The sequence below is a fragment of the Microbacterium sp. GXF0217 genome, from assembly GCF_054798195.1.
On the sequence record NZ_JBSJZG010000007.1, the window covers coordinates 112,147 to 223,810 of the forward strand.

The window sequence follows — 111,664 nt, forward strand, 5'->3', positions numbered from 1 at the left end:
CAGCGCATCCCCGCGGATCACCGCCGCCTGCACGGCGCCGCGGCCGAGTCCGGTGACGTGGCCGATGAGGAGCTCGGCATCCACGACGGGGTCGACGATTCCGGCTTCAGCGAACTGCTGGGCGACGGAGCGCAGGAGCGCGGCGATCGAGACGGGCATCCCTCCAGCGTACGGCGCAACGGAGAGTCACATATGCCCTGCCGACATCCCACTCCCCTAGGCTGACGACAGTCACCCGCTCAGGAAAGGCGTCTCCATGCCCGGAATCCACTCCGACATCACCACGGCGTTCGGCAACACCCCGCTGGTCAAGCTGAACCACGTGACCGAGGGGCTCAGCTCCGAGGTCCTCGCGAAGCTCGAGTACTTCAACCCCGGATCCAGCGTCAAGGACCGGCTCGGAATCGCGATCATCAACGCGGCCGAGAAGGATGGATCCCTCACGCAGGGCGGCACCATCGTCGAGGCCACCAGCGGCAACACCGGAATCGCCCTGTCGCTCGTGGGCGCAGCCCGTGGCTACAAGGTCATCCTGACGATGCCCGCATCGATGTCGAAGGAGCGCCGTGTGCTTCTGAAGGCGTTCGGCGCCGAGCTCGTGCTCACCGACCCCGCCGTCGGCATGAAGGGCGCTGTCGCCGAGGCCGAGCGCATCGCCGAGGAGACGCCGGGAGCGATCCTCGCCCACCAGTTCGAGAATGAGGCGAACGCGCAGATCCACCGCGAGACCACCGCTGAGGAGATCTGGCGCGACACCGACGGCGACGTCGACATCTTCGTCGCCGGCATCGGCACCGGTGGCACGATCACGGGCGTCGGCCAGGTCCTGAAGCAGCGCAAGCCCGGCGTTCAGGTCATCGCCGTCGAGCCGACCGCATCGCCGCTGCTCTCGCAGGGCACCCCCGGCCCGGCCAAGATCCAGGGCATCGGCCCGAACTTCGTCCCGCCGATCCTCGACACCGATGTGTTCGACGAGGTCGTCACGGTCGAGTTCGACGACGCCATCGCCACCTCGCGCGCACTCGCCGCGAAGGAGGGCCTGCTGGTCGGAATCTCCAGCGGTGCGGCAGCATGGGCAGCGCTGCAGGTCGCCGCGCGTCCCGAGAACGCCGGCAAGAAGGTCGTCGTGATCATCCCTGACACCGGTGAGCGCTACCTGTCGACGGCCCTGTTCGAGGACCTCCGCGACGAGTGATGAGCCGTATCAGACGGCTCTCCGAGTCCGTCGAATCGTGGACCGGGCGGATGCGCGAGGATGTCGCGTCCGCCCGGCTGCGTGACCCGGCCGCGCGCAGCGGCCTGGAGATCGCTCTGCTCTACCCCGGTCTGCACGCGATCTGGGCGCATCGGGTCAGCCACGCGCTGTGGACGCGTGGGCTGCGCTTCCCCGCCCGCCTCGGCTCGCAGCTGAGCCGCTGGTTCACCGGCGTCGAGATCCATCCGGCGGCCCGAATCGGTCGCCGCTTCTTCATCGATCACGGCATGGGCGTCGTGATCGGCGAGACGGCCGAGATCGGCGACGACGTGATGCTCTACCACGGCGTCACGCTCGGCGGACGGACCAGGGACGCGGGCAAACGGCATCCGACGCTCGGCGACGGCGTTGCCATCGGCGCCGGCGCGAAGGTGCTCGGTCCCATCACGATCGGCGACCGCTCGGTCGTCGGGGCGAACGCCGTCGTCACGCGTGACGCTCCGGCTGACTCGGTGCTCGTCGGAGTTCCGGCCAAGGCACGCAACCGCGCCGCAGGCGAGGACACCCGCGCGCTGCTGACGGCGCCCGAGTACTCGATCTGAGCCGCCGTCTCCGCAGCGAGCATCCCACCGACCCGGCGGCAGCGTGTGCCGCCGGGGAGGTCACTTCCGCGAGTGCTGCGACTTCGTCTTGTCCTTGAGCAGGATCTTGGACAGCAGCACCATCGCGATCGCTGCGACCAGCCAGACGATCACACCGCCCGCGATCCAGCCCGCGAAGCCGTCAAGACGGATCCCTTCGATCGGCAGCAGCACCACGATCAGCAGCGAGATCAAAGTCGACAGGATGCCGACGCCGCCGACCAGAATCGGCAGGAATCGGTGCAGGATCTTCTCGGCCAGCCACGAGAGCACGGTCTGCACGAGCGCGAAGATCACGATGCACAGCAGGAACCCCCACCAGCGCGACCACACGATGGTGAAGTCCTCGAGGATGAGGTCCGCGGCGATGAGTCCGATGGCGGCGGATACGAGGTAGATGCCGGCTCGCAGCAGATGTGTGATCACGCCCCGAGCCTAGCGCCGCGGCGTTCGTCCCTGAGGCACGGCGCGCGTCAGGAGTCCTGGCCGACGGCGGCCAGACGCGCTTCCTCGTCCGCGTGGATCGCGCTCTCGATCAGCGGGTCGAGCGCACCGTCCATCACCTGATCCAGGTTGTACGCCTTGAAGCCCGTGCGGTGATCCGCGATGCGGTTCTCCGGGAAGTTGTAGGTGCGGATGCGCTCGGAACGATCCATGGTGCGGATCTGCGACTTGCGCGCATCGGATGCCACGGCATCCAGCTCCTCCTGCTGCTTCGCCAGGAGTCGCGCACGGAGGACGCGCATCGCGGCCTCGCGGTTCTGCAGCTGCGACTTCTCGTTCTGCATCGAGACGACGATGCCGGTCGGGACGTGCGTGATGCGCACGGCAGAATCGGTGGTGTTGACGGACTGGCCGCCGGGTCCGGAGGAGCGGAACACGTCGATCTTCAGATCGTTCTGATCGATCTGGATCTCCTCGGGCTCGTCGACCTCGGGGAACACCAGCACTCCGGTGGTGGAGGTGTGGATGCGTCCCTGCGACTCGGTCGCGGGCACCCGCTGCACGCGGTGCACTCCCCCCTCGTACTTCAGATTCGCCCAGACACCCTGTGCGGGGTCGGAGGAGGCGCCCTTGATCGCGACCTGGACGTCCTTGTAGCCGCCGAGATCGGATTCGTTGCGCTCCAGCAGTTCGGTCTTCCACCCCTTGGATGCCGCGTACTGCACGTACATGCGCAGCAGGTCGGCGGCGAACAGCGCGCTCTCGGCGCCGCCCTCCCCCGCCTTGATCTCCATGATCACGTCGCGTGCGTCATCGGGGTCGCGCGGGATCAGCAGCCGTCGCAGCTTCTCCTGGGACTGCGCGACGGCCGCCTCGAGCTCGGGGATCTCGGCGGCGAAGGCGTCGTCCTCCCGGGCGAGTTCGCGCGCGGCCTCGAGGTCCTCGGATGCCGCGACCCATGCCTCGTGCGCAGCGACGATCCTGGACAGCTCGGCGTAGCGACGGTTCACGCGCTTCGCGCGTGCGGCGTCGGCGTGCACCGCCGGGTCGGAGAGCTCCTCCTGCACCCGGCGGTGTTCGTCGATGAGCGCCTGAACGGACTCGAACACTTCGTCAGCCCGACGGACTCAGCGGATGTTGTTCTCGTGCCCGTGGCTGGAGCCGGTGGCCGGTGCCGGGATCGACTTCTGCATCTGCACGAGGAACTCGACGTTGGAGTTGGTCTCCTTGAGCTTGCCCAGCACGACCTCGAGGGCCTGCTGCGTGTCGAGGCCGGCGAGCGCGCGACGAAGCTTCCAGGTGATCTTGACCTCGTCGGGGCTCAGCAGCATCTCTTCGCGCCGGGTGCTGGACGCGTTGACGTCCACAGCCGGGAAGATGCGCTTGTCCGCCAGCTGACGCGACAGGCGCAGCTCGCTGTTGCCTGTGCCCTTGAACTCCTCGAAGATGACCTCGTCCATCTTGGAGCCCGTCTCGACGAGCGCCGTGGCGAGGATCGTGAGCGATCCGCCGTTCTCGATGTTGCGCGCCGCTCCGAAGAAGCGCTTGGGCGGGTACAGCGCCGAGGCGTCGACGCCGCCGGTCAGCACGCGACCGGAAGCGGGAGCTGCGATGTTGTAGGCCCGGCCGAGGCGCGTGATCGAGTCGAGCAGCACGACGACGTCGCGCCCCAGCTCGACGAGACGCTTGGCGCGCTCGATGGCCAGCTCGGCGACCGTGGTGTGGTCTTCGGCCGGACGGTCGAAGGTCGAGGCGATGACCTCGCCCTTCACCGAGCGCTGCATGTCGGTGACCTCTTCCGGACGCTCGTCCACGAGGACGACCATGAGGTGCGCCTCGGGGTTGTTCTGCGAGATCGCGTTCGCGATCTGCTGCAGGACGATCGTCTTGCCCGCCTTGGGCGGCGCGACGATGAGCCCGCGCTGGCCCTTGCCGATCGGGGCGACGAGGTCGATGATGCGCTGCGTCAGCTTCTCGGGAGCCGTCTCCAGGCGCAGGCGCTCCTGCGGGTACAGCGGGGTGAGCTTGCCGAACTCGACACGCGTGGCTGCGTCCTCGACGGAGAGGCCGTTGATCGAGTCGACCTTGACCAGGGCGTTGTACTTCTGACGGCCCTGCTGCTCACCCTCGCGGGGCTGCTTGATCGCACCGACGACCGCGTCCCCCTTGCGCAGGTTGTACTTCTTGACCTGGCCGAGCGAGACGTAGACGTCGCTGGAGCCGGCGAGGTAGCCGGACGTGCGCACGAACGCGTAATTGTCGAGGACGTCGAGGATGCCAGCGATCGGGATCAGGACGTCATCCTCGCCGATCTCGGTGTCGAACTCGTCCGAGGTGGTGTTCGCGGCACCGCGGCGCTTGTTGCGCTGGCGGTTGCGGCCGGACGACTGCTCGTCATCCGAGGCCTGCTCCTGCGCGTTGCCGTTCTGGCCGTTGCTGCTCTGGCCGTTGTTGTTCTGTGCGTTGCCGTTCTGGGCGTTGCCGCCACGGCCACGGCTGCGGCTGCGACTGCGGTTGCGGCCGCGGGCCGAGCCCTCCTCGCCGTTGTCGCCTGCGGCGTCGGCCTCGGAACCGTTCTGCTTCTGGGCGTCGGCCGGGGCCTCGTCTTTCGTGCTCTCGGTCGCGTCGTTCTTCGGCGTCTCAGCCGGCGCGTCGCTCTTCGCGTCCGCGGATGCCTCGGCCGGCGTCTCGGCCGGAGCCGCCGCCTTCTTAGCCGGGCGCTTGCGGCCCTTGGGCGCAGCGGCAGGAGCCTCGTCCTCGGCGGTCGGGGCCGCAGCCGGAGCGGCTTCGGCCGACGCGTCGGCGGCCGGGGTCTCGGATGCCGCGGCATCCGCCTTCTTGGCCCGCGTGCGACGCGGAGTCTTGGGGGCAGCCTCTGCCGGTGCTTCGGCCGCAGGTGCGGCCTCGGTCGCGGCGGGCGCTTCGGCCGCTGCCGCCTGGGCTGCGGCGGTCGCGGTCGTCGCGCGACGCGGAGCGCGCTTGCGCGCCGGAGCCTTGGTCTCGGCCGCGGCGGATGCGTCAGCCGCGGGTGCCTCGACAGCGGCGGATGCCGCAGCGGGCTGGTCGTTCTGGGTCTCGGAGAAATTCTCCACGAGTACTCCCTTATATGTCGTGGGATGTGAGCGTCAGCCGTGCACGACGGGTGCCGTGCACGTTCGTACGCACGAGCGCTTGGCGCTCGTAGGCCAGAACGATGAAGGTTCTGGAGGTGACGTACGGAATTCGCAGATTGCGATGGGGGCCAGATTCACGAAACTACGCGGACCCCTCCGCTCGTTCCTTTACTGTACCACCCCGCACATCGACCGCCGGCAGGATGGCGTCCCACGGGGTGTCGGTGACGCGGCGAGCGACCTCGACGGCCTCGAGGCGCCTGCCAGGCCCATCGCACAGCACGAGCACGCTCGGGCCTGCCCCCGAGACGACGGCGGCGAAGCCCTCCTGGCGCAGCGCCTGCACGAGCGCGTACGTCTCGGGCATCGCCTGGGCACGGTAGTCCTGATGCAGCCGGTCTGCGGTGGCGTCCAGCAGCAGTTCTGGACTCTGCGTCAGCGCCGCGATCAGCAGTGCAGAGCGCGACACGTTGAACACGGCATCCTCGCGGGGCACCTGTGTCGGCTGCAGGGAGCGGGCCAGCGTCGTCGAAACGGTGTGCTCGGGCACGAGGACGAGCGGTGCCACACCGCGGTGCACCTGCAGCTTCTTGTGCCGCGGTCCGTCCTCGCCGGTCCAGGCGATCGTCAGACCGCCGAACAGGGCGGGGGCGACGTTGTCCGGATGCCCCTCGAGCTCGGTGGCCAGGCGCAGCAGCGCGGCGTCGTCGAACGCGACGACGCCGTCGAGCAGCCCCTGCGCCGCCAGGATGCCGGCGACGACCGCCGCTCCGGAGGAGCCGAGTCCGCGGCCGTGCGGCACGCCGTTGCGTGCGACGATCCGCAGGCCGGGCACGTCGAGACCGGCATCCGCGTAGACGTGGGCGATCGAACGGTAGACGAGGTTCGACTCGTCCCTGGCGATCTCGTCCGCGCCGGTGCCGGACACCTCGATCTCCAGCCGATCATCCGGCAGGGGCGTGACGACGAGTTCGTCGTAGACGCTCAGCGCGAGGCCGAGCGTGTCGAATCCAGGTCCGAGGTTGGCGCTCGTCGCGGGGACGCGGATGACGATGGCGGTCAACTCACTCCCCCTCGACGCGCAGCACAGCGATGACGTGGTTGACGACGTCGCTCGCAGCCAGACGCTCGACCGTGGCGCTGAGCGCGCTCTCGGCGGCGCGGTGCGTGCCGATCACGAGGCGAGCGGTTCCTTCGACCTCGGCCGTCTGCACGACGGTGGCGACCGAGACGTCGCCTTCGCTCAGGATGCCGGCCACGCGCGCGAGCACGCCGGGCTGGTCCTCGACCTCGAGCGTGATCTGGTAGCGGGTCGTGACGTGGCCGATCGGAACGATCGGCAGGTTCGCCCTCGTCGATTCCCCGACGCCGACGCCACCGGCGATGTGACGGCGTGCGGCCGAGACAACATCGCCGAGCACGGCGGATGCCGTCTGCACGCCGCCAGCGCCTGCGCCGTAGAACATGAGCGAACCGGCGGCCTCCGCCTCGACGAAGACCGCGTTGTTGGCGCCGTGCACTGACGCGAGCGGGTGGCTGCGGGAGACGAGCGCGGGGTACACGCGCACCGAGATGGACTCGACGCCGTCGACGGTGATGCGCTCGCACACGGCGAGCAGCTTGATGACGTAGCCGGCTGCTGCGGCCTGCTGGATCATCCCCGCGGTGACGCCCGTGATGCCCTCGCGGTGCACCGCGTCGAGCGGAACGGTCGTGTGGAACGCGAGGCTTGCGAGGATCGCGGCCTTCTGCGCGGCGTCGAAGCCCTCGACATCCGCGGTCGGGTCCGCCTCCGCGTATCCCAGCCGCTGCGCGTCGGCGAGCACGTCGTCGAAGTCAGCGCCCTCGGTGTCCATCCGGTCGAGGATGTAGTTCGTGGTGCCGTTCACGATGCCCATGATGCGCACCACGCGGTCGCCGGCAAGCGAGTCGCGCAGCGGCCGGATGATCGGGATGGCGCCGGCTGCTGCTGCCTCGTAGTAGACGGAGGCGCCGACCTGGTCGGCGGCCTCGAACAGCTCTGGACCGTGGGTGGCGAGCAGCGCCTTGTTGGCGGTGACGACGTCGGCGCCGGAGCCCAGCGCCGCGAGGACCTGGGTGCGGGCCGGCTCGATGCCGCCCATCAGCTCGATCACGATGTCGCTGCCGAGGATCAGTTTCTCAGCGTCCGTCGTGATGAGCTCCTGCGGCAGCTCGACGTCGCGCTGGGCATCCGGATTGCGCACGGCGATCCCCGCGAGCTCCAGGCGTGCGCCGGCCCGGTCGGCCAGTTCGTCGCCGTGCCGCAGCAGCAGGGACGCGACCTGCGATCCCACCGCTCCGGCGCCGAGCAGCGCCACTCGAAGCCGTCGATACTGTTCCGGATCGTTGCCGCGGGTCATCGTTCTCCTTCTGCGGGGCCGGCGGCCCCGCCATCAGCGGTCGGGATGCCGGTGACACCGGCATCCCGAGCAAGCAGGTCGTCGATCGTCTCTCCGCGCACGATCACCCGGGAGGCGCCGCCGGAGACGGCCACGACGGCGGGGCGCGGGACGTGGTTGTAGTTGCTGGACAGCGACGCGCAGTAGGCGCCGGTCGCAGGGACGGCGAGCAGGTCTCCGGGGACCAGATCGCCCGGCAGGTACTCGTGGTCGACGACGATGTCGCCGGACTCGCAGTGCTTGCCGACGACACGGACGAGCACCGGATCGCCGGCGCCGGCCCGCGAGGCCAGGCGAGCCGAGTACTGCGCGCCGTACAGCGCGGTGCGCGCGTTGTCGCTCATGCCCCCGTCGACGCTCACGTATCGACGTGCTCCGGCGTCCAGCGCGACATCCTTGGTGGTGCCGATCTCGTACAGGGTGACGCCCGCGGTGCCCACGATGGCGCGGCCGGGTTCGAAGGCCAGCTCGGGCAGCGGGATGCCCCGGGCGGCGCAGCCGGCCGCGACCGCGTCCACGATCTCGGCGGCCAGCAGGGCGATCGGTGTCGGGTCGTCCACACGCGTGTAGGCGATGCCGAAGCCACCGCCCAGGTTCAGCAGCGGCAGCTCTCCCCCGGCGCGCAGCCGCTCGTGCAGCTCGAGCACGCGCGAGGCCGATTCCCGGAAGCCCGCGACGCCGAAGATCTGCGACCCGATGTGGCAGTGCAGACCGAGCAGGCGCAGTCCGCCGAGGTCGCGGATGCGGGCGACCGCCACCTCGGCATCCGGGAACCCGAAGCCGAACTTCTGGTCCTCATGAGCCGTCGCGAGGAAGTCGTGCGTCTCCGCGTGGACACCGCTGTTCACACGGATCAGGACGTTCTGGAGCCGGCCGGTGCGCGCAGTGATCGCGCCGAGCCGCTCGATCTCGATCAGGCTGTCGACGATGACCGTCCCGACGCCGACCTCGACAGCCCTTTCGAGCTCGGAGACGGACTTGTTGTTGCCGTGGAAGCCGATGCGCCGCGGCTCCACTCCGGCCGCGAGGGCGACCTCGAGCTCGCCGCGCGTGCAGACATCGACGTTCAGGCCTTCGTCGGTGACCCAGCGGGCGACCGCGGTCGACAGGAACGCCTTGCCCGCGTAGTACACGCGGGCCGTGGTGCCGTGCTCGGCCGTGGCTGCGGTGAAGGCGTCGCGGAATGCGCGCGCCCTGGTGCGGACCTCGTCCTCGTCGAGCACGAGGAGCGGCGAGCCGTGGGTGCGCACGAGCTCACCGGCGCCGAGACCGGCGATGCGGAGCTCACCTGAATCGTCGCGAGCAGCGGATGCCGGCCACACACCTGGTGCGAGGTCGTTGGCATCCTCGGGGATGCGGAGCCATTCGGGGGCGAGTGAATCGGCGGGGGGAAGCACAGCGGACCAATCGTGGGTTCGGGTTTCTCGGGCGAAGAGACGCACGGCGAGGTTGCCCCGATTCTAGAGCAACGGCACGTCCGGCTCCGCCACGGTGACGCCGTGTTCCGCGGCTGTAGTCGATCCTGCCCGATGAGGGCAAGCCCCCTCGATCGAGCGCGGTGCGTGCCCTACGTTGGCGGCATGGAGTCAGCACACGACGAGCCCTCTCCCCCGTCGCCGCAGAAGGGCGGCCTGCCGCGGATGCTCGAGCGCGTCACGGCGTGGGCCCTTCGGCGCAAGCTCGTGCGCGCGGTTCTGCTGTACGGCGAACGGCGCGGTGCCATGCTGGCGGACAGTGTCACGTATCGCGCACTGTTCAGCGTGTTCGCCGGCGTGCTGCTGGGCTTCTCGCTCGCCGCTGTGTGGCTCGCCGGCAACCCAGAGGCGTGGCAGGCGCTCATCGCCTCGGTGGATGCTGCCATCCCCGGTCTCTTCGGCGAGGACGGCGTGATCTCCGACCCCGACGAGATCGCCGTGCCCGTGGGGCTGTCGATCGCGAGCATCATCTCGATCGTCGCCCTGGTGGGTGCGGCGCTCGGCGCGGTCGGGTCGTTGCGCACCGCGGTGCGCACGATTGCCGACACGGTGATGGCGGATGCCTTCATCGTCTGGGTCGTGCTGCGCAACCTGCTTCTCGCTGCCGGGATCGCCATCGCTTTCCTGGCCGCAGCGGTGCTCACCGCGCTCGGGGGGCTCGGAGTCACCTGGGTGACGGAGCTGCTCGGCATCCCGACCGACTCGGTCGCAGCCGCGTGGGGCGTCCGAGCGGTCTCGATCCTCGTCGTGTTCGCATTGGATGCGGGCCTGGTGGCCGGAGTCTTCGTCCTGCTCTCCGGGCGACGTGCCCCCGCTCGCGCTCTCTGGTCAGGCGCCGCCCTCGGCGCGGTCGGGCTCATCGTGCTGCAGGAACTGTCCACCCTGTTCGTCGGCGGCGCGGCATCCAACCCCTTGCTTGCGACCTTCGCCTCACTGCTGGCCCTGCTGATCTGGATGAACTTCTCGACCCAGGTGATCCTGATCGCCTGCGCGTACATCGTCACGGCGATCGAGGAGTCCGAGGACCGGATCAGCGCGCGATTCGGCGCGAGTACCTTCGCCCAGCGCCGCGTGCAGCGGGCGGAGCACGATGTCGCCGTCGCCGTCGCCACGCTGAAGGCCGCGCGGGATGCCGCTCAGGCCGCCCCCGGTGCCGCCGCGAAGACCGAGGACGCGCGCTCCTCGGGATGACGCCCTACTCGCAGACGCCGTTCTCCTGCAGGGCCGTGTCCGAGACGATGCCCCCCGCGACCGACAGATCGATGACCGCCGCCGTCCCCTCGATCGTCAGGCCCGTGAGAGTGAGACCGGCCGGCAGCTGATCCGCGATGCAGATGTGCTGCGTCTCGGTCAGGCGCGCGCCCAGATCGCCGAGGCGATCCGAGACCTGATCGGCGTTGAGTTCGATCCCGCCGATGAGCAGCGCGACCGGAGTGAGGGTCAGTTCGCCCCCTTCGGCGCCAGGCGTGGCCGTGAGTGCCAGCGGCAGCGTCAGCCCGAGAATCGGGACCGACCCGGTCGCCGTGACATCCGGCGCCTCGAACTCGAGCGAGTCGATCGGAAGGTCGGTGTCGCCGAGCAGCGCTTCGAACTGCTCCTGATCGATGCGGACGGTTCCGCTCGCCGACTCCAGGTCGCCACCGCGCAGCGGAACGCCGAGAGCCGTGGCGTCGACGGCGCCGGTGATCTCGCCGAGCGTAACGGCATCCGTCGAGAGCTTCAGCTCCGTCAGCGATCCTGAGATCAGCTGCGGCAGGAGGATGCCTTCGGTCTGGACGTCGAGCTGCTGGTCGGCGGGAAGATCGAGCTCGTCGATAACGATCCCGCGGACGATGCCGGGGAGCACCGCACGCGCGATGAGCTCGGCTGCGACGACCAGCACGATGAGGAGCACGACGATGCCGCCCACGACCCACGGCCACCGCCTGCCCTTCGGCTTCGGGGCGGATGCCTGGGCATCCGCTCTTCCGGGGATCACGAGGGTCGGATGCTCTATCGAGAGGTCCGGGTACGGCTCGGTGCGGTTATCGTCGCTCATGATCCCTTTCGGCAGCCCGCTCTGACTACATGCGCTCTGGCGCCGAGACGCCGAGCAGATCGAGTCCGTTGCGGAGCACCTGTCCTGCCGCATCGTTCAGCCACAGGCGCGTACGGTGCACGTTCTCGATCGGGTCGTCTCCCTGCGGGATGACACGGCAGTTGTCGTACCAGCGGTGGTACAGCCCGGCGAGCTCTTCGAGATAGCGGGCGACGCGATGCGGCTCGCGGACCTCGGCCGCATAGGCGACGATGCGCGGGAACTCCTGCAGCGCACCCAGGAGCGCCGACTCGCTCTCGTGCGTCAGCGTCTCCGGAACGAACTCGCTGCGGTCGACGCCGGAGTCTGCCGCGTTGCGACCGACGTTGTGGGTGCGGGCGTGGGCGTACTGCACGTAGAAGACGGGGTTGTCGTTGGTGCGCTTCTGCAGCAGTTCGGGGTCCAGGTCCAGCGGCGAGTCGGCGGGCGAACGCTCCAGCGCATAGCGCAGCGCATCCGTGCCGATCCATGCACGCAGATCGTCCATCTCGATGATGTTGCCCGCACGCTTGCTCAGCCGGGCACCGCGGATGGAGACCAACTGCCCGATCAGCACCTGGATGTTCTTCTCCGGGTCGTCTCCGGCAGCACCAGCGACGGCCTTCAGCCGATGCACGTAGCCGTGGTGGTCGGCGCCCAGCAGGTAGATCTTGTTCTCGAATCCGCGGTCGCCCTTGTTCAGGTAGTACGCGGCGTCGGCGGCGAAGTACGTGTACTCGCCGTTCGAGCGGCGGATGACGCGATCCTTATCGTCGCCGAAGTCGGTCGTGCGCACCCAGACGGCGCCGTCCTCGTCGAAGACATGACCCTGCTCGCGCAGGCGGTCGACGGCCTGGTCGATGAGGCTCGAGCCGGCGGCATCCTTCGCATGCAGCGTGCGCTCCGAGAACCAGACGTCGAACGGCACGTTGAACTGCTGGAGCGAGTTCTTGATCTCGGCGAGCTGGTACTCGTAGGCGAGATCGAGCGCCACGACGAGCTGCTCGTTCTCCGGCAGGCCGAGCAGGTCGGGGCGCGCTTCGAGCACGCGGCCGGCGAGCGTCGCGATGTACTCGCCGGGGTAGCCGCCCTCCGGGGTCGGCTCGCCCTTGGCCGCAGCGACGATGGACAGCGCGAAGCGGTCCATCTGCGCGCCCGCGTCGTTGATGTAGTACTCGCGCACCGCATTCGCGCCGCTGGCGAGCAGGAGGCGGACGATGGAGTCGCCGAGCGCAGCCCAGCGGGTGTGCCCGATGTGCAGCGGGCCGGTGGGGTTGGCCGAGACGAACTCGACGTTGACGCTCACGCCTGCCTGCGAGTCGTTGGAGCCATAGGCCGCACCGGCGTCGACGATCGTCTTCGCCAGGAGGCCTGCGGCGCCCGCCTCGAGACGGATGTTGATGAAGCCGGGACCGGCGACCTCGGCGCTGGCGATGCCGTCGACCTCGGCGAGCGCCGCGGAGATCTGCTCGGCGAGCGCACGCGGGTTGGTTCCGAGCGGCTTCGCGAGCCGCATGGCCAGGTTGGATGCCCAGTCGCCGTGGTCGCGGTTGCGCGGACGCTCCAGCACGATGTCGGATGCCACGAGGTTCAGGGCTTCGTCCGGGCGCAGCGAAGCCGCGATCGGGGTGACGACGGTGAGGAGGGCTGCGGCGAGGGTGTCTGGGTTCATAGCGACCCCAGTTTACGGCTCCGACCGGGTCGGAATTTGCGTTGGGACGATCGTGATCTACTCTCATGCCATGAACCTGGCCTCCCGTGCGCATCGAGGGCGCGTTCTCGCGCTCGGCGCACTGGGGCTGGTGGCGCTCTCGGTCCTGCTTCTGGCGCTGTGGCGGCCGTGGGCTCCGCTGCCCGAGGCGGCGCCGATCGGCGCCGGAGACGAGCAGATCGTCGTGGAGCCTGCACCGCTCGCACTGCCGGGGCATCCCGTGATCCTGGTGTTCGGCGACTCCTGGACGTACGGCTCGGCCGCGACCCCGTTCACGAGCGGATACGCGTATCTTCTGGGCGGCCTGCTGAACGGCGAGTCCGTGGTCAAGGGCGTGCGCGGCAGCGGCTATCTCAAGCCGGGCATCGACGGGCCCGCCTTCGGAGAGCGCATCGCGGCGCTGAATCCGGGGCTGGCCCCTGATCTCGTGATCATCCAAGGGTCGATCAACGATCGGCTGCAGGGAGAGACGGGCTACCGCGAGGCCGTGAACGCGGCGTGGGACGCGATGACCGGCCTCTACCCGGATGCCGCGATCGTGGTGCTGGGCCCCGCGCCGCATGAGCTGCCGATCGGCGAGGGCACCGCCCGCATCGACGTCGATCTCGGCGAACTCGCCGCGGCGCGCGGCTGGTGGTACATCTCCCCCATCGAACGCGGGTGGATCACCGACGACAACTACCTCGACGTGATCGATGTGGATCTCGGTCGCAAGCATCCCTCCACGGAAGGCCACCGGTACCTGGCGGAGAAGGTGGTCGAGGCGCTGAGCGAAGTCGGCGCAGAGCCCACGGCAGCGCAGGCGACGTCGGAGACCGTGCCCGAGCAGTGATATCGTCGTTCGGTACGCCTCCGTAGCTCAGTGGATAGAGCGCCGGTTTCCGGTACCGTAGGTCGCAGGTTCGACTCCTGTCGGGGGCACATTTCGAAGAGGGCCGTCCATCCGGACGGCCCTCTTCACGTCTCCGTCTTCGCGAACCACGATCGCACCCCGGCTACGGGCTCGTTGTCCTCCATGAGCACGTGACGGGCCTTGCAGATCTCGCCAACTCCGACCCGGCATCCCTGACAGCTCGCGCCGACGCGATACGGCAGGCCTGGAACGCACTCTGAAGCGGGCGCGTCCGACCGATAAGTTGTGCACAATTCAATTGCGTGCAATCATTGTTGCATGAGCATCACGGACGACATGGTGTGCTTCTCCCTCTACTCGGCGGCGCGCGCGACGACCCAGACGTACCGCACGCTGCTCGCTCCCTGGAAGCTCACCTACCCCCAGTACCTCGTGCTCGCCGTGCTGTGGAACGAGGGCGAGCAGACGATCAGCTCGCTCGGCGACGCCATGCAGCTCGACTCCGGCACCCTCTCGCCCCTCGTCCGTCGCCTCGAGCAGGCAGGGCTGGTGACCAAGACGCGCAGCACGGCCGATGAGCGCGTGGTCACGGTGCAGCTCACCGACCAGGGTCACGCGATACGCGCCGAACTCGCCCCCATCCGTGCGCAGGTGGCCGAGCTCGCCGGCATCCGCGACGATGCCCACCGCCGCCGTCTGATCGCCGAACTGCAGGAGCTCACCGCGCTTCTGCAGGCCGGCGCTCCCGCAGCCAAGAACTGACAATCGAAAGGATCCACACGATGGAAGCCCTGTACACTGCCGAGGCCGTTGCCACCGGCGCCGGCCGCAACGGCCGCGTCGCCACCGGCGAAGGCCGCCTCGACCTGAACCTCGCCATCCCGAAGGAGATGGGCGGCTCCGGCGACGGAGCGAACCCCGAGCAGCTCTTCGCGGCCGGCTACGCCGCGTGCTTCCACTCCGCACTGCAGAGCGTCGCGCGTGCGCAGAAGGTCTCGATCACCGACTCGTCCGTCGGTGCCCGCGTGCAGATCGGCGCGAACGGCGCCGGCGGATACGGCCTCGCCGTCCAGCTCGAGGTCGTCATCCCTGAGCTCCCCCACGATCAGGCTCAGGCGCTGGCGGATGCCGCGCACCAGGTGTGCCCCTACTCGAACGCGACGCGCGGAAACATCGACGTCGCCATCACGGTCTCGGAGGACTGATGCGCGCTCTCATCCATCACACGTTCGGCCCGGCGGAGGACGTCCTCGCCCTCGAGGATCGCCCGCTGCCGGAGCCGGGTCCAGGACAGGTCCGGCTGCGGATCCTGCTCTCCCCGATCCACAATCATGACATCTGGACCATCCGCGGCTCCTACGGATTCAAGCCCGAACTGCCCGCCGCATCGGGCACCGAGGCCGTCGGCGTCGTCGACGCCGTCGGCGAGGGCGTCGACAACCTCGCCATCGGCCAGCGCGTCGCCAGCGGCGGAGCGTTCGGCGCCTGGGCGGAGTACCTCGTCGCCGGAGCTGCCGGGCTCATCCCGGTACCGGAGTCCCTGCCGGACGAGGCCGCCGCACAGTTGATCTCGATGCCGTTCAGCACGATCAGCCTGCTGCAGTTCCTCGAGGTCGGTGCAGGCGACTGGATCGTCCAGAACGCTGCGAACGGCGCCGTCGGACGCCTGCTCGCTCAGCTCGGCAAGGCTCGCGGTGTCAACGTCCTCGGTCTCGTTCGCCGAGCCGATGGCATCGAAGAGCTGCGCTCGCAGGGCATCGAGAACGTCATCTCCACCGATCAGGACGACTGGCGCGCGCAGGCGGCCGAGCTCACCGGCGGCGCCCCGATCGTCGCCGGCGTGGACTCGGTCGGTGGCGAGGCATCCGGACACGTGCTGTCGCTTCTCGCCGAAAACGGCACGCTCGTCGCGTTCGGAGCGATGAGCTCGCCCGTCATGCAGATCGCCTCCGGCGACGTCATCTTCAAGCAGGCGACGGTCAAGGGCTTCTGGGGCAGCAAGGTCAGTCAGACGATGGATGCCGCCACCAAGGGCGCTCTCTTCAGCGAACTGATCCAGCGCGTCACCGACGGAACGCTCACGCTGCCGGTCGCCGGCATCTTCGACGCCGCGGATGCCGCGGACGCCGTGCGCGCCAGCAGCACCGCCGGGCGCATCGGGAAGGTGCTGCTCAAGTTCTGACGGGCTCTTGACCCCAGCAGGGAAGACAAACGCCGGCTGTCGCGCCTGACAGCCGGCGTTTGCCTTCCAGCCTGGGCTACGGGGCGTTCTCCGGGTAGCGTCCTGCCCTGCGTCTCGCCCGCTCGGCAGGACGCGCAAGGCGAATCACTCGGTACCTGAGACCCACGCGTACGGCAGGAACTTCCCGTCGATCGTGATCACGACCCTGTCCCCGTCGGGATGAGGCACCCGATCAAAGGAGATGCTGCAGTTGATCGCACTCATGATGCCGTCGCCGAACTCGTCGTGGATGAGGGACTTCAGCGCGGGGCCGTACACCTGCACGAGCTCGTGGAAACGGTAGATCGTCGGGTCGCTGGACAGCTCGGATGCCGGCGCACGATTGGGCTGCCGAACGAGGGCGGCGACCAGCTCGTCATCCAGGTCGAGCGCGTAGCCGAGCTCCTCAGCCTGCCCCGGCGTCAGCGGATGCATCCCCAGCGTCGCTGCGGCCAGCCAGACCGGCGGGACGTCGAGCCGGTCGGCGAGCGTCCGCCAGCTGAGTCCGGCCCGGGTGCGCCGCTCCTCGATCAGTTCGCCGGCATCCTGCTTCGAGATCATCTCGTGTCGACTCCTCCCGGCGCGCGCGGCGCCTGCGTTGTGTGCTCGCCACGCTAGGGAGGTCACGTTGCAGCGGCGCATCGCGGACGTCACGAGCGGGTTACATCAGATCCGGCCGCGCACGGGAGAGCGCTCGACAGGGTCGCCCGCATCCGGCATCGTCATCTCTGCGCGCACCCCGAGAAGGCGCACCTCGCGCTCGGCATCGAGCGTCTCGGCCAGCGCGACGGCGGCGGTCACGACCTCCTCGCGGTTGCTGGTCAACGCGGGGAGCATGCGGCCGAACGTCTTCGTCTCGAACGGCGCGTACCGGATTTTCAGGTGAAGGCGCATGACCGGACGCCCCTCGGCGGCGCAGTCGTCGAACGCCTGCCCGGCGAGCTCGCGCACAGCGTCTGCGACGGCGGCCGGGCTCGTGAGGTTCTGCTGGAACGTCGTCTCCCTGCTGTGGCTACGGGCGACCCACGGGGTGTCGTCGACGACAGCAGGGCCGATCCCCGAGCCGAGACCGTGATACCAGAGGCCCATCTTCGGCCCGAACTCGCCGACCACGACGGCCTCATCGGAATCCGCCAGTTCCTGCACCGTCGTGATGCCGTGCGCTGCCAAGCGCTTCTGCACCTTGGGCCCGACTCCCCACAGCTCCCGTGTCGGCTTCTCCCCCATCACGTCGAACCAGTTCTCCCGCGTCAGCCGGAACATCCCGCGCGGCTTCCCGAACTCGGTCGCGATCTTGGCTCTGATCTTGTTGTCGCCGATGCCGACGGAGCAGTGCAGCCTGGTCGCGTCGAACACGGCATCCTGAGCCTGCCGCGCTGTCACTTCCGGATCATCGGTCTCGACGCCGAGGAAGCACTCGTCCCAGCCGATGACCTCGAGCACCACGCCGGGCAGCGCCCGCAGCGCGGCCATCGCCTCGTGGGATGCCTGCTCGTAGGCTGCATGGTCGACCGGCAGGAACACCGCGTCCGGCGGCGCCTTCCGCGCGGCGATCTTCAGTGGCATCCCTGAGCCGATGCCGAAGGCGCGAGCCTCATAGGATGCCGTGGACACCACCGCCCGTTCGGTCGGATCGCCCCGTCCGCCGACGATGACCGGCAGTCCGGCGAGCTCTGGCCGACGCAGCACTTCGACCGCGGCGATGAACTGATCCATGTCGACGTGCAGCACCCAGGCGCCCATGCGACGAGTCTGGCGCGTGTCGGTGCGGATGTCACCCGGTGTTTCCGGACGGCGCAGCACCTATGCTGACGCCGTGCCCTCATCCCTCGCGCCCATCGCCGTCGGAATCGCGCGCGTGATCGTCGGCGTGACGACGATCGGGACCCTGCTGTTCGCGTACGCACTGCGGATCGCCGTCGGCGACGGCAGCCCGTTCGACTACTTCGGCTACTTCACCAATCAGACCTCGCTCTGCACGGCCGTCGTGCTCATCGTCGCCGGGCTCACCATGCTGCGCCGCCGGCCGAGCGGAGAGGTCCTCCTCACGGTCCGCGGCATCGTGACGACCTACGTCATCATCGTCGGCGCGGTCTACAACGTCCTCGTGCCTGGGACGGGTTCCGCACCGGCTTGGGTGAGCGCGGCCCTTCATACCGTGCTGCCGATCGTCGTGCTCGCGGACTGGGTCCTCGCTCCCGATCGCCGGCCGCTCCCCTGGCGTCGGATCTGGATCGTGCTGCCGTATCCCCTGGTGTGGCTGATCGTGGTGCTGCTGCGCGGGGTCACGGACGGCTGGGTCCCCTACGGGTTCCTGCTCCCAGAACGCGGCGCCGCCTCGCTCTGGCTGCACATCCTCGCACTGCTCTGCGCGGTGCTGGCGGCCGCCGCGGTGGTCTGGGCGATCAGCCGCGCCCGAGCGCTGGTGTACCCTTCAGGAGGCCGAGCCGGCCCCGAACCGACCCGAAGGCAGGTGATGCGCGATGTCCAGTGATAGTCGCCGCGCCACCGTTTCTGCTTCGCCGGTCGGTCGCTCGATGCGCTGATCCTCGCACGCAGGCGGTGGCGTGAACGCGCCTATGCGCGTATGCGCGCCCCACCGCGACGCCGCCCGGCGTCGTGCGAAAGCTCTCCGATCGAGGTGAACCATGACCGCTCTCATCGACAACGCCGTCTACGTCGACGGCCGCCGCGCCGGCAACCCGGCAGACCTGACCGACACCTACGAGACGATGCGCGAGAACGCCGGCATGGCGTGGATCGGTCTGTACCGTCCGAGCGCGGACGAGGTGCACTCCATCGCCGAAGAGTTCTCCCTGCATCCGCTCGCGGTCGAGGACGCGCTGTCGGGCCACCAGCGCGCCAAGCTGGAACGGTACGGTGAGACGCTGTTCGTCGTGCTGCGTCCCGCCCGGTACCTGGATGCCGCCGAGGTGGTCGAGTTCGGCGAACTGCACATCTTCGTCGGCAAGGACTTCGTCGTGACCATCCGCCACGCCGAATCGCCGAGTCTCGCGACGGTCCGCCGCCGCCTCGAGGCGACGCCCGAACTGCTGGCGATGGGACCGGAGGCCGTCCTGTACGCGATCCTCGACGAGGTCGTCGACGAGTACGGTCCCGTGATCGCCGGCCTCGAGAACGACATCGACGAGATCGAGGACCAGATCTTCGCCGGCGATGAAGCCGTGTCGCGGCGCATCTACGAGCTCTCCCGTGAAGTCATCAACTTCCAGCGGGCCACCCGCCCCCTGGTGGGCATGGTCGAGGCGCTGGGACGCGGTTCCGACAAGTACGAGGTCGACCTCGAACTGCAGCGCAGCCTGCGCGACGTCCTCGACCACACGCTGCGCATCGTCGAGCGCGCCGATTCGTTCCGCGCGATCCTCGAGAATGCCCTGAGCCTGAACGCTACGCTCGTCGCCCAGCGCCAGAACGACGAGGTGCGTCGCATGACGGAACTGAGCCTCGTGCAGAACGACGAGGTGAAGAAGATCTCCGCGTGGGCCGCGATCCTGTTCGCGCCGACGCTGGTCGGCAGCATCTACGGCATGAACTTCGACGTGATGCCGGAACTGCACTGGGCATGGGGTTATCCGTTCGCCATGCTCCTCATGCTCGGCGTCGGCGTAGGCCTCTACGCCGCATTCAAAGGGAAGAAGTGGCTGTAGGCATGACCGAGAAGATCGACTTCAAGAAGTCCCTCGACGCGTATCGCGCGCGCACTGGTGTCTTCGCCGTTCTCGACGTTCCGTCGCTGCAGTACCTGATGATCGACGGACACGGCGACCCGAACACCTCCTCGGCGTTCTCGACCGCCATCGAGGCGCTGTACCCACTCGCCTACGCGCTGAAGTTCGCCAGCAAGCGCACCCTCGACCGGGACTTCGTCGTGATGCCCTTGGAAGGGCTATGGTGGGCGGACGACCACGCCTCATTCACGACCGCTCGCGACAAGTCCCAGTGGTCATGGACGCTCATGATCATGCAGCCGGACTGGATCGACGACGCGATGTTCGCGGATGCGGTCGCCAAGGCATCCGCGAAGAACGCTGCTGCCCGTGTCGGCGAGGTGCGCCTCCAGACTCTCGAGGAGGCTCTGTCCGTGCAGACGCTGCATGTCGGAACGTACGACGACGAAGCGGCGGTGCTCGCGCGCATGCACGACGAGTTCATCCCGCAGAACGGCCTGTCGTTGACCGGCCGTCACCACGAGATCTACTTCAGTGATCCGCGCAAGGGAGATCCGGCCAAGCGCCGCACGATCCTCCGGCAGCCGGTCACCCGGACCAGCGCAAGCCGCTGAGCGACGACTCAGCCGATCCCGATACCGATCGCGGTTGCGATCACGGCGAGCAGCGGCAGCGTGCCCTGCATCGTGGCGGCGCGCGCCTTGGACGGGTCGGACAGGATCAGCACCAGCGCAGCGGCGAGCATCATGCCCGTGCCGGCGAACACCAGGGTGAGCCCGACCGTCGAGGCTCCGATGATGAACAGACCGACGCCGAGGAACGCCGTGAGCGCGAGGAAGAGGTTGTAGAAGCCCTGATTGAACGCCAGCGCCTTCGTCGTCTCGGCATCCGCCTCATTTGCGACTCCGAAGATCCTGCGGGTTGCCGGCTCCGTCCACTTGAGCGACTCGAGCGCGAAGATGAAGACGTGGAATGCGGCGGCGGCCGCGGCGAGGATGAGGCCGGCTATGATCATGGCTCGATTCTGTCACCTGCCACGGCCGGTCAGACCAGGAAGATCGGCAGCAGCCCCGGATTGTGCGCATGCACCAGCACCGCGAACACGACGGCGTCGAAGAGCAGATGCACGGTGACGACGTACGCGAGCGAGTGCGTCCGCAGGAAGATGAACCCCTGCAGCAGGGCGAACGGGATCGTCAGCAGCGGCCCCCATTCGCGGTAGCCGAGCTCCCACAGGAACGACACGAACACGACGGCCTGAAGGATGTTCGCCACGGCATCCGGAAAATGACGGCGCAGCAGGGCGAACACCGTGCAGATGAAGAACAGCTCATCCCAGATGCCGACCGCTCCGACACCGACGAACAGCCGCGCGATGAGGTCGGGCGTGTCGACGACCGGCCAGTTCGTATACACGCCGCTCGTGATGAAGTAGAACGGCAGAATCAGCCAGCCCAGCACCAGAACGGCGGCCAGCCAACCCCACTGGAGGCGGCCCCAGCGCTGCCCGGTGCGCCACGGGAAGGAGATCGCGCGGTCGCGATACGCGTATCGCGAGATGGCGTACGGGACGACGACAGCGCCGCCGAGCGCCAGCGTGAACCGCAGCATGGCGGCGTTGTCGAGTTCCGCCGCCAACGGGATCACGCTGACGATCAGCATCCCGACCGCGATCAGCGAGAGGTCCCTGGTGAGCGACGGAGCGGATGCCGCGACGGCGCGCCGCTCGATCGCCCACGCCGCGCAGACGCCGGCTGCGAGCAGCACCCAGCCGAGCCACGCCCACTGCACGACGAAGAACGCCGGGGCCGCGAGGCAGACGAGCGCCGCCGGGACGATCCTCCAGCGGGAAGCGAGAGGGGCGTCGGTCACGCGCGAGGCTTCCGGCGGTACACGAGATCACGGATGTCGCGGCCCTTGCCGAGTCCCTTGCGCTCGAACGCCGTCATCACCCGACCGTCGAAGCGCTCGGCCCACTCGCCTTCGAACGCGCGCTCGAATGCCGGGTCGGCGTCGAGCACCTCGCGCATCTGCAGCGCGTAGTCCTCCCAGTCGGTCGCGAGCCGCAGCAGGCCGCCATCGCGCAGAGCCGCGGCCGCTGTCGCGCCGAACCCCTCGCGGATCAGGCGGCGCTTGGTGTGCCGCTTCTTGTGCCACGGGTCGGAGAAGAAGACCCAGACCTCGGATGCGCTCCCTTCGGGGAGGTAGGTCGAGAGCACCTCAGGCGCGTTCGCCTCGACCAGGCGCAGATTGCGCACCCCTGCCTTGTCGGCATCCAGCATCGTGCGGGCGAGACCTGCGCGGAACACCTCGATCGCGAGGAAGTCGTCGTCCGGGCGGGATGCCGCGGCCGACACGATCGCGTGTCCCTGACCCGAGCCCACCTCCACGATCAGCGCGGCGTCGCGGCCGTACTCGGATGCCACATCGAGACGCGCGTCCTCGTGCACGCTCGTCGAGGCGATGCCGCGAGGGACATCGAGCAGGTAGTGGTCGGCGAGTTCCTCGAACGCCCGCTCCTGCGCCTCGGACATGCGGCCGCTCCGGCGGACGAAGGACACGGGCTCATCGCGGAATGTGCGGGGTTCGGGCATGCCTCAAGGGTATCCGGGTGCGCCCCACCCGCTCACGGCGCGGTCACGAAGTCGATGAGCTCCTCGACGCGGCCGAGCAGCGACGGCTCCAGATCCCGGTAGGTGGTGACCTTGCTCAGGATCGCCTGCCAGGCGCGCGCGATGTCGGCCTGGTCCTCATGCGGCCAGCCGAAGGCCCGGCAGATCCCGACCTTCCACTCGATGCCCCGCGGGATCTCCGGCCAGCGGGCGATGCCCAGCGCCTCCGGCCGCACGCACTGCCAGACGTCCACATACGGGTGCCCGACGATGCGGACGTGCGCACCGTGGGGTCCTCGAGCAACGGCATCCGCGATGCGCGATTCCTTGGATCCGGGAACGAGGTGGTCGACGAGGACTCCGTACCGGCGCTTCGCGCTCGGCGGCTCGGAGGCGAGCATGTCGTCGAGCAGATCGACGCCCTGCAGGTACTCGACGACGACGCCCTCGACGCGCAGGTCGGCGCCCCACACCTTCTCGACGAGCTCGGCGTCATGACGCCCCTCGACGAGGATCCGGCTCGGCAGCGCGACACGCGCGCGCTGGTCTGCCACGACGAAGGATCCGGATGCCGTGCGCCGCGGCCCCTTGTCTTCGGGAGCCGGCGGCACGAGCGTCACCGGCTCGCCCTCGATGAGGAAGCCGCCGCCGAGCGGGAACAGGCGCGTGCGGCCCTTCCAGTCCTCCAGCTCCACCGTGCCGGACTGCACCTTGGTCACTGCCCCGCAGAATCCGTCATCGGCGACTTCGACGACGAGATCCGGCTCCGCGGGAACCTGCGGGATCTTCTTCGCATCGCGCTCGCGCCAGCCTTTCGCGAGCACGTCAGCGCCATACCTGTCGTCCATGCCCTCCAGCGTATGTGTGCTCCGACCGCTTCCCCGCGTCGACACAGACTGTTTCCCTAGAGTCGGTACCTTCGATGCACGACAGTGAATAGACTCGTGCTCAGGTGGGGGCCGCGTGTCTCCCCGGAGGGAGCAGAATGCGGTCTCGGACGACCACCATCCTGGGGATGATCGTGGCGCTGCTCGCCTCTGTCTCCCTCGCATCCAGTGCCGCGGCGACGCCTCCGCTGACGCTGGATGCCGGATTCGTCACGGATGAGGCCGGCATCCTGAGCTCCTCCGAGATCGACGCAGCGAACGCACGGCTGACCACGTTGAGCGAGGCGTCAGACAGTGACTTGTACGTCGTGTTCGTCGACGAGTTCACGGATCCGTCCGACAGCGTCGAGTGGGCGGATCAGACGGCGATCGACAACGGGCTGGGCGCGGATCAGTACCTGCTCGCGATCGCGGTCGAGTCGAGGCAGTACGCCCTTTCCGCAGACGGCGAAGGGCCGCTCAGCGACAGCCAGATCGACGCCGTCAGTCAGGCCATCGAGCAGCGGTTGCGCGGGGATGACTGGGATGGTGCCGTCACCGCTGCCGCGGATGCCTTCCCCGGACCGTCGAACGCGGGGTGGATCCTGCTGTTCGTCCTGATCGCCGCCGCTGTCGTCGGTCTGATCGTCTGGCTCGTGGCCCGGTCGAAGCGGAAGGCCCGCGGGGCGCAGCCGGCGGTCCCAGACTCGAACGATCCGTTCTCCGGCCTCAGCGACGAAGACCTCGAGCGTCAGGCCGGACGAGCGCTCGTCGAGGCCGACGACGCGATCACGTCCAGTCGCGAGGAGCTCGGCTTCGCCGTCGCCCAGTTCGGCGACGAGGCCACGGCACCGTTCACCCAGGTCGTCTATGGCGCCAAGGAGAAGGTCGCACAGGCCTTCGCGCTCAAGCAGCAGCTCGACGACGAGAACGAGGACACCGCCGAGCAGCGTCGCGCCTGGCATATCCAGATCATCCAGCTCTGCGCGGCCGCCGACGAGCTGCTGGACGACAACATCGAGAGCTTCGAGGAACTGCGCAAGGTCGAGGCCGAGGCACCGGCCGCCCTGCAGCGTGTACAGGTGCGACGGAACGAGGCGCAGTCCGCCGTGTCCGCTCTCCCTGGCGGGCTGGCAGCGCTGGCCGCCACGTACGCCGCCGGCGCACTCGGCACGGTCGCCGAGAACCCTGTTCAAGCGGCCGAGCGTCTTGCTCTCGCGGATGCCGAGATCGCCGAAGCGACGTCGCTCCTCGCCGAGGGAAGGACCGGAGAGGCGGCGTTCTCGATCCGTACGGCCGAGCAGGCCGTCATGCAGGCCGAGCAGCTCGCGGGCGCGGTGACGACGCTCGGCTCGAGCTTGACCGCGATCGAGGACCAGGCGAAGGCGCTGATCGCCGACCTCGAAGCCGACCTCGCCGCGGTGGCGGCCATGCCGGACCCGCAGCGCGCCATCGCCCCGCTCATCGCCGGTACGCGCACGCGGGTCGATGAGGCGACCGCAGCACTGAGCGCACCGACCCGCGACCCGCAGCGCATCGTCGACGCTCTCACCGAGGCGAACACGCGGATCGAAGGGGCGCTGGCGCAGATGCGGGACGCTGCGGAGCAGACGCAGCGCGCGGCGCGCACCCTGCAGCAGCGGCTGCTCCAGGCTCAGGCGCAGATCGCCGCTGCCACGGACTTCATCGCGACCCGCCGCGGCGCTCTTGGACCCACTGCCCGCACTCGGCTCGCCGAGGCGGATGCCGCCTACCGCGAAGCCCTCGCGGCGCAGACGACCGACCCGGCTCGCGCGCTCGAGCGCGCGACGCGTGCGTACCATCTCGCTACCGAGGCCATCTCGTCCGCTCAGGGCGAGGTGCAGTCGTGGAGCCCCGGCAATCCCTTCGACACCGGATACGGCACGGGCTACGGCGGCAACTACAGCCAGAGCAGCGGCCTCGGCGGAGACATCCTCGGCGGCATCCTCGGCGGCCTGTTCGCCGGCGGCGGCGGAGGCGGAGGAGGAGGCTCATGGAGGGGCGGCAGCAGCTGGCGCTCGAGCGGCGGCAGCAGCAGCCGTGGCCATCGGCCGTCCAGCTTCGGCGGCGGCTCACGCGGTGCCTCGAGCGGAGGTTCGCGCGGCGGCCGATCCCGAGGCGGCCGATTCTGAACCGCCGCATCCGGACCTGAACGACATCCACGACCAACCGAAAGGAAAACCCATGGCCAAGCAGTCCATCTTCGGGCGCATCTCGACGCTCGTCCGTGCCAACATCAACTCGCTCCTCGACTCGGCCGAGGACCCGCAGAAGATGATCGACCAGCTCGTGCGCGACTACACCAACAGCATCGCCGACGCCGAGGCCGCGATCGCCGAGACGATCGGCAACCTGCGTCTGCTCGAGCGCGACCACGAGGAAGACGTCCAGGCGGCCAAGGACTGGGGCAACAAGGCTCTGGCCGCGAGCAGGAAGGCCGACGAGCTGCGCGCCACCGGCAGCACCGCCGACGCCGACAAGTTCGACAGCCTCGCCAAGATCGCCCTCCAGCGCCAGATCAGCGAGGAGCGCGACGCGAAGGGCGCCGAGCCGACGATCGCCGCGCAGACCGAGATCGTCGACAAGCTCAAGAGCGGCCTGAACGGCATGAAGGAGAAGCTCGGCGAGCTCAAGGCCAAGCGCAGCGAGCTGCTTGCCCGCGCCAAGGTCGCCGAGGCGCAGACCAAGGTCCAGGATGCGGTCTCGTCGATCAACGTGCTCGACCCGACCAGCGAGCTCGGCCGGTTCGAGGACAAGGTACGTCGCCAGGAGGCGATCGCCCAGGGCAAGGTGGAGCTCGCCGCATCCAGCCTCGACGCCCAGTTCGAGAGCCTCGAGGACCTCGGCGAGCTCACCGAGGTCGAGGCGCGTCTGGCCGAGCTCAAGGCCGGCGGCTCGCCGCAGGCCCAGCTCGAGTCCTGAGTCCCCTGCGGATGCTCCGGGCCACCGGTCCGGAGCATCCGCGTTTCTCTTCCGGGAGGCCGAGATGGCACACTTTCTCGTCGTGCCGCAGTGGCAGGGCTCGCCTGCCGCACGCGCGATGCTCCTCACTGACGGCGCCGCGGCCATCGCCGGCGATCTCCCGCGCGCCGCGACCACCGTCCTCGACGTCCCGCTCGAAGCGGGTGAGGCGCTCGGCACCGGTGTGCACCGGCTGAGTGCCCTGCAGCGCGTCCGCGAACTCGTGCGCGAGAACCTCGAGCCCGGTGCGGTGCTGATCGGCGGCGACTGCAGCATCACCGTCGCCGCCCTCGACGCGCTCGACGGCGGCACCGACGACGTCGCCGTCGTGTGGTGCGACGCGCACCCGGATCTGCACACCCCGGACTCCTCTCCGTCCGGCGCCTTCTCGGGAATGGCGCTGCGTGCGGTGCTCGGCGAGGGCGAACCGCAGATCGCGCTGTCCCCCGGCATCCCCGCCGAGCGCATCGTGATCGTCGGCGCGAGGTCCGTGGATGCCGCGGAGGAGGCGCCCCTCGCGCAACTCGCTCAGATCGCCGTCTCGGACCTGTCGACCCCCGATGCTCTCGCCGCTGCGGTCGCCGCGACCGGGGCTGCCCGCGTGTGGATCCACATCGACGTCGACGTCCTCGACCCGTCCGAGATCATCGGCGTCTCGAGCGCCGTCCCGTTCGGCGCGAGCATCGCGGACCTCAGCGCGGCGCTGCGACGGTTGCGCGAGCACGTCCCGTTCGCGGGGGCGACCATCGCCGGCTTCGCACCGCGTTCGCCCGCCGATGCGGTGGAGGACATGGGCGCCCTGCTGCGCCTCGTCGGGGCCGTCGCGTGACGCCTCCGCCGCCCGACTGGCGCGAGCGGGCCGAGAGCGAACTCGCGCGCGGACGACGCTTCGACCGGCGCATCCCTTCCGTCCTGCTGCGCTCCCCCCTCAGTCGCATCGGCTACTGGTGGGGAACAGCGGTCGGCTGGATCTGGGGGGCGCTCTGGAGCACTGGTCCCGTCGAACGCCGACACGGGCTCTGGGTCTTCCGCGGGATGCCGTCCTGGACATTCAAGCGCGGCGGCGTGTGCGTCGGCGGTTGCTTCCTGACCGGCGATCGCGATCCGAGCGACGCCGTCCTGCGTCACGAGGCGGTGCACAAGGCGCAGTGGCTGCGGTACGGGTTCCTGATGCCTGTGCTGTACCTCTTCGCCGGAAGCGACGCACTGCGCAACCGGTTCGAGATCGAAGCAGGACTCGAGGACGGCAACTACGTCCGTCGCGCGCGACCCTGACTCAGCGGTCGGTGGGGAGCAGTCCGAAACGCTCCGGCGCGTGGATCGAGGATGCCGGTACGCTCAGGGTCGCCGTCAGGTGCTCGACGATGTCGGCCGTGCCGAGGAAGCCTCCGAGCAGCGTCACGTTCGTCGCCGCGCCCTCTTCGCACAGCATCTCGTCCGCCCATGCGCAGGTCGCGCGGGACAGGGCCGTTCCCGGTGCGCACCCGCGCCCGGTGCCGGGCGCTCCGGATCGCGCCGAACGCGCGAGCCAGGTGACGGTCATGCGCGGAGGGGCCTGCACGGTGCCGATGTCGCGCTGATCGGCGACCTCGATGAAGATGCGTCCGGTCGCGCACAGCGGCAGTGCGGCGAGGAAGATCTCGAGCTCTGCGAGCGAGTTCTCGTCGGCGGTCACCAGGTGGTGGGATCGCTGTCGCGCCGCGCGGCGCTCGGCGCGCGCGGATCGGTACTCGACGGAGGTGCTGCTCATGGTGCCTTCATCGTATCACTGGATGAAGGGTTGCCTTACCTTGGTCGCCGCTACGGCCGGGGGCGGACTACGTCGCGTCGGCGTCCTCCTCGACGAGCACCGTCCGCAATGCGGTGAGCTCGGCATCCGTCATCCCCTGCGCCCGCAGATACGCAGCCGTCGATCCCCAGGTGTGGTCGATCGTGGACAGCAGGGCGCGCATGATCGGCGCCGGCGACAGCGTCGCCAGGGCGACGACGTGCTGCGCCTCCGGATGCTGAGACCGCAGGTACGCGGCGATGCGCCGGTTGCGTTCGGCGGGCAGCTGCGTCTCGGTCAGCGCGTAGTCGGCGATGATCGCCTCGCGATCGGCGCCCACCGCATCCAGGGCGAGCGCGATCGTCACACCGGTGCGGTCCTTGCCGACCGTGCAGTGCACGAGGGTGCGCTCCCCGCGGGCGATGATGCGGAGCGCCTCGACCAACCGCGGCCCGCTCTGCTCCAGCAGATGCGAATACAGTTCGTCCAGGCTGCTGTCGTCCTCGAAGAACGACGCCACCGAGCCGAGGAACAGCGGCAGGTGCGTCGTCGGCACGCCCTGGACGGCTGACGGCTCCGAGGCGACCTCGTCGTCCGCCCGCAGATCGATGATGTGATCGACCAGCGCACTCAAATAGCGGGCTCCGTCGCTCGTGACACCGGCGAGATTCGCCGAGCGCAGCAACCGCCCGGCCGCGATCCGCCCGGACCCCGCGGGTATCCCGCCGACGTCGCGGACGTTCCATACGCCGTCGACGGCGAGAACGGTCATGCCTGCGCCTTCGCGCCGCGCGGCGGCACGGAGTAGCGCCCCGCCACGACGATGCGGTTGAACGCGTTGATCGACACGCAGGCCCAGCTCAGGGCGGCGTACTCCTTCTCGGTGAACACGCTGCCGACGGCGTCGTACACCTCATCGGGGATGCCGTCGTCGTGGATGAAGGTGAACGCCTCGGCGAGTTCGAGCGCCGCGCGCTCGCGGTCCGAGAACACACCGCTCTCCCGCCACGTCGCGATCTGAGTGAGCACGTCGGCATCGAGCCCCGCGGCTACCGCGCGGTCGACGTGGATGCGGGTGCAGTACGCGCATCCGTTCAACTGCGAGCAGTGGATCATGACGATCTCCTTGAGGCGATCGTCGATCCCGTTCGCCGCACAGATCTCGCCGACGGTCTTGGAGAAGGCATCCAACGCCTGATAGGCGGCCGGCTCGGTCCTGGACAGGTGCACGCGCGTCTCGGTCATGTCTCCAGCCTAAGTCTTTTCACCCTCACCACCAGAAGGATGCGAAATGCGATTCACGCAGTCTTATCGAACCTAGATAGGCATTTCGCAACCGTCAAAGCAAAACTTGCTTGCCATTGTGCACGCGCATTTCGCCGACCTGATCCGACAGAGCAGAATATTCACGTGTCGACCGACTCCAGCGAGTTCCGCTATCTTCCCGCACAGGCCCAGAGCATCCCCGTTCCCGTCCCGGCGGCCAGCCGGGTGGAACTCGAACTCTCCGACGGCCGCGCTCTCAGCGCGTTGCGATTCGGCGATGCCGAGTCGCAGGTGGTCCTCCTGCACGGAGCCGGCCTGAACGCGCACACCTGGGACACCACGATCCTGCATCTGCAGGCGCCAGCACTCGCGATCGATCTCGCCGGCCACGGCGACTCCTCGTGGCGCGATGACCTCGATTACTCCCCCCGCACTCTCGCGGCGGATATCGCCGAAGCTCTGCCGCGATGGACGGCCGAGCCGGTCCTCGTGGTCGGGCAGTCGCTGGGCGGTCTCACCGCCGCCGCACTCGCCCGTTCGCACCCCGCTCTCGTGCGCGACGTCATCATCGTCGACATCACGCCAGGAATCGACACAGCAGGGGGCCCGGCGGAACTGCGCGAGTTCTTCCGGGTGTCCGACTTCGCGGACCGCGAAGAGCTCGTCGATCGCGCGATGGCGTTCGGGCTGGGCGGCTCGCGTGAGGACACCGAACGCGGAGTCTTCTTCAACTCCCGCATCCGGGACGACGGCCGAGTCGAGTGGAAGCACCATTTCGCGCATCTCGCCGCGCAGATGCTCGCCGTCCCCGATCACGACGCGCAGCCGGCCGCTGGTGCCGTACTCGATGCGACCGGGTGGGACGACCTCGCCGGAGCGGCAGCGCCGCTGACGCTGGTGCGCGCCGCGCGCGGGTACGTCACCGCGAAGGATGCCGAGGACTTCCGGTCCCGACTCCCCCACGCCGTCGTCGTCGAGATCGACGCCACGCACAACGTCCAGGAGACGGCGCCGGCTCATCTGGCCGACCTGATCCGCACGCACCTCCCCGTCGGAATGTGACACCGCGTTCCGACGTTTCCCCCGCGGTACCCACCGCACCATAGGCTCGACCCGACCGGCACACAGCACCGCCGGATGAGAGGACCCGCACTCATGTTCACCCGCTCCCGACGCCGCCTCACAGCCGTCTCTGTCCTGGCCGCCGCCGCGGTCGTGCTGACCGCATGCGCCGGTTCGCCCGAACCCGTCGAGACCTCGGTCGGCGAGCCCGACCCGGACGCCACGCTCACGGTGGGTCTGGTCCTCGAGCCCACGAACCTCGACATCCGGCACACCTCCGGTGCAGCTCTCGAGCAGATCCTCATCGACAACATCTACGAGGGCCTGGTCACCCGCACCCAGACCAACGAGATCGAGCCGCGCCTCGCCTCCGACTACGAGGTCTCCGACGACGGCCTCACGTACACGTTCACCCTCAACGAGGGCATCGTCTTCCACACCGGCGAGGCGCTCACCTCGGCGGACGTCGTGGCGTCCTACGAGGCGGTGCGCACGGACGCCACCCTGCAGGGGAACGCCGATTTCGCCACGATCGCGTCGATCACGGCACCGGACGCCGCAACGGTCGTGATCACGCTCACCGAGCCGAACCAGAACTTCCTGTTCGCCCTGACCGGCCCCGGCGGGCTCGTGTTCCGCTCCGGTGATACCACCGACCTGCAGACCGCCGAGAACGGCACCGGTCCGTTCACCCTGACCCGCTGGAGCAAGGGCTCGTCGATCACGTTCGCCCGCAACGACGCGTACTGGGGCGATGCCGCCGGCGTGGCCGAGGTCGTGTTCGAGTACATCCCCGACTTCACCTCGGGCGTGAACGCCGCTCTGGACGGCAGCCTGGACGTGCTCACTGCCGTCGACCCGAACCTCGCACCTCAGCTCGAGGACTCCGGCGACTTCACCCTGACCACCGGCAGCACCACGGACAAGGCGACGCTGGCCTTCAACAACGCCGCGGCCCCGCTCGACGACATCCGCGTGCGCGAGGCGCTCCGTCTGGCCATCGACCACGAGGGACTCGTCGAAGCCGTCGGCGCCGGACAGACGCTGTTCGGTCCGATCCCGGAGCTCGACCCCGGGTACGAGGATCTCTCGGAGCTCGTACCGTACGACCCCGAGCGCGCGAAGGAACTGCTCGCCGAGGCCGACCAGGAGGACCTCGAGCTGACGCTGACGATCCCGAACTTCTACGGCACCACCGTGTCGCAGGTGCTCATCTCGGACTTCGCCGAGATCGGCGTGACCTTGGATGTGGAGCCCGTCGAGTTCGCGACCTGGCTCGAGGACGTCTACACGAACAAGGACTACGAACTGAGCTTCGTGCTGCACGTCGAGCCGCGGGACTTCGGCAACTTCGCGAACCCGGACTACTACTTCGGCTACGACAACCCCGAGGTCCAGGCGCTGTACACCGAGGCCCTCGCCGAGGTGGACGCCGACGCCTCCGCCGAGCTGCTGGCAGAAGCCGCCCGCATCGTCTCCGAGGACCACGCGGCCGACTGGCTCTACAACGGCGAGACGATCACGGCGCTGACCCCGGCGGTCGCCGGCTTCCCGCAGGACTCGATCAACTCGCGCATCAATCTGGCCGACGTGACGGTCGCTTCCGAGTGACCATCGGATGCTGAGATACGCGCTCACACGAGGAGCCCTGCTCATCGCAGGGCTCCTCGTGTCGAGCGTGTTGATCTTCCTCACCCTGCGCGTCTTCCCCGGTGACGTCGCCCAGCTCATCGCCGGCACCCAGGCGAGCCCTGAGCAGGTGGAGCAGCTCCGCGAGTCCCTCGGCCTGAACCGACCGCTCGCGGTGCAGTACGCCGACTGGATCGGCGGCGTCCTCACCGGCGACCTCGGCACGTCGCAGCTGTCCGGCGCCTCGGTCGGCGAGGAGCTGGCGCTGAAGGCGCAGGTGACCGTGCCGCTCGGCATCCTGGCTCTGCTCATCGCCCTGCTGATCGCCGTGCCCTTCGGCATCCTGTCTGCGGTGCTGCGCGGACGGGCGTCCGGTACCGGGATCAGCGTGACCGCTCAGGCTCTCGCCGCCGTCCCCGTCGTCTGGGCGGGCATGATGCTCATCGTCGTCTTCGCGATCGGTCTCGGCTGGCTGCCGGCGCAGGGCTTCCCGCGTGACGGCTGGTCGCAGCCGTGGCAGGCGCTGCGTGCGCTCGTACTCCCCGCCCTCACGATCGGAATCGTGGAGGGGGCCATGCTGCTGAGGTTCGTGCGCAGCGCGACCCTGCAGGCGGCGGGCCAGGACTTCGTCCGCACCGCCGCTGCCAAGGGACTCAGTCGCAATCGCGCGCTCGTCCAGCACGGCATACCGGCGGTCGGACTCTCGATCATCACCGTCCTCGGCCTGCAGGTGGCGGGGATCATCGTCGGCTCCGTCGTGATCGAGCAGCTGTTCACGCTGCCCGGGATCGGCCGCATGCTCGTCGCCGACGTCGGCACCCGCGATCTCATCAAGGTGCAGAGCGAGCTGCTCGTGCTCACCGGCTTCGTGCTCGTCGTGGGATTCGTCGTCGACCTCGTGCACCACCTGGTCGATCCGCGACAGCGGGAGGCGGCATGATGCCCCACTGGCTGCGCGCACTGTGGGCCTCCGGCACCGGACGCTTCGGCATCATCGTCGTGCTCGTGATCGCGGCGACCGCGCTCGTCTCGCTGTTCTGGACGCCGTTCGACCCGCTCACGACCGACCTGCGCAATCGATGGGCGACGCCGAGCTGGCCGCACGTGCTCGGGACGGACAACACCGGCCGCGACATCCTCAGCCTCGTCATGACCGGCGCACGCACGACGGTGTTCGTCAGTGTCGGCGCCGCCATCATCGCCTCGGCCGTCGGGATCGCCCTGGCCGCGCTCGGCGCACTGACCGCGCGCTGGATGCGTGAGACGATCGCCGTGCTCGTCGACATCCTGATCGCCTTCCCCGTCCTCATGATCGCGATGATGATCTCCTCGGTCTGGGGCGGGTCGCTGTGGGTGGTCATCTGGGCGGTCGGCATCGGGTTCGGGGTGAACATCGCCCGCGTCACGCGGCCCGAGCTGCGCCGCGTCCAGCAGAGCGACTTCGTGCTCGCCGGTCGCGCATCCGGACTCACGCCGGTGCAGAGCCTCACGCGACACCTGCTTCCCAACGTCGCGCCCGTGTTCATCGTCCAGCTGTCATGGTCGATGGCGGTCGCGGTGCTCGCCGAAGCCGGGCTGAGCTACCTCGGATTCGGCGCCAGCGTCACCGAGCCGTCGTGGGGCATCCTGCTCGCCGATCTCCAGCGCTACATCGGCGTGCATCCGCTGTCCGTGATCTGGCCGGGGCTCGCGATCACCATCACCGTTCTCGGGCTCAATCTGCTCGGCGACGGGCTGCGCGAAGCCACGGACCCGACGCTGGCGCATCGCGCAGCCGAAGTGCACACTCCGGAGGTGGTCGCATGACGACCCCAGCCAGCACCGCAGCCCATCTGACCGTCTCCGACCTCGTGGTCGAGATCGAAGGTCGCCGCGTGATCGACGGCATCTCGTTCGACGTGCCGCCCGGCGCGCGGCTCGGCCTGATCGGAGAGTCAGGGTCGGGCAAGTCGCTCACCGCTCTCGCGATCCTCGGCCTGCTCCCGGCGGGTGCGACGGCACGCGGCAGCGTCCGCTGGGGCGACACCGAACTGCTCGGGATGCCGGATCGCGACCTCGCGCACTTCCGCGGCGACGACATCGGCATCGTCTTCCAGGAGCCGCGAACGGCGTTGAACCCGATCCGTACCGTCGGCCGCCAGATCGCCGAGTCGCTGCGCATCCACACCGGTGTCACACGACGAGAAGCCGCGGCCCGCGCCGTGGAGGAGGCCGCACGGGTGCGGCTCCCTGATCCGGAGTCGATCGTCGCCCGGTATCCGCATCAGCTCTCCGGCGGGCAGCGGCAGCGCGTCGCGATCGCCATGGCGCTCGCCTGCCGCCCTCGCCTGCTGATCGCGGACGAACCGACGACCGCTCTCGATGTCACCATCCAGGCCGAGATCCTCGACCTGATGCTGTCGCTCGTCGCTGACGACGGGATGTCGCTCGTCTTCATCACCCACGACCTCGCCGTCCTCGCCGAGGTCGCCACTCACGGTGTCGTGCTCGAGCACGGGCGCGTGGTCGAGTCCGCGCCCGTGTCGACACTGCTGAGCACACCGTCCTCCCCGATCACGCAGGGCCTGCTGCGCGACGCCACCGCGACGCTGTGGCGCCCTGAGGGAGGCACACGATGAGTCTGATCGAGGCACACGGACTGAGCCGCGAGTTCCCCGTGCCGAAGCGGACCCTGTTCGAGCGCGCGCAGACGTCCACTGCCCTGCATCCCACGGATCTCGACGTCACCGCCGGGTCCTCGGTCGGGATCATCGGAGAGTCCGGATCCGGCAAATCGACGCTCGTCCGGCTGCTGCTGGGCCTGGACCGCCCTACCTCCGGCACGATCGACATCGATGGGCGCCGGGTGGATGCGTCGGCATCCGCTCGCTCCCTGCACTGGCTGCGCCGTCTCACGGGTCTGGTGTTCCAGGATCCGTACGCATCGCTCGACCCGCGGATGAGCGCGGGCCGGATCATCGCCGAGCCGCTGTGGGCGCTGGGCATCGAGGGCGATCGTCGTGCGCGCGTGCGGGAGGTGCTGGGTCAGGTGGGACTCGAGTCCGACATGGCCGATCGCTTTCCGCACGAGTTCTCCGGCGGTCAGCGCCAGAGAATCGCGCTCGCGCGGGCGATCGTGCATCGTCCGCGCATCCTCGTCGGCGATGAGCCGATGTCCGCGCTCGACGTCACGGTGCGCGCCCAGATCCTGCAGCTGCTCGCCGAGCTCAAGCAGACCGAGGACCTCACGCTGCTGCTCGTGTCGCACGACATCGGCGTCGTGCAGAATCTGTGCGATGCGGTCGTCGTCATGAAGGACGGCCACGTCGTCGAACACGGATCCACGGACGACGTCCTGCTGAATCCGCGCGAGGACTACACCAGGGCGCTGCTCGCCGCGATCCCGGTCATCGACCGGCGCGAGTGATCAGCGGGCTGGACGCATGCCCCAGCGCCGTCCCTTCGGCTTGAGCTTGCGCTGCAGATAGACCGACCCGATCGTGCGGCCGAACTTGTAGTCGACCTTCCCCAGGCGGCCCACCTCGACGAAGCCGAGCCGCTTGTGCAGGCGGATGGATGCCTCGGCATTGCTGTCGCTGATGACCGCCATGATCTCGCGCAGTCCGATCCCCTCGCACGCGTCGATCAGCGCCTGCAGCAGCGCGGTCCCCAGCCCCTTGCCGCCCGCACCCGGGCCGAGGTAGATGGAATCCTCGGCGGTGTAGCGGTAGGAGTTCTTGCCCTGCCAGGGGGACACGAGCGCGTAGCCGAGCACGTTTCCCGTCGGCGAAGCCGCGACGAGGAAGGGCAGTCCGAGCTTCGCGAGCGTGGCCAGCTTGTCCCGCCAGTAGCGGTGCGTGCTGGCCTTGCCGTCGAACGTCACGGCGGAGTTCGCGACGTAATGGTTGTAGATCTCCCTGATGTCCGGCAGATCGCGCGCGGTCGCCGGCCGGATCGCGTAGGTAAACACCTCCGGCGGCTGGTCCGCTGGACGCAGATGACGCGGCAGTTGACGACGTCGGTCGCCGGGTTCGAACTGCATGCGCTCAGCTTAGGGCGTGCTCCCCCGAGACCCGCCAATCCACGGCACCTGCGCCCTGCTGCTCGATCAGCGCGTTCGCCCGGGAGAACGGTCGGGAGCCGAAGAAACCGCGGCTCGCGGACAGCGGAGACGGGTGCGCTGAGACGATCACGGGCGTCGAGCCGAGCATCGGCTGCAGCTTCTCGGCCTCCCTCCCCCACAGAACGGCCACGAGCGGACGCTCCCGCGCCACGAGGGCGCGGATCGCCAGATCGGTCACCTTCTCCCATCCCCAGCCCCGATGGGATGCCGCAGCCCCAGGGCGCACCGTGAGCACGCGGTTCAGGAGCAGAACGCCCTGGTCGCTCCAGGCCGTCAGGTCTCCGTGCGGCGCCGGCGGGATGCCGAGATCCGATTCGCGCTCGCGGTAGATGTTGACGAGACTGCGCGGCAGCGGCCGCACGTCCTTCTCCACCGCGAAGGACAGTCCGATCGGGTGCCCGGGTGTCGGATACGGATCCTGTCCCGTGATGAGAACCCGCACGTCGGCGAGGGGACGTCGGAACGCACGCAGAACGTTGTCGCCCGCGGGGAGATAGCCGCGACCGGCGGCCTGCTCCGCCCGCAGCCGGTCGCCGAGAGCCGCGATGACGTCCTCGACCGGTGCGAGCGCTTCGGCCCAGCTCCGATCGATCAGCCCCTCTTCGGCGAGCAGGGCCAGAGATCGCTGCGGCATCCGCCGGTCAGTCCTCGAGACGGGGGCGCAGCGGGCCTCGCGCCAGAAGATGCTGCGCGGACTGCGCGACGGGGCGCATCGTGACGAGATCGAGGTTGACGTGCCCCGGCGCATTCAGCGCGTATGCGATCACGTCGGCGACGTCGGACGCCTGCAGCGGCGCATCCACACCGGCGTAGACCGCGTCGGCCGCGACCTGGTCCCCGCCGAGCCGGTTCAGCGTGAACTCCTCGGTGTGCACCATGCCGGGGGCGATCTCGACCACTCGGATCGGCTCGCCGTTGAGCTCCTGGCGAAGCGCGCGCACCAGCATCGACTCCGCCGCCTTGGCCGCGTTGTATCCGCCGCCGCCCGGGTAGGCCGTCTGCGCTGCGGTCGAGGTCACGAAGACGGTGTCCGCGTGGCCGTCGGCCTCCGCCGCGCGCCGCAGCAGCGGCAGGAGCCCCGCGAGCAGGCGCTGGGCCGCCAGCACGTTCACGTCGTACATCCACTGCCAGTCCTCGATCGAACCGTCCTCGATCCGATCGGTGCCGCGTGCGCCGCCGGCGACCTGCACGAGCGCGTGCACCGGCCCCGTCGACTCCAGCTCGGAGATCAGCGCGCCTACCGCCGCGGCATCCGTGAGATCGCACGCGACGGCGGAGGCGCCGGTCTCGGCGACGAGAGCCGCCAGCCGATCCTCCCGGCGTGCGACGCCGACGACATCCCATCCGCTCGCGCGCAGCGCGCGCACCGTGGCTTCTCCGATTCCTGTGCTCGCTCCGGTCACGACCGCACGCCTTGTCACCATGCCTCCACCGTACGACGTTCTGCGCGTGCACGTCACACGGGTCTGTTACGTCACATTTCCCGCTTGTTGTTGACAACGCCTGTCGTTCCGTACTCTCACTGCAACGGCATCAGCCGCACCCGCATCCGAGAGTTCCAGGGGGAACCCAATGTCCGCACCCGAGACCTGGCGTTTCGAGACCAAGCAGATCCACTCGGGCGCAGCCCCCGACCCGGTCACCAAGGCCCGCGCCACGCCGATCTACCAGACCACGTCCTACGTGTTCGACAACGCGGACCATGCGGCGAATCTGTTCGCACTCGCCGAGTTCGGGAACATCTACACCCGCATCCAGAACCCGACACAGGATGTCGTCGAGCAGCGGGTCGCGGCTCTCGAAGGCGGCACCGGCGCGCTGCTGCTCGCGAGCGGCCAGGCCGCGGCGACCTTCGCGGTGCTGAACATCGCCGAGGCAGGCGACCACATCGTCTCGTCCAGCTCGATCTATGGCGGCACGTACAACCTCTTCAAGTACACGCTGGCCAAGCTCGGCATCGAGACGACGTTCGTCGAGAACCAGGACGACGCCGAGGAGTGGCGCCGTGCCGTTCGTCCGAACACCAAGCTGTTCTTCGCGGAGACCATCGGCAACCCCAAGATCAACGTGCTCGACGTCCGCTCGGTCAGCGACGTCGCCCACGAAGCCGGCGTACCGCTCATCGTCGACAACACGATCGCCACGCCGTACCTGCTGCGTCCGTTCGAGCACGGCGCCGACATCGTCGTGCACTCGGCCACGAAGTTCCTCGGCGGACACGGCACCACGATCGGCGGCGTGATCGTCGACGGCGGAACCTTCGAGTGGTCCAAGAACGTCGAGCGCTTCCCCGGCCTCACCGAGCCCGACCCGTCGTACCACGGCGCCAGCTACACCACCGCGGTCGGCGACTCGCTCGCCTACATCATCAAGGCCCGCGTGCAGCTGCTCCGCGACCTCGGCTCGGCCATCTCGCCGCAGAGCGCATGGCAGCTCATCCAGGGCATCGAGACACTCTCGCTGCGCGTCGAGCGCCACGTCCAGAACGCCCAGGACATCGCCGAGTGGCTCGACAACCACACGGACGTCGCGAGCGTCAACTACTCGGGTCTGCCCACCTCCCCCTGGTACGCCAAGGCCAACGAGTACCTGCCCAAGGGCGTCGGCGCCGTGCTGTCGTTCGAGCTCAAGGGCGGCGTCGAGGCGGGTCGCGAGTTCGTGAACAGCCTGAGCCTGTTCAGCCACCTGGCGAACATCGGCGACGTCCGCTCGCTCGTCATCCACCCGGCATCCACCACGCACTCGCAGCTGACGCCGGAGCAGCAGCTCACCGCCGGTGTCACGCCGGGACTCGTTCGTCTCTCGGTCGGACTCGAGAACGTCGACGACCTCAAGGCGGACCTCGAGCAGGCACTCGCCGCCGCGCGTCGCGTCTCGGACGCCGCGCGCGCGTAAGCACTTCCTCCTCCAGGAACAGGATGCCCCGGACCATGTGGTCCGGGGCATTCTGCTTCCTGAGCGCGGGCGGTCACCGCAGCGCGGCGGGTGGACGTCTGGACGGGCGGATGCCGTAACGTGCCGCCGCCCCGAGCCGAACCGGGCGAGAATGGAGGCATGGACTGGCAGACGACCTCGGAGGAGACGGTGCCCTCGCGGCGCGTGACCGAGGCGCAGGCCAGCATGATGCGCACGGCGCGTCCCCCCGTCACCGGAGCCTGGCGCGACGGGGACCCCGTCGGAGAGCGCCGGTTCGCCGCCTTCGGCGCGTTTCAGACCGAGAGCGGGCAGGAACTCCCCGGCATCCGGGTCGCCTACGAGAGCTGGGGCGAGCTCAACCCGGCGCGGGACAATGCGATCCTCATCAGCCACGCGCTCACGGGCGACAGCCACGTCCGCGGAGAAGCAGGACCGGGGCACGCGACCGCGGGCTGGTGGGACGAGATCGTCGGCCCAGGGGCCGCGATCGACACCGACCGCTGGTTCGTGATCGCACCGAACATCCTGGGCGGATGCCAGGGGTCGACGGGTCCGGCCAGCGTCGCCCCCGACGGCTACGAATGGGCGTCCCGGTTCCCCTACCTCACGGTGCGCGACCAGGTGGCGGCACAGGTCCGGCTCGCCGATGCACTCGGCATCGACCGGTGGGCGGCCGTGATCGGCGGGTCCATGGGCGGCATGCACGCGCTGGAATGGGCGGTGACGCACCCCGAACGCGTGCAGCGCCTGGCCGTTCTCGCCTCCCCACCGGCCAGCACGGCGGATCAGATCGCCTCGAACATGCTGCAGCTGGAGACGATCCGGATGGATCCGCGCTTCGACGGCGGTGAGTACTACGACGCGGCCGTCGGCGAGGGACCGCACCGCGGCCTGGCCCTCGCACGCCGCATGGCCATGCTGAACTACCGCTCCCCGATCGAGCTGAACAGCCGCTTCCAGCGCTCATGGCAGTCGGATCTGTCTCCGCTCGGCCACGGCGGCCGGTTCGCGGTCGAGAGCTATCTCGACTTCCACGGCAACAAGTTCACCCGCCGCTTCGACGCGAACAGCTACATCGCGCTCGTCGAGGCGATGAACTCGCACGACATCGGCCGGGACCGCGGCGGCATCGAGGATGCGCTGCGCACCGTGACCGCGACGACGCTCGTGCTCGGCATCGACACGGACCGCCTCTTCCCCCTGGAAGGGCAGCACCGCATCGCCCGCAGCATCCCGAACACGCTCGACGGCGATGAGGCGGTCGTCCTCGCCAGCGATTTCGGGCACGACGGCTTCCTCATCGAGACCGACGTCGTCGGCGACCACCTGCGTCGGCTGCTCGCCACCTGACTCACTCGCGCCGGTAGCGCCACGGCCGTTGCGCCGTCTCCAGCCGGTGGACTCCGGCGCCGCCGTCCGGATGCTGCGCATCGCCGATCCAGCAGAACACGTCGCCGGGGAGCATCCGCGTCGCATACGTCGGGGCCTCGGATGCCGCGGCCAGCGCCTCGTCCACCGAGCCGAAGCGCCGGAGCTCGTGCAGCGTCACCCAGGTCGGCGGAAACAGATCGATGTCCCCGTCGGCATGCCGCTGCAACGCGTCGGACGGGCTGACCCAGCGCCAGTTCACCACCTCGTCCGGCGACGGCGTGACGGTTCCGCCGGGGTCGGCCGCGAGGAAGAACCAGGTGCCGACGCGCTTCGGCGCTTGCGCGGGCGGTATCCAGCGCGAGAGCGTCACCAGGCCGGCCGGGCGCAGACCGACCTCCTCGGAGCATTCCCTGACGGCGGCGATGCGCGCGGCATCCTGCCCAGAGCCGCCCGGCGTGCGGTCGGCTGGTTCGACGAGACCGCCGGGGAACACCCACGCTCCGGCGAACGACCCGCGAGCCGGGCGCTTCAGGATCAGTGCCTCGAGCGTCTCGGCGTCGCGCAGCAGCACGACAGTCCCCGCGAGCGGCAGTTCGTCCATGGCGCCACTCTACGAGCATCCGCTCAGGCGAGCACTGGCCGGCGCTGCAGTCGCAGTGCCAGCAGGGTGATCCCGAGACCGACGACAGCGAGCGCGGCTCCGAGCCACGCCGGAGCGGTGTACCCCCAGCCGATCGCGATCGCCGTGCCGCCGAGGAACGCGCCGAGGCTGTTGCCGATGTTCAGCGCGGAATGGTTGAGCGCCGCGGCGATGGACTGGTTGTCGCCGGCGACGTCCATGAGACGGGTCTGGATAGCAGGGCTCAGCATCGACGACACGGCGCCCACCGCGGTCGCGAGCAGCCCCACCAGGAGGATGTGCGACGACATCAGACCGATCAGGACCAGGATGCCGGCCAGGACCGCCATCCCGACGACGAGCGTGCGGTCGAGATCGCGATCCGCGAAATAGCCGCCGAGCAGATTGCCGACGGTCATTCCGACGCCCACGAGCACGAGCACGATCGGCACCGCCCATTCGGGAGAGCCGGCGACCTCGGTGACCAGCGGTGAGACGTAGCTGTACACGGCGAAGAATCCGCCGAACCCGATCGCGCCGATGCCCAGGGTCAGCCAGACCTGGCCGACGCGGAACACGCCGAACTCGCTGAGCAGACCGCGTCCGCGGTCGCCCTCGTGCTCGGGGACGAACAGCGCGATGCACAGCGTCGCGATCGCGAAGACGGTCGCCACGACCAGGAAAGCGGTGCGCCAACCGTAGTTCTGACCGAGGTAGGTCCCCAATGGCACGCCGACGACGTTCGCGATCGTGAGTCCGGTGAGGATGAACGCCGCGCCCTGGGCGCGGCGTCCCGGCCCCAGCACATCAGCGGCCACCAGCGCGCCGATGCCGAAGTAGGCACCGTGCGGCAGGCCGGCGAGCAGTCGGGACGCCCCGACGAGTCCGAAGGTGGGCAGCACGACCGTGAGCGCGTTGAACAGGGTGAGGGCCAGTGCCAGGCCGATCATCACGCGATGCCGGGGGAAGCGCGCGACCAGCCCCGCGATGGTCGGTGCGCCGATCACGACGCCGAGCGCGTACAGCGAGATGAGCAGGCCCGCGCGACCGATCGCCTCTTCCGGCGATGCCGCCCAGAGATCGGGAAGCAGGTCCTGTGCGATGTCGGGCAGCAGACCCATGGCGACGAACTCGGTCATGCCGATGCCGAATGAGCCGATGGCGAGGGAGAGGAGCGCCTTCGTCGCCGCACCCCTCGAAAGTGTCGAGGAGTGGTTCACCCGTCAATGCTACGCGGAATCGGCGTCCTCGATCGCCACTTCGAGCCGGTCGATCTTGGCATCGATCTCGCCGGTGTAGCCGGGGCGGATGTCGGCCTTGAGCACGAGCGACACCCGCGATCCGAAGGGCATGACGGCCTCGGTCGCGCGCTTGACGACGTCCATGACCTCGTCCCACTCCCCCTCGACCTCGGTGAACATGCTGGTCGTGCGGTGCGGCAGGCCGGAGTCGCGGACGACCCTGACGGCGTCCGCGACCGCGTCGTGCACGGATCCGTCCGCGTCGCCGGTGCCGGACGGGGCGACGGAGAAGGCGATGAGCATGGTTACCTCCGGGTGGTGGGGATCTTCGCGATCGAGCGGATGCCGATCACGAGCAGGACGATCAGAAGCAGGTTGCGCACGGTGAGCAGCAGCACAGGGACGAACTCGACACGCAGCAGCGCGTCGTAGGTGAGCGGGTAGATCAGGCACGTGAGACCGCACAGCACGAGGACGATCGTCGCCGGCATGCGCGCCCTCGTCCTGTCGTACACGAACCACAGCACGATCGGGGCGATGAGCCAGGTCTGGAACTGCGGCGATCCGACCTTGTTCGTCACGATCAGCGCGGTCACGAGCGACAGCGCCACCGGCGGGAACAGCCGAGCGAACGCCGCCCCGCGCACGGCCTTCACCGCGGCGAGCGCGGCGATCGCGGCGACCGTCAGCAGCATGATCGGCGTCAGGACGTCGGAGACGAACGGCACCCCTGCGCCTTCGACCTGGAAGGTCAGGATCTCGAAGCTGTAGCCCACGGATGCCGCGCCGGTGCGCGCTGCCCACAGATACGGCGTCGCAGCGACCGCCTCGACCTGCAGGCCGCGCCCGGCCTGCTGACCGAGGAAGGCGAACAGATGCTGATCGGCACCGAGCAGGAACAGCACGACGATGACGCCGGCGGTCACGACAGCAGCGGTGACGAGGATCCGCAGTCGTGTGCGGGCGGCGATCACCGCGGCGAGCACCAGCGCGCCCGGCCAGATCTTGATCCACGCGCCGATCGTGAGCAGAGCCGTTCCGACCGCCGGATGCCGCAGCAGCAGCACACCACCGACGACGGCGAGCGGCACCGTGACGGCATCGATCCGGTACAGCGCGATCGGGCCGAGAAGCAGCAGCGCCGCGATCCAGAACCAGGCGGCGGCGCGGCGGGGCGCTGACGGGCGCCGGCCGATGAGGAACGCGAAGGCCACGGCATCCAGAACCGTCGCGAGGACGACCCAGGCGATCAGATACGCGCCAGAAGCACCGAGCCAGGCGACGAGCGGCAGCGAGAGCACCTTCGCGACGAGCATCGGCAGCAGCGCCAGCTGCGGATACACCCACGGCTGCGAGATGCCCACGATGGCACCGCCGGTGAGCGCGGACGTCGACCACGGTTCATAGACGAGCACCACGTCGCCCATCGGCTGACTCGGGTACACCCAGCCGAGCCACGCCGTGAGCGCGTGCACGAGCAGGAACGCGGCCCACAGGGGCCCGGTGCGACGCGTCACGACAGCAGATCCGCGATCGCCTGCGGCAGCGCCTCTGCGACATCCAGCGCGACGATCGGGCGTCCTGGCATGCCGTGGGTCATCCCTGCGGCGAGCCGGGCCGCGTGCGCGTGCAGCCAGGCACCGGACGCTGCCGCCTCCGCGAGGGGGGCTGCGGGGTTCGACGCCAGCATCGTTCCGAGGATGCCGGCCAGCACGTCCCCGCTGCCGGCGGTGGCGAGCCATCCCGGTGCCTCAGGCAGGACGATCACCGCACCGTCCGATGAGGCGATGACCGTCCGCGCCCCCTTGAGGAGCACGGTGCCGCCGATCGCGGCCGCTGTCTCGGAGGCGTCCGCGATGCGATCGGCGCTGCCGGGCGGCAGCCGCAGGCGCTCGCGCAGGCTGGCGAACTCCCCGGCATGGGGAGTGACGAGCACCGGCGCGGCTGCTCCGACGACGAGATCCAGAGCCCCGGCATCCACGACGACGGGGCTCTGTCCGGACAGGATGGTCCGGAGCGCATCGGTTTCGGCATCCGTGCGTGTCGCGGCGTCCGTCCCCGATCCGATCACCCAGGCATCCGCCCGTGTGCGCCCGATGTCGCCGGTTGCCACGGTCTCCGGGCGGCGTGCCAGCACTGCAGTCCCGGCCGACCCCGTGTAGCGGACGTACCCGGCGCCCGCACGCCACGCGGCTTCGACGCTGAGCACGGCCGCCCCTGGATACTCGGCGGATCCGGTGCGCACGGCGACGACCCCGCGCGAGTACTTGTCGTCACGCGGTCCTGGCACGCGCAGGAACCCTGCGGTATCGCTCCGCCCCCACTCGCGCACCTCGACCATGACTCCACGCTACCGGGATCGCCCCTGACGCGTCGGAACGCCGGTACCGTCGAAGGGTGAGCCTGCTCTTCTCTCCCCTGCGTCTGCGTTCCGTCACGTTCCCGAACCGGCTGTGGGTGTCGCCGATGTGCATGTACAGCGCCGTCGACGGCGTCGTGCAGGACTGGCATCGCACGCACCTGACCCAGTTCGCCTCCGGCGGTGCCGGACTCATCGTCGCGGAGGCGACCGCCGTGGTCCCCGAAGGCCGCATCAGCCCGCGCGATGCGGGGATCTGGACCGACGAGCAGCGGGATGCCTGGGCGCCCATCGTCGCCGGCATCCACGAGCGCGGCGCGCTGGCCGGCATCCAGCTCGCGCATGCCGGCCGCAAGGCCTCGACCTGGTGGCCGTGGGCGCCCGAGCGCGGTTCCGTGCCGGCCCCCGAGGGCGGCTGGGTGACATCGGCACCGTCTGCGCTGGCGTTCCAGGGCTTCGATCAGCCGCAGGCGCTGGATGCCGCGGACATCGACGCGCTCGTCGACGCCTTCGCCGCCGCCGCGCGCCGGGCGCTGGATGCCGGATTCGACGTGCTCGAGCTGCACGGTGCGCACGGATATCTGATCCACCAGTTCCTGTCTCCCCTGTCGAACCAGCGGGACGACGAGTACGGCGGATCGCTCGAGAACCGGGCGCGCCTTCTGCTCCGCGTCGTGGATGCCGTCCGCGCGGTCGCGGGCGACGGGGTGCCGCTCTTCGTCCGGATCTCGGCGACCGACCATGCCGATGGCGGCTTCACCCCGGACGAGGCGACGATCGTGTCGAACTGGGCGCGCGCGCACGGCGCGGATCTCATCGACGTCTCCAGCGGCGGACTCGTCGCGCATCAGCGCATCGAGGTCTTCCCGGGGTATCAGGTGAGCCTGGCCGGCACCGTGCGTCGCGGCGGCCGGATCCCGACCTCCGCGGTCGGGCTGATCACGGCCGCGGAACAGGCCGAGCGCGTCCTGGAAGACGGTGAGGCCGACGCGATCTTCGCCGGGCGCGAATGGCTGCGCGATCCGCACTTCGGCCTGCGCGCGGCGCATGAACTCGGCGTCGACGTGCCGTGGCCGCCGCAGTACGCACGCGCGCAGTGGCGGTGAGTCGCCTCACCGCCACTGCGCGGTGACTCACTCTCCGCGGTGGACCACTCGCCTGGTCGCATCCTGCACTTCGCCGACGAGCTCCTCGAGGATGTCCTCCAGGAAGAGCACGGCGGTCGTCGCGCCCTCGGCGTCCCTGACCTTCGCCAGGTGACGGCCGGCGCGCCGCATGACGGCCAATGCGTCCTCCAGGTCGGTGTCCTCCTGAACCGGCACCATGTGGTGGATGCGCTTGGACGGGATGGGCTCAGCCACCTTCGCCTCGGCATCCGGACCCTCCGAGGCGCGGAGGATGTCCTTGAGGTGCACGTAGCCGATCGGCGTCTGTTCGTCGTCCACGATCACGTAGCGCGAGAAGCCGTAGCGGGCGACGGCGCGTTCGATGTCGTCCGGCGTCGTCGACTGCGGCAGCGTGACCAGCTCCGCGAGCGGAACGGCGACGTCGCGCGCTTTCTTGTCCGTGAACTCCACAGCCGCGGCCACCGTGCCCGCGGTGTCGGTCAGCAGACCTTCACGACGTGACTGGTTGACGATCGTCGCGACCTCGTCGATCGTGAACGTCGACGCCGCCTCGTTCTTCGGCTCGACGCCGAACATGCGCAGCACGCCGTTCGCGGCCGCGTTGAGCACCCAGATGACCGGATGGAACACCTTCGACACCCACACCAGCGGGGTCGCGAGGAGCAGCACAGCGCGGTCAGGGACCGAGAATGCCAGGTTCTTCGGGACCATCTCGCCGAACACCACGTGCAGGAACGACACCAGCACCAGCGCGATCACGAAGGCGGTGACGTCGACGACGGCATCCGACCACCCGATCGCGTGCAGCGGAACGGCGAACAGATGGTGGATCGCCGGCTCTGAGACGTTCAGGATCAGCAGCGAGCAGATCGTGATGCCGAGCTGAGACGTCGCGAGCATCAGTGTCGCATGCTCCATCGCGTACAGCGCCGTCTTGGCGGCACGCGAGCCCTGTTCGGCCCTGGGCTCGATCTGCGAGCGTCGTGCCGAGATGACGGCGAACTCGGCGCCGACGAAGAATGCGTTGCCCGCCAGAAGCACGACGAGCCAGACAAGTCCTGCCCAATCGTTCATCGGGCCACCTCCTCGGTCGCGGCATCGACAGGCGTCGGCGTGTAACGCAGACGATCGACACGGCGACCGTCCATGCGCACCACCTCCAGCACACCGCTGTCGAGGGTGACCTCGTCTCCGGCTGCGGGGACGCGCTCGAGCACACTCATGACGTACCCGGCGACGGTGTCGTAGACCTCGCCCTCCGGGACGTGGACGCCGGTGCGGCTCTGCAGCTCGTCCGGGCGGAGCTCGCCAGGGAACGTGATGGAACCACGCCCCTGGACGATGCCGGCACGGGTGCGGTCGTGCTCGTCGGAGACTTCTCCGACGATCTCCTCCACGAGATCCTCGAGCGTGACGACTCCGGCGGTTCCGCCGTACTCGTCGACGACGACGGCGAGCTGGTATCCCCTGGCGCGCAACTCGGAGATGAGATTGTCGAGATGGACCGTTTCCGGCACGCGCAGCGGTTCTGTCGCGAGTGCACCGACCGGGACCTCCGCGCGACGCTCGCGCGGAACCGACACGGCCGCCTTGAGATGCACGACGCCCGTGATGTCATCGAGATCGTCGTCGTACACCGGGAACCGGCTGTGGCCGGTCCGGCGGGCCAATTGGATCACGTCGTCGGCGGAGTCCCCGGCGGCGAGTGCATGCATGCTCGGCCGCGCCGTCATGACGTCACCGGCCGTCAGCCGGGCGAACGTGAGACTGCGATCGAGAAGCGAGGCGGTATCGGCCTCGAGCACGCCGGCCATCGCGGAGCGGCGGACCAGCGAGGACAGCTCCTCAGCGCTGCGCGCGCCGGAGAGCTCTTCCTTGGGCTCGACACCCATGCTGCGCAGCACCGCGTTCGCGCTGCCGTTGAGCAGGCTGATGACGGGCTTGAACACCGCGGTGAACGCGACCTGGAAGGGCACGACGACCTTGGCGGTCTGCCGTGGCAGGGCGAGCGCGAAGTTCTTCGGCACGAGCTCGCCGAGGATCATCGACAGCACCGTGGCGACGAGCATCCCGACGACGGTCGAGATCGGCGCGACCACGGCTTCAGCGAGTCCCCAGGAGATGAGGACGGGGCCGAGCAGCCGCGAGATCGCCGGCTCCATCGTGTAACCGGTCAGCAGCGTCGTGAGCGTGATGCCGAGCTGCGCTGACGAGAGATGCGTCGAGGTGTGCTTGAGGGCGCCGATCGTCATCGCGAGACGCGACTCTCCGCGCGCCTGGCGCGCTTCGAGATCCGCACGATCGAGATTGACGAGCGCGAACTCGCTCGCCACGAACAGGCCGGTGCCGACTGTCAGAAGAAGCCCCACGCCCAGCAGGATGTAGTCCATCAACTGTCACCTTCCTCAGTGCGGAAGGACGGGCGGTGGGGCGAGGGACTGCAACTGGGAGGGTCATCCATAGTGCGACGATTCTACAGGTGTTCCCGGTGATCGCGCCGAGAGCTCACCAGCTCACCGGCAGCGCCTTGCCCTCTTCGTAGCCGGCAGCGGACTGCAGCCCGACCAGAGCGCGGTCGTGGAACTCCGGCACGCTCGCCGCGCCCGCGTAGGTGAACGACGATCGGACGCCCGAAGTGATCATGTCGAGCAGGTCCTCGACGCCAGGGCGCAGCGGGTCCAGGTAGATCTTCGACGACGAGATCCCCTCGGCGAACAGCTCCTTGCGCGCGCGTTCGTAGGCGTCGAGCCGCCCGAACCGCGCCTGGACGGCCTTGGTGGAGGCCATCCCCCAGGACTCCTTGTAGATGTGCCCCTGCGTATCGGTCTGCAGCTGCCCAGGCGCCTCGATCGTGCCGGCGAACCAGGAGCCGATCATGACGGATGCCGCGCCGGCCGCGAGCGCGAGCGCGACATCGCGCGGGTAGCGCACGCCGCCGTCGGCCCAGACGTGCGCCCCGGCCGCGCGAGCGGCCTCGGCCGTCTCGAGCACGGCGGAGAACTGGGGCCGGCCGACCGCGGTCATCATGCGCGTGGTGCACATCGCCCCGGGTCCGACGCCGACCTTGAGGATCGACGCACCGGCTTCGACGAGGTCATGGACGCCGTCGGCCGTGACGATGTTGCCCGCCACGATCGGGATGCCGAGATCGAGCGCGGCCACAGCGGACAGCGCCTGCAGCATGCCCTCCTGATGACCATGCGCGGTATCGACGACGAGCACATCGACGCCGGCCGCGGCGAGTGCCTTCGCCTTGCCTGCCACATCGCCGTTGATCCCGACGGCAGCGGCGACCGCGAGCCGCCCGTGCGCGTCGAGGGCCGGACGGTAGAGCGTCGCACGCAGGGCGCTGCGCGCGCTGAGGGTTCCCACCAGATGACCGTGATCGACGATGCTCACGGTCTCGACCCCGGCCTCGGTGATCAGGTCGAACGCCTGTCTGGCGTCGGTGACGTCCTCGGCATCCAGTGCCGGAGTGCCGGCGTGCACGAGGTCGCCGAGCTGCGCATCGGGCAGGGCCGTGGCCAGGCGCGTGGCCGGAAGGATGCCGCGGATCGTGGCGACATCGATGCGCCCCTCGCCGTCGGCGACGACGATCCCGTGTCCCGCAGTGGCCGGCAGCAGCCGAAGCGCATCGGCTACCGACGCGCCGGGCGGCAGGACCAGCGGAGTGTCCCACGCGACCGGCTGCGCCTTGACGTCCCTGATCGCGGCATCCAGATCCTGCAGGGGCATGTCCTGCGGCAGCACTCCGAGTCCGCCCCGCCGCGCCAGGACAGCTGCCAGCCGCGGGCCGGTGACGGAGTTCATGTTCGATGCCACGAGCGGGAGCGTCGCCGGCGTTCCGTCGTGGGGTGCGAGATCCACCTGGAGGCGGCTCGTGATGCCTGAGCGACGCGGCACCAGGAACACATCGGAGTAGGTGAGGTCGACTGTGGGTTGCGCGCCGATGAAGTCCATATCCCCACGGTAGCTTTCCGCGCGGCCGAGGGGTGTGCCGTGTCGCCTATTCGGGGGACAAAACACGTTAGGCTTGTTTCTCGAGAATGCATGGGGGCAGGGGACCTCCTGACGCCGTGCATGGCACAGTGCTTCAGCGATGAAAGAGGGCGATCGAGCGTGTCGAGCCAAGGGACCGGCGTCGGATCAGGCGACGGGGGGTTCGGAGCCAATTCCTGGCTCGTCGACGAGCTCTACGAGCAGTTCACAGCGGACCGCAACTCCGTCGACAAGGAGTGGTGGCCGATCCTGGAGAACTATCAGCCGGATGCCGCGGCCAAAGCCGCGCCCGCTGACACGTCGTCCGCTCACCCGGTGACCGCGCCGATCCCGGTGATCGGCTCGCAGCCGGTCGCCCGGACGACGGCCAAGCCCGCTGCCCCCGCTCCCATCCCGGCTCAGGCTCCCAAGCCCGAGTCGAAGGCCGCGGATGCACCGCCGGCCGAGGAGGACAGGGTCACGCCGCTGCGCGGCATGACCAAGACTCTCGCGGCGAACATGGACCAGTCGCTGACCGTGCCCACCGCGACCAGCGTGCGCACGATCCCTGCCAAGCTGATGATCGACAACCGCATCGTCATCAACAACCACATGTCCCGCACGCGCGGCGGCAAGATCAGTTTCACGCACCTCATCGGCTGGGCCCTCATCCAGACGCTGAAGGAGTTCCCGAGCCAGAACGTCTTCTACGCGGAGATCGATGACAAGCCCTCCGTCGTCGCACCGGCGCACGTGAGCCTCGGCATCGCGATCGACCTGCCCAAGCCCGACGGCACCCGCGCCCTGATGGTCCCGAGCATCAAGCGCGCCGACACCCTGACCTTCAGTGAGTACCTGTCGGCGTACGAGGATCTCGTCACGCGCGCCCGCGGCAACAAGCTCACCGCCGCGGACTTCCAGGGCACCACCGTGTCGCTCACCAACCCCGGCGGAATCGGCACCGTGCACTCCGTGCCGCGCCTGATGAAGGGCCAGGGCTGCATCATCGGCGCCGGCGCCCTCGAGTACCCCGCCGAGTTCCAGGGCGCGAGCGCGAAGACGCTCAACGAGCTGGCGATCGGCAAGACGATCACACTGACGAGCACGTACGACCACCGCGTCATCCAGGGCGCAGGCTCCGGCGAGTTCCTCAAGAAGGTCCACGAGCTGCTTCTCGGCCAGCGCGGCTTCTACGACGACATCTTCGCGGCCCTCCGCATCCCGTACGCTCCGATCCGCTGGAACCCGGATCTCGCCGTCGACCTCGCCGAACGCGTGGACAAGCAGTCGCGCGTGATCGAGCTGATCAACTCGTACCGCGTGCGCGGCCACCTGATGGCCGACATCGATCCCCTCGAGTACGTGCAGCGCTCGCACCCCGACCTCGAGATCGAGAGCCACGGCCTCACGTTCTGGGACCTCGACCGCGAGTTCGTCACCGGCGGCTTCGGCGGCAAGCGCGTGATGAAGCTCCGCGACATCCTCGGCGTGCTGCGCGACTCGTACTGCCGCACGCTCGGCATCGAGTACATGCACATCCAGGACCCGGAGCAGCGGCGCTGGTTCCAGGAGAAGGTTGAGGTCAAGTACCAGAAGCCAGGCCACGACGAGCAGCTCAGGGTGCTGCGCAAGCTCAACGAGGCCGAAGCGTTCGAGACGTTCCTGCAGACGAAGTTCGTCGGACAGAAGCGCTTCTCGCTGGAGGGCGGCGAATCGCTCGTCCCGTTGCTCGACGAGATCCTCCAGGGTGCGGCGTCCGCCGGCCTCGACGGCGCCGCGATCGGCATGGCCCACCGCGGCCGCCTGAACGTGCTCACCAACATCGCAGGAAAGACCTACGGCCAGGTCTTCCAGGAGTTCGAGGGCATCCAGACGCCGGGGAACCAGCGCGGATCCGGCGATGTGAAGTACCACCTCGGCACCGAGGGCACCTTCATCGCCGACGACGGCGCCGAACTGCCTGTGTACCTCGCGGCGAATCCGTCGCACCTGGAGACCGTCGACGGCGTTCTCGAGGGCATCGTGCGCGCCAAGCAGGACCGCAAGCCGATCGGCACGTTCTCGTGGCTGCCGATCCTCGTCCACGGCGATGCGGCCTTCGCCGGTCAGGGCGTCGTCGTCGAGACGCTGCAGATGTCGCAGCTGCGCGGCTACCGCACCGGCGGCACCGTGCACGTGGTCGTCAACAACCAGGTCGGCTTCACGACGACGCCGACGGACGCGCGCACCTCGGTGTACGCGACGGATGTTGCCAAGACCATCCAGGCGCCGATCTTCCACGTGAACGGCGACGACCCCGAGTCCGTCATCCACGTGGCGCAGCTCGCCTTCGAATACCGCGAGCGATTCCACCGCGATGTCGTCATCGACCTCGTCTGCTACCGCCGTCGCGGGCACAACGAGGGCGACGACCCGTCGATGACGCAGCCGCTGATGACCGACCTCATCCAGGCGAAGCGCTCGGTGCGCAAGCTCTACACCGAGTCGCTCGTCGGTCGCGGCGACATCACCGAAGAGGAGTACGAGCAGGCGAAGGACGACTTCCAGCGCCGTCTCGAGGTCGCCTTCGCCGAGACGCATGCGGCCGAGACCGGCGCCACCCCCATCGCTCCGGTGCTCGCGCACGTCGAGGAGACCGTCGGCGCACCGGAGGTGACCGGTGTCTCCGCCGAGGTCATCCACTTGATCGGCGATGCGTTCAACAACAAGCCGGCCGGTTTCACCGTGCACCCGAAGATCCAGCAGCTGCTGGACAAGCGTGCCGACATGAGCCGCAACGGCGGCATCGACTGGGGCTTCGGCGAGCTGCTCGCGTTCGGCTCGCTGCTCGTCGAGGGAACGCCGGTGCGTCTGGCCGGGCAGGACTCGAGGCGCGGTACGTTCGTGCAGCGTCACGCGACCCTCCACGACCGCGCGAACGGTCAGGAGTGGCTCCCGCTGGCCAACCTGTCCGACGGACAGGGCCGATTCTTCGTCTACGACTCGCTGCTCAGCGAGTACGCGGCACTCGGGTTCGAGTACGGCTACTCCGTCGAGGCGCCGGAGGCGCTCGTGCTCTGGGAGGCGCAGTTCGGCGATTTCGTGAACGGCGCCCAGTCGGTCATCGACGAGTACATCTCGGCCGCCGAGCAGAAGTGGGGTCAGCAGTCCAGCGTCACGCTGCTGCTGCCGCACGGCTACGAGGGTCAGGGCCCCGACCATTCCTCCGCTCGCATCGAGCGCTTCCTGCAGCTGTGCGCTCAGGAGAACATGATCGTGGCACGCCCGTCGACGCCGGCATCCTATTTCCACCTGCTGCGTCGCCAGGCCTACGCGCGTCCGCGCAAGCCCCTGATCGTGTTCACGCCGAAGGCGATGCTGCGCCTGCGCGGCGCGACGAGCCCCGTCGAGGACTTCACGCAGGGCCGCTTCGAGCCGGTCGTCGACGACGGACGCGCTCTCGACAGGGCCGCCGTCAAGCGCGTTCTCGTGCACTCCGGCAAGATCCACTGGGATCTGCGCGCCGAGCTCGACAAGAACCCGAACCCCGAGGTCGCGCTCGTTCGGCTGGAGCAGCTCTACCCGACTCCGATCGACGAGCTCAAGGCGATCACGGACTCGTACCCGAACGCCGAACTGGTCTGGGTGCAGGACGAGCCGGAGAACCAGGGCGCCTGGCCGTTCCTCGCGCTCGCCTTCGCTGATGTCCCCGGTGACCGTCAGTTCCGCCCGCTTTCGCGAGCGGCCTCGGCCTCTCCGGCGACCGGGTCTTCGAAGGTCCACGCGCTCGAGCAGGCCGACCTGCTCAAGCGGGCGCTCACGCTCTGACGCCGCATACGACGAAGCCCACCCGATCCGGGTGGGCTTCGTCGTTTCGGCGGTGAGCAGTCGCCATCTTCCGTTCCGATCGCGCTTCGACAGGCGTCCCGCGCCCGAGCCGCGCTCAGGTCTCACTTCGCGCCGGTATCGCCGCGCCCTGAACGACGCCGACTGCGACCGGAACAGCGAGCACAGGCCTGGGGCCGCGGGGACGAGGGCCTGCGGTTCAGTACCAGATCGCCAGCTGCGGCGCGTCGACCGAACGGAACGCATCGTCCAGGGATGCCGAGATCGCCGCCGCGGCGTCCAGGCGACCGGCCGCGCGCAGCTGTGCGGCGCCGACTCCCCCGGCGCACAGCGCCGACAGCGCAGCGATGTCGAGCGTCGCATCGGCCGGAGTGCCGTCCGCCACGCCCGTGACCGTCGACTGCCCGTCGGCTGCGACCGTCAGACGCCAGGATCCATCGGCGAAGCCCAGCGTGTCGTGGACGCGCAGGACGACGTCCAGCGGTGCGCGATAACTGCGTCCGCCGAGGACGGCGGGGACGTCGAGAATGCGCAGCCAGCCATGATCGTGCACCGTGAGCTCCACGGCGCGCTGATCGGCGACCAGCCACGTGATCGGATCGTCGATCGGGCGCAGCCCCGCGGTGACGGTGGTGACGAGATCGTGCTGCACGGCGAAGCGCCACAGCGCGATGAGCGCGTCGGAGGTCACGGTGGACAGGTGCTGGATCTCGAGCCGGAACCGGAAGGAGCCGGGGACCTCGACGAGCTTGTACGCCATGACGCCCCTGACCACCCCCGCGGCATCCCGGTAGCGGACGCCACGGATCGCCGTGGCGTCCGTGTGCCCGGCGGACAGACCGGCTGCCCTGGCCCAGCGCCCCGGCCATCCGGCGATCTGCCCCGAGCGCAGGGTCCTCGCGACTTCGTGCAGTGTGCCGAGGGTGTCCTTGAGGACCGGACGATCGATGTACTCGACCTGCCCGGCGACGTCGGGTCCTGCCCACCCCGCTCGCCGCGTGTCGATCGTGACGCGCGCGACGGGGATGGCCGGGGCGAAGCCGTACCGGCTGTAGATGGTCGCCTCAGACGCCGTGAGGCCAGCGATCGGCGCACCCGCGGATGCCGCGGCGCGCAGCTCGCCCTCCAGGAGCGCTCGCGCGATGCCACGGCGGCGGTGCGTGCCGGAGACGGTGACCGAGCTGATCGCCCACATGTCCAGCTCGCCGCCGGGGAGCGTCAGGGGCGTCACCCACGAATTGACCGTCGCGATCGGCCACGTCCCGACGGCGGCATCGGCCTCGAACACGCCGATGTTGCGACGGTCGACGAGCCCAGTGCGCTGGTCGGCGACCTGCTCATCGGTCGGATCGGAATCGAGGAAGCCACGGGCGTCAGCCCGCAGGAATGCCTCGGTATCGGCATCCGACGCCGTGTCGATCAGGCGATACGTGAGGCTCTGAGCCGCCAGCACATCGGCGGACGCGGGGTCGACGGGGATGGTGCGTGCGTCAATCATGGCACCAGCCTATGGGCACCATCCGACCTGCGGCTCTGGTCAGTGGGCGCTGGCCTGCACGGCTCTGAGCCTGGCGAACACCTGGTCGCGCAGCTCCTCCGGAGCGCTCTCCTTGCATGCACGTGCGAGGACCTCGGTCAGCGTGGTCGCCACGAGCGCCTCATCACGGCATCCTGGGCAGTTCTCCAGGTGCTCGCGGATCTCGGCGTGCTCGGTCTTGCAGACCTCATTGCGGAGGTATTCCTCCATATCCTGACGCGCCTTCTCGCAGCCGCAGTCACTCATTTCCTGCTCCTCGTCGTGGCCGTGGCGATGCCTCGCTCAGCGGCGTAATCTGCCAGCAGCTCCCGCAGCATCCGCCTGCCACGATGCAGACGGCTCATCACGGTGCCGATGGGGGTCTTCATGATGTCGGCGATCTCCTGGTAGGCGAAGCCCTCGACGTCCGCGAAGTAGACGGCCAGCCGGAAATCCTCCGGAAGCTCCTGCAGCGCGTCCTTCACGACGGACGCCGGCATGCGGTCGATCGCCTCTGCCTCCGCTGATCGGCTGTGCGAAGCCGTGGTGGACTCCGCACCGCCCAGCTGCCAGTCCTCGAGTTCGTCGATCGTGCCCTGGAACGGCTCGCGCTGCTTCTTGCGATAGATGTTGATGTACGTGTTCGTGAGAATCCGGTAAAGCCACGCCTTCAGGTTCGTGCCCTGCGAGAACGACGACCACGACCCGAAGGCCTTCACGAAGGTCTCCTGCACGAGATCGGCCGCATCGGCGGGGTTGCGGGTCATGCGCATGGCCGCGGCATAGAGCTGATCCATGAAGGGGATCGCCTGTTCCTCGAACTCGCGCCGAGCGTCGCCGACCGTGTCGGCAGATACCGTGTCATCCATCATCGGCCAGTCTAGGCCGACGATGTCCGCGAATTCCTGATCGACCGTCGCGATCATCACCACTCCTTCTCGGTGTAGGCACCACCGTTCACTACAGTGGGAACCGATGAGTGACACACGGTATTCCCCCGCCCCCGCCCGCGGTGCCTACGCCGCTCCCTCTGTCGACGGGTCGGTGCACGCCGCCGTGACCGTCCCCGGTTCGAAGTCGCTGACGAACCGAGAGCTCATCATCGCGGCGACCGCCGACGGCCCCGGCCGACTGGTCGCGCCGCTGCACTCCGACGATTCGCGCCGCATGGTCGACGCCCTGCGCGCGCTCGGCACCGGAATCGAGGAAGTGGATGCCGGCAACGAGTTCGGTCCCGACCTCGTCGTGACCCCTGCACCGCTCGTCGGCGGTACGACGATCGACTGCGGACAGGCAGGCACCGTCATGCGCTTCATCGCGCCGCTGGCCGGTCTCGCCGGTCACGACGTGCACCTCACCGCGCACGAGACGGCCCTTCATCGTCCGATGGGCGCCATGATCACGGCACTGCGGGATCTCGGCGTCGACATCGATGACGAGGGCACGTGGTCCCTGCCGTTCACGATCCGCGGACACGGCCGCATCCGCGGCGGCCGCATCGAGATCGACGCGTCGGCGTCCAGCCAGTTCGTGTCGGGTCTCCTGCTCGCCGCCCCCCGCTTCGATGTCGGACTGCATCTCGTGCACACGGGCGAGCACCTGCCGAGCCTGCCGCACATCGACATGACGATCGAATCGCTCAGCCGCCGCGGCATCCGCATCGAGCGGCCTGCGGCCGGGGAATGGCTCGTCGAGGCCGGAGTCCCCCGCGCCAAGGAGATCGCGATCGAGCCCGATCTCTCCAACGCCGCGCCCTTCCTCGCCGCAGCGCTCGTGACCGGCGGCGACGTGACCGTCAAGAACTGGCCGCTGCACTCGACCCAGCCGGGCGCGCTGCTGCCCGAGATCCTGCAGGCGATCGGCGCGCACGCCAGCCGCCAGCACGGCGACCTGACCGTGCGCGCCGGCGCCGACATCCGCGGCGTCGACCTGGATCTGTCCGCGGCGAGCGAGCTGACCCCGACGATCGCCGGGCTCGCCCTGTTCGCCGACTCACCCACGACGATCCGCGGGATCGGGCACATCCGCCTCCACGAGACCGACCGCATCGCGGCGCTGGTCGGCAACATCCGCGCACTCGGCGGTGAGGCCGAGGAGCTCTCCGACGGACTGCGCATCGTGCCGCGCACGCTGTCCGGCGGGACCTGGGCCGCCCATCACGACCACCGCATGGCGACGACCGGCGCGCTGGTCGGACTGCGCGTGCCGGGCATCGAGATCGACGACATCGGCACCACGGCGAAGACGCTGCCCGAATTCACCCTGCTGTGGGAGCGGATGCTGGGGTCGCTGTGAGCTGGCTCGATCCGGACGACGACCTCGACGACGAGTTCGAGGACTTCGACGAGTCAAGCATCCGGGTCCGTCCGAATCCGAAGGCGAACCGTCCGCGGACCAAGCGTCGACCCGCACACGAGGATGCCGAGATCGGGCGAGTCCTCGGCGTCGACCGCGGCCGCTACGCCGTGATGATCGACGAGGGCGCGGACGACGAGCGCACCATAACCGCTACCCGCGCCCGCGAGCTGCGCCGGACCCCCATCGTCACCGGCGACCTGGCCAGAGTCGTCGGCGACACCAGCGGCGATGAGGGGACGCTCGCACGCATGGTCGGCATCGTGGAGAGGACGTCGCTGCTGCGTCGCAGCGCGGACGACACCGATCAGGTCGAGCGCGTGATCGTCGCGAACGCCGACCAGATGCTCATCGTCGTGGCGGCGGCCGATCCCGAGCCGCGCCCTCGCCTGGTCGACCGCTACCTGGTCGCCGCGCTGGATGCCGGGGTCCGCCCCCTTCTCGTCGTCACCAAGACCGACCTGCACGACCCCGCTGGCTTCCTCGCGCACTTCGAGGGTCTGGACCTGCGGGTGTTCACCAGTGCGAGGGACGAGATGCCGGTGGACGAGATCGGCGCGGCGCTGATCGGACACTCCACGGTCTTCGTCGGGCACTCCGGCGTCGGCAAGTCGACGCTCGTGAACGCCCTGGTCCCGTCGGCCGGGCGCGCGACCGGGCATGTCAACCAGGTCACTGGTCGCGGCAGGCACACATCCTCCTCGACCGTGTCGCTGCGCTACGAGAGCGAGCACGGCGCCGGCTGGGTCATCGACACCCCTGGGGTGCGCTCGTTCGGACTCGGACACGTCGACACGGCCAACATCCTGGCGGCCTTCACCGAACTCGCCGCGATCGCCGAGGACTGCCCTCGCGGGTGCACCCACCTTGCCGATGCGCCGGACTGCGCGCTGATCGAGGCCGCGGACCGCGGCGAGCTCAGCCCGGCCGAACTGTCGCGTCTGGACTCCCTGCAGCGCCTGTTGCAGACCTCCGCGGACAAGGCCGAGCAGACACCGGGGCGTTAGGGTAGGAGCGTGACCGAACTGCGCCTCGCCCCTAGATCCACCGCCCCCGACTTCACCCTGCTCGACCAGGACGGCAACGCGATGAGCCTGGCCGATCTGCGCGGCGAAAAGGTCGTGCTGTACTTCTACCCAGCGGCGATGACGCCGGGGTGCACCACGCAGGCATGCGATTTCCGCGACAGCATCTCGTCGCTCCAGGGGGCGGGGTACCGTGTCGTCGGCATCTCCCGTGACGAGCCGGCGAAGCTCGCGGAGTTCCGTGACCGAGACGCCCTCACCTTCACGCTGCTGAGTGACCCCGACCACGCCGTGCACACCGCCTACGACGTGTGGGGCGAGAAGATGAACTACGGGAAGGTCGTCGAGGGCGTGATCCGATCGACCTTCGTGCTCGATGAGCAGGGCGTGATCACCCACGCGCTCTACAACGTCAAGGCGACGGGGCACGTCGCTCGACTGCGCAAGATCCTCGGCGTCGACGCCTGATCCGCGGGCTCAGCTCTCGTCGGTCGTCGCCGCGCGCTCGGCCTCGACCTCACGTCGTGCGCTCGAGATCAGCAGGACGAATCCGAGGAGGCCTGGGACACCGGCTCCGATCACGAAGAGCCAGGCCACCGGCTGGATCGTCAGCGCCATGAACGCGAGCGCGACGCCCAGCACCTGGAAGGTGATCCCGCCGGATCGCGCCCACGAGCGTCCGCGCAGCGTTCCGACCGCGAACGCGAACAGGGCGCCGGCGCCGAGCAGGGTCAGTGCGATCAGCCCGAGTGCGGTCGCGGTGTTCGATGCGTCGCCGGAGCCGAGTCCGAACGCCTCGATCAGAGCGATGACGACGAGTGCGGCGCCCTCGAGAGCCAGAACGGCGGCTGCTGCGCGAGCGAGGCCGGGAGCGTGCACTTTTCTCCCCTGAGAATCGGATATGAACGCACAAAACCCTTGATTTCATGCGGATGCTGTAACACAATGTTAACAGTCATGTGCTCCCACAGCGGCGTGGGGCGAGTAATCGCTCGCATCACTTCACCAGGGTAGCGGACCCGATATCCCGCCATCCGAATCTGAGCCATCGAACACCCGTTGGTTCATCAAGAATCCACACCGAGGAGCCCCCATGGACTGGCGCGACAAAGCCGCCTGCTTGACTGTCGACCCCGAGCTGTTCTTCCCCGTCGGGAACACCGGACCCGCCGTCGATCAGATCGAGAAGGCGAAGACCGTCTGCGCCACCTGCACCGTCACGGAGATCTGCCTGCAGTACGCCCTCGAGACCAGCCAGGACTCGGGCGTCTGGGGAGGCCTCAGCGAGGACGAGCGCCGCGCTCTCAAGCGGCGCGCCGCCCGCGCCCGTCGCGCGAGCTGACCACCCGGATACGAGAAAGGCCCCTCCACGGAGGGGCCTTTCTCGTATCCGGCTACTTCTTGATCCACCGCAGCGGAATGTCGATGGTCACCTCGGTGCCGACGCCGTCGGTGCCCTTCCACTCGATCGTTCCGCTGAGTTCGCCCTGGATGAGCGTCCGGATGATCTGAGTGCCGAGCCCCTGGCCGATCCGCCCCTCCGGCAGGCCATGGCCGTTGTCGGAGACGGTCACGCGCAGCTTCTCGTCGGTCCGCGTCGCGTCGATGGTCACGAAACCCTCCTGCCCGGCGAGGCCGTGCTCGACGGCGTTGGTGACGACCTCGGTGAGCGCCAGCGCGAGCGGTGTGGCGTACTCGCTCGGCAGCACGCCGAAGTGCCCGGTCGACATCGTCCGCGCCCGGGTGTTGGGGGCGGCGGCGACCTCCGCCACGAGCTTGAGGACGCGATCGAACACCTCGTCGAAGTCGACCTGCTGCGTCAGACCCTGCGCGAGAGTGTCGTGCACCACAGCGATCGAGTCCACACGGCGCATGGCCTGCGTCAGCGCGTCACGGGCCTCATCCGAGTGCGTGCGGCGCGCCTGGATCCGCAGCAGCGAGGCCACCGTCTGCAGGTTGTTCTTGACACGATGGTGGATCTCACGGATCGTCGCGTCCTTGGTGATGAGCTCCTGCTCCTGGTGACGCAACTCCGTCACATCACGGCAGAGCACGATCGCGCCGATCCGGGTGCCGTGGTCGCGCAGCGGGATCGCGCGCAGCGAGACGGTGACACCGCGCGCTTCGATGTCCGTGCGCCAGGGCGCTCGGCCGGTGACGACGACCGGAAGCGACTCGTCGACCTGTCGTGTGACGGGCAGGATCCGAGTCGTCACCTCGGCGAGGGACTCCCCCTCGAGTTCGTCGTCGAAGCCCATCCGGTTGAAGGCGGAAAGCGCATTCGGGCTCGCGAACGTGGTGACGCCGTCCACGTCGATCCGGATCAGCCCGTCCGACGCACGCGGTGCACCGCGTCGAGGCGATGTGGGGGCGGCCAGATCGGGGAACTCGCCGGACGCGATCATGCGGAACAGATCGTTCGCGCAGTCCTCGAACGTGATCTGCTGGCGCGAAGGCGTCCTCGCCTCACCGAGGTTCGTGTGACGGGTGACGACGCCGATCACCTTCATCGGGGCGTCCTTCGACCGGCTCGCCAGGATCGGAACCGCTCGGACCCTGGTCGGGGTCTCCTCGAACCAGTCCGGAGAGGATGAGTCGACGATCTCCCCCGATTCGAACGCACCCTGCACCTGCGTGCGCCACTGCGGACGCACCCGTTCGCCGACGATGTCGCGGTAGAACAGCGTCGCGGCGCCGCTGGGACGCGCGTGCGCCACCGCGATGAAGGACGCATCATCGGTGCGCACCCAGACGACGATGTCGGCGGATGCGAGGTCGGCGAGGAGCTGGCCGTCTCCGGCGAGGCGGTGCAGCCATTCGACATCGCTGTCGGTCAGGCACCCCTGCGCGTGGACGAGATCACTGAGCGTTGACACCCCTCAAGCCTAGGGCTCGGGACGCGGCCGCCGCGCAGTCAGTCGACTTTGACAGCGGAGATCTCGAACTCGAGCGTGATCTTCTCGGACACCAGTACACCGCCGGAATCCAGCGGAACGTTCCACTCGAGCCCGTAGTCGCGGCGCTGCAGTCGGCGCGTGCCCTCGAACCCGGCGCGCAGCTTGCCATCGGCATCCGTCTCGATTCCGATGAACGCGAGCGGGATCACGACCTGCTGCGTGACGTCGCGGATCGTCAGATCGCCGGTGACGGCGAAGGCGTTGTCGTCGACCTCTTCGATGTGCGTGCTGACGAAGGTGATCTCGGGCCAGCGCTCGGCGTCGAAGAAGTCGGCGCTGCGCAGATGGTCGTCCCGCTGCTGATTGCGCGTGTCGATGCTCGCGACGCGCAGGACCACCCGCGCCGACGAGTCCGCCGGCGTCTCGGTGTCGACGTGCAGGTTGCCGGCGACGTCGTTGAACGATCCGCGCACGGTGGTCACCATGGCGTGCCGCGCCGAGAATCCGATCCGCGTGTGCGCGGGGTCGAACTCCCAATCGCCGTTGACTTTCTGGAGGTCGTTCATCAGGCTCCTACCCAATCACGATGCGGGTACAACCGGATGAGCATACCAAGCGCCATCTGACAGCAGACGGCGTGCACCATCACAGCACGGCGAGCGATGTCGCGCGCCAGCGACGATCGAGACCTTCAAGACGGATCGCCACCGCGCGCGTGCGTCCTGGGCCGGCGACGACGACCACCGCCTCGACGACGCCGTCCGCCGGAGCCGTCCGCCGTACGGACAGGATCTCGAACACCGGTCGGCTGGGCGGGACATCCCGTGCGCTGCGGGCGCGTGCCGCGAGATTCGCACGGATGACCAGCTTGTTGTAGGCATCCTCACTGAACCAGCGGGCCAGCTGGTCGACCTCCCGCACACCGGCGAACACCTCGAGCGCTCCCTGCGTGAGGCTGCGCAGCAGCGGTTCGGGGTCCGGCAGCTGCGCCGCCGGCGTCGGCTGGTAGGAGAAGTACTCATGCAGTGTCATGTCGTGCCGTTCTCGTGCGTGACGTGCCGAAAGTAGAACACGTCCGGAGGCCGCCATGCGGATCTGCGGGTGCCGTTGTGGATAACTCGTACACGGCTCGCGTCCGCTCCCCTACGCTCGATGCGTGCAATGGGACGGACTGTTCGAGGACCTCGAAGGTCAGCTCGCGTCGGAGTGGGAGGCGGAGCGCGCCGCACTGGATGCCGAGTCGGAGCGGCTGCGGATCTCCCGCATCGAACTGCGCGCCCGGCTGCGTGCCCTTGCGGTCGCGTCCGCCGAAGTGACGCTCGAGCTGCCGGGCGGGCGGATGCTGGCCGGAGGGATCGTCGAGCTCGGCGCCGACTGGCTCGCCGTGCGCACCGGCCAGCACCCCCGGGAGTCGCTGGTCCCGCTCGCGGCCGTCCGCAGCATCCGGATGGATCACGGGATGCTGCTGGCCAGCCTGGATCCGACGCTGCCGTCCTCCGAGCTGCGCGAGCGGATGACGCTGGGCTTCGTGCTCCGCGATCTCGCCCGTCGCCGGGTACCCGTGACGATCGAGGACCTGGACGCCTCCCGCAGACACGGGACGATCGATCGCGCCGGAGCGGACCACCTGGATCTCGCCGTCCACGATGCCGGCACGCCGCGCCGCGCGCAGGACGTCCGCGCCTACGTCATGATCGCGTTCTCCGCTATCGCCCGTGTCGAACTGGGCCAGAGCTGACGCGTCCGCTCAGGGGCGGTGCGGCGTGGTTCCCCACACCTCGGGGAAGCTCGCCTCGTTCGCCTGACGCCACAACGCCATGCGGCGCGCTTGCTCCGACTGCTCGGCGAGATACTCCGCCAGACTGCTCTCCTCCACGCGCCAGCGCGCCGGGGACCCCAGTTGAGAACCGCGCAGCCGCCCCTCGTGCACGAGCGCGATGACCTCGTCGACCTCGATGCTCAGCAGTTCGGCGACCTCGGCAGGGGCGAGGAAGCGCGGAGCGCGGGACGACGGTTCGGGCATGACCCTATTGTCCACTCCCCGCGGGATCAGGACCTGGGACCGACACCCCTGTGGATAACTTTCTCTGCGCGGCCGCGTGTTCTGTGATCATGTCCGTCATGACCACGCACACGCGCCTGCGCCGCACCCCGTGGGGCGACGCCCGCTTCTACATCGGCATCGCCCTGGTCGCGCTCTCCATCATCGGCGTCTGGTTGATCGTGAACGCCTCGCGCAGCACGGTGCCCGTGCTCAGAGCGGATCGCACGATCACGCAGGGCGAGGCACTCAGCTCCGCAGATTTCAGTGTGGTCGACGTATCGCTCGGTGCCGCCTCGGACGGTTACCTCTCCCCGCAGGATCTCGCCGCAGGGCAGATCGCGACCCGCAGCATGGCCCAGGGCGAGCTGCTGTCCTCCGCTGCCGTCGGCGACGCGGCCGATGCGCGCACCACGACGCTCGTCGTCGAGAGCAGCGTCGGTCTTCCGGCCGAGATCGAGCCGGGCACCGTCGTCGAGCTCTGGCAGGCGCCGGCGCTCGAGGAGGGCTTCGATGAGCCGCGCATCCTGGTCGCCGACGTCACGGTGGCGTCGCTCGTCGAGACCGAGGGGATGATGGCGCAGGATCATCCGGCTGTGGAGCTCGTCATCGACCGCTCGGATGTGTCCGATGTGCTGTCCGCGATCACCGGCGGCGCTGCACTGTCCGTGGTGCCGATGGGATCGCGATGACCACGGTCGCCATCGCACTCGATGAGCCGCGGGCATCGGCGCTCGCAGAAGAGCTCGAGGATGTCGGCATCGTCGTCGCCGCGGTGCTGCCCGTCGGCTCGGTTCCGGATGCGGCTTTCGGCGAACTCGACGCCGTCGTCCTCCCGGCCGCGCGCGCGTCCCTGACCTCCGAGGTCGTCTCCGCCTGCGACAGAGCGGGCATCCGCATCATCGCTCTCGGAGAGGGAGAATCGCGCCTGCTCGGACGCTTCGGAATCACCGGAGCACTCCCCGCCGACGCGACGGCCGCCGCCGTGGCCGCGGCGATCGCCGGCGACGCTCCCCCGGCGACGATCCCCGCACCGGCCGGGCGGGCGCGCGTCGTCGCGGTCTGGGGCCCCCACGGCGCGCCGGGGCGTTCGACTGTGGCGATCCAGCTCGCCGTCGAGCTCGCGCGGTCAGGACACCGGACGGCCCTGCTGGATGCCGACAGTGTGGCACCCTCGATCGCTCTGCTGCTCGGGCTCAGCGACGAAGCCCCTGGGCTCGCGGCCGCGTGCCGTCGCGCGGAGCTCGGCGGCCTCGACCCCGCAGAGCTGACGCGACTCGCCGCCACCGTCGAAACGTCGGGCGGAAGCGTCGAGATCCTCGGCGGGTTGAACCGCCCGAGCCGCTGGCCCGAGCTTTCCGCGGTCCGCCTCCGCCGGACGCTCACCGCATGCCGGGAGTGGGTCGACCGGATCGTCATCGACACCTCGGCTGCGTTCGAGGCCGACGACGAGGTGACCTGGGATCTCGAGGGTCCGAGGCGGCACGCCGCGACGACCGCGGTCCTCGCCGATGCGGATGAGATCATCGCGGTCGCCTCCGCCGATCCGCTCGGCGTCGCGCGCTTCCTGCGCGATCATGCTGAACTGCGCAGCATCGTGGGCGACACCCCGGTGCGCGTGGTGATGAACCGGGTGCGACCAGGCCCGCTCGGCATCGATGCGCGCGGCCAGGTGCGGCGCACGCTGGAGCGCTTCGCCGGCATCGCCGACGTCACCTTCCTTCCGCACGATCAGCGCGGGACGGATGCCGCGCTGCTGCACGCTCGTCCCATCGCGGACGTGAATCCGCGATCGCCGCTCGTGGCCGGCATCCGTCGGATCGCGCAGGCGGCCGAGGACGCACCGGCCGATGGCATCACTGCCGGTAGTCGGCGAGGAAGTTCCCGAGTCGTTCGATCGCCTCGCCGAGCACGCGCGGTTCCGGCAGCGTCACGACGCGGAAGTGATCCGGAGTGGGCCAGTTGAAGCCGGTGCCCTGCACGAGGAGGATGCGCTCGGCGACGAGCAGGTCGTAGACGAATTTCTCGTCGTCGTGGATCTCATGCACGTTCGGATCGAGCCTCGGGAATGCGTAGAGCGCACCCTGCGGTTTGACGCACGAGACTCCGGGGATCGACTCGAGCCCTTCCCACGCGACATCGCGCTGCTCGTGCAGCCGACCGGACGGGCCGATCAGCGCGTCGATCGACTGCACGCCCGACAGCGCTGCCTGCACTGCGTGCTGGGCCGGGACGTTCGGGCACAGCCGGGTCGACGCGAGCAGGGTGATGCCCTCGATGAACCCCTTGGCGTGATCCTGCGGACCGGTGATGACCATCCAGCCGGACCGGTACCCGGCGACGCGATACGTCTTGGAGAGGCCGTTGAAGGTCAGACACAGCAGATCGGGGGCGAGCGTCGCGGTCGGGATGTGGACGGCGTCGTCGAACAGGATGCGGTCGTAGATCTCGTCGGAGAGCAGCAGCAGCTCGTTATCGCGCGCGATCTGGATGATCCCCTCGAGCACCTCGCGGGAGTAGACCACTCCGGTGGGGTTGTTGGGGTTGATGATGACGATCGCCTTGGTCTGCGGGGTGACCTTCGAGCGGATGTCCTCGAGATCGGGCTGCCAGCCGTTGTCCTCATCGCACAGGTAATGCACCGGTGTACCACCGGCGAGGCTGGTCATGGCGGTCCAGAGCGGGTAGTCCGGCGCGGGGATCAGCACCTCGTCGCCGGCATCCAGCAGAGCCTGCATCGTCATGGTGATGAGCTCGGAGACGCCGTTGCCGAGGTAGACGTCGTCGGGGTCGACGGGCGGGAATCCCTCGATCTGCTCGTAGCGGCTCACCACGGCGCGGCGCGCCGAGATGATGCCCTTGCTGTCGCTGTAGCCATGCGCGGTCGGCAGCGCCGCCAGCATGTCATGGACGATCTGATGCGGGGCCTCGAAGCCGAAGATGGCCGGGTTGCCCGTGTTGAGCTTGAGGACCGCGTGGCCCTCCGCTTCCAGTCGCGCCGCCTCAGCCGGAACTTTCCCACGGATCTCGTAGAGGACGTTCTTGAGCTTCGACGACTGGTCGAAGTGGCGCGAGTGGGTCATTGAGAAAGCCTACCGCCGTGCGGATGGTGCCTCTCGACGTCCGGCCAATGCATGATCCACCGGCAGGGCAGCGCTCCGCCGGCTGACCGCGGTCAGCCGGCGGATCAGCTCACTTCTTCTTGCCTGCGCGGCGCTGGGCGCGGTTCTGAGCCGGCGCGCTCTCGCCCGTGGGCTGCCCGAACGCACCGCGCTCGGCCGGAGCATCCGCCGCAGGAGCGGCCGAAGCGGCCTCGGCCGCGCGGCGGATGCGATCCGTCGCCGCCTGCTGGACCTGGCCGCGCTCGTTGCGCACCTCGACGTCACCGGAGTCGGTCGGCGCGGAGTACTCCAGCCGCTGCTCCGGTGCGCCGTCGGCGAGACCCTTGGCCTCGACGGACGCCGTCTCGGAGTCACCGGCGCGGCGCACCTCGACCTCGAGGTTGTAGAGGTAGCCGACCGACTCCTCCTTGATCTGCCCCATCATCGCCTGGAACATCGCGTAGCCCTCGCGCTGATACTCGATCAGCGGGTCGCGCTGCGCCATGGCGCGCAGACCGATGCCGTCCTTGAGGTAGTCCATCTCGTAGAGGTGGTCGCGCCAGCGACGATCCAGCACCTGCAGCACGACGCGGCGCTCGAGCTCGCGGGTGGCCGGGGTTCCGAGCGTGGACTCGCGGGTCTCATAGGCGATCTTCGCGTCCGAGAGGAGCTCGCGGATGAGCCCTTCCGACGTGATGCCGCCCTTGCGCCCCTGCGCCTCGGAGACGACCTCATCGATGGTCACGCCGACGGGGTACAGGGTCTTCAGCTCCGTCCAGAGCGCGTCGAAGTCCCAGCTCTCGTTGTGCCCCTCGGCGGTGTGGTCCTTGACGACACCCGTGATGGCATCCTCGATGAAGTGCTGCACGCGATCGGCGATGTCATCGCCGTGCAGGATCTGACGACGGTCGGTGTAGATCGCCTCACGCTGGCGGTTGAGGACGTCGTCGTACTTGAGGACGTTCTTGCGCATCTCGGCGTTGCGCGCCTCTACCTGCGACTGCGCGCTGCGGATGGCCCGCGACACGAGCCCGGATTCGATCGGCACATCGTCAGGGAAGTTGGTGCGCGCGAGGATCGCCTCGGCTGCGCCGGACTGGAACAGGCGCATGAGGTCGTCGGTGAGGCTGAGGTAGAAGCGGCTCTCGCCGGGGTCGCCCTGGCGTCCGGATCGACCACGCAACTGGTTGTCGATGCGGCGCGACTCGTGGCGCTCGGTGCCGAGGACATAGAGGCCACCGGCGTCGACGACCTTGGTGCTCTCCTCGGCGACGATGGCCTTCATCGCCTCGTACGTCTCATCCCACGCGGACTCGTACTCCTCCGGAGTCTCGGCGGGGTCGAGGCCCTTCGCCTTGAGCTCCTGCACGGCGAGGAACTCGGCGTTGCCGCCGAGCATGATGTCGGTGCCTCGACCCGCCATGTTCGTGGCGACGGTCACGGCGCCGAGACGACCAGCGCGCGCGACGATCTCGGCCTCCCTGGCGTGGTTCTTCGCGTTGAGGACCTCGTGCTTGATGCCCTTCTTCGCGAGCAGGCGCGAGAGGTACTCGCTCTTCTCGACGCTGACCGTGCCGACGAGCACCGGCTGGCCATCGGCGTGGCGCTCGGCGATGTCCTCGACGACCTGCGCGAACTTCGCCGTCTCGTTCTTGTAGACGAGGTCGGCCTGGTCCTTGCGAACCATCGGGCGGTTGGTCGGGATCGGGACGACACCGAGCTGGTAGGTCGACATGAACTCGGCTGCCTCGGTCTCGGCGGTACCGGTCATGCCGGCGAGCTTGTCGTAGAGGCGGAAGTAGTTCTGCAGCGTGACGGTGGCAAGCGTCTGGTTCTCGGCCTTGACCGGCACGCCCTCCTTGGCCTCGATGGCCTGGTGGATGCCCTCGTTGTAGCGGCGTCCCACGAGGATGCGACCGGTGTGCTCGTCGACGATCATGACCTCGTCGTTCATGACGACGTAGTCGGTGTCCTTCTTGAACAGCGCGAGCGCCTTGATCGAGTTGTTCAGGAACGAGATGAGCGGAGTGTTGGCCGACTCGTAGAGGTTGTCGATGCCGAGGTAATCCTCGACCTTCTCGATGCCGGGCTCCAGAACGCCGACCGTGCGCTTCTTCTCGTCGACCTCGTAGTCCTCGCCCTCGACGAGCGTGCGGGCGATCTTGGCGAACTCGGCGAACCAGCGGTTCGCCTCGCCCGACGACGGACCCGAGATGATCAGCGGCGTGCGCGCCTCGTCGATGAGGATCGAGTCGACTTCGTCGACGATCGCGAAGAAGTGATCGCGCTGGACGAGATCCTCCTTGCGCCACGCCATGTTGTCGCGCAGATAGTCGAATCCGAACTCGTTGTTCGTCCCGTAAGTGATGTCGGCCGCGTACTGCTCGCGGCGCACCGCCGGCGTCTGCCCGGAGACGATGATGCCCGTGGTCATGCCGAGGGCGCGATACACGCGCCCCATCAGCTCGGCCTGGTACGACGCGAGGAAGTCGTTCACCGTGATGACGTGGACGCCCTTGCCGGCGATCGCGTTCAGGTACGTCGGGAACGTCGCGACGAGCGTCTTGCCCTCACCGGTCTTCATCTCCGCGATGTTGCCCATGTGCAGGGCGGCGCCGCCCATGATCTGCACGTCGTACGCGCGCATGCCGAGTGTGCGCTTGGCCGCTTCGCGGACGGCGGCGAACGCCTCCGGCATCAGCTGATCGAGCGTCTCGCCCTTCTCGAGTCGGGCGCGCAGCTCGGTGGTCTCGTTCGCGAGCTCTTCATCGGTGAGCTTCTCGAAGTCCTCCTCCAGCGCGCCGACGGCCTTCACGACCTGGTTGAGGCGGCGAAGGATGCGACCTTCACCCGCGCGCAGCAGCTTCTCAAGAGGATTCGCCACTTAAGTCATCTCCCTGTTCTGGGTCAGATCCCGGCCGCCCCGATGGGGCCGGTGCCGGGCATACTGTGCCATGTTACCGGGCCGTGACCTGCGCGTCGCCTGCAAGGGACGCCCGTCGACGTTTCCGCGTATGCATATACTCGGTATTGCGTTTGCACCTCCACCCGAAGGAGACCGCATGTCCGTCCGCCAGAGCCTGCTCGCCATCCTCGATCAGGGGCCGTGCTACGGCTACCAGCTGCGCGCCGAGTTCGACCGACGGACGGGGTCCACCTGGCCCTTGAACGTCGGTCAGATCTACAACACGCTCGAACGCCTCGAGCGCGATGGGCTGGTCGAGCGTGGGCAGGCGGATGATCAGGGGCACGTGTACTGGCAGATCACGGATGTCGGATCCGCCGAGGTCGCGTCCTGGTTGTCGTCCCCCGTCGAACGCGGGCAGGCGACGCGCGACGAGCTCGCGATCAAGCTGGCGGTCGCGGCGACCCTGCCCGGCGTCGACGTTTCCGCGGTGATCCAGACGCAGCGCGTCGCATCGCTGCGGCAGCTGCAGTCGCTCCAGCGCGCCCAGTACGCGGGCGGCGAGCCCGACGGACCGCAGGAGCTGGCCTGGTCGCTCGTCGTCGACTCGATGATCTTCGCGGCCGAGGCGGAGACGCGCTGGCTCGACCACGCCGAACAGCGCCTGGCGATGCACCCGCAGCACGCCATGGCACTCGAACTCACGACCGAGCGACCCAAGCGGGGCCGACCAGCCAAGGCCGAAGCGGAAGCCGCGGTCGAGGCATGAACGAGGCGTTCCCGCGCGTCGCCTGATCGAGCGCCGCGCGTTCGCCCCGAGCGGATGCACAGCCTCGGCATCCGCTGCGGAAAGTAGGATCGGCTCATGGCTGGATTCTGGGGCAGACGCAAGCGCGAAGAAGAAGCTGCACGATCGGCACAGGATGCCGACCTCGCACGCAAGGCCGAGCAGGCGCTCGTCGCGGCCGACGAGCGCATCCGCACGGCGGGAGACGAGCTGGTCTTCGCCGAGGCAGAGCTCGGAACGTCTCTGACCGCTGACCTAAAGGCCGCGCTCGACGCCGTGCGCACGCATCTGCGCGAGGCGTTCCAGCTGCACCAGCTCAACCACGACGAGATCCCGGACACGGCCGAGGAGCTGCGCACGCGCAACGCGCGCATCGCCCAGCTGTGCGAGTGGGCCGAGCAGCTGCTCGATGAGAAGACCGCAGCTCTCGCCCAGCAGGTCGCCAGGGTACGGCAGGCTCCGCAGGTCATCGCCCAGCTGCGTCAGGATGCCGAGACGCTGACCGCGCGCCTCCCCCACGCCCGTTCGACGATCGAACGGCTCTCGAGCCGGTACTCCGAATCCGCCATGCACCAGATCGCCGCCGCCGCCGACGAGGCCGAGCAGCTCGCGGCGTTCGCCACGCACGGTGCCGATGTGTCCGAGCGCCGCCGCGCCGCGCGCCAGAACGAAGAGGCCAACCTCGCCCTGGAGACTGCGACCGAAGCCATCCGTCGCGCCGGGGTCGTCCTGGATGCCGTCGAGGACTTCGAGATCGAGGCCCTGCGGGCCGAATCGACGCTGGCGGAGGTCGTCGCGGATTCGCGCGGGGACATCGTGGCTGCTCGCACCGCCCCGCAGGTGCCCGCCGTCACCACCGCGATCTCCGATCTCGAGAAGGCACTCGCGTCGCTGTCCCCGTCCGGCACGCGCAACGATCCGTTCACGGAGCTGAGCACGCTGCGAACCGCGAACACCGCACTCGACGACGCGATCGCCACGGCGCGCCACCGCGCCGAGAATCCGCTGCCCTCGGTCGAGCACGTGCAGCACGCGCTCGACGACGCCGACCGTCAGCTCGGCGTCGCTCGCAGCCTCATCGCCGGACACCGCGGCTGGATCGGCGCGGATGCCAGGACGCGCCTCGCCGAAGCCGAGCGACTGCGCACGGACGTTCCGATGCTCCTGCCAGCCGAGGAGACCAGGGAACAGGCCCTGGCCGCCGCGCGACGGGTGGCGCAGCTCGCCTCCGAGGCGCTGCAGCTCGCCCAGCGCGACATCGACTCCGCCCGTCCGCAGCAGCAGAACGACGGCTGGGGCGGAGACGCGCCCGGTTGGGGCGGCGGCGGCTGGGGCGGCGGCGGTCGCCGCGGCGGAGGCGGAGGCGACCTCGCCTCCGGCATCCTCGGCGGCCTCGTGATCGGCAGCATCCTGGACGGCATCTTCGACTGACGGCGCCGCCCTGCACGACGAAGGCCCGGCGCGAGCCGGGCCTTCGGTGTGTTCAGGGACGAGTCAGGACGCCAACGCCTCCTCCGGCGACGCCTGAGTCGTCAGCGAGATCACGCCGTAGTCCCAGCCTTTGCGGCGGTAGACGACGCTCGGGTGGTCGGTGCGGACGTCAACGAAGAGGAAGAAGTCGTGTCCGACCAGCTCCATGCGGTCGACCGCCTCTTCCACGGTCATCCACTCCGCATCGAAGTTCTTCGTCCGGATGACGACGGGCGAGTACGCCTCTTCCTCGGAGTCGACCACCGGGACACTTCCGGTCGCCACGGCGTGCAGGACGTCGGCGGATGCCGGCTGCACGTCGATTCCCTCCAGGGCGCCGCTGCCCTTCTCGAAATGAGCACCTCGTGGGTGCTGGCGGCCATCAATGCGCTTCTCCTTCGCACGCCGCAGCTGCTCGGACATCTTGTCGAGAGCCAGGTCGAGAGCGACGAACTTGTCGCCGTCTGTGGCCTCCGCACGCACGACGGGGCCCTTGCTCACCAGGGTGAGTTCAACGGTCTCATCAGGGACTCGGCCCCCGCGATACGCCCGATGGGTGACCTTGACATCCAAGCGCTGCGCTCGGGCTGCGAGCGTGGAGATCCGGGCGATCTTCTCCTCGACAACGGTGCGAAAGCGATCTGAGATGCTCACTCCCACGCCGACGATGCTCGTTTCCATTCGTGCCTCCTTGTCCCGGTCCTCCCGGCCAAGGGCGGACCGTGGTCGCCTTGTGACCCCCTACCGTAGTCCCCGTTCCTATGGATGTCACGACCCATTTGCCTCGTGTCGGCCAGGTGTTCATCCGAGCCTCGGCGTGGCGGCGAGCGCGACCGCTCCGCGCACCAGGAATCCCGCCTCGGTGAGCGCGGCGGACGCTTCGACCAGCGTCGCCCCCGTCGTGATGACGTCGTCCACGAGAATCACCTCCTCTCCGGCGCCGAGACGCCTCGCCCGCATGCTGCCTGCGACGTTGCGGGCCCGTTCGGCCCGCCCCAGCCCACGCTGATCCTCGGTGCCACCGACATGCGCGAGCAGTCGCACGGGACGTCGCCCGCACGCGCGCACCAGCAGGTCGGGCACGCGATAGCCCCGACGCCGGAAGGACCCCCTGGAGGTCGGGACCGGGACGATCAGCGTGGTCTCCGAGGGCAGGACTTCACGCAGGGCCGCCGCCAGCGGCCGGACGAGCAGCGTGCTTCCGTCCTCCTTCACGGCGCGGATGCAGCGCGCGGCGACGCCCTCGAACGACAGTGCAGCGGTCGAGGTGAGCCCGCCCGTCAGGACGCGCTGCACCGGCATCGCACGCAGCAGGCTCCGGCATGCGGCGCACAGCAGCCACCCCGGCTCGTCGCATCCGGCGCACGAGGCGCCGAGGAGCACGCTGAGGATCTCATCGAGCAGATGCGGGTGGGATGCGCGTTCCGGCATCCGGCCAGTGTGCATGCACGCCTGAGGCGCCGGCGGAAGGATGCCGTGGCATCCCCCGCATCCGTGCAGAACTCATCGATCGTGCGCGCTGTGCAGAGCGGAGCGGATCAGTAGCCCGCCCGCGTCCCCAGCACGAGGACACCCGAGAAGAACTCCTGCCAAGCCGACGTGCGGGGCGCGTACAGGGTGCCGTCCGCTCCGAGGATCCTCAGACCGGCCTGCGACTTCGCGCCCGCGAAGGAGTCGCTGCCCGTCGGCGCGCTCTGCTCGCTGCCGGGCCCGCCGACGATCTGCGTCCGGATCGCGGCATCCTCGCCCGTCGCCAGGATGCCGAGGCTGTCGGTTCCCGACCAGACCAGCCCCTGCGCTGGCGCGCTCAGCTCGACGACCTCGTGCGTCGGCCCGAGGCCGATCGGCACATTACTCTCGTCGCGCAGGATCACCGCGGTCACGACGCTCTGCCGACCGCCGATCGTGACCAGGGCCGCGATGCGCACGCCATCGGTCGACACTCGCAGCGCCGAGATCGCCGATGCCTCCGACCAGGCATCCGCCACGTCGTGCGGGGTGACGTCCTCGGTCCACGCGTGCAGGTCCTGGGGATCGCCGGCCGGTACCGACCAGATGAATCCGTACGGATCGATCGATGGCTTGACGAGGCCTGGCCTGGAGTCGAGTTCGTTGGCCTTCGAGTTCGTGATCGCGAACACGACGCCCGTGCTCACCTGAACCGCCGCGAGTCCCTCGCCCTGGGCGAGATCGATCGCGGTGACCGGATCCTGGAACTGAGTGAGCAGATCCGTGATGCCGGCGATCGGCACCACCTCGCCGCCGACCAGGCTGCCGAAGCCGTCCTCGGTGAGCACGATCGTTCCGACGTCACCACCGTCCCCGGCGAGGCCGGCCTCGTCTGCTTCGAGAGCGCTGCCGTTCACGGTGAAGCGCACCTCGGTGACGCCCGTGGCCGTCAGGCTCCTCTCCAGCTGCGTCCGCATGCGTGCGAGTGTGGCCGCGTCCAGCGAGAGCGCGGCGTCCGTGAGCGCGACGCTCGCGATCTGCTCCGACACCGGAACCGAGTTGCCGTCCAGAAGCACATCGGCCGGGAACGCCGTGTGCACGGCCGGCTCCAGCCAGTCGCTCGGCGTCCCCTCGATCACGGACTGCGTGATCGAGGTGGCGACGTTCGAGCCGCGCGGGTACCAGCGGACGTCGGGCACGAGGTGGCGCCAGCTCTGATCGAAGTACTGCAGCGAATACCGGCTGTACACCTGCTGGAACGATCCCTCGTCGAGCACGATGCCGTCCGGCGCGCTCGCGATCCGCCACTCGCCGTCCGCGTCGCGCGCGAGCTGGAAGTCGAGCTCCGTGCCGCCGGCGGCCTCGGTGTAGCGACCGTCCGCGTCCACGCTCGCGCGCTGGTCCAGGTCGACCTCGACGTCGGCGGCGTCCGCCGCCTCGACCTCGTCCGGCGAGTCGACGCTCGACGCATAGGTGCGCGATCCTGCGACGTCGATCGTGACTCCGGCGCCAGGGCGCCAGATATCGGCGAACTCGGGAGTGAGGAACTCCTTCGCGATCGCCCAGTTGTCGGTGGGGGTGATGGATGCCTCTAAGAACCCGGCGACGATCACCTCCGGTCCGGCACCGGCGATCGGACTCGAGGCGCGCTCGGTGAAGGGCGAGTCGGCCTCGACGGCGCCGACGGGAAGCCCGATTCCGACCGGGCCGGACGTCGGAAGACCGGCGCACGCCGTCAGCGCTGCGGCGAGCGCGATCACGAGGCCGCCGCGCAGCATCCTGCGGATTCTCATGATCGCCCCTTCCGCTCGTGCGCCTCGTCCGGATCGACGGCACCGTGCTCCTCGGCATCCAGCTCGTAGCGCACCTGCGCGACGTGCAGCGGCTGCGTCGCATCGGAGAGGTCGCCGAGTGCATCGGCGGGCTCCAGCGGGACCGGAGACGAGCCCTGCATCGGCCCCGGCTGCCGCGGAATGGTCAGCACGAAGTTCGACCCGACTGCGAGCTCTGACCAGACGGCGAGGCTTCCGCCGTGCAGCCGCGCGTCGCCGAGCGCGATCGACAGGCCGAGTCCGGTGCCGCCGATCGTGCGCTGGCGGGACGGGTCGGCGCGCCAGAACCTGTCGAAGACGCGCTCCGCATCGGCGGCCGACATCCCCAGGCCGAAGTCCCTGACTCCCACCGCGACGGCATGCTGGTTGCTGTCGACCGTGATGACGACCGGCCGGCCCTCGCCGTGCTCGATCGCGTTGCCGATGAGATTGCGCAGCACGCGGCGGACCCGACGTGCATCCATGTCGACGGGCGAGTAGCCGCCCGGCGCGACCAGGCGCAGCTCGGTGCCGTGACCGTCGGCGAGCGGCCGCATCTGATCGATGACGTCCTCGGCGAGGTGCGCGAGGCTGGTCGCCTCCAGTTCCAGCTGCACGGATCCGGCGTCGTAGCGACTGATCTCGAGCAGGTCGTTCAGCAGCGTCTCGAAGCGCTGCACCTGCGTGTGCAGGAGCTCGGCTGTCCTGGCCGTGGTCGGATCGAACTCGCCGCGCTGATCGTTGAGCATGTCGGCGGCGAGACGGATCGTGGTGAGCGGGGTGCGCAGCTCGTGCGAGACGTCGGACACGAACCGCTGCTGCACGAGGGACAGTTCGCCGAGCTCCTTGATCTGCGCCTCGATGCTGTCCGCCATGGCGTTGAACGAATGCCCGAGCGTGGCCAGCTCATCCTCGCCGTGCACGGGGATGCGCACGCCGAGATCGCCGGTCGCGAATCGCGCGCTCACCTCGGCCGTCTCCACGATCGGCACCGACATCGACCGCAGGACGATCCAGGAGATCCCCGCGATGATCGCCACCAGCGAGAGACCGGCGACCCAGAGCGTGCGCTGGACGAACACCAGCGTCTGCTCGGAGTCGGACAGGTCGTACGCGATGTACACCTCGTAGGGTCCGACATCGGGGACGAACAGCTGCTGTCCGACGATGATGCCCGGCACTTCGGCGCCGTCCTCCTCCAGCGCGACGGACTGCCACGCCTGCACGTCGTCGATCTCGTCCACTCGGGTGCGCAGTGCGGGCGTGACGAGGCCCTCGTCCAGCAGTTCGATCGACCCGAAGGTCGGCGGCGCATAGCCTCCCGGGTCGATGTCGCCCTGGAACACGGCGATGCGGTCGGATGAGGACGTGCCGCGCAGATCGCGCTGCACGACCCGCCACAGCGCCACGAAAGCGGCGCGGTCGTCGCCGACCTCGGCCGCATCGAGCGTGGTCTGCGCCGCCGCCACGGCACGGCGCGCATCCGCGAGCGCCTGGTCCTTCCGCGACTCGAACAGGTCGTTCGCGATCACCAGGGCCATGGTCGCGCAGGTCACGAAGACCGCGGATGCCGTGAGCAGCAGGGTGATCGTGATCGTGCGGAAACGGAGCGACCGTCGCCACAGCGCACTCATGTTCGAGGGCCAGCTGCGCCAGTCGCGCCACAGCCCGACCTGCGTGACCGTCGCGCTCGTCGCGATCACGCGGACTCCTAGACGACAGCGCCGGCGCGATATCCGACGCCGCGCACCGTCATGACGATCTTGGGGTTGTCCGGGTCGAGTTCGACCTTGGCGCGCAAACGCTGCACGTGCACGTTCACCAACCGGGTGTCCGCCTTGTAGTGGTAGCCCCAGACCTGCTCGAGGAGCATCTCGCGCGAGAACACCTGCTGCGGCCGCGAGGCCAGCGCGACGAGGAGCTGGAACTCCAGGGGCGTCAGGGCGATGGGTGCCGTGCCGCGGCGGACCTCATGGGCATCGACGTCGACGACGAGGTCGCCGATGCGCAGCACTTCGCTGGCCGCCTGCGTCGACGGGCGCAGCCGGGTGCGGATGCGCGCCACGAGCTCCTTCGGGTTGAACGGCTTGACGATGTAGTCGTCGGCTCCGACCTCGAGACCCCGGACGACATCCGCCGTGTCGCTGCGGGCCGTGAGCATGATGACGGGGATGCCCGATTCGGCACGGATCCGCGTACAGATCTCGATCCCGTCCATCCCGGGGAGCATCAGGTCGAGCAGGATCAGGTCCGGCCGCTGCGTGCGCCATTCCTCGACGGCTCGTGCGCCGTCCGCGCAGAATACCGGCTCGAATCCCTCGGTGCGCAACACGATCCCGATCATCTCGGCGAGTGCGGTGTCGTCATCGACAACGAGGATGCGTGAGGTCATGTGTGCCCAGCTCCGACTTTCTTCCCAGGGCGCCCGTCGGGAACACACCGAACGGCCGCAGATTTTCCCAGCGTACTTCACGACACGCCGTACTTCACGGAACCCCCGCCGCCCCGCCGGGCCTTGCAGTCGGTATGACACGATGGGAACAGCACTGTCGGAGGGAGCGCCGTGAGCGGACAGACGTGGACACCCGCCCCGAAGCGAGGCATCGTTCCGCTTCACCCGTTCACTTTCGGCATGCTCCTCGGCCGAGCATTCGCCGTGCTGCGTCACAACCCGAAGGTCGTGTTCGGCTTCGCGGTCGTGATGCAGCTGCTCATGGCACTGGTGGCCGCCGGCATCATGGTGACCGTCCTGATCGTCACGATCCTCCGGTTGCAGAACGTCTCCCCCGGTTCGCCGGACTTCGAGCCCCTGCTGATCGGCACGTTCGCGATCAACGGACTCGTCGCGTTCGGAGTCGGCCTGCTGTCGCTCGGCTTCACGGCGCTCGTCCAGGGCATCGTCGCCGCCGAGGTGCGCTTCGCCGCGGTCGGCGAGAAGGCCAGTCTCTCGCGGCTCTGGGCGCAGGTGCGGCCGGTCTTCTGGCGTCTGGTCGGCTTCGCCCTGCTGCAGATGCTGTTCACCCTCGGCGTGGTCGCGATAGCCGGCGGCATCATCGCCGGGTTGGTGATCGGGTTCATCGGCGGCTCGTCAGACTTCCTCGGACTCGGGATCGGCCTGGTGCTGCTGGTCATCGCCGCCAGCATCCCGCTCGCCGTCTGGTTGGGCACGAAGCTGCTGCTCGTACCCAGCGTGCTGGTGTTCGAACAGGCCACCCTGCGCGAGGCGCTCGTGCGCAGCTGGCGCCTCACCCGCGGCCGGTTCTGGGTCGCGTTCGGCGTGATGGTCCTCATCAATCTGATCATGGGCTTCGCCGCGCAGCTGGTGAGCTTCCCGCTCTCCCTGCTGTCCACTCTGCTGCTCCCCGTACTCGCACCGACCGGGAGCGAGGATCCTGCCGTGATCATCACGGCAGGCGTTCTCGCGACGGTGCTCCCCCAGGTTCTCGTGCTCGTCATCCAGGCCGTCGCCCTGGTCGTGCAGGGCACGGGAGCCGCCTTCGTCTACATCGACTGCCGCTACCGCTACGAGGGACTCGATCAGACGCTCGTCGCCTTCCTCGAGCGCCGTGACCTCGGCTGGTCCCCGGAGCAGCTCGGCGATCCGTTCGCGGTCGACCCCGCGCGCGCCGTCACGAGCGCTCCGCCGACGCCTGTGCTGACGCCGACGCAGCCGGGATGGGCGCCGGGGTACGCGCAGACTCCTGGATACGCGCCGGCATACGGAGCCGCGCCGGCCCAGCCCACACAGCCGTATGCGGCGGCCCCGCCGTACGCGGCAGCCGCGCCGCAACCGGGGTACGCGCAGCCGGTGCCGCCGCCCGCGTCCCCGCAGCAGGTTGCTCCCGCTCAGCCCGATTCCGCACAGCACGATTCCGCCCGGCCCGAGTCCGCGCAGCCCGAGCCGCCCTCGGACAGCCCGTGGGCGCCTCCCGGCGGCCGCGCATGACGCTGCCCCTCGAGCCTTTCGTCCCGGACGGCGACGAGGCGCGGCGCTGGGCCGAGCAGGAGCTCGCCGAGCCCCGTTACGACGAGGCCAGGCCGACCTGGTTCGATCTGCTCGCCCGTGACGTCGTCCGGTACCTCGGCGATCTGTTCACGCCCGACGGCGGCGGGCAGGTCGGCCCGCTCGCGCTGGTCATCGTCTGCGTCGTGATCGTCGCGGCCCTCATCGCAGCACTGATCGTGTGGGGACGGCCGCGTGCATCGCGCGCCTTGCGCGCTGCAGGGCGCGACCTCCTCGGCGAGCGCGATGACCGTACGGCGGCGCAGCTGCGCGCCGACGCGGAACGCGCGGCGCGGTCGGGCGACTGGGAGGACGCGACCATTCTGCGCTTCCGCGCGCTGGCCCGCGGCCTGCTCGAACGCGACCTGATCGACCCGGCCCCCGGCGCCACGGCGCAGGGCATCGCGAGGGACACCGCGCGCGTGTTCCCTGATGAAGCCGCCGCGCTGCATGAAGCCGCTGGTTCCTTCGACGATGTGCGCTACCTCGAGCATCCGTCCTCGCCGGAGCGCTACCGCGCGCTCGCCGACATCGACGAGCGGCTGATGTCGCGGCATCCGCAGGCGGTGCCGGTATGAGCACGACGGTCGAACAGCCCGCGTCGACGGCTGCCGCACCCCCGCGCCGCACGCGTCGCGTGCTCGGCTGGATCGTCATCGTTCTGCTCGTGGTCGGCGCTGCACTGCTCATCATGCGGATCGGGACGGCGACATCCGTGCCGTTCCGTGGCGGCGGCGACCCGGACGGGACCGGAGAGCACGGCATGCTCGCGCTCGCCGAGATCCTGCGCGACCAGGATGTCGAGGTGGAGGTCGTGCGCTCCCGCGCGGATGCGATCGCGGCGATCGAGGACGACACGACGCTGGTGATGACCGATCCGTACACGCTCTCGGACGAGGCGGTCCAGCAGCTCATCGACCCGGCGAACCGCGTCGTCCTGCTGTCCGCGAGCTCCCGGATGCTGTCCCTGCTGGAGCTCGGCGAGAGCACGGCGGCGAGCACGGCGGCCGCCGTCACGGCATCCTGCGAGCTTCCGGAGTTCGCACGGGTCGGCGAGATCCACCCAGGGCGGCTGTTCGTTCCTGCCGACGGCGTCACCGGGTGCTACACCGACGAAGACGGCAATGCGGCCCTCCTCATCGACGAGAGCGCTGACGCCCGGCGAGCGATGATCGACGGCACCCGCCTGTTCGGCAACGGCTATCTGGCCGAGGACGGCAATGCCGCGCTCGGCCTGGCGCTGCTCGGACAGACCGGACACGTCGTCTGGTACGTGCCGTCGTTCGCCGACACCGATCTCGAGGCGCAGACCGAGCCGTCGCTGGGCGAGCTGACACCCGACTGGGTGACACCGGCGATCGTGATGCTGCTCCTCGCCGGTGTCGCCGCCGGGGTGTGGCGCGGACGCCGTTTCGGCCCGCTCGTCGCCGAGACGCTGCCCGTGACCGTTCGCGCGTCCGAGACCATGCACGGCCGCGCGCGACTGACGGCGAAGGCGGCGGATGCCGCGCACGCCGCTGAGGCCATCCGGGCCGGTACCATTCGGCGACTCGCACGACGACTCGGCCTGCACGATCGCGCGGGGGCCGGCGAGGTCGCGGATGCCGTGGCCGATCGCCTCCGCACCCCGCGGACCGGGGTGCAGGATCTGCTGAACGGTGCCCTCCCGGCATCCGACGATCAGCTCATCGACCACGCGCGCCGCCTGAGCGACCTGGAATCCGCCATCGACGACGCCATCCGGACCGAACGGGGAACGCGATGACCCCGGCGTGCGCACCGACCGCTTTCGACCTGCTGAAAGGGACCCCATGACCACCCCGCTGACGAATCCCGACGACGACGCGGCGCTGCGCCAGGCCATGCACCGGGTGCGCCAGGAAGTCGACAAGGCCGTGATCGGACAGGCCGGCACCGTGACCGGCCTGCTGGTCTCGCTGCTTGCGAGAGGCCACGTGCTGCTGGAGGGCGTGCCCGGTGTCGCCAAGACGCTCGTGGTGCGCTCCTTCGCCAGGGCGCTCGGGCTCGACACCAAGCGCGTCCAGTTCACCCCCGACCTCATGCCCGGCGATGTGACGGGATCCCTCGTGTACGACGCGCGCACGGGCGAGTTCGAGTTCCGCGCCGGCCCGGTCTTCACGAACCTGCTGCTCGCCGATGAGATCAACCGCACGCCTCCGAAGACCCAGGCTGCGCTGCTGGAAGCGATGGAGGAGCGGCAGATCTCCGCGGACGGCGTGAGCCGCGCGCTGCCCGATCCGTTCCTCGTCGCCGCGACGCAGAACCCGATCGAGCACGAAGGGACGTACTCGCTCCCGGAGGCGCAGCTCGACCGCTTCCTCATGAAGCTCGTCGTGGCCATGCCGGAGCGGGATGCCGAGGTGAACGTCCTCCGCCTGCACGCGGGCGGATTCTCCCCGCGCGCGCTGACCGGCATCGAGCCCGTCGTCACGGCGGACGAGATCCGCGCGGCGCAGGATGCCGCGGCACGCGTCGACGTCACCGACGATGTGCTCGGCTATGTCGTCGACCTCGCTCGTGCGAGTCGCCAGTCGCCGTCGGTCCAACTGGGCGCGAGCCCCCGCGCCTCGACCGCGCTGCTCGCGGCCGCGAAGGCGTGGGCCTGGCTCAACGGCTCGAGCGCCGTGACCCCGGACCACGTGCAGACCATGCTCGTGCCGGTCTGGCGCCATCGCCTGCAGCTGCGCCCGGACGCCGAGATGGAAGGCGTCTCGGCGGATGCCGTGCTGACCGCCGTCGTCCAGCAGACGAGGGTGCCGATCTAAGTGTTCGTCACCGGCCGTTTCGCCCTGCTCATCGGGCTGGGGATCGTCCCCGTCGTCGTGCTGTCGTCGACGACGGGGAGCCCGGCGTGGGTGGTCGTCGGCGGCTGGCTGCTGCTGTGCCTCGTGCTGCTCGCGGCGGACGTGGTTCTCGCGGCATCCGCTCGCTCGGTCGTGGTGACCAGACGGGTGCCGGCGCGTGCGCGCCTGAACGAGCCGGTGCCGGTCAGCGTCGCGCTGCACAACACCGGGTCGCGCACCCTGCAGGCGCGCATCCGCGACGCATGGCAGCCGACCGCCGGCGCGCCGACGGAACGCCAGCACCTGGTCATCCCGGCGGGCGAGCGGCGACGGATCGAGATCCCGCTGCAGCCGCGCCGTCGGGGTGAGCTGGTCAGCGAATTCGTCATGATCCGGACCGCGGGTCCGCTCGGGCTCGGCGGACGGCAGGCACGGCACGACGTCCGCGGGGCGGTGCGGGTGCTTCCCGCGTTCACCGCGCGCAAGCACCTGCCCTCCCGACTCGCGCGGTTGAAGGAGCTCGACGGCAACACGAGCATCCAGGTGCGAGGACAGGGTACGGAGTTCGATTCGCTGCGGGAGTACGTGCGCGGTGACGACATCCGCTCGATCGACTGGCGGGCGACGGCGCGCGCGGGCACCACGATGCTGCGCACGTGGCGGCCGGAACGCGACCGGCACGTGGTGATCCTGATCGACACCGGGCGCACCGCGGCGGCCCGCGTCGGCGACGGCACGCGGCTGGAGGCATCGCTCGAGGCGGCATTGCTGCTGGGTGCTCTCGCTTCGCGTGCAGGCGACCACGTGCACGTGCAGATGTTCGACCGCGTCGTACGCGGCCGCGTGACAGGGGTCGACGGCGCAGCGCTGCTGCCGGCGATCAGCGACGCGATGGCGCCGGTGCACGCCGGACTCGTCGACACGGACTGGCCGGCCGCGTTCGCGTCGCTGCGGGCGCTGACGACGCGCCCGTCGCTGATCGTCGTGCTCACGGCGCAGGATGCCGCGGAGTCCGCGCGCGGCTTCCTCGGCGCGTTCCCGCAGCCGGGCCGCGCCACGACCGTGCTGGTGGGGTCGGTGACCGATACCTCCGTCGTCGAGATCGCCCGCGGACGCGGGTCGCGCGAGGACGTGTATCTCGCGGCTGCCGCCGAGCGCACACTCCGCGACGCCGAGAACGTCGCCGATGCCGTGCGCCGCGCAGGCGGCGAGGCGATCGCGGCTGATCCGGAGGCGCTCCCCCCGCGAATCGCCGACCGCTACCTCGAGCTGAAGGCCGCCGGCCGCCTGTAGGCGCGGTGTCGCGGTGTCGCGCGCCCGATCGCAGTTCACGCCGATTCATCCGTGATCGCCACCGTTCCGGTCGCAGTTCGTGCCGTTTCACGCGCGGGTAAGCGGCGCCAACTGCGACCGCAAGGGTCCTCACGATTGCGGATGCAGCGACGAGTGTGTCCGAGCGAGGAGCCTGTGGACACGAGATCCTCCGTGCAACGGTCGCCGCACGCCGCCGCACCGGCATCCAGAATCTGCGCGAAGCGGTCGAGCTGATGCGCGAGGACTCGTGGTCCCCGCGCGAGTCGAAGATCCGCGTGCGCATCGTCCGTGCGGGTCTGCCGGAGCCCCCGCTCAACCAGGACGTCTTCGAGGATCACGGGCGCTTCCTCGGATGCGTCGACCTCGCATATCGCACCTGAAGGTGGCGATCGAGTACCACGGGAGACTCCACTCAACGAGCTACGCCGCTGATGTGGAGAGGATCGCCGCCCTGCGCGCAGCCGGATGGATCGTGATCGAGGTCACCAGCGAGCTCTTCACGAAGTCAGCAGAACTGATCGAGCGGATCCATCAGGCGCTGTCGCGCTGACGATGCCGAAACCCCGCGCACAATGCGCCTCTCCGATCGCACTTCACGTCGAACGCGGCGCAGAAGCGGTTCCAGTCGCAGTTCAGGCCGCTCTGGCCGCTCACAAGCGGCACGAACTGCGACCGGAACCCCACGGCGCGCTGCCCCGACACGCCGAACGGCCCCCGCTGCGAGGCGAGGGCCGTTCGAAGAGCCGGGTCAGACGAGGTCGAAGCGATCGAGCTCGGTGACCTTGCCCCACGCGGCGACGAAATCGCGCACGAACTTCTCCTTGGCGTCGTCCGAGGCATAGACCTCGGCGATGGCGCGCAGCTCCGAGTTCGACCCGAACAGCAGGTCGACGCGGGTGCCGCGGCCGACGAGCTCGTCGGAGCCGTCCACACGGCCCTCGAACGCGTGCGAGCCGGGGTCGAGCGGCTTCCAGGTGGTGCCGAGGTCGAGCAGGTTCACGAAGAAGTCGTTCGTGAGCACACCGGACGTCTCGGTGAACACGCCGTACTGCGAGCCATCCCAGTTCGCACCGAGCACGCGCAGGCCGCCGACGAGGACGGTGAGCTCCGGCGCGGTCAGGGTCAGCAGGTTTGCCTTGTCCAGCAGCAGGTGCTCCGCGGGGATCGCCGCGACATCCTTCGAAACGTAGTTGCGGAACCCGTCGGCCGCGGGCTCGAGGAACGCGAACGATGCGACGTCCGTCTGCTCCTGCGAGGCGTCGGTGCGACCGGCGTGGAACGGCACGACCGCGTCGACACCGGCATCCTGAGCAGCCTTCTCAACACCCGCGTTTCCGGCGAGCACGATCAGATCGGCCAGCGAGACGCGCACGTCGCCGGTCTGAGCGTCGTTGAACTCGGTGCGGATGCCCTCGAGCACGTTCAGGACGCGAGCAAGCCGCTGCGGGTCATTCACCTCCCAGTCCTTCTGCGGGGCGAGACGGATGCGAGCGCCGTTGACGCCGCCGCGCTTGTCACTGCCGCGGAAGGTGGATGCCGCGGCCCACGTGACCGAGACGAGGTCGGCGACCGACAGACCGGACTCCAGCACCTTGGCCTTGAGCGACGCGGCGTCCGTGTCCGAGATCAGTGCGTGGTCGACGGCCGGGACGTTGTCCTGCCAGATGAGCTCCTCGGCCGGAACCTCGGCGCCGATGTAGCGGGCGCGCGGACCCATGTCGCGGTGCGTCAGCTTGAACCACGCACGCGCGAACGCGTCGGCGAATGCGTCAGGGTCGTCCTTGAAGCGCTCCGAGATCGGACCGTAGATCGGGTCGAAGCGCAGCGCGAGGTCGCTCGTGAGCATGCGCGGCTCGCGGCGGCCGCCCGAGTGCGCGAGCGGCACCATGTCGGCCCCGCCGCCGTTCTTCGGACGCCACTGGTTGGCACCGGCCGGGCTTTGGAACAGCTCCCAGTCGTACGCGTACAGGATGTGGAAGAACTCGTTGTCCCAGCGCGTCGGGTGGTAGGTCCAGGTGACCTCGAGACCGCTGGTGATCTGGTCGTCGCCCTTGCCCGTGCCGTTGTTGTTCTTCCAGCCGAGACCCTGCTGCTCGAGGCCGGCGGCCTCCGGGTTCGCCTCGAGGTTGGAGTCGGGCGCGGCGCCGTGGGTCTTGCCGAACGTGTGGCCGCCGGCGATCAGCGCCACGGTCTCCTCGTCATCCATGGCCATGCGTCCGAAGGTCTCGCGGATATCGCGTGCGGACAGCAGCGGGTCAGGGTTGCCGTTGGGGCCCTCCGGGTTGACGTAGATCAGGCCCATCTGGACTGCGGCGAGCGGACGCTCGAGGTCGCGGTCACCGGAGTAGCGCTCGTCGCCCAGCCACGTGGTCTCGGGCCCCCAGTACACGTCGTCGTCCGGCTCCCAGGCATCGATGCGTCCACCGGCGAAGCCGAAGGTCTCGAAGCCCATCGACTCGAGCGCGACGTTGCCGGCGAGGATCATAAGGTCGCCCCAGCTGAGCGACTGTCCGTACTTCTTCTTGACGGGCCAGAGGATGCGGCGCGCCTTGTCCAGGCCGACGTTGTCCGGCCAGCTGTTCAGCGGAGCGAAGCGCTGCTGACCGGTGCCGCCGCCGCCGCGACCGTCCGTCACGCGGTAGGTGCCCGCGCTGTGCCACGCCATGCGCACCATCAGCGGACCGTAGTGACCGAAGTCGGCGGGCCACCAGGCCTGCGACGTGGTAATGGTCTCCTCGATGTCCTTCTTGACGGCATCCAGATCCAGCGCCTCGAAGGCGGCCGCGTAGTCGAAGTCCACCCCGAGCGGGTTCCGCTCCGCGGTGTTCTTCGCGAGGATCTTGAGGTTCAGCTGCTCCGGCCACCACACGCGGTTCGCCGAGCCCATCGTCGGGTGCGGCTGCGCGTGGATGACGGGGCACGCCCCGGACTCGCCCGGCTCGACGGGCTCGTCGGTGACGGTCTTCGACTGGTCGATCGCGGTGACGTCGTCACCGATACCGGGGACCTGTTCGTGAGCGGTCATTGTTGTCCTTCCGATGTGAGGGCAGGGAATGGTGGAGGATCAGGAGTCTTCGTCCGCGCACGAGGCGCACAGGCCCCAGTACGTGACCTCGGCGACGGCGATGCGGTAGCCGTGGGCGTCGTTCGGCACGAGGCAGGGGGCGTGCCCGACCGCGCAGTCGACGTCTTCGACCGCGCCGCAGCGGGTGCAGACGAGGTGGTGGTGGTTGTCATCGACCCGCAGCTCGAACAGCATCGGGTGACCGGCGGGCTCGATCCGGCGCACGAGTCCGGCGGCAGCGAAATCGCCCAGTGCGTTGTAGACGGACTGCAGGCTGGGAGAATCCAGCACGGGCTGCACGGCGTCGCGGATCTCATCGGCGCTCGCATGCGGATGCGCACGCAGCGCATCGAAGACGGCCCGCCGCGAATCGGTGACCCGGAGACCTGCGGCGCGGATCGCGTCGTCGGTGTTGTCCAGGGCCATCGTCATGACACCAGCGTACTTGTTTTGATTCATTCAAGAAAGTACGGCGCGCGACACGCTCGGCGCGCCTGCTGGGAGTTCTCTGTGAACAGGGGAATCATGTGGTGCGCCGGACCAGCTGGCCGGCGCATGCGAAAGGACACAGATCATGAGTGATTCCACGTCGGCTGTGCCCACTCTCGGCGCGAAGCTCGCGGCCGAGGGATTCGGCACCTTCCTCCTCGTCTTCGGCGGCGTCGGCACTGCGCTGTTCGCCTCCAACCTCTACACCGACCCCGCACCGAACGCTGCCGTATACAGCGCGGTCGCACTCGCGTTCGGTCTCACGGTCGTCGTCGGCGCGTACGCGTTCGGCCCGATCTCGGGCGGTCACTTCAACCCGGCCGTCACGCTGGGTGCCGCGGCTGCCGGCCGCATCGGCTGGAAGGATGTCCTGCCGTACATCGTCGCCCAGGTCGTCGGTGGCGCGGTGGCGTCGACGCTGCTGTTCCTGATCGGGCAGTTCGGCCCCGAGGGCTGGCTGACCGGCGCGCAGAACGCCGGCTTCGCGAGCAACGGTTTCGGTGAGCACTCCCCCGGCGGATTCGGCCTGGGCTCGGCCATCATCGCCGAGGTCATCCTGACCGCGATCTTCCTGCTCGTGATCCTCGGCACCACGCACTCCAAGCGCGGCACGCCGTTCGCCGGACTCGCGATCGGCCTCACGCTGACCCTCATCCACCTGATCAGCATCCCGGTGGACAACACGTCGGTGAACCCGGCCCGCTCGATCGCTGCGGCGATCTACGGCGGCGTCGGCCCGCTGTCGCAGCTGTGGGTGTTCCTCGTGTTCCCGATCGTCGGCGCCCTCATCGCGGGCTTCGCCTACAAGGCGCTGTTCGACGGCACCAAGAAGGCCTGACGCTTCACGCCCGAGGGGTCGGCGCTTCGGCACCGGCCCCTTTCGCGTGTCCTGGCCCAGTTCTCACCCGGCGACGAGCCGCGGCGTCCCCGCCTCGTACTCCAGCAGGTCGCCGGTCTGACCGCGGCGATGCGCACGCCCGCCAATCACGAGCATGTAGATGAGGAACACGCCGAGCGCCGCCGCGCCGATGCCGATCTTGACCGGCCACGGCAGCCACCACCCCGTCACGAAGCCCTCGACGAGGCCGGACAGAAACAGCGCGAAGATCAGCCCGATCGCCACGGTCGCGAGCGATCGCCCCTCCTGCGCGAGCGCCTCACCCCGCGTGCGGTGCCCCGGTGCCACCCAGGCCCAGAACACGTGCAGCCCTGCGGCTGCGGCGACGAAGAGGCACGTCATCTCCAGCATCCCGTGCGGGAGGATGTACAGCACCATGATGTCGGCGCGGTCGTGCGCGGCCATGACGGCGCCCGATACCCCGAGACCGACGGCGTTCTGCACCATGACGTACACCGGCCAGATGCCCGTGATTCCGAACAGCACGCACTGCGCCGCGAGCCAGGCGTTGTTCGTCCAGACCATCCCGGCGAAGACGGCCGCCGGGTTCTCGGTGTAGTACTCGGTGAAGCTCTCGTCGGCGTACTCGGCGAGGAAGTCCGGTGTGCCGAGCGTGGCGACGAGGTTCGGGTCCGCGGAGATCCACATCGCGGTGCCGACGGTGACGACGATGAAGACGATCGCGATGACGAGTGTCGTCCAGCGCACCCGATAAAGCGCTGCGGGAAGCTGATCGACGAAGAACCGCGTGATCTGGGTCAGCACATTGTCGCCTGCTCCGGTCAGACGCAGCCGCGCCCTGGCGAGGATGGTCGAGAGATAGGCGCTCTGCGGCGACTCGCCCACCGACGTCTTCAGCTCCGCCAGATCGGCGGATGCCGCGCGATACCGCACGATCAGCTCATCGACGCTGTCGCCCTCGTCGAGCCGGGCTCGGCTCAGCTCGTCCAGGCGAGCCCACTCCGCCCGGCGCGCATCGCTGAGTGCATCGGCATCCACCTGATTTACTGTACTCATGTCCGCGCCGATCGAGTCAGCCGAGGAGATCCTCTCCGGCGAGGCCGTCGCGATCGACGTGCAGCCGATCGGGTTCTTCCTGCGCGTCATGGGCGCGGTCATCGACATGCTGCTGTCGATCGCCCTGTACGTCCTGTTCCTCTTCCTGCGGATCTGGATGCTGGATGCCGGCTTCATCGACGAGGCGCTGGATCGGATCCTCAACGTCACCTCGCTGGTCGTGTGCTTCGTCGTCGTGCCTGTCGCGATCGAGGTGTCTCTGAAGGGCCGCAGCCTGGGCAAGCTCGCCGTCGGCGGACGCATCGTCCGGTTGGACGGCGGTGCGGCCGGGTTCCGCCACGCGTTCATCAGGGCACTGCTCGGCGTGCTCGAGATCTACATGACCTTCGGCTCGGTCGCACTCCTCACCGGGGCGTTCACGGCGCGCTCGCAGCGGCTCGGCGACCTCGTCGCCGGTACCTACAGCCAGCGCGTGCGGACGCCGAAGCTCATCCCTTACGAACCGGCGATGCCGGTCGAGCTCGCCGAGTGGGCGATGATCGCGGACGTCGCCCGCCTCCCCGACCGCCTGGCCCGGCGTATCTCGCAGTTCTTGCGCACCGCGCCGCAGATGATGCCGCACGCCCGTGCGCGCATCGCCGAGCAGCTCGTGGCCGAGACGGCCGACCACGTCTCCCCTCGTCCAACGGCCGCCCCTGAGCACGTGCTCGCGGCGATCACAGTGGTCCGTCGCCGCCGCGAACTGCACGGGCTGCAGATCGCTGACACGCGCGCCGAGCGCCTGACCGGGCGTTCGATCGGCGTCTGAGCCGCAGCTGACGCCGATGCCGTCACCGCGGCCATCCGATCGGGGTGGAAGACATTTGCCGCGTTTGAGGGCATGAAACCGGCAATCCCCTGCCACCGTCGTCCCATCGCGGCGCAGGAACGCACGCCTACATTCCTTCCGCCACGACCCGGGCGACGGGGAAACGCAGGATGGACGGGAACTCAGAACCGGATCGCGTCGATCACCTTGACGCGCAGCGCCACCAGCGCCGGGATGAATCCGGCCACGGCGCCGACGATGACCGAGGCGATGAGTCCGGTCACGGCGGCCCGCATCGGGAACGGCGGAACGTCCTGCATGCCCTGGAACATGCTCGTGACGATCCAGTCCGACCGCAGCACCGCGACGACGATGGCGATGCCGATGATGCCGGCCACGGTCGTGGCGACCAGGCTCTCCAGCAGCACGGTCGTGAACACCCGCCCGCCGGTCGCGCCGAACGCGCGGCGGACACCGATCTCGCGCACCCGCTGCCGCATCGCAACGAGCTGGATGTTGATCAGGCTCAGTGCGCCGAGGGCGAGGATCAGCACGGCGATGCCGCCGGTGATGAGCTCGAAGATGCGCGCGGCCTCCTCGCTGCCGGACATCGACGCCCAGTCGGTGCGATTGACCGAGACCTGCTCGCCCTCTGGGAGACCGGCGCGCAGATCCATTGCGAGCACCGGACCGATCTCGGCGGCCTGATCGGCGCCGACCCACACCTCGTATACCGGCATCATGCCCTCGGGCAGACTGTCCACACGCGCACGGTAGGCGTCGTAGAGCACGTCGATGCGCGGCTCTTCGTCCCAGATCCCCTGGCGGGGCGTCACACCGACGATCTGATAGGTCCCGCCGGCCGGCCCTGAGACCGTGAGCACCGGATGCTGAGCCAGCGCGACGCGTCCGAGACGGTCCCAGAGCGGCTCGCTGATCACGACCGCCGGCGCGAGCGCCTCGACGTCGCCGTCGCGCAACGACCGGCCTTCCAGCAGCTGTTCCCGATGGATCTGCGGGAAGGCCGCATCGATCAGTCGCGCAGGGGTCTCGACCACTCCCTCCGGCATCTGCACCGGAAGCGTCATCCCCTGGACATTGCGCGCCGTGTGCGAGAAGCCGAACCGCTCGCTGACGCCCTGGAAACGCGCATCGAACGCGTCCGCATCCACAGCTCCTGTGTCGCTGTAGACCGAGATCGCGATGGTGGCGACGCGTCCGCCCCAGCGATCGGACTGCTCGGCCTGGTACTGCTGCTGGTACTCGCTGATCGCGACGACCGCGGTCAGCGCCGCCACCGAAACCGCGATGCCGATGAGGCTGAGCAGCACGCGCAGCTTGTGCACGCGGATCTCGGCCCAGGCATCCGCGAGGGCTCCGAGGATCCCGGTCACGAGACGACCCCTTCCTTGGCCGACGCCGGATCCCTTTCGGCCAGCGCGTGCACGACGGGCTCGGCATCCGGAACCACCGACTGTTCGGTGGTCGGCGGTTCGGCCCCCGGCACCGACTCGGCGAGCGTCGACGCCTGAAACGCCCGCGTGAGATCCGCAGGAGCGAGGAGCCCGGCATCCAGTCGGTAGTGTCGCCTCGCCCTTGCGGCGACGTGCAGGTCGTGCGTGATCGTGACGAGCGCGGCGTCGGTCTCGGTCGCCACCTCGTCCAGCAGCGCCATCACGGATGCTCCGGTGTCGATGTCGAGCGCACCGGTCGGTTCGTCGGCGAGGATGAGCACCGGTCGGCGCACCAGCGCCCGCGCGATCGCGACGCGCTGCTGCTCGCCGCCGGAAAGCCGGTCGGCGATCTGATCGGTCCGGTGGCCGAGGCCGACTCGGTCGAGCATGTCGGCGGCGATGTCGCGTCGTCGCCAGAACAGCCGGCCGGACGCGTGCCCGAGCGGCATCATGACGTTCTCGAGGGCTGTGCGGCCGGCGAGCAGATTGAACTGCTGGAAGACGAACCCGACATTCGCCCCGCGCAGCCGGTCGAGCCGGCCGGTGCGCATCTTCTTCACCGGTCGTCCCTCGAACGAGACCGAGCCGCTCGTCGGCGCGTCCAGCATCCCGAGGATGTTCAGCAGAGTCGATTTGCCGGAACCCGACCGCCCGACGATCGAGACGTGATCGCCGGCGCCGACTTCCAGACTGATGCCGCGGAGGATCTCCAGCTTCGAGTCATCCGCGAGCGTGACGCTCTTCGTGACGTCTTCGAGCGCGACGAGGGTCACCAGCTGGTTCCGCTCTCGCACTGCTCGACGCCCGGCGAAACCTCGTAGCAGACCTCTTCGACCGGCGCGACGAACCCGGGAACGAACTGGCGGATGCTGTCGCCCTCGGCGAGTCCTTCCGTGACCTCGACCATGGTGCCGTCGTTGACCCCGAGGGTCACCGGACGCTCCTCAGGATCGCTGCCGTCACCGGCATCCACCCACACCACGCCGGAACCGGAGCCGCCCTGGACGGCCGTGACGGGGATGACGAGCGCGTCGTCGACCTGGCCGAGTGCGAGGTCGAGCTGTGCCGGGAGCCCGGCGAACACGGTCTGATCAGCGGGAACGGCGCAGCGGACGCTCGCGGTCCCCTCCGCGGAGACTTCGACACGAACGCCGGTGCACACGAACGGCGCAGGCCCGCCGGTGATCGTGACCGTGGCCTCGCTCGGCGCGCCGACCAGGCGGTAGAGCTGCACGGGGTCGACCGTGGCGAGCACGTGGTACCGCGACGGGCTGAGAGTGGCGATCTGCTCGCCGACTGCGGTGAGCTGCCCCTTGACCAGGGCGATCTCGGTGATCTCCCCCGCCTCGCCCGCCAGGATGTCGATGTTCTTCTGCGGATCGAGCTGTTTGATCGTGAACAGCTTCTGTCCGGCGGCGACCGTCGCTCCGTCCGCGACATGCACGGCCGTCACCGTTCCGTTGACGTCACCGCGCAATGGGAACGACTCGTCACGTGCGACATTGCCCGGCAGGGCGAGCGCGTTGACGACCGAGCCGCGCTCGACCGGGATCACGGGATCCGAGACGCTCGCTTCCGGCGAAACGGCCGCGGCGGTCGAGCTATCAGGGAAGAACGCCAACTTCACGAGCGCGGCGGCGCAGGCGCCGAAGACGATGAGCAGGAGGATGGGGAGGACCCAGCGACGCCAGACGACCACGGCAGATGCCTTTCCGCGTGCGCCGCCCTGGCACACTTTCGGAACAGAATAGCCGGAAACTGTTTTCCCGGTACATATTCACACCGGCGGCGCGTCGCGCCCGGTCAGCGAGGGTCAGGCGCGGAGCGCCTCGTGGCGGACGACGATCCAGCCGCTGGGCACGGACAGGCGGTCGGCGTGCTGGGCGCACAGATCGTGCGCGTTCGGATGCCGGGACCCGCCGAGCGGGCCGAGCGCGGCCATCTGGTCGCCGTAGTCGTACGTCAGCGTGGCGACCGCCTCGCGAGCGCAGCCGACCTTCGAGCAGAGTCGTTCGTCCATCTCCCCCAGGCTAGGCCTCCCGATGACCTCCGGAGCGGATGCCGCGCCCAGAGCTCTAGACTTTCGTCATGCCCCGTCGTCGCCTTCCCCGCACTGCGCCTCGCCGTGGAGCCAGGCACGGCAGGCACGGACGCCTCGGGCGCAGCGAGGTCGTGCGGCCGCCGCTTCCGCCACTGGACGGGCGCGTCGACCGCTTCGACCTCTCCGTCGGCACCGCGGTCGAGTTCCTGCGCGGCACGTGGCCGGAACTCGAGGATGTGCGGTTCGAGATCGGCGCGATGCCGATCGGCGACGACGGATCCGGGGAGGCCCCTCGGTGGACGATCGATCGCGGGAGCCGAAGGATCGTGCTGTACCGGATCCCGATCGAGCGGCTGCTTCCTCCGGGCCACGACGACGCCGCGCATCGGCGCATCTCGATCGAGAGCGCCGTGTTCCGCGCCGCCGCGGAGTTCGTGGGGCGCGATCCGTGGGAGCTCGGTCCCGAGGGCTGAGTTCGGCTGACCGAGCCGCGGCGACTACGGGTAGACCGTGATCTCGCGCTCCTCGTCGCCCGCCTGCGCCACCGGCCATCCGGCCAGGCGCCCCGGCTCCGCCATCGTGACCGCTGCGGTGACGTCGGCATCCGACGAGAGCCGGTAGACGGTCGCCGCGCGCACCGAGACCAGCTCGGCCGACCCTGCGGGCACCATGATCTGCCGCTCGGTTCCGCCGATCGCCGACAGCACGACCGTGGCATCCTGCTCCGTGCTGTTCACGAGGTGCAGCTTCGGTGATGGTCCTGCGGGGACGGCGAACAGCGTCTCCTCCAGCTCGGACGCCGGCGTCATCCACGCGAAATCGGTTCCTGGCCCGGTGCCCTCGCTCTGCCAGATGGCGGCCACGACCGGTGTTCCTGCGGTCACCTGGACGCTGTAGGTGCCGAGCTCGAGGTCGGCCAGTGCGACATCGAGCGGAGTGCCGGCGGTGAGCGGCACCACGAACGCCGCCGCCGTCGCGCCGGTCTCGTCACGGACGACCACCTGCGCGTCGGTGTCGACATCCGGTGCCAGCAGACGGATCGCGTTCGTCGCCGTCCCCTCGGTCGGCGCCGCGACGATCTGAACACCGGCGAAGCGCACCATCTGGGATGCCTCGATGGCCGACGCCTGCAGGTCGGTGCCCGCGGGGTCGAGGGTGCGCGTCAGCGCCGACTGCAGCACGGCGCGCACGGGTGCGCCCTCGGCCGTGACCCGGACCACCGGGTCCTCGGCATCGGCCGCGATGGAGGCGAACGGCAGCGCGATCTGCGTCGCCGCCGGAATCACGTGCGTGACCGGGTTCGATCCCCCGCCGTACACGGTGAGGGTCACCGTCGCTGGTACGGCACCGGGGTTGGAGAGCACGAGCACGTCGTTGGCGCCGGTCTCGACCGATCCGCCGACGATCCAGGACTGCGTGGCCGCCGGCGCGCACGGCGCGGCGGCGAGGCCGGAGAGATCCTCCTCGGCGAGCACCAGCGACTCGGATGCCGCGATCTCCGCACTCGTGCGCTCCTGAACCACGCCGGTGAACACCGCGGCGCCCTCGCCGCCGACGAGATCCGGCGTGGCGATCGTGCTCTGCGCGGGTGCGGTCGGCTCGCCGTCGACCGTGATGCGCCCGACTCCGGCCGCCTGCATCTGGTCCGCGCTCTGGGACTCGCGACCCAGGGCGCGGAACGGACCGGTGCACACCAGGACGGGGTCACCGGGCACCGTCGCGACCTGCGTCGACGCGGCTGTGGTCTCGATATCGGGCCAGGGCGCCACGATCGCCGCACCGGCGCCGACGACGCAGCCGACCGCGACGACGGCGCCGACGAACAGTCGCGCCCCCGTGGTGACGACCGTGATCGCACGCTTTCTGGTGGCCATCAGCGGTCCTCCTCTGGCTTGTCGGCCTGTCGGGGCTCTTCGGTGGGCGGTTCAGCGGTCACTCGCGGCGCGTCCGCTTCCGAGGGTGCGTCGGCGTCGGAGGGCGCATCCGCGCCGGAGGGTGCCTCGGCGGGATCGGCCGGTTCGTCGACGGCGCCGGTCTCGGTCGCTGCAGGCTCCACGGCCGTGGCGGGCTCGACGGCCGGGGCAGGCTCGTCGGTCGCGGGCTCCTCCTCGACGAACGACTCTGCGGGGATCGTCGCCGCATGCTCCTGCACCGCGGCATCCGCTTCGTCGTGCGCGGCATCGCCGCCGTGGTGCCGTACCGGCGTCAGCGGCTCCTCCGGCGCTTTGCCGACGACGCGCGAGATCGCGCGCGCAGCGCGCCTCGAGGCTCGCGTCGGTACCGCGAGGAGCAGCGCCGCGAGGACCACCAGCAGCTGCAGCGCCGTCGCCGAACGCGCAACGCCGTGATCGTCTCCGGCCTGCGCGGCACGTGCGGCACCGTCGGTGCCGGAGTCCTCGAGACGCCACAGGACTCCGACGCCGGCGACGTCGCCTCCTCGGACGAACCCGGTGCGCTGATCGAGCGCGATCACCGCGTCGAGACGGAAGCCCTCCGCCCCGGCATCCGATCCGGCTGGGAGCTCGTCGAGCAGGACGAAGTCGATGCCGAGCTCGGCGAGCTCGGTCGCCGCGTCGAAGTCGCGCGAGGAGACGAGATCCACCGCGAGCGCGCTGACGTCGGTGCCCTGCACCTCGGTAGCCGTGCTGAGGATCGTGGTCTGCGCGCCGAGGGTCTCGCTGGCGCCCCACACGACGCGCGTCGCGGCGCTGTCCTGCCCGAGCGGCGTGATGATGAGCGTTCCGAGATCCTGGTCGCCGCGCGCATTGGCCGCGATGAGGGCCGGTAGGGTGCTTCCGGATCCCTCGGCCAACGCAGTGCGCCCGGCGTGCACCGCCGTCAGTGCCGGTACGGCGGCGACCGCGAGCGCTGCGCCGGCGACGATCAGCGCGATCGTGCGCAGCAGCGGCAGGGCGATGAGCGTGTCGAGCGCGACGGCTGCGGCACCCACGACGCCGATCCACGCGAGGCTCAGAGCCGCCCCCGGCCAGATCGGCGATGGCGTGCCCTGTACGAAGCCGATCGCGACGCCGACGACGAGCATGGCGCTCGCGAGACCGACAGCGGCGACCGCGAGGAGCACGAAGCCTGCGCGCCAGCGCGGCGCGAGAGCCGATGCGAGGGCGAGCAGCACCAGCGGGACGAGCAGCAGCGGCGCCCACGCGGCGATCGCGGGGTCGAGGACCTGCGCCCAACCGGCGAGATCGGCGGTCGGGAACCCCGTCGCGAGCAGCGTCCGACCGGCGGCATCCGCCTGCGCCTGCGGCGACAGCCAGAGGTAACCGGGGTCCGCGACGATCGCCAGGAGCTCGCCGCGGCCGAGGCGCCAGAGCAGCATCGGCAGGAACATCACCAGCGTCGGGATCAGCAGCCACACGATGCGCACGGCGCCGCGCAGCCGTCGCTGCGCCAGCACGATGATGAGCGCGATCACCCAGATGACGGCCAGCGCTGGTGCAAGAGACGGCGAGGCGGCGACCACTCCCACCAGCAGCAGGGATGCCGCCCCCGCGGCGCCCCACGAGCGATGCGCGACCGCCGCGCTGTGGAACAGCCACGGCAGCAGCAGGTGGACGATGACCGCGGCAGGGCGTCCCTCGATGAGCGCGGTCAGGAAGGTCGGAGCCAGGGCCCACGCGATGCCGACGAAGATGCGCAGTCCGGCACGATCCGTGATGCGCGTCGCCGCGAACCAGCCGCCCAGCACGGCCAGCGGCAGTGCCAGCAGCCAGAGCAGGACGAGCGCATACGACGGAGCACCCGGCCACAGCGAGCCGAGCACCGCCACAACGGCGGCGAAGGGATCGGCGGGTCCCGTGACGCCGACGCCGAGTCCGCGAAGACCCCACGTCGCGTCCTCCCAGAGGCCGGCAAGCGTGTCGCGCATCGGCAGGAGTCCGCCGCCGGTGATGCTCTGCCAGGCCAGGAGCGACGTGAACGCCGCGATGCTGACGATCACGCCGGCGAGCACCGCCCACGCGCCGCCCCCGGAGAAGAAGCGGAGCTCGCTGACCGCGCCGCGTTCGCTGCCGTGACCGTCGTCGAGGCGACGACGCAGCTGCGAGCCGGTCACTCTCAGCGGCGCGATGCTCGACCAGCCGGCCGACCGGAAGGCCCGGATCCTCCCCCGTGCTCTCGCGACGGCGCCGAAGCGCACCATCGCGGTCGCCGCGGCGGCCCACTCGGGCAGCACCGCGGCCGGCCGCTTGCCGATGAGGTGGACGATCGTGCGCCACAGTGCAAGCGGGAGCAGCGACAGCCAGTGCAGCGGCACGGCGATCACGGGCGCGTAGGCGAGACGCCGGTGCAGCTGCGCCAGCCGCGTGACATACGCGCGCTGGGACGGACGCTGCGGGAGCGCCGCCGGCCCGTCCGGTTCGACGCGGATGCGGGCGTCGGCGTTCAGGACGACGCGCCCGCCGCCCAGCCGCGCCCTGACACCCAGGTCGAGGCCTTCGTCCGCGGGGAGGGCGTCGTCGATCGTGAGATGCTGCCGCACCTCGGCGCGGATCAGGATGCCGCGCACATCCGCGCCCAGTGCTTCGTCGGCGCCGTCGTGCTGCCCCTGGTCGAGCTCGTTCGCCGCCAGTTCGACCGACCGGCCGAAGGTGGTCATCGTCTGCCCGAAGGAGACGATCTCGCGATCGTCGTCCGAGCGGACGAGCTTCGGCGCGGCGATGGCAGCAGACGGCGAGCGCTCCAGCGCTCCGGCGAGCTGCGCGAGTGCTCGAGGGGCCGGCGCGCTGTCGTGCGTCAGCAGCCAGAGCGCGCTGTCCTCGGGGATGCGCGCCGTCGCGAGAGCGACCGCGTCCGCGAAGGACGTCGAATGCCTCGCCTCGATGATCGCATCAGCGATCGCCGCGACCACCGGACTCTCGCGAGCGGTGGTGACGTCGCCGCAGACGACGAGGGTCACCGCATCGGGGCGGCGGGTCTGGGCGTTGAGCGCGTCGATGGTTCGCAGCAGCTGCGCGCGGGCGGTGGCGCCGGAGCGCGCGACGATGACGGCATGAAGTCGGGCTGGCATGGCGTGGTCAGCCTAAGCGCCAGGTGTCGTCGTCGCGCTCACCGTCACCGGCGCGCCCGCGAAGCGATGCGGGTCAGCTCGCGCGACGCTTGAGCTTGCGGCGCTCCCGCTCGGAGAGTCCGCCCCAGATGCCGAAGCGCTCGTCGTTGCCGAGCGCGTACTCGAGGCATTCGCCGCGCACGTCGCACGAGGTGCAGATGCGCTTGGCATCACGAGTCGAGCCGCCCTTCTCGGGGAAGAACGCCTCCGGATCCGTCTGCGCACAGAGTGCATCCGTCTGCCAGGCGAGCGTGTTCTCTTCTTCAGCCTCGGCGCGCCGCACCCCGGGAACCCCGAGGTTCACTGGATCGACGAACCAGTTCTCGGGAACGTCGGAACGGTAACCCGTCATGTCGCTCTCCTTGCCCTGTCAGTTGCCCCCCACCGGGCCGTGCTCAACTAATTACACCCGTGTCATTCGCCCTGGTCAAGTCGCGGAGAATAAACCCTCAAGCCGGTCTTGAAGGTTTTTGAGCGCTCATCGGCGTGTCGCACCGGGCGTGTCGACCCGCGTGTGCAGATCTGCTCAACCGGGCTGGGCGATGAACGCCTCGCCGGTCCCTGCGAGCGTGAGCACGGCTTCGTCGGCGGCGAACAATGCCGCGCCGACAGCGACGTCATGCGGCTCGGCATCCGCTCCGGCGACGGAGACGGAACCGGCAGTGACGAGCACCATCGCCGGCGACTGCACGTCGATGGCCACCGGCTCCCCCGTCAGCGTCACGCGCCGGAGAGCGAAGTCGTCGACGCCGACCGGGTAGGACGTCACTGCCGCACCCTCGGGCGACAGCACCGGGACGACACCAGGGGTCGCATCCACGATGCGCATCAGCTCGGCGACATCGATGTGCTTGGGCGTGAGGCCCCCGCGCAGCACGTTGTCGCTGGCGGCCATGATCTCCACACCGAGACCCGACAGATACGCATGCAGCAGACCCGCGCGCAGGAAGATCCCTTCGCCCCTGCGCAGCACGATGTGGTTCATCAGCAGCGCGACGACGACGCCGGGGTCAGACGGGTAGCGCTCCGAGACGACGCGGATCGCCCGCAGGGTGTCGTCGAACTCGGAATCGGATGCCGAGGCGAGCGCCGCGGAGATCTCGGCGACCTCGGCCGCGGCCTCCCCGGACAGCAGCCAGGCGATCGCGCGGCGCAGGCCGTCCTCGCCGAGGAGTCGCTCGCGCAGCGCCTGCACGCCCGCGCCGTCCCCGAGCACGTCGAGCAGACGCAGCGTGTCAGCGACGGGTCGGAGCCCGCCCAGCGCTTCGAAGCGCTCGCTCAGGGCGACGATGAGCTCGGGCTTGTGGTTGTCGTCTCGGTAGTTGCGCGTCGGGTCGTCCGCGGCGAGATCCGCTTCGCGCGCCCAGCCGTCCTGCGCCTGCGCGATCGTCGGGTGCACCTGGATCGACAGGGGCCCGCCGGCCGCGAGGATCTTGAGGAGGTACGGCAGGGAGCCGCCGGTGACGGCATCCAGAGTGCCTCCGCCGGCGACGTCGGCCGGGTCGCCGGGGTGGTCTCCGAACCAGACCTCCGCCTCCGGCGCACCGGAGGGGGCGCGGTTCTCGAGTTCGGCGATGAGGAAGGTCGATCCCCACGCGTAGTCGCGGGGCACGTTCGAGAGGCTCAGCAGCATGCCTCCAGCGTAGAGGCCGGGCTCGATCACAGCGGATGCCGTGACCTGCGCGGTAGCCTGATTCCCGATGGCGCAGTACACGAAGCATCCCGTGACAGCCCCGCCCACCGCGCCGGAGCGCGAGTCGACGGGGCATCTGCTGCTGCGCGGCTACATCGTGCTCGTGCTGATCGCGGTGTTCGCGCATTCCGCGGTCTACAACCTGGTCGGGAAGATCGGCGCCGGCGTCGTCATCGTCGTGCTGACCCTGGCGACGCTCGGGATCGGCGTCCCGATGCTCGCCCGTTCCCGCCCCGCTCCGTTCCTCTGGCGGCGGCTGCCCTGGGCAGCCCTGACCTATGCGGCCTTCGCTCTGCTGTCGGTGATCTGGTCCGGCTGGCGGGTCCCGACCCTGATCACCTGGGTGCTGCTCGCGGCCGTGACCGTTAACGCCCTGTTCATCGCGCACGCTCTCAGCTGGCACGAGATCATCCGCGCGATCGCGTCGGCGTTCAAGTGGATTCTCGGCCTGTCGCTCGCGATCGAGCTCTGGGCATCGCTCATCGTGCACGGGCCGATCCTGCCGAACTTCGCCGACCTGCCCAGTGGCGATCTCGATGCGCAGTGGTACTGGGTGCGGGACAACCTCTTCGACGGCGGGCGCCTGCAGGGCATCGTGGGCAACGCGAACCTGCTCGCGTTCATCTCGCTGCTCGCGATCATCGCCTTCGGCATTCGCTTCGCTCTCGGGGCGCGCTGGCGGACGACGCTCGGACTGTGGATTCTGCTGGCCGCGTACTTCTTCGTGCGCGCCTCCTCGGCGACCGCATGGATCTGCGCGGTCGCTGCCGCGGCCGTCCTCGCCGTGGCGCTGATCATGCGCCGCACGACGACGCCGCGCGGGAGGGCGAAGGTGTACGCCTGGAGCCTCGGCATCCTCATCGTCGGCGTGGTCGCTGCCCTCCTGCTGTACCGTCCGATCCTCGCGGCCCTCGGCCGTTCGGCCGATCTCACCGGGCGCAGCGACAAGATCTGGGGTCCCGTCCTCGAGAAGGCGTCGACCAGCCCGGTGGTCGGACGGGGATTCTCGAGCCCGTGGATCCCCTCGGATCCGGCGTTCGACGGGTGGATCACCGACCACGGCATCACGGTCTTCCACGCGCACAACATGTGGATCGACGTGCTGTTCCAGCTCGGCATCATCGGACTCGTGCTCATGGCCATCGCCTACGGCGCACTGCTGTGGCGGTCGTGGTTCTTCGCCGTCGATCGGCCGCGGTGGGACCTGCGCGCCGATCGCCCGTACTCCCCCGTGACGCTCCTGCCGATCCTGTACACGACCGTGCTGCTCGTACAGGGGCTCAGCGAGTCCACCCCGATCATGCTCTGGGGATGGCTGCTGCTGGTGCTGCTGTCGTTCAAGATGAAATCCGTCCCGCTGGTCGGCGTGGGCCTCAGCGAGCAGGTCCGCATCACCGAACGCGGCCGCGGCGCCCGGCGGGTCCCGTGAGCCGTCTGAGCAGCGTGACGAAGCTCCTCGGCTCCGTCGAGATGGCGAGGGCGTTCACGCTGACGGCGCTGCTGGCCGTCTTCGGATCGTTCGCGATCGCGCGCCTGACCTCAACCGTGACGCTGGCGACCATCGTCTTCGCGCTGTGCACCGTGGGCGTCGCGATCCTGACGGTACGACGCGAAGAGCTGTCGATGCTGCGGGTGGCGCCGTCCTCTCTGCTGGCCTTCCTCGCGCTCGCGCTCATCAGCGTGATCTGGACGACGGACCGCAGCGACACCGTGTTCGGCTGGCTCGCGCTGCTGGGCTACGCCGTCCTGGCGATCACGATCGGTCACATCAGGGACACGCTGCAGACGGTCCGCGCGATCGGCGATGCGCTGCGGGTGGTGCTGTCGATCTCGCTCGGTCTCGAGATCCTCTCCGGCGTCCTGCTCGACCTGCCGATCACGTTCCTGGGCGTCGAGGGCGCCCTCGCGACAGGCGGACCGATCCAGGGGATCTTCGGCACGCGCAACATGCTCGGCTTCATCGCCGTGATCGCACTCATCACGTTCGTGATCGAGTGGCGCACCCAGTCCGTGACCTCCCCCGTCGCCGTCCCATCGATCGCGCTGGCCGGATTCCTCGCGCTGCTGTCCGCATCCCCGACCGTGCTCGTGCTGGCCGCCGGTGTCGGCGTCGCCACGGCGGCGCTCACGATCGTGCGTCACACCGCGCCCGCGCACCGGGCCGTCGTCCAGTGGGTGCTCGCCGCGCTCGCGACCGCGGCGCTGGCCGTCGCCTTCCTGCTGCGGCATCCGATCATCGCCTGGCTCGGAGCCGGGTCCGATTTCTCGATGCGGGCCGACCTCTGGAACCGCATCCTCGACTTCGTGGCGATCAAACCCCTGCAGGGGTGGGGCTGGTTCGGCCCCTGGCAGCGCGGCGAGTATCCGTTCAACTACCTGAACTACCTGCTCGATCAGCAGCATGCGACCGCGCTGAACGCGTACTTCGACGTCCTGCTGCAGCTGGGCGCTGCCGGCCTCGTGCTGTTCGTGCTGCTGGGCGGCGTCGCGCTCGTGCGATCCTGGCTGGTCGCCAGCTCACGGCGCTCGACCGTGTACGCGTGGACGCCGCTCATCCTGGTGACACTCGCCATCGACTCGATGTTCGAGAGCTTCACCCTGTCGGATGTGGGCTGGTTCATGCTCGTACTGTGCGCGCTGCGCGCCGGCCAGTCCCGATCCTGGCGGGAGAACATCGACGCGGCGCAGACCGGTGTGATCCCGACGCTTCCGCCGCAGCGCTGATCCTGCCCTGACCAGCCACGGCTCCGGTGATCCTGAGGTCGGCCAGGTAGGCTTGCTCTGCTCGCCTGAGCCGCCTGTCGGCATGCCGTGTCGGCGAGCGCCGCCCACCCGGAGAGATCATCACGTGACCCACGTCCTGCAGAACGTCGTCTTCCCGCTCGATCGTGACCCCGACCTGCTGCCGCTGTACGCCGACCCGGAGACGTGGTCGACCATCGAGGGCGAGGCCGTCCGGGTGTCCTCCCGCGCGCACCTGGGGAACATCCTCGGACGCAACAGGGCGCGCATCGTCGCCGGACGACGCGTCTCGCTCGGCACGTACTTCAACGCGTTCCCTGCGTCGTACTGGCAGCACTGGACGAGTGTGCGCGATGTGCGTCTCACCGTGCACACCAACGGACCGGCGACCGTCCTCGTCTACCGCTCGAACGGCGCAGGAGTTCAGCAGCGCGTGGCGACGCAGGAGGTCACCGGCGATGCCACCAGCAGCTTCGACCTGTCGCTCACGCAGTTCAGCGACGGCGGCTGGATCTGGTTCGACGTGGTCGCCGACGAGAAGCACGCCGTGCTCGAAGGCGCCGAATGGACGACTGAGCAGGAGCCGACCCGCACCGGCAAGGCGTCGATCGGCATCACGACGTACAACAAGCCGGACTACTGCGTCTCGACGCTCACCGCTCTGGCCGATGCCCCCGAGGTCCTCGAACTCGTCGATCGCATCTTCCTGATCGATCAGGGCACCCAGCTCGTCGCCGAGGAAGACGGATACGACGTCGTCGCCGAGCGTCTCGGAGACACGCTCGACATCATCCGCCAGCCCAACCTGGGCGGCTCAGGGGGCTTCGCCCGCGCGATGCACGAGACGCTGCAGCGGCCGGAGAGCGATTTCGTCCAGCTTCTCGACGATGACGTGCGCATCGAGCCGGAGTCGCTGCGCCGCTCGATCATGTTCGCCCGCTTCGCGACGAACCCGGTCCTCGTCGGCGGGCACATGTTCGATCTGCTCGACCGTCCCAAGCTGCACGGCTGGGCCGAGGTCGTCGACCGGGTGCCGTTCATGTGGCGCAACCTCTATCAGGAGGAGATGCCGCACGACTTCGGCGCGGCCAACCTGCGTCAGACCCCGCTGCTGCACATGCGCATGGATGCCGACTACAACGGCTGGTGGATGTGCCTGATCCCGCTGGACGCGATCCGCGAGGTCGGCTTGTCGCTCCCGGCGTTCATCAAGTGGGATGACGCGGAGTTCTGCCTGCGCGCCGGCGAGGCCGGCTTCCCAACCGTCTCGATGCCCGGCGTCGCGCTGTGGCACGTGTCGTGGGTCAACAAGGACGACTCGATCGACTGGCAGGCGTACTTCCACGCTCGCAACCGCATCGTCGCGGCCCTCCTGCACTCCGGGGTCTCCCGCGGAGGACGATTGATCCGCCACAGCAGACGCGTCGACCTCAAGCACCTGATGATGATGCAGTACTACCCGGTGGCGCTGCGCGCTCAGGCGCTGCGCGATGTGCTGTCCGGGCCCGATCACATGCGCGGCAACCTCGCGACCGCGATGCCTGCCGCCCGAGCACTGGCCGCCGAGTACCCCGAGACCGTCGTGCACCGCGACCCATCGACGGTGCTGCACTCGCGCCGCGGCCGCCAGGTGTACAAGCAGCTGAAGAAGAACGAGTTCGACAGCCCGACCGGCCTGAAGCTGCGCTGGTTCACCCTGTCGACGCTCATCTCGCACTGGCTGCACCGGCCGGACCCGGCCAATGTCGCCCAGCCGGAGGTGGAGTTCGGCAAGGGAGACGCCCACTGGTGGCGTCTGCCGCTGTTCGACAGCGCTCTGGTGAGCGCCGCCGACGGGTCCGGCAAGAACATCTACACCCGCGACCGCGCCCGCTTCCGTCGCATGCTCCGCGAGACGATCAGCCTGCATCGTCAGCTGCAGCGCCGCTGGCCGGAACTGCAGCAGCAGTACCGCGGCGCGCTGCCCGGCCTCGTCTCGGACAGCGCATGGCAGCAGACCTTCGAGGAGAAGGCATGACCCCCGCCGTGTTCGATCCGGCCTCGGCGACGATCGTCATCGTCACGTTCAACCGTTCGCATCTGCTGACGGGGCTCCTGCGCAGCATCGAGGGAATGGATCCGAAACCCGGCCACGTCGTCATCATCGACAACGCCTCATCGGATGACACCACCGACGTCGTCGAGTCGTTCCGCGATTCGATCGGCACCGAGATCGTCTATCGCCGCCTCGAGGAGAACACCGGCGGATCCGGCGGCTTCAGCGAGGGCATGCGCACGGCGTACGAGCTCGGCTCCGAGTGGATCTGGATGATGGACGACGACGTCGAGGTCGTCCACGACGGACTCGCCAGGATGGGCGCGTGGACCCCCCGGTTCAAGAGCATCCAGGGACGTCGGTACGACTACGACGGCAGCGAGTTCTACTGGCAGTACAAGATCGCCGAGCGAATGGGCATCCCGATTCCCTTCGCTCCGGCGGGTTTCGATGCGTCCGGGTTCAAGGAGATGAACAGCGGATGCTTCGAGGGCATGTTCATCCACCGCTCGATCGTGCAGCAGATCGGTCTCCCCGACCCACGGTTCTTCATCTACTGGGACGACCAGACCTACGGCTGGCTCGCGTCGCGCCGGACGACAGCGGTGATCGTGAACGAGTTCGTCCTGCGACGCACCCGTGAGATCCGGCAGTGGGACATGGGCGTGCGGCACCTGAATGCGTCGAGCAACGCCTACCGCTACTACATCATGCGCAATCGCGCCTACATCAAGCAGTACTACCGCGTGAACCGCGTGTACAACCCGGTGCTGTTCGGGCTGGGAACCACCGCGACGTTCTTCAAGGAACTGATCCGGCTCGTCTTCGTCGAACGCACCGTTCGCGGAACGAGCAACCTCTTCCGCGGCATCCGTGACGGCGGCAGGCTCGGCCGTGACCGGAGCTGGAAGCCGATGCCCCCGCTGGAGGCGTGATGACGAACGAACCGCATCCCTCGGACTCGCCTCAGCAGGAGGCCGTCTGGTACTTCCCGCCGAAGAAGAACAGCAGCGGCAAGATCTGGCTGATCTCGGCGCTCGCGGGCATCGCCCTCGCGATCGCCGTGGTCTTCCTCGTCTTCGTGCTGCCGAGCGCCTTCGGACCCGAGGCATCGCCCTCGCCGACGCCGACCGACTCGGCAAGCCCGAGTCCGAGCCCGACGGCGACAGAGACCCCGACGCCGACGCCCACTCCGACGCCGACCGTCACGCCCGCTCCGACACCGACGCCGACGCCGGCACCCGAGGACTCAGCTCCCCCGGTTCCCGATCCGGGTGTCGGCGATTTCGCCGCCCAGGTGCAGCCGGTGATCGACGACGCCGCGACCGGTCTGCAGTACGCCGCCGAGGCGGGCGGCGAGCAGGCAGCGAACGACGTCGGCCTGCTCCGTGAGGATGCCGAGCGACTGTCGGACACGCCTCCGCCGAGCTCGATCGCCGCTGACTGGGCGAGCGGTGTCTCGAACTACCTCTCCGCGCTCGACAACCTGCAGAACGCGTACCGCAGCGGCGGGGACACCACCGGCGCCCAGAGCACCGCGACATCCGCGCTGCAGACGCTGCGCGACATCGCCGGGATCTGATCCGGTCCGACAGTCTTGAAGGGCCTGACGCCCGGGTGTCAGGCCTTCAGATCGGCGTTGTAGCTGTCCAGCACGTCCTCCAGCGGGCCGTCCAGCACGAGCCCGCCGCGGTTGAGGTACAGACCACGCGTGCAGAACCGTCGCAGGTCGCGCTCATTGTGGCTCACGAAGAACATCGTGCGGCCCTCGGCGAGCAGCTCGTCGATGCGGCGGTAGCACTTCTCCTTGAAGCCCTTGTCGCCCACGGCGAGCACCTCGTCGACGAGGAGGATGGGCTCGTCGAGCTGCGAGACGACGGAGAATGCGAGCCGGACCTTCATGCCGTTGGACAGGTGCTTGTACGGCGTCTCCTCGAAGCCCTCGAGCTCGGCGAAGTCGATGATGCCGTCGTAACGGCTCGCGATCTCCGCACGGGACATGCCGTGCAGTCCGGCCATCATCCGGACGTTCTCGCGCACCGTGAGGTCGTTGACGAACCCGCCGGTGAGTTCGATCAGCGGGGCGACCCCGCCGTTCACACGGACAGTGCCCTCGTCGGGGAGCAGAACGCCGGCGACCAGACGCAGGAGCGTCGACTTGCCCTGTCCGTTGCGTCCGACGACGCCGATCGACTCGCCCGGCTGCACGGTGAAAGACACATCGCGCAGCGCCCAGAACTCACCGGGACGCGACCGTCTGGTCGCATCGGCGAAGATGTCTTTGAAGCTCCGCCGTCCTCGGCGGCTGCGTCGGAACCGGACGCCCAGCCCCTGCACTTCGATCGCGGGACCCATCACAGCTCCTTCAGCACGGTGCGCTCGAGCGAGCGGAACGCCCAGATCCCGAGCGCCAGGATGCCGAGGCTGACCGCCACGCTGATGGCGACGGCGACGGGCTCCCACTGGTCGGGGAAGAAGGCCATCCGGTAGAGCGTCATGATGCCCGCGAGCGGGTTGAACGCGCCGAGCGTGTCGAAGGGCGCGGGGAGATCCTGCACACCGTAGATGATCGGCGAAGCGTAGAACAGCGCGCGCAGGATCAGCGCGGTGGTGCGCTCGAGATCGTTGTACAGCACGCACAGCGGAGCGATGAGCAGACCGAGGCCCACGAGGAGCACGACCTGCAGCAGGATCGCCACAGGGAACCACAGCAGGCCCCAGCCGATGTGCACGACCTTGTCCGGGTCCGTCTCGACCACCAGGTTGATGATCACGAACATCGCGAGCACCGGCAGCGAGAACAGGAACTCCATCCCCTTGCTCAGCACGGTCCGGTTCACCCAGATCGATCGAGGGATGTTCGTCGAACGGACCAGGCGCGCCTCTTTCTTGAAGGCCCTGGTGAAATCCGACACGGCGACGCTGAACCACACCCACGGCAGCAGTGCGGTGATGAGGAACACGATGTACGGCTCTTCACCCACCGAGCGGTGGAACACCTGCGTGAACACGAACCAGTAGATCAGGCTCATGACCAGAGGATCCAGCACCGACCAGAAGTAGCCGAGGAAGCTGGTCGAGTAGCGGACCTTGAGATCGCGGGCCGACAGCAGCCACAGCGAATGCAGGTATCGCCGGGGCGTCCCCGGCGCCCCGACTGCAGCGTGACTCACAGTACGAGTCTAGGAGAGGGTGTTGTTCCACATGGACAGGGCGGAGCCGATGGCCATGTGCATGTCGAGGTACTGGTACGTGCCCAGGCGTCCACCGAAGTGGACGTCCTTCTCGCCCTTCGCGAGCTCACGGTACGCGAGCAGCCCTGCCCGGTCGTCGGCCGTGTTCACCGGGTAGTACGGCTCGTCGGTGCGTTCCGCGAACCGGGAGAACTCCCGCATGATGACCGTGCGGTCCTGCGCGAAGACGTCCTTGCGCTCCGGGTGGAAGTGCTTGAACTCATGGATGCGCGTGAACGGGACGTTCATGTCCGGGTAGTTCATCACGCTCGTGCCCTGGAAATCACCGATCTCCAGGACCTCTTCCTCGAAGTCCAGCGTCCGCCAGCTCAACGCCCCCTCCGTGTACTCGAAGTACCGGTCCACCGGACCCGTGTACACGATAGGCACCTGACCGACCATCGCCTTCTTGTTCAATGGCTGCGACTCATCGAAGAAGTCCACATTCAGCTTCACCTCGATGTTCGGATGATCCGCCATCCGCGACAGCCACGCCGTGTACCCGTCCGTGGGAAGCCCCTCCCACGTGTCGTTGAAGTACCGGTTGTCATACGTGTACCGCACCGGCAACCGGCTGATGATGTCCCCGGACAGCTTGTGCGGATCCGTCTGCCACTGCTTCGCCGTGTAATCACGGAAGAACGCCTCGAACAGAGGCCGCCCCACCAGAGCGATGCCCTTCTCCTCGAAGTTCGCCGCCGTAGCGACATCGAACTCCCCCGCCTGCTCCCGCACCAGCGCACGCGCCTCAGCCGGCGAATACGCCGCCTGGAAGAACTGATTGATCGTGCCCAGATTCACCGGCATCGGGAACACCACATCCTTGTGGTTCGTGTACACCCGATGCACATAGTTCGTGAACGACGTGAACCGGTTCACGTACTCCCACACCGTCGCATTCGACGTGTGGAACAGATGCGCCCCATACCGGTGCACCTCGATCCCCGTCGACCGCTCCGCCTCACTGTACGCATTCCCACCGATGTGATGACGACGATCGATCACCGTCACCTTACGCCCCGCATCCGCAGCACGCTCAGCAACAGTGAGACCGAAAAAACCCGACCCGACGACAAGGAGATCCATAACACCATCGTATCCAGGCACGGCAGTGAAGCTTCTGCGCGCCCGCCTCCGGGGGCCCTTCGGGATCGCCACCTATGATGTTCCTGCCATGACTCTGCAGATCTTCATTCCCTACTGGGGGGAACCGGGCCTTCTCTTCGACGCGATCGACTCCGTCCGCGCCCAGCGCAACCCGGATTGGGACCTGACGATCATCGACGACTGCTACCCGGACGAGTCTGTGGGCGAGCGGCTGCGTGCAGAGACCGATCAGCGGATCACCTACATCCGCAACGAGACCAACCTCGGCATCACCGAGAACTACCGCGAGGCGATCCGCCGTGCGAGCGGCAGGCACGTCGCGATCCTCGGCTGCGACGATCTGCTGCACCCCAACTACGTCGACGTGGTCACGGGCATCCTCGAACGGCATCCGGATGCGGATGTCGTCCAGCCCGGCGTGCAGGTGATCGACGAGCACGGCACCGTGGTGATGCCGCTCGCCGACCGGATCAAGCAGCGGATGCTGTCGCCGCGCGCCGAGACCGTGCTGACCGGCGAGGAGATGGCCACGAGTCTGCTGCGCGGCAACTGGCTGTACTGGCCGTCGCTCACGTTCCGCACCGACACGCTGCGCAGGGTGGATTTCCGGGATGGCCTCCCGATCATCCAGGACCTCGCACTGCTCGTCGACATCGCGTTCCAGGGCGGCTCGCTCGCCTTCGCACCGACGCTCGCGTTCTCCTACCGGCGTCACAGCGGGAGCGCGTCGCAGAAGACTCTGCTGGACGGCCGCCGATTCAACGATGAGCGCACGTATTACGCGACCGCACGGCGCCAGGCCGAGGCGAAGGGCTGGAAACGCACCGCTCGAGTGACCCGGATGCGACTCATGGCGAGGTTGCACGCGATCACGGAGCTCCCGGGGGTTCTCCGGCACGGCACCTCCGCTGGGCTAAAGTCGACTCTGGCCCACATCTTCGCCCTGTAGCCACGCGTGCGAGGTGGTGCCCGATTGGAGAGACTCACCTCATGGCCGACCACGTCCTGATCACCGGAGGCGCCGGCTTCATCGGCACTCGTCTCGCGCAGCGCTTCGTCCGCGCCGGACACCGCGTCACCGTGCTCGATTCCCTGCTCCCCCAGGTGCACGGCGATGACCCGGAGGCCTCTCCGCTGCTGCGTTCGCTGGACGGCATCGCGACGGTCGTGCGCGGCACGGTCGCCTCGAAGGACGACCTCCGCGCGGCGCTGAACGGTGTGAACACCGTCATCCATCTGGCCGCAGAGACCGGCACCGGCCAGTCGATGTACGAGATCGACCGCTACGTCGAGACGAACGTCGGCGGCACCGCGAAGCTGCTCGACCTCCTGACGAACGAGCCGCACGAGGTGCGGCGCATCGTGATCGCCTCGTCCCGCTCGATCTACGGCGAGGGCGCCTATCGCACCGCCGACGGACGCACGGTCTACCCCGAGCACCGCGCGGATGCCGACATGGCCGCCGGCGACTTCGACGTGCACCACCCGGGCGAGGGCGAGCTGGAACTGATCCCCACCGACGAGTCCGCGCTCCTGCACCCGTCGTCCCTGTACGGCATCACGAAGCAGATGCAGGAGGCGATGATCATGACCGTCGCCCCGACCATCGGCATCGAGCCGGTGTCAGTGCGCTACCAGAACGTGTACGGACCCGGTCAGTCGCTCAAGAACCCCTACACCGGCATCCTGTCGATCTTCTCCACCCTGATCCGACAGGGCAAGGAGATCAACATCTTCGAGGACGGCGAGGAGAGCCGCGACTTCGTCTACATCGACGACGTGGTGGAAGCGACGTTCCTCGCGGCGACCGAGAGCGCGGCGGCCGGCGAGATCCTCAACGTCGGCTCCGGCGTCGGGACCACGGTCAACGAGGTCGTCGCCGCACTGTTCGCCGCCCTCGGGCGCGAGGTGCCGACCCGGATCTCCGGCAACTACCGCCTCGGAGACATCCGCCACAACATCGCCGACACCTCGCGCATGACGCGGGTCCTCGACTTCACCCCGCAGGTGCCCTTCCGCGACGGCGTCGCCGCATTCGCGGAGTGGGTGCTGACCGAGCCGATCGAGCAGGATGCCTATCAGCGTTCGCTCGACGAGATGGCGCAGCGGAACCTGCTGAAGTGAGCACCGACCTGACGACGCCCCGGGAGTTCCCGTTCCGGACCAACAGCCTGAACCTGTTCCGGTTGATCCTGGCGTTCCTCGTGCTGGTCGCGCACGCGTTCTACACCGCCGGTCTCGACTGGGCACCCGGCTTCAACGGCGAGAACCTCGGCGGCTGGGCGGTCATCGGCTTCTTCGTCATCAGCGGCTTCCTCATCACGCGATCCCGGCTCCGGACGGATGCCGGTGCGTTCCTCGTGCATCGCATCGCGCGGATCATGCCGGCGTTCCTCGTCTGCCTCGTCCTGACCGCCGCGGTATTCGGGCCGATCGCACAGCTCGCGACGATGGGGACGCTCTCCGGCTACGTCACGACGCCGACGACTCCGCTGGAGTACATCTGGGGCAACCTGTTCCTGCACATCGATCACTACGCGATCGGATCGTCGCTGAGCACGCTGCCCTATCCGGATGCCTGGAACGGCTCGCTGTGGACGCTGTACTTCGAGTTCATCTGCTACCTCGTCGTGTGGGTGCTCGGCGCGTTCGCGATCTTCCGCCGCTCAGTGCTGCTGACACTCGTGCTGTGGGTCGGCGCCGTCGCCGTGCGTGCGGCGACGGCCGCAGGGCTGTCCGGCGGCCTGGACGGGGATTTCGATCTCCTCGCACGTCTGCTGCCATACTTCCTCGGCGGATCCCTCGTGTACCTCGTCGTGCAGCGCTGGGGATTCATCCCGCTGATCGGCATCCTGTCGATCCCGGTCGCCGCCGCCCTCATGGTCTTCGTCCCGGTGCTCGGCGGCCCGCTGGCCGCTCCCCTGCTCGGGTACGCCCTGCTGTACCTGTCGACCGTGGTCCCGCAGCCGGAGTGGATCGCGCGGAACGACATCTCGTAC

At 69.1% G+C, this 111,664-nt stretch carries 109 protein-coding genes and 1 tRNA gene (2 of these 110 running past the window's edge); 52 read left to right on the top strand and 58 right to left on the bottom strand.

What is annotated here, in order from left to right; all coding sequences use genetic code 11:
- Positions 1 to 159, bottom strand: the 5' end (the start) of a protein-coding gene (gene prmC / locus ACWAT3_RS14600) for a peptide chain release factor N(5)-glutamine methyltransferase (protein ID WP_460799566.1). It extends 699 nt beyond the left edge of the window; 159 of the gene's 858 nt are visible here — the first part of the coding sequence; its start codon is at positions 157 to 159; the stop codon falls past the left edge of the window.
- A 97-nt stretch (positions 160 to 256) separates the two neighbouring features.
- On the opposite strand from prmC, the gene cysK reads away from it, so the two are divergent.
- Both cysK and epsC read left to right on the top strand, forming a co-directional pair.
- Positions 257 to 1,195: a cysteine synthase A gene (gene cysK / locus ACWAT3_RS14605; protein WP_460799568.1), complete on the top strand. Its 939-nt coding sequence runs from the start codon at positions 257 to 259 to the stop codon at positions 1,193 to 1,195.
- Positions 1,195 to 1,797 carry a serine O-acetyltransferase EpsC gene (gene epsC / locus ACWAT3_RS14610; RefSeq protein ID WP_460799569.1) on the top strand — a complete coding sequence of 201 codons (603 nt, stop codon included), beginning with the start codon at positions 1,195 to 1,197 and terminating at the stop codon, positions 1,795 to 1,797. The genes cysK and epsC overlap by 1 nt, the downstream gene beginning before the upstream one ends.
- Before the next feature lie 60 nt (positions 1,798 to 1,857).
- Here the strand turns inward: epsC and ACWAT3_RS14615 are convergent, their stop codons facing one another.
- From ACWAT3_RS14615 to lysA, 6 genes are all read right to left on the bottom strand, one after another.
- On the bottom strand, positions 1,858 to 2,262 hold the full coding sequence (locus tag ACWAT3_RS14615) for a hypothetical protein (RefSeq protein ID WP_460799571.1): 405 nt from the start codon (positions 2,260 to 2,262) through the stop codon (positions 1,858 to 1,860).
- A gap of 47 nt (positions 2,263 to 2,309) precedes the next feature.
- Entirely contained in the window at positions 2,310 to 3,389 is a 1,080-nt protein-coding gene (prfA, locus tag ACWAT3_RS14620) for a peptide chain release factor 1 (protein ID WP_460799573.1), read from the bottom strand.
- A gap of 18 nt (positions 3,390 to 3,407) precedes the next feature.
- Positions 3,408 to 5,372, bottom strand: coding sequence for a transcription termination factor Rho (gene rho, locus ACWAT3_RS14625; protein WP_460799575.1), 1,965 nt, complete (start codon positions 5,370 to 5,372; stop codon positions 3,408 to 3,410).
- 163 nt (positions 5,373 to 5,535) lie between these two features.
- Positions 5,536 to 6,456: a homoserine kinase gene (gene thrB, locus ACWAT3_RS14630; protein WP_460799576.1), complete on the bottom strand. Its 921-nt coding sequence runs from the start codon at positions 6,454 to 6,456 to the stop codon at positions 5,536 to 5,538.
- Position 6,457: 1 nt separating this feature from the next.
- Positions 6,458 to 7,774 (bottom strand): homoserine dehydrogenase, encoded by a 1,317-nt coding sequence (locus ACWAT3_RS14635; RefSeq protein WP_460799577.1) that lies wholly within the window; start codon positions 7,772 to 7,774, stop codon positions 6,458 to 6,460.
- Positions 7,771 to 9,210, bottom strand: a complete 1,440-nt coding sequence (gene lysA / locus ACWAT3_RS14640) for a diaminopimelate decarboxylase (RefSeq protein ID WP_460799579.1) — start codon at positions 9,208 to 9,210, stop codon at positions 7,771 to 7,773. The genes ACWAT3_RS14635 and lysA overlap by 4 nt, the downstream gene beginning before the upstream one ends.
- 183 nt (positions 9,211 to 9,393) lie before the next feature.
- On the opposite strand from lysA, the gene ACWAT3_RS14645 reads away from it, so the two are divergent.
- Positions 9,394 to 10,479, top strand: a complete 1,086-nt coding sequence (locus ACWAT3_RS14645; protein WP_460799580.1) for a YihY/virulence factor BrkB family protein — start codon at positions 9,394 to 9,396, stop codon at positions 10,477 to 10,479.
- A gap of 4 nt (positions 10,480 to 10,483) precedes the next feature.
- Here the strand turns inward: ACWAT3_RS14645 and ACWAT3_RS14650 are convergent, their stop codons facing one another.
- Both ACWAT3_RS14650 and argS read right to left on the bottom strand, forming a co-directional pair.
- Positions 10,484 to 11,326, bottom strand: coding sequence for a DUF2993 domain-containing protein (locus ACWAT3_RS14650; protein WP_460799582.1), 843 nt, complete (start codon positions 11,324 to 11,326; stop codon positions 10,484 to 10,486).
- Between the two features lie 25 nt (positions 11,327 to 11,351).
- Positions 11,352 to 13,016 (bottom strand): arginine--tRNA ligase, encoded by a 1,665-nt coding sequence (gene argS, locus ACWAT3_RS14655; protein ID WP_460799583.1) that lies wholly within the window; start codon positions 13,014 to 13,016, stop codon positions 11,352 to 11,354.
- A 70-nt stretch (positions 13,017 to 13,086) separates the two neighbouring features.
- Here argS and ACWAT3_RS14660 point away from each other — a divergent pair, with 70 nt between their 5' ends.
- The 5 genes from ACWAT3_RS14660 (at position 13,087) to ACWAT3_RS14680 (ending at position 16,090) form a co-directional block, all read left to right on the top strand.
- Positions 13,087 to 13,887, top strand: a complete 801-nt coding sequence (locus ACWAT3_RS14660; protein WP_460799585.1) for an SGNH/GDSL hydrolase family protein — start codon at positions 13,087 to 13,089, stop codon at positions 13,885 to 13,887.
- Between the two features lie 16 nt (positions 13,888 to 13,903).
- Positions 13,904 to 13,976, top strand: a tRNA-Arg gene (locus tag ACWAT3_RS14665).
- Between the two features lie 250 nt (positions 13,977 to 14,226).
- Positions 14,227 to 14,670, top strand: coding sequence for a MarR family winged helix-turn-helix transcriptional regulator (locus ACWAT3_RS14670; protein WP_460799586.1), 444 nt, complete (start codon positions 14,227 to 14,229; stop codon positions 14,668 to 14,670).
- A gap of 20 nt (positions 14,671 to 14,690) precedes the next feature.
- Positions 14,691 to 15,113 carry an organic hydroperoxide resistance protein gene (locus ACWAT3_RS14675; protein WP_460799588.1) on the top strand — a complete coding sequence of 141 codons (423 nt, stop codon included), beginning with the start codon at positions 14,691 to 14,693 and terminating at the stop codon, positions 15,111 to 15,113.
- Positions 15,113 to 16,090, top strand: a complete 978-nt coding sequence (locus ACWAT3_RS14680; RefSeq protein WP_460799590.1) for a zinc-binding dehydrogenase — start codon at positions 15,113 to 15,115, stop codon at positions 16,088 to 16,090. Before ACWAT3_RS14675 ends, ACWAT3_RS14680 begins: the two co-directional genes overlap by 1 nt.
- A 144-nt stretch (positions 16,091 to 16,234) precedes the next feature.
- Here ACWAT3_RS14680 and cynS read toward each other — a convergent pair whose 3' ends face one another.
- Both cynS and ACWAT3_RS14690 read right to left on the bottom strand, forming a co-directional pair.
- Positions 16,235 to 16,690: a cyanase gene (gene cynS, locus ACWAT3_RS14685; RefSeq protein ID WP_460799592.1), complete on the bottom strand. Its 456-nt coding sequence runs from the start codon at positions 16,688 to 16,690 to the stop codon at positions 16,235 to 16,237.
- Positions 16,691 to 16,795: 105 nt separating this feature from the next.
- A complete protein-coding gene (locus ACWAT3_RS14690; protein ID WP_460799593.1) occupies positions 16,796 to 17,872 on the bottom strand; it encodes a DNA polymerase IV in 1,077 nt (358 codons plus the stop codon).
- Positions 17,873 to 17,945: 73 nt separating this feature from the next.
- Here ACWAT3_RS14690 and ACWAT3_RS14695 point away from each other — a divergent pair, with 73 nt between their 5' ends.
- From ACWAT3_RS14695 to ACWAT3_RS14705, 3 genes are all read left to right on the top strand, one after another.
- Positions 17,946 to 18,623, top strand: coding sequence for a Pr6Pr family membrane protein (locus ACWAT3_RS14695; protein WP_460799594.1), 678 nt, complete (start codon positions 17,946 to 17,948; stop codon positions 18,621 to 18,623).
- Positions 18,624 to 18,777: 154 nt separating this feature from the next.
- Entirely contained in the window at positions 18,778 to 19,797 is a 1,020-nt protein-coding gene (locus ACWAT3_RS14700; protein WP_460799596.1) for a magnesium and cobalt transport protein CorA, read from the top strand.
- A gap of 2 nt (positions 19,798 to 19,799) precedes the next feature.
- A complete protein-coding gene (locus tag ACWAT3_RS14705) occupies positions 19,800 to 20,432 on the top strand; it encodes a GyrI-like domain-containing protein (RefSeq protein WP_460799598.1) in 633 nt (210 codons plus the stop codon).
- Between the two features lie 8 nt (positions 20,433 to 20,440).
- Here the strand turns inward: ACWAT3_RS14705 and ACWAT3_RS14710 are convergent, their stop codons facing one another.
- From ACWAT3_RS14710 to ACWAT3_RS14725, 4 genes are read right to left on the bottom strand one after another with little or no spacing between them, the layout of a single operon-like run.
- Positions 20,441 to 20,833 carry a DUF1304 domain-containing protein gene (locus ACWAT3_RS14710; protein ID WP_460799599.1) on the bottom strand — a complete coding sequence of 131 codons (393 nt, stop codon included), beginning with the start codon at positions 20,831 to 20,833 and terminating at the stop codon, positions 20,441 to 20,443.
- A gap of 29 nt (positions 20,834 to 20,862) precedes the next feature.
- Positions 20,863 to 21,690 (bottom strand): CPBP family intramembrane glutamic endopeptidase, encoded by an 828-nt coding sequence (locus ACWAT3_RS14715; protein ID WP_460799601.1) that lies wholly within the window; start codon positions 21,688 to 21,690, stop codon positions 20,863 to 20,865.
- Positions 21,687 to 22,412 carry a tRNA (guanosine(46)-N7)-methyltransferase TrmB gene (gene trmB / locus ACWAT3_RS14720; protein ID WP_460799602.1) on the bottom strand — a complete coding sequence of 242 codons (726 nt, stop codon included), beginning with the start codon at positions 22,410 to 22,412 and terminating at the stop codon, positions 21,687 to 21,689. Before trmB ends, ACWAT3_RS14715 begins: the two co-directional genes overlap by 4 nt.
- A gap of 32 nt (positions 22,413 to 22,444) precedes the next feature.
- On the bottom strand, positions 22,445 to 23,278 hold the full coding sequence (locus tag ACWAT3_RS14725; protein ID WP_460799604.1) for a DUF3097 domain-containing protein: 834 nt from the start codon (positions 23,276 to 23,278) through the stop codon (positions 22,445 to 22,447).
- Between the two features lie 137 nt (positions 23,279 to 23,415).
- On the opposite strand from ACWAT3_RS14725, the gene ACWAT3_RS14730 reads away from it, so the two are divergent.
- From ACWAT3_RS14730 to ACWAT3_RS14745, 4 genes are all read left to right on the top strand, one after another.
- Entirely contained in the window at positions 23,416 to 25,449 is a 2,034-nt protein-coding gene (locus ACWAT3_RS14730; RefSeq protein ID WP_460799606.1) for a TPM domain-containing protein, read from the top strand.
- Positions 25,450 to 25,501: 52 nt separating this feature from the next.
- Complete coding sequence (locus ACWAT3_RS14735; protein WP_460799607.1) at positions 25,502 to 26,239, top strand: PspA/IM30 family protein; 738 nt, start codon at positions 25,502 to 25,504, stop codon at positions 26,237 to 26,239.
- A gap of 64 nt (positions 26,240 to 26,303) precedes the next feature.
- A complete protein-coding gene (locus tag ACWAT3_RS14740; RefSeq protein WP_460799609.1) occupies positions 26,304 to 27,107 on the top strand; it encodes an arginase family protein in 804 nt (267 codons plus the stop codon).
- On the top strand, positions 27,104 to 27,553 hold the full coding sequence (locus ACWAT3_RS14745) for a Fe-S oxidoreductase (protein WP_460799611.1): 450 nt from the start codon (positions 27,104 to 27,106) through the stop codon (positions 27,551 to 27,553). The genes ACWAT3_RS14740 and ACWAT3_RS14745 overlap by 4 nt, the downstream gene beginning before the upstream one ends.
- 1 nt (position 27,554) lies before the next feature.
- On the opposite strand, the gene ACWAT3_RS14750 is transcribed toward ACWAT3_RS14745, so the two are convergent.
- The 3 genes from ACWAT3_RS14750 to ACWAT3_RS14760 all read right to left on the bottom strand — a co-directional run bounded on the left by ACWAT3_RS14750 (position 27,555) and on the right by ACWAT3_RS14760 (position 29,291).
- Positions 27,555 to 28,028 carry an SIP domain-containing protein gene (locus tag ACWAT3_RS14750; RefSeq protein ID WP_460799613.1) on the bottom strand — a complete coding sequence of 158 codons (474 nt, stop codon included), beginning with the start codon at positions 28,026 to 28,028 and terminating at the stop codon, positions 27,555 to 27,557.
- Between the two features lie 67 nt (positions 28,029 to 28,095).
- Positions 28,096 to 28,818, bottom strand: a complete 723-nt coding sequence (locus ACWAT3_RS14755) for a tyrosine-protein phosphatase (RefSeq protein WP_460799615.1) — start codon at positions 28,816 to 28,818, stop codon at positions 28,096 to 28,098.
- Positions 28,815 to 29,291, bottom strand: a complete 477-nt coding sequence (locus tag ACWAT3_RS14760; protein ID WP_460799616.1) for a carboxymuconolactone decarboxylase family protein — start codon at positions 29,289 to 29,291, stop codon at positions 28,815 to 28,817. The genes ACWAT3_RS14755 and ACWAT3_RS14760 overlap by 4 nt, the downstream gene beginning before the upstream one ends.
- A gap of 165 nt (positions 29,292 to 29,456) precedes the next feature.
- Here ACWAT3_RS14760 and ACWAT3_RS14765 point away from each other — a divergent pair, with 165 nt between their 5' ends.
- The 6 genes from ACWAT3_RS14765 (at position 29,457) to ACWAT3_RS14790 (ending at position 35,409) form a co-directional block, all read left to right on the top strand.
- The gene (locus tag ACWAT3_RS14765; RefSeq protein ID WP_460799617.1) at positions 29,457 to 30,374 is read left to right on the top strand and encodes an alpha/beta fold hydrolase; all 918 of its coding nucleotides are present in this window, start codon (positions 29,457 to 29,459) and stop codon (positions 30,372 to 30,374) included.
- 93 nt (positions 30,375 to 30,467) lie between these two features.
- Positions 30,468 to 31,985: an ABC transporter substrate-binding protein gene (locus ACWAT3_RS14770; RefSeq protein WP_460799619.1), complete on the top strand. Its 1,518-nt coding sequence runs from the start codon at positions 30,468 to 30,470 to the stop codon at positions 31,983 to 31,985.
- A gap of 7 nt (positions 31,986 to 31,992) precedes the next feature.
- Positions 31,993 to 32,943, top strand: coding sequence for an ABC transporter permease (locus ACWAT3_RS14775; protein WP_460799621.1), 951 nt, complete (start codon positions 31,993 to 31,995; stop codon positions 32,941 to 32,943).
- Positions 32,940 to 33,809, top strand: coding sequence for an ABC transporter permease (locus tag ACWAT3_RS14780; RefSeq protein WP_460799622.1), 870 nt, complete (start codon positions 32,940 to 32,942; stop codon positions 33,807 to 33,809). Before ACWAT3_RS14775 ends, ACWAT3_RS14780 begins: the two co-directional genes overlap by 4 nt.
- On the top strand, positions 33,806 to 34,621 hold the full coding sequence (locus ACWAT3_RS14785) for an ABC transporter ATP-binding protein (RefSeq protein ID WP_460799623.1): 816 nt from the start codon (positions 33,806 to 33,808) through the stop codon (positions 34,619 to 34,621). Before ACWAT3_RS14780 ends, ACWAT3_RS14785 begins: the two co-directional genes overlap by 4 nt.
- Positions 34,618 to 35,409 (top strand): ABC transporter ATP-binding protein, encoded by a 792-nt coding sequence (locus ACWAT3_RS14790; protein ID WP_460799624.1) that lies wholly within the window; start codon positions 34,618 to 34,620, stop codon positions 35,407 to 35,409. The genes ACWAT3_RS14785 and ACWAT3_RS14790 overlap by 4 nt, the downstream gene beginning before the upstream one ends.
- On the opposite strand, the gene ACWAT3_RS14795 is transcribed toward ACWAT3_RS14790, so the two are convergent.
- From ACWAT3_RS14795 to ACWAT3_RS14805, 3 genes are read right to left on the bottom strand one after another with little or no spacing between them, the layout of a single operon-like run.
- On the bottom strand, positions 35,410 to 36,024 hold the full coding sequence (locus ACWAT3_RS14795) for a GNAT family N-acetyltransferase (RefSeq protein ID WP_460799626.1): 615 nt from the start codon (positions 36,022 to 36,024) through the stop codon (positions 35,410 to 35,412). It lies immediately after the preceding gene.
- A gap of 4 nt (positions 36,025 to 36,028) precedes the next feature.
- Positions 36,029 to 36,739: a uracil-DNA glycosylase gene (locus ACWAT3_RS14800; protein WP_460799627.1), complete on the bottom strand. Its 711-nt coding sequence runs from the start codon at positions 36,737 to 36,739 to the stop codon at positions 36,029 to 36,031.
- A gap of 7 nt (positions 36,740 to 36,746) precedes the next feature.
- Complete coding sequence (locus ACWAT3_RS14805) at positions 36,747 to 37,529, bottom strand: SDR family oxidoreductase (protein WP_460799629.1); 783 nt, start codon at positions 37,527 to 37,529, stop codon at positions 36,747 to 36,749.
- A gap of 148 nt (positions 37,530 to 37,677) precedes the next feature.
- On the opposite strand from ACWAT3_RS14805, the gene ACWAT3_RS14810 reads away from it, so the two are divergent.
- The gene (locus tag ACWAT3_RS14810) at positions 37,678 to 39,000 is read left to right on the top strand and encodes a bifunctional o-acetylhomoserine/o-acetylserine sulfhydrylase (protein WP_460799631.1); all 1,323 of its coding nucleotides are present in this window, start codon (positions 37,678 to 37,680) and stop codon (positions 38,998 to 39,000) included.
- Between the two features lie 159 nt (positions 39,001 to 39,159).
- Positions 39,160 to 40,371: a homoserine O-acetyltransferase MetX gene (gene metX / locus ACWAT3_RS14815; RefSeq protein ID WP_460799632.1), complete on the top strand. Its 1,212-nt coding sequence runs from the start codon at positions 39,160 to 39,162 to the stop codon at positions 40,369 to 40,371.
- Between the two features lies 1 nt (position 40,372).
- Here the strand turns inward: metX and ACWAT3_RS14820 are convergent, their stop codons facing one another.
- The 5 genes from ACWAT3_RS14820 to ACWAT3_RS14840 form a co-directional block, all read right to left on the bottom strand.
- Complete coding sequence (locus ACWAT3_RS14820; protein ID WP_460799633.1) at positions 40,373 to 40,993, bottom strand: NUDIX hydrolase; 621 nt, start codon at positions 40,991 to 40,993, stop codon at positions 40,373 to 40,375.
- A 23-nt stretch (positions 40,994 to 41,016) separates the two neighbouring features.
- Positions 41,017 to 42,150 (bottom strand): MFS transporter, encoded by a 1,134-nt coding sequence (locus ACWAT3_RS14825; RefSeq protein WP_460799755.1) that lies wholly within the window; start codon positions 42,148 to 42,150, stop codon positions 41,017 to 41,019.
- A 90-nt stretch (positions 42,151 to 42,240) separates the two neighbouring features.
- On the bottom strand, positions 42,241 to 42,555 hold the full coding sequence (locus tag ACWAT3_RS14830) for a thiamine-binding protein (RefSeq protein WP_460799635.1): 315 nt from the start codon (positions 42,553 to 42,555) through the stop codon (positions 42,241 to 42,243).
- Positions 42,556 to 42,557: 2 nt separating this feature from the next.
- Positions 42,558 to 43,769, bottom strand: a complete 1,212-nt coding sequence (locus ACWAT3_RS14835; RefSeq protein ID WP_460799636.1) for a hypothetical protein — start codon at positions 43,767 to 43,769, stop codon at positions 42,558 to 42,560.
- Complete coding sequence (locus tag ACWAT3_RS14840; RefSeq protein WP_460799637.1) at positions 43,766 to 44,593, bottom strand: NAD(P)H-hydrate dehydratase; 828 nt, start codon at positions 44,591 to 44,593, stop codon at positions 43,766 to 43,768. Before ACWAT3_RS14840 ends, ACWAT3_RS14835 begins: the two co-directional genes overlap by 4 nt.
- A gap of 56 nt (positions 44,594 to 44,649) precedes the next feature.
- On the opposite strand from ACWAT3_RS14840, the gene ACWAT3_RS14845 reads away from it, so the two are divergent.
- Positions 44,650 to 45,717, top strand: coding sequence for an NADH:flavin oxidoreductase/NADH oxidase (locus ACWAT3_RS14845; RefSeq protein WP_460799639.1), 1,068 nt, complete (start codon positions 44,650 to 44,652; stop codon positions 45,715 to 45,717).
- A 27-nt stretch (positions 45,718 to 45,744) separates the two neighbouring features.
- Here the strand turns inward: ACWAT3_RS14845 and ACWAT3_RS14850 are convergent, their stop codons facing one another.
- The 3 genes from ACWAT3_RS14850 to guaB1 form a co-directional block, all read right to left on the bottom strand.
- On the bottom strand, positions 45,745 to 46,812 hold the full coding sequence (locus ACWAT3_RS14850; RefSeq protein ID WP_460799641.1) for a hemolysin family protein: 1,068 nt from the start codon (positions 46,810 to 46,812) through the stop codon (positions 45,745 to 45,747).
- Positions 46,809 to 48,128 (bottom strand): hemolysin family protein, encoded by a 1,320-nt coding sequence (locus ACWAT3_RS14855; protein WP_460799642.1) that lies wholly within the window; start codon positions 48,126 to 48,128, stop codon positions 46,809 to 46,811. Before ACWAT3_RS14855 ends, ACWAT3_RS14850 begins: the two co-directional genes overlap by 4 nt.
- A gap of 115 nt (positions 48,129 to 48,243) precedes the next feature.
- Positions 48,244 to 49,698, bottom strand: a complete 1,455-nt coding sequence (guaB1, locus tag ACWAT3_RS14860) for a GMP reductase (protein ID WP_460799644.1) — start codon at positions 49,696 to 49,698, stop codon at positions 48,244 to 48,246.
- A gap of 159 nt (positions 49,699 to 49,857) precedes the next feature.
- Between guaB1 and ACWAT3_RS14865 the strand changes: the two genes are divergently transcribed.
- The gene (locus tag ACWAT3_RS14865; protein WP_460799646.1) at positions 49,858 to 53,523 is read left to right on the top strand and encodes a multifunctional oxoglutarate decarboxylase/oxoglutarate dehydrogenase thiamine pyrophosphate-binding subunit/dihydrolipoyllysine-residue succinyltransferase subunit; all 3,666 of its coding nucleotides are present in this window, start codon (positions 49,858 to 49,860) and stop codon (positions 53,521 to 53,523) included.
- Between the two features lie 217 nt (positions 53,524 to 53,740).
- Here the strand turns inward: ACWAT3_RS14865 and ACWAT3_RS14870 are convergent, their stop codons facing one another.
- From ACWAT3_RS14870 to ACWAT3_RS14880, 3 genes are read right to left on the bottom strand one after another with little or no spacing between them, the layout of a single operon-like run.
- A complete protein-coding gene (locus ACWAT3_RS14870; protein WP_460799647.1) occupies positions 53,741 to 55,039 on the bottom strand; it encodes a GNAT family N-acetyltransferase in 1,299 nt (432 codons plus the stop codon).
- Between the two features lie 39 nt (positions 55,040 to 55,078).
- Positions 55,079 to 55,324: a zf-HC2 domain-containing protein gene (locus ACWAT3_RS14875; protein ID WP_460799649.1), complete on the bottom strand. Its 246-nt coding sequence runs from the start codon at positions 55,322 to 55,324 to the stop codon at positions 55,079 to 55,081.
- Positions 55,321 to 55,983 (bottom strand): sigma-70 family RNA polymerase sigma factor, encoded by a 663-nt coding sequence (locus ACWAT3_RS14880; RefSeq protein ID WP_460799651.1) that lies wholly within the window; start codon positions 55,981 to 55,983, stop codon positions 55,321 to 55,323. The genes ACWAT3_RS14875 and ACWAT3_RS14880 overlap by 4 nt, the downstream gene beginning before the upstream one ends.
- Positions 55,984 to 56,032: 49 nt before the next feature.
- Between ACWAT3_RS14880 and aroA the strand changes: the two genes are divergently transcribed.
- From aroA to bcp, 3 genes are read left to right on the top strand one after another with little or no spacing between them, the layout of a single operon-like run.
- On the top strand, positions 56,033 to 57,352 hold the full coding sequence (aroA, locus tag ACWAT3_RS14885; RefSeq protein WP_460799652.1) for a 3-phosphoshikimate 1-carboxyvinyltransferase: 1,320 nt from the start codon (positions 56,033 to 56,035) through the stop codon (positions 57,350 to 57,352).
- On the top strand, positions 57,349 to 58,419 hold the full coding sequence (rsgA, locus tag ACWAT3_RS14890; RefSeq protein WP_460799654.1) for a ribosome small subunit-dependent GTPase A: 1,071 nt from the start codon (positions 57,349 to 57,351) through the stop codon (positions 58,417 to 58,419). The genes aroA and rsgA overlap by 4 nt, the downstream gene beginning before the upstream one ends.
- A gap of 9 nt (positions 58,420 to 58,428) precedes the next feature.
- A complete protein-coding gene (gene bcp / locus ACWAT3_RS14895; protein WP_460799656.1) occupies positions 58,429 to 58,905 on the top strand; it encodes a thioredoxin-dependent thiol peroxidase in 477 nt (158 codons plus the stop codon).
- 9 nt (positions 58,906 to 58,914) lie between these two features.
- On the opposite strand, the gene ACWAT3_RS14900 is transcribed toward bcp, so the two are convergent.
- Complete coding sequence (locus ACWAT3_RS14900) at positions 58,915 to 59,316, bottom strand: hypothetical protein (protein WP_460799658.1); 402 nt, start codon at positions 59,314 to 59,316, stop codon at positions 58,915 to 58,917.
- A 214-nt stretch (positions 59,317 to 59,530) separates the two neighbouring features.
- Between ACWAT3_RS14900 and ACWAT3_RS14905 the strand changes: the two genes are divergently transcribed.
- Positions 59,531 to 59,779 (top strand): WhiB family transcriptional regulator, encoded by a 249-nt coding sequence (locus tag ACWAT3_RS14905; protein ID WP_017203224.1) that lies wholly within the window; start codon positions 59,531 to 59,533, stop codon positions 59,777 to 59,779.
- A 52-nt stretch (positions 59,780 to 59,831) separates the two neighbouring features.
- Here ACWAT3_RS14905 and ACWAT3_RS14910 read toward each other — a convergent pair whose 3' ends face one another.
- The 3 genes from ACWAT3_RS14910 to ACWAT3_RS14920 all read right to left on the bottom strand — a co-directional run bounded on the left by ACWAT3_RS14910 (position 59,832) and on the right by ACWAT3_RS14920 (position 62,366).
- Positions 59,832 to 61,313 carry a sensor histidine kinase gene (locus ACWAT3_RS14910; RefSeq protein ID WP_460799660.1) on the bottom strand — a complete coding sequence of 494 codons (1,482 nt, stop codon included), beginning with the start codon at positions 61,311 to 61,313 and terminating at the stop codon, positions 59,832 to 59,834.
- A gap of 38 nt (positions 61,314 to 61,351) precedes the next feature.
- A complete protein-coding gene (locus ACWAT3_RS14915) occupies positions 61,352 to 61,900 on the bottom strand; it encodes a YceI family protein (RefSeq protein ID WP_460799662.1) in 549 nt (182 codons plus the stop codon).
- 79 nt (positions 61,901 to 61,979) lie between these two features.
- Positions 61,980 to 62,366, bottom strand: a complete 387-nt coding sequence (locus ACWAT3_RS14920) for an Rv3235 family protein (protein ID WP_460799664.1) — start codon at positions 62,364 to 62,366, stop codon at positions 61,980 to 61,982.
- A 124-nt stretch (positions 62,367 to 62,490) separates the two neighbouring features.
- Between ACWAT3_RS14920 and ACWAT3_RS14925 the strand changes: the two genes are divergently transcribed.
- Entirely contained in the window at positions 62,491 to 63,072 is a 582-nt protein-coding gene (locus ACWAT3_RS14925; protein ID WP_460799666.1) for a hypothetical protein, read from the top strand.
- A 9-nt stretch (positions 63,073 to 63,081) separates the two neighbouring features.
- Here the strand turns inward: ACWAT3_RS14925 and ACWAT3_RS14930 are convergent, their stop codons facing one another.
- Positions 63,082 to 63,357: a helix-turn-helix domain-containing protein gene (locus tag ACWAT3_RS14930; protein ID WP_460799668.1), complete on the bottom strand. Its 276-nt coding sequence runs from the start codon at positions 63,355 to 63,357 to the stop codon at positions 63,082 to 63,084.
- A 98-nt stretch (positions 63,358 to 63,455) separates the two neighbouring features.
- On the opposite strand from ACWAT3_RS14930, the gene ACWAT3_RS14935 reads away from it, so the two are divergent.
- Entirely contained in the window at positions 63,456 to 64,067 is a 612-nt protein-coding gene (locus ACWAT3_RS14935; RefSeq protein ID WP_460799670.1) for an SAF domain-containing protein, read from the top strand.
- A complete protein-coding gene (locus tag ACWAT3_RS14940) occupies positions 64,064 to 65,341 on the top strand; it encodes an AAA family ATPase (protein WP_460799672.1) in 1,278 nt (425 codons plus the stop codon). Before ACWAT3_RS14935 ends, ACWAT3_RS14940 begins: the two co-directional genes overlap by 4 nt.
- On the opposite strand, the gene ACWAT3_RS14945 is transcribed toward ACWAT3_RS14940, so the two are convergent.
- Together ACWAT3_RS14945 and secA are read right to left on the bottom strand one after the other, a co-directional pair.
- Positions 65,232 to 66,458 carry a pyridoxal phosphate-dependent aminotransferase gene (locus ACWAT3_RS14945; protein WP_460799674.1) on the bottom strand — a complete coding sequence of 409 codons (1,227 nt, stop codon included), beginning with the start codon at positions 66,456 to 66,458 and terminating at the stop codon, positions 65,232 to 65,234. The genes ACWAT3_RS14940 and ACWAT3_RS14945 overlap by 110 nt on opposite strands.
- A 109-nt stretch (positions 66,459 to 66,567) precedes the next feature.
- Entirely contained in the window at positions 66,568 to 69,360 is a 2,793-nt protein-coding gene (gene secA / locus ACWAT3_RS14950; protein ID WP_460799676.1) for a preprotein translocase subunit SecA, read from the bottom strand.
- A 178-nt stretch (positions 69,361 to 69,538) separates the two neighbouring features.
- On the opposite strand from secA, the gene ACWAT3_RS14955 reads away from it, so the two are divergent.
- Together ACWAT3_RS14955 and ACWAT3_RS14960 are read left to right on the top strand one after the other, a co-directional pair.
- A complete protein-coding gene (locus ACWAT3_RS14955; protein WP_460799677.1) occupies positions 69,539 to 70,150 on the top strand; it encodes a PadR family transcriptional regulator in 612 nt (203 codons plus the stop codon).
- Between the two features lie 96 nt (positions 70,151 to 70,246).
- Entirely contained in the window at positions 70,247 to 71,599 is a 1,353-nt protein-coding gene (locus ACWAT3_RS14960; protein WP_460799679.1) for a coiled-coil domain-containing protein, read from the top strand.
- Between the two features lie 63 nt (positions 71,600 to 71,662).
- Here ACWAT3_RS14960 and hpf read toward each other — a convergent pair whose 3' ends face one another.
- The 5 genes from hpf to mtrA all read right to left on the bottom strand — a co-directional run bounded on the left by hpf (position 71,663) and on the right by mtrA (position 77,290).
- Positions 71,663 to 72,319, bottom strand: coding sequence for a ribosome hibernation-promoting factor, HPF/YfiA family (hpf, locus tag ACWAT3_RS14965; RefSeq protein ID WP_460799680.1), 657 nt, complete (start codon positions 72,317 to 72,319; stop codon positions 71,663 to 71,665).
- Positions 72,320 to 72,439: 120 nt separating this feature from the next.
- On the bottom strand, positions 72,440 to 73,069 hold the full coding sequence (locus tag ACWAT3_RS14970) for a ComF family protein (protein ID WP_460799682.1): 630 nt from the start codon (positions 73,067 to 73,069) through the stop codon (positions 72,440 to 72,442).
- 107 nt (positions 73,070 to 73,176) lie between these two features.
- Entirely contained in the window at positions 73,177 to 74,880 is a 1,704-nt protein-coding gene (locus tag ACWAT3_RS14975) for an LpqB family beta-propeller domain-containing protein (RefSeq protein ID WP_460799684.1), read from the bottom strand.
- Entirely contained in the window at positions 74,877 to 76,601 is a 1,725-nt protein-coding gene (gene mtrB, locus ACWAT3_RS14980; RefSeq protein WP_460799686.1) for an MtrAB system histidine kinase MtrB, read from the bottom strand. Before mtrB ends, ACWAT3_RS14975 begins: the two co-directional genes overlap by 4 nt.
- An 8-nt stretch (positions 76,602 to 76,609) precedes the next feature.
- Positions 76,610 to 77,290, bottom strand: a complete 681-nt coding sequence (gene mtrA / locus ACWAT3_RS14985) for an MtrAB system response regulator MtrA (RefSeq protein WP_460799688.1) — start codon at positions 77,288 to 77,290, stop codon at positions 76,610 to 76,612.
- A 240-nt stretch (positions 77,291 to 77,530) separates the two neighbouring features.
- Here mtrA and ACWAT3_RS14990 point away from each other — a divergent pair, with 240 nt between their 5' ends.
- The 7 genes from ACWAT3_RS14990 (at position 77,531) to ACWAT3_RS15020 (ending at position 83,569) form a co-directional block, all read left to right on the top strand.
- Positions 77,531 to 78,844, top strand: coding sequence for a glycerophosphoryl diester phosphodiesterase membrane domain-containing protein (locus ACWAT3_RS14990; RefSeq protein ID WP_460799690.1), 1,314 nt, complete (start codon positions 77,531 to 77,533; stop codon positions 78,842 to 78,844).
- Positions 78,841 to 79,479, top strand: coding sequence for a DUF4129 domain-containing protein (locus ACWAT3_RS14995; protein WP_460799691.1), 639 nt, complete (start codon positions 78,841 to 78,843; stop codon positions 79,477 to 79,479). The genes ACWAT3_RS14990 and ACWAT3_RS14995 overlap by 4 nt, the downstream gene beginning before the upstream one ends.
- Positions 79,476 to 80,666, top strand: a complete 1,191-nt coding sequence (locus ACWAT3_RS15000; RefSeq protein ID WP_460799693.1) for a DUF4350 domain-containing protein — start codon at positions 79,476 to 79,478, stop codon at positions 80,664 to 80,666. Before ACWAT3_RS14995 ends, ACWAT3_RS15000 begins: the two co-directional genes overlap by 4 nt.
- Positions 80,667 to 80,712: 46 nt before the next feature.
- The gene (locus tag ACWAT3_RS15005) at positions 80,713 to 81,687 is read left to right on the top strand and encodes an AAA family ATPase (RefSeq protein ID WP_460799695.1); all 975 of its coding nucleotides are present in this window, start codon (positions 80,713 to 80,715) and stop codon (positions 81,685 to 81,687) included.
- The gene (locus ACWAT3_RS15010) at positions 81,688 to 82,998 is read left to right on the top strand and encodes a DUF58 domain-containing protein (RefSeq protein ID WP_460799696.1); all 1,311 of its coding nucleotides are present in this window, start codon (positions 81,688 to 81,690) and stop codon (positions 82,996 to 82,998) included.
- A gap of 155 nt (positions 82,999 to 83,153) precedes the next feature.
- The gene (locus ACWAT3_RS15015; protein ID WP_460799698.1) at positions 83,154 to 83,399 is read left to right on the top strand and encodes a hypothetical protein; all 246 of its coding nucleotides are present in this window, start codon (positions 83,154 to 83,156) and stop codon (positions 83,397 to 83,399) included.
- A gap of 2 nt (positions 83,400 to 83,401) precedes the next feature.
- A complete protein-coding gene (locus tag ACWAT3_RS15020; RefSeq protein WP_460799699.1) occupies positions 83,402 to 83,569 on the top strand; it encodes a hypothetical protein in 168 nt (55 codons plus the stop codon).
- A gap of 198 nt (positions 83,570 to 83,767) precedes the next feature.
- Here the strand turns inward: ACWAT3_RS15020 and katG are convergent, their stop codons facing one another.
- Both katG and ACWAT3_RS15030 read right to left on the bottom strand, forming a co-directional pair.
- Entirely contained in the window at positions 83,768 to 86,044 is a 2,277-nt protein-coding gene (katG, locus tag ACWAT3_RS15025; protein ID WP_460799701.1) for a catalase/peroxidase HPI, read from the bottom strand.
- 39 nt (positions 86,045 to 86,083) lie between these two features.
- Positions 86,084 to 86,515 carry a Fur family transcriptional regulator gene (locus ACWAT3_RS15030; protein WP_460799703.1) on the bottom strand — a complete coding sequence of 144 codons (432 nt, stop codon included), beginning with the start codon at positions 86,513 to 86,515 and terminating at the stop codon, positions 86,084 to 86,086.
- A gap of 142 nt (positions 86,516 to 86,657) precedes the next feature.
- Between ACWAT3_RS15030 and aqpZ the strand changes: the two genes are divergently transcribed.
- Positions 86,658 to 87,410, top strand: coding sequence for an aquaporin Z (aqpZ, locus tag ACWAT3_RS15035; protein WP_460799705.1), 753 nt, complete (start codon positions 86,658 to 86,660; stop codon positions 87,408 to 87,410).
- A gap of 63 nt (positions 87,411 to 87,473) precedes the next feature.
- On the opposite strand, the gene ACWAT3_RS15040 is transcribed toward aqpZ, so the two are convergent.
- The gene (locus ACWAT3_RS15040; RefSeq protein ID WP_460799706.1) at positions 87,474 to 88,469 is read right to left on the bottom strand and encodes a stage II sporulation protein M; all 996 of its coding nucleotides are present in this window, start codon (positions 88,467 to 88,469) and stop codon (positions 87,474 to 87,476) included.
- A gap of 16 nt (positions 88,470 to 88,485) precedes the next feature.
- Between ACWAT3_RS15040 and ACWAT3_RS15045 the strand changes: the two genes are divergently transcribed.
- Positions 88,486 to 89,295, top strand: a complete 810-nt coding sequence (locus ACWAT3_RS15045; protein WP_460799708.1) for an RDD family protein — start codon at positions 88,486 to 88,488, stop codon at positions 89,293 to 89,295.
- 182 nt (positions 89,296 to 89,477) lie between these two features.
- On the opposite strand, the gene ACWAT3_RS15050 is transcribed toward ACWAT3_RS15045, so the two are convergent.
- The 4 genes from ACWAT3_RS15050 to ACWAT3_RS15065 form a co-directional block, all read right to left on the bottom strand.
- A complete protein-coding gene (locus ACWAT3_RS15050) occupies positions 89,478 to 90,689 on the bottom strand; it encodes an ABC transporter permease (protein ID WP_460799710.1) in 1,212 nt (403 codons plus the stop codon).
- Entirely contained in the window at positions 90,686 to 91,522 is an 837-nt protein-coding gene (locus ACWAT3_RS15055) for an ABC transporter ATP-binding protein (RefSeq protein WP_460799712.1), read from the bottom strand. Before ACWAT3_RS15055 ends, ACWAT3_RS15050 begins: the two co-directional genes overlap by 4 nt.
- Positions 91,519 to 92,448 carry an efflux RND transporter periplasmic adaptor subunit gene (locus ACWAT3_RS15060; protein ID WP_460799714.1) on the bottom strand — a complete coding sequence of 310 codons (930 nt, stop codon included), beginning with the start codon at positions 92,446 to 92,448 and terminating at the stop codon, positions 91,519 to 91,521. Before ACWAT3_RS15060 ends, ACWAT3_RS15055 begins: the two co-directional genes overlap by 4 nt.
- A gap of 114 nt (positions 92,449 to 92,562) precedes the next feature.
- Positions 92,563 to 92,769 (bottom strand): DUF3499 family protein, encoded by a 207-nt coding sequence (locus ACWAT3_RS15065; protein ID WP_376177182.1) that lies wholly within the window; start codon positions 92,767 to 92,769, stop codon positions 92,563 to 92,565.
- 152 nt (positions 92,770 to 92,921) lie between these two features.
- On the opposite strand from ACWAT3_RS15065, the gene ACWAT3_RS15070 reads away from it, so the two are divergent.
- Positions 92,922 to 93,263 carry a hypothetical protein gene (locus ACWAT3_RS15070; RefSeq protein WP_460799757.1) on the top strand — a complete coding sequence of 114 codons (342 nt, stop codon included), beginning with the start codon at positions 92,922 to 92,924 and terminating at the stop codon, positions 93,261 to 93,263.
- 24 nt (positions 93,264 to 93,287) lie between these two features.
- Here ACWAT3_RS15070 and ACWAT3_RS15075 read toward each other — a convergent pair whose 3' ends face one another.
- The 4 genes from ACWAT3_RS15075 to manA form a co-directional block, all read right to left on the bottom strand.
- The gene (locus ACWAT3_RS15075; protein WP_460799715.1) at positions 93,288 to 94,664 is read right to left on the bottom strand and encodes a DUF5719 family protein; all 1,377 of its coding nucleotides are present in this window, start codon (positions 94,662 to 94,664) and stop codon (positions 93,288 to 93,290) included.
- A complete protein-coding gene (locus tag ACWAT3_RS15080; protein ID WP_460799717.1) occupies positions 94,664 to 97,816 on the bottom strand; it encodes a glycosyltransferase in 3,153 nt (1,050 codons plus the stop codon). Before ACWAT3_RS15080 ends, ACWAT3_RS15075 begins: the two co-directional genes overlap by 1 nt.
- A gap of 73 nt (positions 97,817 to 97,889) precedes the next feature.
- Positions 97,890 to 98,207: a WhiB family transcriptional regulator gene (locus ACWAT3_RS15085; RefSeq protein ID WP_460799719.1), complete on the bottom strand. Its 318-nt coding sequence runs from the start codon at positions 98,205 to 98,207 to the stop codon at positions 97,890 to 97,892.
- A gap of 174 nt (positions 98,208 to 98,381) precedes the next feature.
- Positions 98,382 to 99,488, bottom strand: a complete 1,107-nt coding sequence (manA, locus tag ACWAT3_RS15090; protein WP_460799721.1) for a mannose-6-phosphate isomerase, class I — start codon at positions 99,486 to 99,488, stop codon at positions 98,382 to 98,384.
- Between the two features lie 67 nt (positions 99,489 to 99,555).
- On the opposite strand from manA, the gene ACWAT3_RS15095 reads away from it, so the two are divergent.
- From ACWAT3_RS15095 to ACWAT3_RS15115, 5 genes are all read left to right on the top strand, one after another.
- Positions 99,556 to 100,977, top strand: a complete 1,422-nt coding sequence (locus ACWAT3_RS15095) for an O-antigen ligase family protein (RefSeq protein ID WP_460799722.1) — start codon at positions 99,556 to 99,558, stop codon at positions 100,975 to 100,977.
- A complete protein-coding gene (locus ACWAT3_RS15100; RefSeq protein ID WP_460799724.1) occupies positions 100,974 to 102,272 on the top strand; it encodes an O-antigen ligase family protein in 1,299 nt (432 codons plus the stop codon). Before ACWAT3_RS15095 ends, ACWAT3_RS15100 begins: the two co-directional genes overlap by 4 nt.
- 124 nt (positions 102,273 to 102,396) lie before the next feature.
- Positions 102,397 to 104,307 (top strand): glycosyltransferase, encoded by a 1,911-nt coding sequence (locus ACWAT3_RS15105; protein ID WP_460799726.1) that lies wholly within the window; start codon positions 102,397 to 102,399, stop codon positions 104,305 to 104,307.
- Entirely contained in the window at positions 104,304 to 105,260 is a 957-nt protein-coding gene (locus ACWAT3_RS15110) for a glycosyltransferase (protein ID WP_460799727.1), read from the top strand. Before ACWAT3_RS15105 ends, ACWAT3_RS15110 begins: the two co-directional genes overlap by 4 nt.
- A complete protein-coding gene (locus ACWAT3_RS15115; protein WP_460799728.1) occupies positions 105,260 to 105,907 on the top strand; it encodes a hypothetical protein in 648 nt (215 codons plus the stop codon). The genes ACWAT3_RS15110 and ACWAT3_RS15115 overlap by 1 nt, the downstream gene beginning before the upstream one ends.
- A 38-nt stretch (positions 105,908 to 105,945) precedes the next feature.
- On the opposite strand, the gene ACWAT3_RS15120 is transcribed toward ACWAT3_RS15115, so the two are convergent.
- The 3 genes from ACWAT3_RS15120 to glf are packed head-to-tail and all read right to left on the bottom strand — an operon-like array spanning position 105,946 to position 108,644.
- Complete coding sequence (locus ACWAT3_RS15120) at positions 105,946 to 106,680, bottom strand: ABC transporter ATP-binding protein (RefSeq protein WP_460799729.1); 735 nt, start codon at positions 106,678 to 106,680, stop codon at positions 105,946 to 105,948.
- Positions 106,680 to 107,498, bottom strand: a complete 819-nt coding sequence (locus tag ACWAT3_RS15125; RefSeq protein ID WP_460799731.1) for an ABC transporter permease — start codon at positions 107,496 to 107,498, stop codon at positions 106,680 to 106,682. The genes ACWAT3_RS15120 and ACWAT3_RS15125 overlap by 1 nt, the downstream gene beginning before the upstream one ends.
- A 9-nt stretch (positions 107,499 to 107,507) precedes the next feature.
- Positions 107,508 to 108,644 carry a UDP-galactopyranose mutase gene (glf, locus tag ACWAT3_RS15130; RefSeq protein ID WP_460799732.1) on the bottom strand — a complete coding sequence of 379 codons (1,137 nt, stop codon included), beginning with the start codon at positions 108,642 to 108,644 and terminating at the stop codon, positions 107,508 to 107,510.
- An 88-nt stretch (positions 108,645 to 108,732) separates the two neighbouring features.
- Between glf and ACWAT3_RS15135 the strand changes: the two genes are divergently transcribed.
- The 3 genes in view from ACWAT3_RS15135 to ACWAT3_RS15145 are tightly spaced (at most 41 nt apart) and all read left to right on the top strand, a layout consistent with a single transcriptional unit that may run on beyond the window.
- A complete protein-coding gene (locus ACWAT3_RS15135; RefSeq protein WP_460799734.1) occupies positions 108,733 to 109,614 on the top strand; it encodes a glycosyltransferase in 882 nt (293 codons plus the stop codon).
- Positions 109,615 to 109,655: 41 nt separating this feature from the next.
- Entirely contained in the window at positions 109,656 to 110,789 is a 1,134-nt protein-coding gene (locus tag ACWAT3_RS15140; RefSeq protein ID WP_460799736.1) for an NAD-dependent epimerase/dehydratase family protein, read from the top strand.
- Positions 110,786 to 111,664, top strand: partial view of an acyltransferase family protein gene (locus ACWAT3_RS15145; RefSeq protein WP_460799737.1) — the 5' portion only. It continues 198 nt past the right edge of the window; the window shows 879 of its 1,077 coding nt (coding positions 1-879); the start codon lies at positions 110,786 to 110,788; its stop codon lies off the right edge, out of view. Before ACWAT3_RS15140 ends, ACWAT3_RS15145 begins: the two co-directional genes overlap by 4 nt.

Excerpts from the sequence above, each read along its gene's own strand:
- cysK (WP_460799568.1), top strand. The coding sequence starts at position 257 with ATGCCCGGAATCCACTCCGACATCACCACGGCGTTCGGCAACACCCCG.
- epsC (WP_460799569.1), top strand. The coding sequence starts at position 1,195 with ATGAGCCGTATCAGACGGCTCTCCGAGTCCGTCGAATCGTGGACCGGG.
- ACWAT3_RS14635 (WP_460799577.1), bottom strand. The coding sequence starts at position 7,774 with ATGACCCGCGGCAACGATCCGGAACAGTATCGACGGCTTCGAGTGGCG.
- ACWAT3_RS14645 (WP_460799580.1), top strand. The coding sequence starts at position 9,394 with ATGGAGTCAGCACACGACGAGCCCTCTCCCCCGTCGCCGCAGAAGGGC.
- ACWAT3_RS14650 (WP_460799582.1), bottom strand. The coding sequence starts at position 11,326 with ATGAGCGACGATAACCGCACCGAGCCGTACCCGGACCTCTCGATAGAG.
- argS (WP_460799583.1), bottom strand. The coding sequence starts at position 13,016 with ATGAACCCAGACACCCTCGCCGCAGCCCTCCTCACCGTCGTCACCCCG.
- ACWAT3_RS14660 (WP_460799585.1), top strand. The coding sequence starts at position 13,087 with ATGAACCTGGCCTCCCGTGCGCATCGAGGGCGCGTTCTCGCGCTCGGC.
- ACWAT3_RS14670 (WP_460799586.1), top strand. The coding sequence starts at position 14,227 with ATGAGCATCACGGACGACATGGTGTGCTTCTCCCTCTACTCGGCGGCG.
- ACWAT3_RS14675 (WP_460799588.1), top strand. The coding sequence starts at position 14,691 with ATGGAAGCCCTGTACACTGCCGAGGCCGTTGCCACCGGCGCCGGCCGC.
- ACWAT3_RS14680 (WP_460799590.1), top strand. The coding sequence starts at position 15,113 with ATGCGCGCTCTCATCCATCACACGTTCGGCCCGGCGGAGGACGTCCTC.
- cynS (WP_460799592.1), bottom strand. The coding sequence starts at position 16,690 with ATGATCTCGAAGCAGGATGCCGGCGAACTGATCGAGGAGCGGCGCACC.
- ACWAT3_RS14690 (WP_460799593.1), bottom strand. The coding sequence starts at position 17,872 with ATGGGCGCCTGGGTGCTGCACGTCGACATGGATCAGTTCATCGCCGCG.
- ACWAT3_RS14700 (WP_460799596.1), top strand. The coding sequence starts at position 18,778 with ATGACCGCTCTCATCGACAACGCCGTCTACGTCGACGGCCGCCGCGCC.
- ACWAT3_RS14705 (WP_460799598.1), top strand. The coding sequence starts at position 19,800 with ATGACCGAGAAGATCGACTTCAAGAAGTCCCTCGACGCGTATCGCGCG.
- ACWAT3_RS14710 (WP_460799599.1), bottom strand. The coding sequence starts at position 20,833 with ATGATCATAGCCGGCCTCATCCTCGCCGCGGCCGCCGCCGCATTCCAC.
- trmB (WP_460799602.1), bottom strand. The coding sequence starts at position 22,412 with ATGCCCGAACCCCGCACATTCCGCGATGAGCCCGTGTCCTTCGTCCGC.
- ACWAT3_RS14725 (WP_460799604.1), bottom strand. The coding sequence starts at position 23,278 with ATGGACGACAGGTATGGCGCTGACGTGCTCGCGAAAGGCTGGCGCGAG.
- ACWAT3_RS14730 (WP_460799606.1), top strand. The coding sequence starts at position 23,416 with ATGCGGTCTCGGACGACCACCATCCTGGGGATGATCGTGGCGCTGCTC.
- ACWAT3_RS14735 (WP_460799607.1), top strand. The coding sequence starts at position 25,502 with ATGGCCAAGCAGTCCATCTTCGGGCGCATCTCGACGCTCGTCCGTGCC.
- ACWAT3_RS14740 (WP_460799609.1), top strand. The coding sequence starts at position 26,304 with ATGGCACACTTTCTCGTCGTGCCGCAGTGGCAGGGCTCGCCTGCCGCA.
- ACWAT3_RS14750 (WP_460799613.1), bottom strand. The coding sequence starts at position 28,028 with ATGAGCAGCACCTCCGTCGAGTACCGATCCGCGCGCGCCGAGCGCCGC.
- ACWAT3_RS14755 (WP_460799615.1), bottom strand. The coding sequence starts at position 28,818 with ATGACCGTTCTCGCCGTCGACGGCGTATGGAACGTCCGCGACGTCGGC.
- ACWAT3_RS14760 (WP_460799616.1), bottom strand. The coding sequence starts at position 29,291 with ATGACCGAGACGCGCGTGCACCTGTCCAGGACCGAGCCGGCCGCCTAT.
- ACWAT3_RS14770 (WP_460799619.1), top strand. The coding sequence starts at position 30,468 with ATGTTCACCCGCTCCCGACGCCGCCTCACAGCCGTCTCTGTCCTGGCC.
- ACWAT3_RS14775 (WP_460799621.1), top strand. The coding sequence starts at position 31,993 with ATGCTGAGATACGCGCTCACACGAGGAGCCCTGCTCATCGCAGGGCTC.
- ACWAT3_RS14780 (WP_460799622.1), top strand. The coding sequence starts at position 32,940 with ATGATGCCCCACTGGCTGCGCGCACTGTGGGCCTCCGGCACCGGACGC.
- ACWAT3_RS14785 (WP_460799623.1), top strand. The coding sequence starts at position 33,806 with ATGACGACCCCAGCCAGCACCGCAGCCCATCTGACCGTCTCCGACCTC.
- ACWAT3_RS14790 (WP_460799624.1), top strand. The coding sequence starts at position 34,618 with ATGAGTCTGATCGAGGCACACGGACTGAGCCGCGAGTTCCCCGTGCCG.
- ACWAT3_RS14795 (WP_460799626.1), bottom strand. The coding sequence starts at position 36,024 with ATGCAGTTCGAACCCGGCGACCGACGTCGTCAACTGCCGCGTCATCTG.
- ACWAT3_RS14800 (WP_460799627.1), bottom strand. The coding sequence starts at position 36,739 with ATGCCGCAGCGATCTCTGGCCCTGCTCGCCGAAGAGGGGCTGATCGAT.
- ACWAT3_RS14805 (WP_460799629.1), bottom strand. The coding sequence starts at position 37,529 with ATGGTGACAAGGCGTGCGGTCGTGACCGGAGCGAGCACAGGAATCGGA.
- ACWAT3_RS14810 (WP_460799631.1), top strand. The coding sequence starts at position 37,678 with ATGTCCGCACCCGAGACCTGGCGTTTCGAGACCAAGCAGATCCACTCG.
- metX (WP_460799632.1), top strand. The coding sequence starts at position 39,160 with ATGGACTGGCAGACGACCTCGGAGGAGACGGTGCCCTCGCGGCGCGTG.
- ACWAT3_RS14820 (WP_460799633.1), bottom strand. The coding sequence starts at position 40,993 with ATGGACGAACTGCCGCTCGCGGGGACTGTCGTGCTGCTGCGCGACGCC.
- ACWAT3_RS14825 (WP_460799755.1), bottom strand. The coding sequence starts at position 42,150 with ATGACCGAGTTCGTCGCCATGGGTCTGCTGCCCGACATCGCACAGGAC.
- ACWAT3_RS14830 (WP_460799635.1), bottom strand. The coding sequence starts at position 42,555 with ATGCTCATCGCCTTCTCCGTCGCCCCGTCCGGCACCGGCGACGCGGAC.
- ACWAT3_RS14840 (WP_460799637.1), bottom strand. The coding sequence starts at position 44,593 with ATGGTCGAGGTGCGCGAGTGGGGGCGGAGCGATACCGCAGGGTTCCTG.
- ACWAT3_RS14850 (WP_460799641.1), bottom strand. The coding sequence starts at position 46,812 with ATGAACGATTGGGCAGGACTTGTCTGGCTCGTCGTGCTTCTGGCGGGC.
- ACWAT3_RS14855 (WP_460799642.1), bottom strand. The coding sequence starts at position 48,128 with ATGGACTACATCCTGCTGGGCGTGGGGCTTCTTCTGACAGTCGGCACC.
- guaB1 (WP_460799644.1), bottom strand. The coding sequence starts at position 49,698 with ATGGACTTCATCGGCGCGCAACCCACAGTCGACCTCACCTACTCCGAT.
- ACWAT3_RS14870 (WP_460799647.1), bottom strand. The coding sequence starts at position 55,039 with ATGATTGACGCACGCACCATCCCCGTCGACCCCGCGTCCGCCGATGTG.
- ACWAT3_RS14875 (WP_460799649.1), bottom strand. The coding sequence starts at position 55,324 with ATGAGTGACTGCGGCTGCGAGAAGGCGCGTCAGGATATGGAGGAATAC.
- ACWAT3_RS14880 (WP_460799651.1), bottom strand. The coding sequence starts at position 55,983 with ATGATCGCGACGGTCGATCAGGAATTCGCGGACATCGTCGGCCTAGAC.
- aroA (WP_460799652.1), top strand. The coding sequence starts at position 56,033 with ATGAGTGACACACGGTATTCCCCCGCCCCCGCCCGCGGTGCCTACGCC.
- ACWAT3_RS14905 (WP_017203224.1), top strand. The coding sequence starts at position 59,531 with ATGGACTGGCGCGACAAAGCCGCCTGCTTGACTGTCGACCCCGAGCTG.
- ACWAT3_RS14915 (WP_460799662.1), bottom strand. The coding sequence starts at position 61,900 with ATGAACGACCTCCAGAAAGTCAACGGCGATTGGGAGTTCGACCCCGCG.
- ACWAT3_RS14920 (WP_460799664.1), bottom strand. The coding sequence starts at position 62,366 with ATGACACTGCATGAGTACTTCTCCTACCAGCCGACGCCGGCGGCGCAG.
- ACWAT3_RS14930 (WP_460799668.1), bottom strand. The coding sequence starts at position 63,357 with ATGCCCGAACCGTCGTCCCGCGCTCCGCGCTTCCTCGCCCCTGCCGAG.
- ACWAT3_RS14935 (WP_460799670.1), top strand. The coding sequence starts at position 63,456 with ATGACCACGCACACGCGCCTGCGCCGCACCCCGTGGGGCGACGCCCGC.
- ACWAT3_RS14940 (WP_460799672.1), top strand. The coding sequence starts at position 64,064 with ATGACCACGGTCGCCATCGCACTCGATGAGCCGCGGGCATCGGCGCTC.
- ACWAT3_RS14945 (WP_460799674.1), bottom strand. The coding sequence starts at position 66,458 with ATGACCCACTCGCGCCACTTCGACCAGTCGTCGAAGCTCAAGAACGTC.
- ACWAT3_RS14955 (WP_460799677.1), top strand. The coding sequence starts at position 69,539 with ATGTCCGTCCGCCAGAGCCTGCTCGCCATCCTCGATCAGGGGCCGTGC.
- ACWAT3_RS14960 (WP_460799679.1), top strand. The coding sequence starts at position 70,247 with ATGGCTGGATTCTGGGGCAGACGCAAGCGCGAAGAAGAAGCTGCACGA.
- hpf (WP_460799680.1), bottom strand. The coding sequence starts at position 72,319 with ATGGAAACGAGCATCGTCGGCGTGGGAGTGAGCATCTCAGATCGCTTT.
- ACWAT3_RS14970 (WP_460799682.1), bottom strand. The coding sequence starts at position 73,069 with ATGCCGGAACGCGCATCCCACCCGCATCTGCTCGATGAGATCCTCAGC.
- ACWAT3_RS14975 (WP_460799684.1), bottom strand. The coding sequence starts at position 74,880 with ATGAGAATCCGCAGGATGCTGCGCGGCGGCCTCGTGATCGCGCTCGCC.
- mtrA (WP_460799688.1), bottom strand. The coding sequence starts at position 77,290 with ATGACCTCACGCATCCTCGTTGTCGATGACGACACCGCACTCGCCGAG.
- ACWAT3_RS14990 (WP_460799690.1), top strand. The coding sequence starts at position 77,531 with ATGCTCCTCGGCCGAGCATTCGCCGTGCTGCGTCACAACCCGAAGGTC.
- ACWAT3_RS14995 (WP_460799691.1), top strand. The coding sequence starts at position 78,841 with ATGACGCTGCCCCTCGAGCCTTTCGTCCCGGACGGCGACGAGGCGCGG.
- ACWAT3_RS15000 (WP_460799693.1), top strand. The coding sequence starts at position 79,476 with ATGAGCACGACGGTCGAACAGCCCGCGTCGACGGCTGCCGCACCCCCG.
- ACWAT3_RS15005 (WP_460799695.1), top strand. The coding sequence starts at position 80,713 with ATGACCACCCCGCTGACGAATCCCGACGACGACGCGGCGCTGCGCCAG.
- katG (WP_460799701.1), bottom strand. The coding sequence starts at position 86,044 with ATGACCGCTCACGAACAGGTCCCCGGTATCGGTGACGACGTCACCGCG.
- ACWAT3_RS15030 (WP_460799703.1), bottom strand. The coding sequence starts at position 86,515 with ATGACGATGGCCCTGGACAACACCGACGACGCGATCCGCGCCGCAGGT.
- aqpZ (WP_460799705.1), top strand. The coding sequence starts at position 86,658 with ATGAGTGATTCCACGTCGGCTGTGCCCACTCTCGGCGCGAAGCTCGCG.
- ACWAT3_RS15045 (WP_460799708.1), top strand. The coding sequence starts at position 88,486 with ATGTCCGCGCCGATCGAGTCAGCCGAGGAGATCCTCTCCGGCGAGGCC.
- ACWAT3_RS15065 (WP_376177182.1), bottom strand. The coding sequence starts at position 92,769 with ATGGACGAACGACTCTGCTCGAAGGTCGGCTGCGCTCGCGAGGCGGTC.
- ACWAT3_RS15075 (WP_460799715.1), bottom strand. The coding sequence starts at position 94,664 with ATGGCCACCAGAAAGCGTGCGATCACGGTCGTCACCACGGGGGCGCGA.
- ACWAT3_RS15080 (WP_460799717.1), bottom strand. The coding sequence starts at position 97,816 with ATGCCAGCCCGACTTCATGCCGTCATCGTCGCGCGCTCCGGCGCCACC.
- ACWAT3_RS15085 (WP_460799719.1), bottom strand. The coding sequence starts at position 98,207 with ATGACGGGTTACCGTTCCGACGTTCCCGAGAACTGGTTCGTCGATCCA.
- manA (WP_460799721.1), bottom strand. The coding sequence starts at position 99,488 with ATGCTGCTGAGCCTCTCGAACGTGCCCCGCGACTACGCGTGGGGATCG.
- ACWAT3_RS15095 (WP_460799722.1), top strand. The coding sequence starts at position 99,556 with ATGGCGCAGTACACGAAGCATCCCGTGACAGCCCCGCCCACCGCGCCG.
- ACWAT3_RS15110 (WP_460799727.1), top strand. The coding sequence starts at position 104,304 with ATGACCCCCGCCGTGTTCGATCCGGCCTCGGCGACGATCGTCATCGTC.
- ACWAT3_RS15115 (WP_460799728.1), top strand. The coding sequence starts at position 105,260 with ATGACGAACGAACCGCATCCCTCGGACTCGCCTCAGCAGGAGGCCGTC.
- ACWAT3_RS15120 (WP_460799729.1), bottom strand. The coding sequence starts at position 106,680 with ATGGGTCCCGCGATCGAAGTGCAGGGGCTGGGCGTCCGGTTCCGACGC.
- glf (WP_460799732.1), bottom strand. The coding sequence starts at position 108,644 with ATGGATCTCCTTGTCGTCGGGTCGGGTTTTTTCGGTCTCACTGTTGCT.
- ACWAT3_RS15135 (WP_460799734.1), top strand. The coding sequence starts at position 108,733 with ATGACTCTGCAGATCTTCATTCCCTACTGGGGGGAACCGGGCCTTCTC.
- ACWAT3_RS15140 (WP_460799736.1), top strand. The coding sequence starts at position 109,656 with ATGGCCGACCACGTCCTGATCACCGGAGGCGCCGGCTTCATCGGCACT.